This window comes from Algibacter lectus (assembly GCF_004368925.1).
Taxonomy (GTDB): domain Bacteria; phylum Bacteroidota; class Bacteroidia; order Flavobacteriales; family Flavobacteriaceae; genus Algibacter; species Algibacter lectus.
In genome coordinates this window covers 115343-230685 of record NZ_SORL01000009.1, presented here as the reverse complement: position 1 = coordinate 230685, position 115343 = coordinate 115343, and the positions used below count along the sequence as shown (strand labels likewise).

The window sequence follows — 115343 nt, the reverse complement described above, 5'->3', positions numbered from 1 at the left end:
TTTAAACGATTTATCTAAAAACGATTTTGGTGAAGTGCATTCTTGCGAAATTGAAGATGCCGATTTTTATGTTGGTTCTTATTCAATTGGAGATAGAACACGTGCTTTTCTAAAAGTTCAAGATGGTTGCGATTATAAATGTACATATTGCACCATTCCTTTAGCACGTGGTATTTCTAGAAGTGACACTATGGAAGGCGTATTGAAAAACGCACGAGATATTTCAAAACAAAATATAAAAGAAATTGTTTTAACCGGTGTTAATATTGGTGATTATGGCAAAGGTGAATTCGGAAACAAAAAACATGAGCATACGTTTCTAGATTTAGTAACAGAGTTGGACAAAGTAGAAGGTATTGAGCGTTTACGAATTTCGTCTATTGAACCTAATTTACTAAAGAATGATACCATTGATTTGGTTTCGAAATCTAGAGCTTTTGTACCACACTTTCATATTCCTCTACAATCTGGAAGTAATGAAATTCTTAAAAAAATGAAACGCCGTTACATGCGTGAACTTTATGTAGATCGTGTTTCTAAAATAAAAGAAGTTATGCCTCATGCCTGTATTGGTGTGGATGTTATTGTTGGGTTTCCGGGTGAAACTGATGAGCATTTTCTAGAAACTTATAATTTTTTAACCGAGTTAGATATTTCATATTTACACGTGTTTACGTATTCGGAACGGGATAATACCGAAGCTGCAGAAATGGATGGTATTGTTCCAGGTAATGTACGTAGTAAGCGAAGTAAGATGTTGCGGGGCTTATCGGTTAAAAAACGCCGTGCATTTTATGAAAGTCAATTAGAATCAGCAAGAACTGTTTTGTTTGAAAGTGAAAATAAAAGCGGTTACATTCATGGTTTTACAGAAAATTATGTAAAAGTAAAAACGCCATGGAACCCAGAATTGGTAAATACTTTACATGCGGTAAATCTTACGAAAATTGATGATGATGGCTTAGTGCGTTTCGATTTTGTTAAGCAAGATAGCGTTGCTTAATAACTGCTTTTTCATCTTGCATTGGTTTATTTGAGTTTAAACGATTTTATTTTGCTAAATGTTGTTTGCTGATGTAAGTTTACATCAAGTGTTTTCGGTATAAAGTATCGAGATTTATTAATTATGAAAAGAAACTTAAAATTATTAACTTCTCTCTTAGTTGTTTTTCTGTTCATGTCTTGTTCTAGTGACAATGATGATAACGATAAAGATTCTATTTTATTAGGAGTTTGGCAAACCAGTGAGGTTACCACAGAAGCTACAACAACATTTACATTAGTTTTTGGAGACAATAATACCGGATTAAGTATTTATGCTATCGAAACGAATACAGGTGAAGAGACTTCAAGTTTAGAGCCTTTTAATTGGGAGCTAAATGGTAAAGTGGTTACGATTTTAGATACAGATGTCTCTGGAAATAGTTATGAAATAAATGATGACGGACAACTTGAGTTAACTGGTTCTGCAGGTGTGGTTGTTCTTGATAAAATATCTAATGATTATTCAGATTATTATTGATAGTCAACGTTGAATATAAAACATAAAAAAATCCGAAGCTTTGCTTCGGATTTTTTGTTTTAGGTTATTTCTAAAATTAGATTCTTACGCCTACTGGTAGCATGCGCTTGTACTTTCTGTTGCTTCTAACAAATTTTGCTATTTCTGGGCAAGTAGGCATCACGCTTAAGTTACGTTCAGCTATTTGATCAAATACAGCAGATAAAAAATCTTTACTAAAGTTTTCGTCCGTTATGCTTTCTGGAATAAAAAGTTTTGTTAAAAAAATCTTTCGTTCTTGTAGAGAATATTCGATTATGGCCATTTGGTCATCGATTTTAATTTCAAATTGACGTAAAAAATCGTTGTCAATCAAGTCAGCAGCTTCAACCATATCATAAAATTTTTAAAATTATTTGCAAACTTGAAATAGTGAGAACTATTTTTGTATAAGTTTGTCGTGCAAAAGTACGAAAAAAAAACATTATATTATAGTTAAATAGAAGTTAATCCCTTATGCATCAAGAGCTAATACATGTTTACCTCATGCCAGGAATGGCTGCTAGTCCGTTAATTTTTGAAAACATAAAATTACCAGAAGAAACCTTTCAAATTCATCTGTTAGAATGGATGATACCTATTGAAAATGAGTCGCTTAGTGATTATGCTTTGCGAATGACTCAGGGTGTAAAACACGATAATATTGTTTTATTAGGTGTCTCTTTTGGAGGTGTTTTAGTACAAGAAATGGCTAAGCATATAAAAACGAGGAAATTAATTATTGCATCGAGTGTTAAATCTATGGACGAATTGCCAAAACGTATGTTGTTGGCTAAATCAACAAAGGCTTATAAGTTAGTGCCAACACAATTGGCTTCAAATATTGATGTATTCGAAAAATATGCAGTAGGTAATGTGGTTAAGAAACGTATAGAACTTTATCAAAAATACCTTTCGGTTAATGATAGTCGTTATTTATCTTGGGCTATAGAGCAAATGGTTTGCTGGGAGCAAAAAGAAGCTCCAAAAGATATAGTACATATCCATGGTGATGCCGATGGGGTTTTTCCTATTAAAAATATAAAAAACTGTATGGTTGTTAAAAACGGAACACATATTGCGATTATAAATAAGTATAAATGGTTTAACGAAAATTTACCAAAAATTATATTAGAAAATTAAATAAAAAACTTACATTTAAAATAAAAAGAAGTAAAAATGAAAATAGTACAGAAAACCTTAGCTTTAGTAGGCTTATTAAGCTTATGCGCCTTGTTTATTAATGCTTTTCAAGAAGCTCCTACCGATGAGAATTTTGAAACTAAATTAATAAACGATTATAATGTTTATGCATTGCAAGTTCCAGAAAAATTAGATTTCGCAGGAGAGCCAATGCCACTTGATAATCCAGATATTTTAGAACGTATGGATAGAGAGTTGTTAGTAAACACGTATTGGCAATCTAATGGTTTATTAATGTTTAAGCGTTCTAAAAAGTATTTCCCAATTATAGAGCCTATTTTGGCTAAACATGGTGTGCCAGACGATTTTAAATATTTAGCTGTTATAGAAAGTGGTTTAACCAATGCGGTATCTCCAGCAGGAGCAAGAGGGTTTTGGCAAATTATGCCTGCAACAGGTAGAGAAAATGGTTTAGAAGTAAACAATAATGTTGATGAGCGTTACAATTTAGAAATGGCTACAGAAGTAGCCTGTAGATATTTGTTAAGAGCGAAAGAACAATTAGGATCTTGGACGTTAGCAGCTGCCGCGTATAATGCTGGAAATGCAGGTGTTTCTAGGCGTTTAAAAGAACAAAATGTAAGTGAGTATTACGATTTGCTTTTAGGTGAAGAAACAGGGCGTTATATGTTTAGAATTGTAGCTTTAAAAGAAATTTTATCTAACCCAGATACATATGGTTTCAATTTTAGAGATAAAGATTTATACACGCCTGTACCAACTTACAAAGTAGAAGTAGATACAGCAGTAACAGATTTTACTAAGTTTGCCGAAAATTATGGTATAAACTACAAAATATTAAAGTTACATAACCCTTGGTTACGTGAGCCACACTTAAACAATAGATCTAGAAAACAATATTATATCGATATTCCTGAAGAAGGATATTACAACTAGTCGGTAGTAGATATCAATAAAAAAGCCAATACTTTTAAAAGTATTGGCTTTTTTATTATGGAGTATTTAAATAATGTTATCCTCTACGTTTTTGAGATCTTACAGAACCTCCAGCACCATAATGTTGTGTTGGTCCAACGGCACGTTTCATGTTATCCTTCATCATTTTTATCTGGTCGGTTAACATCCCTTGTTTATCAAGTTTTGTTGCTTCAGTAAGTAATTTTTGAGCTTCTATTTTTCTTCGTTTAGAAAAAGCAATACCAGCTAAGTTTAATTTAGCCATCGCTAAATCGTGATCCATAGATAAACCAAGAGAAATTGCTTTTTTAAAGTATTTCTCAGCATCATTCATGTTAGATTGCGATACCATAATACCATGCAAATAGTTATAGTAACCTTGTTGTTTTTTTACTAAAGCAGTTTCTGGGTTTTTAATTTTATTTAACCATTTTGTAGCACCTTCAAAATCTTGTTTTCTTAATTTTAAAAAAGCTAATAAAATAAATTCATTCTTAAAGTATAAGAAAATGAAAATTAGCGATAGTAAAATAAGCATAATGCCATTACCTATATAACCTTCTGTAAATTGATAAACTGCAAAAGCAATAATACCTGCAGCGATAATAAGTTTTATAATTTTATTGTACATGGTTGAGTTTTGGTATGAAATTAGAAGAAAACATCCTTCTATTTAACTATTAGTTGTGCAAAGAAACTAAATTTTTATGAAAAACAAATGAAACCTTTATCATAAAAAAGACTAACGAAGTCAAATATATTGCGGTGTTATCTATGTTTTTGTTCAGAATAAAAATAATATAACTTTTTTTCTAATAACATTTGTCAAAGTGAAAAGTCTTCGTATATTTGCCGTCAGTTTTGGGGAACACTCAGAGCCATAGATTTAAAAAAATACAATTCAGTTTTAAAGATACAAGATAATGAGTAAAAGAACTTTTCAGCCTTCTAAGAGAAAAAGAAGAAACAAACACGGTTTTAGAGAAAGAATGGCTTCTGCCAATGGTAGAAAGGTATTAGCACGTAGAAGAGCTAAAGGAAGAAAAAAATTATCTGTTTCTACTGAAACTAGACATAAGAAATAAATGATTAACAATTGTTGATAAATTAAAGGTGTTACTTAAGTGTAATGCCTTTTTTTATGTCAACTGATTACTATTTTTGCAATTCATTAAGCTACAATAAAATAACGAGTAAAAATGCCAAAAAATTCAAAACTAAAATCGATATTAATTATTGGCTCAGGACCAATTGTAATTGGACAAGCCTGCGAATTTGATTATTCAGGAACTCAAGCGTTACGATCGCTAAGAGAAGAAGGGATAGAAACAATTCTAATCAATTCCAACCCAGCAACTATCATGACCGATCCATCTATGGCCGATCATGTTTACTTACTTCCGTTGACTACGAAATCTTTAATTCAGATTTTAAAAGATCATCCTCAAATTGATGCGGTTTTACCAACAATGGGTGGGCAAACGGCTTTAAATTTATGTATTCAAGCTGATGAAAAAGGAATTTGGAAAGATTTTGGTGTAGAAATTATTGGTGTTAATATTGATGCCATTAATATTACCGAAGATAGAGAGAAGTTTAGACACTTAATGTTGGATATTGGTATTCCAATGGCACCACAAGCAACAGCAACTTCATTCTTAAAAGGTAAAGAAATTGCTCAAGAATTTGGTTTCCCTTTAATTATTAGAGCATCCTTTACTTTAGGTGGAGCAGGTGCTTCTTTTGTATATAAAGAAGAAGATTTTGATGAGTTGTTAACACGCGGATTAGAGATTTCTCCAATTCACGAGGTTATGATTGATAAAGCCTTAATAGGTTGGAAAGAGTATGAGTTAGAGTTGCTTAGAGATTCTAATGATAACGTTGTTATTATTTGTTCTATCGAAAATATGGATCCAATTGGTATTCATACAGGAGATTCTATAACGGTTGCTCCAGCAATGACATTAAGCGACAAAACCTTCCAAAAAATGCGTGATATGGCTATCCATATGATGCGTAATATTGGTGATTTTGCAGGTGGATGTAACGTACAGTTTGCTATTTCTCCAGACGAGAATGAAGATATTATCGCTATTGAAATTAACCCACGTGTATCTCGTTCTTCAGCATTAGCGAGTAAAGCAACAGGTTATCCAATTGCTAAAATTGCAGCAAAATTGGCTTTAGGATATCATTTAGATGAATTAAAAAATCAAATTACTAAATCTACATCGGCACTTTTCGAGCCAACATTAGATTATGTAATTGTAAAAATACCACGTTGGAACTTTGATAAATTTGAAGGTTCAGATAGAACTTTAGGACTTCAAATGAAATCTGTAGGTGAGGTTATGGGTATCGGGCGTTCTTTTCAAGAAGCTTTACACAAAGCAACACAATCTCTAGAAATTAAGAGAAATGGTTTAGGTGCCGATGGTAAAGAAAACAAAAACTACGAACAAATAATTGAAAAATTAACTTATGCTTCGTGGGATCGTGTTTTTATTATTTATGATGCTATCGAAATGGGAATTCCGCTAAGCAGAATTCACGAAATCACCAAAATTGATATGTGGTTCTTAAAGCAATATGAGGAACTTCATATGATTAAGAACGAAATTTCTACCTTCAAAATAGATACCATTCAAAAGGATTTATTATTAGAGGCTAAACAAAAAGGATATGGTGATCGCCAAATAGCGCACATGTTGGGCTGTTTAGAAAGTCAAGTATATAATAAACGTGAAGAACTTGGTATAAACCGTGTGTACAAATTAGTAGATACATGTGCGGCTGAGTTTGAAGCAAAAACTCCTTATTACTATTCAACTTTTGAAAGTGATATGGAAACTGCAGACGGTAATCGTTATGCAGATAACGAAAGTGTTGTTACAGATAAGAAAAAAGTAATTGTTTTAGGATCTGGACCAAACAGAATTGGTCAAGGTATCGAGTTTGATTACTGTTGTGTGCATGGTGTTTTAGCCGCAGCTGAGTGTGGTTACGAAACCATCATGATTAACTGTAACCCAGAAACGGTTTCTACCGATTTTGATACAGCTGATAAATTATACTTCGAGCCTGTATTCTGGGAACATATTTACGACATTATTAAGCATGAAAAACCAGAAGGTGTAATTGTTCAGTTAGGTGGTCAAACCGCATTAAAACTAGCCGAAAAATTAACTAAATATGGTGTTAAGATATTAGGAACAAGTTTTGAAGCTTTAGATTTAGCTGAAGATCGCGGACTGTTCTCAAACATGCTTAAAGAAAATAATATTCCTTATCCAGAATTCGATATCGCAACAACAGCTGATGAAGCTGCTGCTATTGCAGATGTTTTAGACTTCCCAATATTAGTACGTCCATCGTACGTTCTTGGTGGTCAAGGTATGAAAATTGTAATTAATAAGGAAGAGTTAGAAAAGCACGTTGTAGATTTATTAAGCAGAATGCCAGGTAACCAATTACTTCTAGATCATTATTTAGATGGTGCTATCGAGGCTGAAGCTGATGCTATTTGCGATGGAGAAGATGTGTACATCATCGGAATCATGGAGCATATTGAACCTTGCGGAATTCACTCTGGAGATAGTAACTCATTACTACCACCTTTTAACTTAGGTGATTTAGTGATGGAGCAAATAAAGGATCACACTAAAAAAATTGCTTTAGCACTTAATACAGTTGGGTTAATCAATATCCAATTTGCTATTAAAGATGATACGGTTTATATTATTGAGGCCAACCCGAGAGCTTCTAGAACAGTACCATTTATTGCAAAAGCATACGGAGAGCCTTATGTAAATTATGCAACTAAAGTAATGCTAGGCGAAAAGAAAGTTAAAGACTTTAATTTCAACCCTAAATTAGAAGGTTACGCTATTAAGCAACCAGTATTCTCTTTTGATAAGTTCCATAATGTAAATAAGAAACTAGGACCAGAAATGAAGAGTACGGGAGAAAGTATCTTATTTATCGATAGTTTAAAAGATGATGCTTTTTATGATTTATATTCAAGACGTAAAATGTACTTAAGTAAATAATATCAAGTCAATTTATATTAAAAACCTCGCAATTATGCGGGGTTTTTTGTTTTTAAACCTATTCTAGTTGGTTGTAATTTCATTAACTTCGTTTGTAACTAATAGCCCTCCTAAAAATAAAGTAAGTCTACATGAACAGAGAAGACATGATGTATAAGTTAAGGACCGATTCTAAAACTTACGATTTTATAATTATAGGCGGTGGAGCAACCGGAATAGGGATTGCTTTAGAGGCTTCAGCACGAGGTTACTCGGTAGTGTTATTAGAAAAATCAGATTTTACAAAATCAACATCAAGTAAAGCCACCAAGTTAATGCATGGCGGCGTAAGATATTTGGAGCAAGGTGATATTGCTTTAGTGCGAGAAGCAGTTGTGGAGCGTGGGTTAATGTTGCGTAATGCACCTCATGTCGTAAAAATTCAATCGTTTATTATTCCAACACACGGCTGGTACGATGAAATTTTATACACCATTGGTTTAACGGTTTACGATTTATTAGCAGGTAAACTGAGTTTAGGCCGATCTAAACATATTTCAAAGTCAGAAACCTTAGAACGTATTTCTTTAATTAATCCGAAGAAAATTTCAGCAGGTGTTGTTTATTACGACGGTCAGTTCGATGATTCGCGATTGGCTATAAATACGCTTCAAAGTGCTTCAGAAATGGGAGCTATTGTTCTTAATTATTGTGCTGTAAATGCTTTGGTTAAAAATGAAAAGGACGATGTAACGGGTGTTAAAGTTCAGGATGAAGAATCTGGAGATGTATTCGAAATAAAAGGTAAACAAGTTGTTAATGCTACCGGTGTTTTTGCAGATGATGTGTTACAAATGGATGCACCAGGTTCTAGAAAAACAATTGCTCCTAGCCAAGGTGTGCATTTAATATTAGATAAATCGTTTTTGCCAGGAAAAGATGCGATTACTATTCCGAAAACAGATGATGGTCGCGTACTCTTTTTAGTGCCTTGGTATAATAAAGTTATTATTGGAACAACAGATACTCCTGTAGAACGCGGAGTTTTGGAACCCATAGCTTTCGACGAGGAGATTGAATTCATTTTAAATACCGCAAGTCGTTATTTAACTAAAGCGCCTAAAAGAAGTGATGTATTAAGTGTCTTCGCTGGTTTACGACCATTGGCGGCCCCTAAACGAGAAGGCAATAAAACAAAAGAGATTTCTAGAAGTCATAAAATTTATACATCAAAATCGGGGCTTTTAACTATGGTTGGTGGTAAATGGACCACTTTTAGAAAAATGGGCGAAGATTTAGTGAATAAAGTAGAGAAAAACCATAAATGGGAACATAAACCTTCAAAAACCAGAGATTTAAAAATACATGGTTATAAGGAAGATGTCAATTTTGATAACCCTTTGTATTTTTACGGAAGTGATGAAGATGCACTTCTTGAGTTATCTAAACAAAACGGATGGGATAAATCTATAAGTACTTCTATGTCTGTAATACAAGCTCAAGTCGTTTGGGCTGTAAGGCATGAAATGGCAAGGAAAGTAGAAGATTTTCTAGCGCGTAGAGTACGTTGCCAATTACTTGATGCTAAAGAAAGTATTAGAATGGCTCCTGAAGTAGCTAAAATAATGGGAGAATTACTCGGAAAAGATGAAGCTTGGGAAACGCAGGAAATAGCAGATTACCAAAAATTGACTTCAAATTACATGCTGTAAAAATAGATTTTTCACTTAGAATATGACGCTACTGTTAAGAAAGAAACTTCTTTCTTCTTTAATGTAAAATAAAAGCTAAACTTCTGTATAAAAGAAGGTTATTGGTATTACTATAGATTACCTTTACCGCAAAATTGTTAAGTTAACAATTTGAACTAAAAAGAGAATATATATTATGAATTCAATATTCACAGATGCTAGCTTTCAGAATATGACGAATGTAGCAAACCGTTATGGAGTAAGCACTAATGCCGTAACAGATTTAACGCAAGCCCTTATGCGAAGTAACGGCACAATGGCACAATTTAATATTTCCGAATTAGGCGGCGGAGGTCAGTGGATGCAAGGTGGCATGACCATGGTAGGCGATATGTTTAACAATCAGCTTAAATCTACGGTAGATGGTCTGTGTGTTGAATTATCTAATTTAATAAATCAAGGTGGTATACAATATAAGCCGTTACCGAAAGTAGAAAACCAAAACGGATTTCAATCTGGATCTGGTAACTGGTGGGGTAATTTAGGTTTTCCTAATTCTACAGGAAGCCAAAACGGAACGAGCTATGCTATTTTTTCTAATATTGGACGTTTAGCGATTCAACAAAACGGAAAAGTAACAGTGTTTGATACTTTAGACAACCAAATTGGAGGTGTAGGGCAACAACAAGGCGGAAATTATTCTGTGACGTTTACAAGTCAATATGGTACGGTAGATTTAAGTACGTTACCAATTGTATCGGGTGAAGATAATAGACCTAAACCAGCACCGGTGAATAATAACATTATTCAAAATCAACCAGAGCCTATATTTGTAGAGCAAGCACCAGTAAACACAAATAATAATAATCACAATAACAATAGCGCTTTAGAGGAAGATATTTTTATGAAAATAGAAAAATTGGCAGATCTAAAAAAGAAAGATATACTTTCGGTTGAAGAGTTTGAAAACAAGAAAGCCGAATTATTAAGTCGATTATAATGAGGTTATTATAATAATTAAAAAAGTTCAATTAACTGAAAGTGTTTTATTCAGTTAATTGAACTTTTTTTATGTCTTGAATTTATAAAAGAAGATATCTTCTTATAAATTTACTTGTACGTTTTGAGTTTTTACAAAATCGATATGTTCTTCAATTTTAAAATCTGAAGAATTAAATCGAGACGATCTTTTTCTAGCTTGATCTTGCCTTACAATACTACGCGCAAAGCGTCTAACGCCTTGTTCTGTATCTAAAATTAAGCCAGGAACTGGTACGTTATTTCCATTTTCATCCTTAGCAACCATTGTAAAATATGATGAGTTACAATGTTTAACTTCTCCTGTTTGAATATTTTCCGATTCTACACGCAAGCCAATAACCATAGAGGTTCTTCCTGTATAATTAACAGAAGCTTTAAGCGTAACTAATTGCCCTACTTCAATAGGGTTTAAGAAATCTACTTTGTTTACAGAAGCCGTTACACAATAGTGTCTAGAGTGTTTAGAAGCGCAGGCAAATGCAATTTGATCCATTAAATATAAAATATGTCCACCATGAATCTTTCCACTAAAATTAGAGTGGGACGGAAGCATTAATTCTGTAATTGAAACTTGAGATTCTTTAGGATGCTTGAACATAAAATTTTAGTCGTTTAGTTTTAAATAATACTGCGAAATATATTCTAAAATAAAAATATATTAAACGTAATCAATAAAGGTATTTAATTTTTAGGAAGTTTTATAAAAATCTACTTTTAAAAAATGATTTTCGTAGCTATCGTTTTGCTAGGCTAATAATATATCAATGCGTTATGCGAAAATAACTAATCTATTTCATCTTCTTGAGCACGTTTAATAATAGCTTCGGGCAATGCCTTTTTTGCTTTAGCCCCCATTTTTTTGAGTTTTTCTACACTTGTAATTATATTTCCTCGGCCATCAACCAGTTTATTCATTGCTGATGAATAATCGGTTTTAGCGGCGTCAATTTTCTTTCCAACGTTGGTTAAATCTTTCACCAAACCTTCAAATTTATCATAAAGTGCTCCAGCTTGTCGTGCAATTTCAATAGCATTTTGTTGTTGTTTTTCATTGTTCCACATGCTGTCAATGGTGCGTAATGTCGCCAATAAGGTCGATGGTGTAACAATAACAATGTTTTTCTCAAAAGCTTTGTTGTAAATAGAATTATCTTCATTAACAACCACAGCAAAAGCAGGTTCTATTGGAATAAAAAGAAGTACAAAATCTGGCGATTCAATATCGTATAAATCTTGATAATTTTTTTCTGAAAGTTGATCTACGTGACGCTTAATCGAATTGACGTGTGCTTTTAAAAACTGCGGCTGATCTTCTAGTTCGGCATTTACAAAACGTTCGTAATCGGTTAAAGACACCTTACTATCAATAATCATTTTTTTACCATCCGGTAGGTTTAAAACCACATCGGGCAACACACGAGATCCGTCTTCTAAGGTAAAACTTTGTTGTACAAAATATTCGCGATCTTTCTCTAATCCCGATTTTTCTAGCACACGCTCCAATACCAATTCGCCCCAGTTTCCTTGCATTTTGCTATCACCTTTTAAGGCGCGTGTAAGGTTGGTAGCTTCTTTAGTCATTTGTTGATTTAAATCTTTCAAGCCTAACAATTGCTCTTTTAAAGCGGAATGCATACTAATACTTTCCTTTTGTGTTAAGTCTACTTTTTGTTCAAAAACCTTAATTTTTTCTTGAAGCGGATTTAAAATATTAGTAATGTTTTCTTTATTCTGAAGTGTGAATTTCTCCGATTTTTCATCTAGTATTTTGGTTGCTAAAATTTCAAAATCTTTACGCAGTTGCTCTTGGCGTTCCTCTAATTCAGCATCGCGCTTAAGGTTTAAGGCCTGTAAGTTTTCAAACTCTGTATTTCTTCTTGCTAATTCAGCATTTAAAAAATCTTTTTCACGACGAATATTTTCACGGTCGTTTTCAATTTTAGAAATTGTTACTTTTTGTTCCTGTTTTTCGGTTGCAGTATGTTGCTTGAAGGCTTCAAATTGTTGCTGTAAATTGCTGTTACGTTCTTCTAAAGTACTTTTTTCGCTCTTACTTTTAAGTTTAGTAAAAAGCATGCCTAAATAACCACCAATAACTGCGGAAATAATAATAGCGAGGATTAAGATGAGACTGTCGTTCATTTAAAAATAGGGTATAGGTTCAAAGATAATTTTTTTAGGTTGAAGATTGAAGTTAAAAAAGAAGCTTCAACTAAAATTTAATTTAGGTTTTTACTTCTTAACCCTAAAACTCCCCGTGTTTTTATCAAAAGCAATTAAATCTTTAGGGAAAAGAGTTTCAAAAACACCTTGTTCTATAAGTTTACAAGGTTGATCGGAAACTACAGTTCCGGCATTCATTACAATTAAAGTATCGCAAAGTTGAATGGCTAAGTCTATTTCGTGAGAAGAAAACAGAATGGTTTTACCTGTTTCTTTAGCGAGTCTTTGAAGTAGTTTTAAAATATAAGCCTTGTGATACATATCGAGATGCGAGGTGGGTTCATCTAGAATAATTAAATCGGTATCTTGGGCTAAGGCGCGAGCAATCATAACTTTTTGAAGTTGACCGTCGCTTAATTCGAAGCATTTTTTATGTTGTAAATCTTCTATATTTGTTTGAAGAATAGCTTGGTTTACAATGTTTTTATCTTGCTCAGATAGATTACCAACCCAATTGGTATAAGGTTGTCTACCTAGCGCAATAAGTTCGAAAACAGATAAGTTTTTAGATGCTATTTTTTCGGTTAAAACTAGACTTAAGACTTTGGCTAAATCTAACGGATTGTAATCTAAAATAGATTTTTCATTAATAAATACAGTTCCAGAAAGAGGTTTTTGCACATGTGTTAAGGTGCGTAAAAGTGTCGATTTCCCGATGCCATTTGCACCAATAAGTCCGATTAATTCTCCTTTTTTTAATTCAACATTAACTTGAGATGCCACAACCGTTTTTGCCTTTTTTGAGGCGTAACCAATAGATAAATCTTCGGTTTTTAAAATGATATGTGGATTTTGCTCTTTCATTATATAATATAGGTTTCCTGCTTTTATCTACTTTTTTTTATGAGATTAAAATACCATACCTCGTTTTCTAACTAGAAGCCAAATAACAACGGGTGCTCCAATTAAAGCGGTAATGGCATTGATCGGTAAGGTGTAATCGCTATTTGGTAATTGAGCAATACTATCGCAAACTAACATAACAATTCCGCCAAGTAAAAATACGGCTGGCAATAATATTTTATGATTTGAGGTGTTAAATATCTGTCGTGTTAAATGCGGTATTGCTAAGCCTATAAAGGCAATTGGCCCAGTAAAAGCGGTGATTGTTCCGGCAAGTAAACTGGTAGCGATTATAATTATTAAACGACTTTTTTTAATATTCAATCCTAAGCTTTTTGCATAGTTTTCTCCTAAAAGTAAGGTGTTAAGCGATTTTATGGAGCATAAACTAGCTAAAATCCCGAGTACATAAATAATTAAAAATATGGTGAGATCGCTCCACGATAAATTTCCTAAACTACCAAAACCCCAAAATACATATTGTTGTAATTGTTCTGCCGATCCAAAATAAGAAAGCACACTAACAATGGCAGCGGTAATACTGGCAAACATTAGGCCAATAATAAGTATGGCCATGGTATCTCGAACTCTAATAGAAAACATTAAAACGGCTAGTAAAACTAAAAAACTACCTAAACTCGCCGCAATTACAATGCCCCATTTGGATACAAATAGTGATGCTAAAACGCCTCCAAACACACCAGAACCTAAAATTACTAAAGCTACGCCTAAACTGGCTCCCGAGCTTATACCGAGAACAAATGGGCCTGCCAAAGGGTTTCTAAATAATGTTTGCATCAATAAGCCAGAAATGCCTAAACCCGAACCTACAATTATGGCGGTTATAGCTTTTGGTAAGCGGTAGTTTAAAATAATATGTTGCCAACTTTGTTGTTCTACATTGCTGTTTAGTAAACTATTAAAAACTGCTTTTAATGGTATGGAAACAGAGCCTAAACTAATATTCACGAAAAAGCACAACACTAAAGTTAGTGCCAATGCTAGAAATGAATAGGTATAGGTTTTGTTCATTATTTGTGTTTAATAACTGTGTAAAATATGGTTTATTCTAAGGGTTTAAAGAAAAAAAGATTGTAGTCTGTTAATAGTTCTGGGTGACAAATTTTTATCAAATCTTTCAATACTAAATCTGGACGACTCATACCTAATTCAAAATACAAAACGCCTCCTGTGGCGCCAGTTGTATTGTTTGTAGTGTAAATGTTTTTGTTTTTAAAAGCTTTAAATTCGGCATTGTGAGTGCTTGCATTTTTTAGTTTTTCTAGACTAGAATAATTGGATGGGCTTAACCAAATATCGGCATCTTGAGCTTTCATAAAAACAGATTCAAAATTAAGTTGTAAACTTCCTGTGCCTTTAGAATCGTTCCATAAATAATCGGTATTAGCATCTCTTAGTAATTGCGCTTCTGTACTTGTTCCGTTAGGTAAATACCATATGTCATTATGCATGGCGCCACTTAAAATAGTAGGTCTGTTTTTTACATTTTTAGCTAGTTTTTTAGCATTTAAGTATTCGGTTTCAATGCGGTTAAAAATAGAATCCGCTTCTTTTTCTTTGTTGTAAAGTACTCCAAAAAACTTAATCCATTCGGCTTTTGCAAGTGGCGACTCTTCCACCCAATCTCCATTAAAAATTACGGGGATTCCTGCGCGCGCAATAAGGTCTAAAGAGCGATTATTACCATCGATACCGAAACCAACCACTAAATCGGGGTTTAATTCTAAAAGCACTTCGGTGTTTATGCCTTCATTTTTGCCAAGTTCTCTAATGGAACCATTATCAACTCTAGATCTTATTTTTTCCGAAGAAATATATTTTGTGCCAGGGAAACCTACCAAAGTTTGTTCTACGCCTAAAAGTTCTAAAGCCGGAAGGTGTGTGGTAGATGTTACCACAATTTTTTTAATGGGTAAGGAAATTGTGTTATCCGCTTGTCTGTCATCACCATAATTTGCTAAAACGTATTTAAAAGTAGTTTCGGCATTTGGCCATGGAGATTTTATTTCTAAAGTTTTGTACATGCCTAGATCTTTTATTGAGAAGCCTTTGGCGTATTTTAATTTCACTTCTTTTGCTACAAAAGCTTCTTTAGTACTTTCTTTCTTTTTTTTACAAGAAAAAAAGCCGATTAGAATAAAAAATAAAATAGACGATACGTACTTTTTTTGTAACAATAGTGACATTGATATGAGGTGGTTTTTTTAACTTTAGATAAAATTTCTATTATGAGAAACGGTTCAAATTTAACAATATATATAGTAGGAGGAATTATAATACTGCATTTTTTAATTGGTTTTATTTACCTTGTTTATAAATTGAACAAGAAAAAGTGAATTTCATTAGTCTGCATTTAAAAAAGAATCTACTTTTGCAGAGAATTTTGGTTTCATTCAGTACGTGCTGAATGAATTAAAAGGGAATCTAGTTAAAATCTAGGACTGTTCCCGCAACTGTAAGTTTTTATCGAAATATTTTCGGTACTTCTTTAGAAGGTGTTATTAACTTCAAAACCACTGGTATTAACTGGGAAGGTAAGATAACATAAAATAAGTCAGGAGACCTGCCATTTTCATCATCTAAAACAACTCTCGGGTAAAGAGTTTTAAAGATTTATGAAACAGATTTTTACATTTTTAATTTTAGGTTTAGGCGTTTGTAGCGGTGTGCAAGCACAGGTTGATGCTGTTCAAAAACTAGATGCTGTAATTTTAAGTGATAGTAAATTAAAAAACTATGCTGCTGGTATAAAAATTGAAAAACTTACCGATTCTGTTTTAAGCAATAATGCTACATCTTTAACCAATTTATTGGCTTTTAACTCTAATATTTATTTTAAAGAAAATGGTGCCGGTATGGTGTCGTCGCCTTCTTTTAGAGGTACAACAGCGTCGCAAACAGCCGTAATTTGGAATGGAATTAATATTAATTCACAATTAAACGGCCAAACGGACTTTAATACCGTAAATACTTCAAATTATAGTTCTATAGATATTAGAAGTGGTGGTGGTAGCGTGCAATATGGCAGTGGTTCTATTGGTGGTAGCATTCATTTAAATAATGATTTAAAATTTAGTAATCATGCTGAAACTCGCATAAAAACGGGTTATGGTAGTTTTAATTCTAAAAATTTAGGTATTAATTCTTCCTTTGGAAGTGAAGCTTGGACGGCAAATATTGGAGTAGATTATGTAGACTCTGATAACGACTATAAATACCTTGGTACCGATAGTGTAAATGAAAACGGTGAGTTCCATAATTTAAATATGAATGTGAATTTGGGTGTTTTTATTTCCGATAAGGATATTTTAAAACTATACCACCAAAGTTATATTGGCGAGCGTAATTTTTCTGGCACTCTAGTTGGGCCTTCTCGTAGTAAATATGAGGACGAAAACTTTAGATCTATGTTGGAATGGTCGAGAATTATTGGTAAATTTAGTTCACGATTAAAAGTGGTTCATTTACACGAAATGTTTAAATATTTCGAGAACAAGGATAAAGATAATTATAGTTTAGGAAAAGTAAATACATTATTAATTAATCATAGTTTTAATGTGAGTTTTAATGAGAAACTTCAATTTAAAACCATATTAGAATATTCAAATTCAAAAGGAAACGGAGATAGTTTTAAGGAACCGGTAAGAAACGTATTTTCTACAACAGCGTTGCTTAATCACAAACCTAATAACTCGATAAGTTATGGCGTTAACCTAAGACAAGATTTTACAACAGGAGGTGAGAGACCCTTTGTATTTTCAGTTGATGCTGGTTTTGATTTATTTGAACATTATCAGATTCAAATAAACGGTTCTAAAAACTACCGTATTCCTACTTTTAACGATTTGTATTGGCAACCAGGCGGAAATTTAGATCTGGTTCCAGAATCGTCTTACCAAATAGATTTAGGGCAAAACTTTAATTACCCTAATTTTAATGTAAAACTTAATGGTTATTATATCAATACTGAAGATATGATACAGTGGCAACCAAACAGTACTGGCCTATGGTCGCCTATAAATATTGGAGAAGTAGCAAGTTATGGTGCCGAAGTAGAGGTGAAATCACATTACAACATTAATGAGCATCAATTTAATGTCTCTGGGCATTACTCTTACACTGTTTCTGAAGATTTAGAAACCAATAAACAACTTATTTATGTGCCGTTTCATAAAGGGAATCTAGCCTTGGCCTACAATTATAAGGCTGTTACAGTGTTTTATCAGCACATGTTTAATGGAGATGTTTTTACTACAGCAGATAATCTAGAAGGACGTTTTACTTCTTTAAACGGTTATGATGTGGGGAATATAGGGTGTAATTACACTTTTTTTAAGAACACAAAAAACGAACTAGAAACAGGGATTACTCTGAAAAATATATTTAATGAAGTTTACGAAAACGTAGCTTTTAGGCCTATGCCGAATAGAAATTTTAATATTCAAATCAACTATAAATTCTAATAAATCAAAAATGAAGAAAATTATTTTATCACTTTTATCAGTATCACTTTTTGTCTTTTCATGTTCTAATGACGATGATGGCGATGTGCAATTACCATTAGGAGACTATGATAATGGTATTTTAGTTAGTTCGGAAGGCGGACCAGCATCTGTATCTTATATTTCAGATAATTACATGACTGTAGAGAATGAAATTTATTACAATGTAAATTCAGAAAATTTAGGTGTGTATTTACAATCTATTGGTTTTAACGGCGATTTAGCTTATATAATTTCTGATAATGCTAACACAATTACTGTAGTAAATAGATATACGTTTGTAAAACAAGCTGAAATTTCAACAGGTTTAGTAACTCCAAGATACATTACTTTTTTAAACGGTAAAGGGTATGTAACAAACTGGGGAGACGGTACGGATACTACAGATGATTTTATTGCTGAAATCGATTTAACTACAAACACTGTAACAAGTACTATTGCAATAGGTGAAGGTCCAGAACAAATATTAGCTAAAGGTGATAATTTATATATATCGCACAAAGGGGGGCGTAACATTAATAACATTATTTCTGTAATTGATACTACAGATGATAGTATTGAAACTATAATAGTTAATGATGCTCCAGATGAAATAGCTTTTGATTCTAACGGAAACTTAGTTGTTTTATGTAGTGGTGATACTAGATATTGGGTAGCTGATTATGTAGAAACAGCGGCCTCTATAACACGAATCAATACATCTACAGATACTGTTATTGAAACTCTTGAGTTTGCAGCAGGTTTACACCCAAGCCAAATGGCACATGATGATGACGAGGTTTATTATTCTATGAGTAATAAAATATACGAGTTGGATGATGATGAGTCAACTTTACCAACAACATCTATTTTGGAAATTGCTGATATTTATCTTTACGGACTATCTGTTGATGATGATAAAATTTATGTAACAAATGCAAGTTTTACAGCACAAAGTGAGTTGTTAATTTACGATTTAGATAGCGCTACTTTACTTGAGACTTTTAATGTTGGTCTTGGTGCGTCGAAAATTTACTTTAACTAATATCTAAACTTTTACTAGTCCTGATGCACCCTAATGTATCAGGGCATTTTTAGAAAAACAACAATAACATATTAAGAACAGTTGCACTTTGTGACTGTTTTTTTTACACCTAATTTAAAAAATTATGAAGCAAAATTCCCTCAACTTATTACTTTTTGTACTATTTAGCTTATCTGTTAATGCACAATCTTACGCACCAAAAGCAGGTGCTGATGGCTCAACAGCTATTCATCGTGACTCTGAAGATCTAGTAGCTTGGGCTACAGGTGCAGAAGTGGTTCGCGGACCTCAAAATATTGCAAACCCAACAGGGCCGTTGGCAACTGTTGGAGAGGCAGATAATGCCATTGGAAAGTCTAATGGTGTGATAGTGAGTCTTGGTGATGGAGGAACTGCGGTTTTAACTTTTGAAAAACCTATAGTTAATAATGTGGGGTTCGATTTTGCTATTTTTGAAAATAGCTTTAGTGATACTTTTTTAGAATTAGCTTTTGTTGAGGTAAGTTCTAATGGAACAGATTACTTTAGATTTCCATCGCATAGTCAAACCCAAACAGATACTCAAGTTGGAGGTTTTGGAAGCATAGACCCAACTTACATTAATAATTTAGCAGGCAAATATAGAGCGAGTTACGGCACTCCTTTCGATTTAGATGATATTACAGATAATGTTTTATTGAACAAAAATGCTATTACTCACGTAAAGCTTATTGATGTTATTGGCACTATTGATCCTGCGTATGCATCATACGATAGTTATGGAAATATAGTTAACGATCCTTACGCGACACCTTTTCCTTCTTCTGGTTTCGATTTAGATGCTATTGGTGTGTTAAAGCAAGTTACGCTAGGCTTAAATGATAAAACGAGAACAAATGCTTTAGGATTGTATCCTAACCCTGCAACGTCTCAATTATATGTTTCTAAATCTGGAACTGTTACTATCTATTCGGTTACTGGTAAATTAGTACTTAAGCAATTGGTGAGTAATAAAGCAACGCCTATAAGTGTTACTCGATTAAATTCAGGTGTATATATTGTGAAGTTAACCACAACGGAAGGTGTACTTACACAGAAATTAATAAAGAACTAAATAGAATACGTATTGTATTTTTATAAAAAGAAATGCCACCTGTTATGGTGGCATTTTTTATGTTGTTAGGTTTGGTACTAAATCACAATACCAAACGCCATATTTATCTGCAGAACAGACTGTGTTGTTATCGGTTTTAGGTATATCATATTCGCGATATACTTTTTCGCCTATAGTGAAAGGTATCGGGTTTTCAAAAATAGGGCCGTCGAAACAAAAAGTATGGAATTCCCCGTTTTCCCCGCAAGGATCAACACCTTCTGGTAGATTAGCTATAAAATTTTCATCTATAATTGTACCTACAAAATCGGCATCGAAATATTTAGAATTAGCACAAACTATAATAGTTTTAAAACCTAAATTTAAAAACTCGGTAAGGAGTGTTTTAGTATCTTTTTTCCAAATAGGAAATACTGTTTTAATGTTGTGCTTGGCTAAATTGTTTTCTCTATAAGTACGCAAATCTTCTAAGAAAATATCACCAAAAGCACTGTGTGTAAAACCATCGGCTTTGAGTTGCGATACGGTTTTAAGCATAACATCCTCATAAATTTCCATGCTAGGCATTTCGGGTAGCTCTATAAGGCTCGCTTTAATGTTTAAGGCTTTGGTTTGGGCTAATAGTAAATCTGTTCTAAGCCCATGCATAGATACTCTATTGTAGTGGCTGTTTACGGTTGTTACTAACTGCTCTACAGAATAATCTTGATTTTTTTGTAAATAATAAAGAGCTAAGGCAGAATCTTTGCCCGAGCTCCAATTAAAATACGTTTTATGTTTTTGCATTAACGAGAAATAAAATCGCTATTAATATACATTTCGTTTTCGAATTTGTTACCTGTTAAAGGTGTTTTTAAAAGTTTAAAGTCTCCTTGTTTGGTAACAGTACTTCGTCCGCTAATACCTCTAATATCATCTAAAGCCGTTTTTAAAATCGCTTCGTTTTCGTCACCAAATGGTAAGGTAACATTCCAATAATCAGATTCTTTAATTTCAGCTAGGTTAGGTATAAAACCATCAGCATAATCACTGTCTCCATTTTTATTATAAATTTGAAATACAATAGGTTGTAGAGCGTTTAAATGCGAAGAGTTTGCTGTGCTTTGATTTAAGTAATCAGAGGAAGGAGAATCGTATAAAGTAATAGATCCTACGTTTTTTCCATAAGTTGTAGTACCAATAAGTTTTACTGGCATGTATGGAGCTAGTCCATTAATAATCATTTCACTAGCCGATGCTGTGTTACCGGAAGTTAAAATATAGACTTGGTTTAAAGTGCTCAGACGGTTAATGGTTTGTGTACCAGTTCTTTCACTATCGCTGTTGTATACGTTTAAAGTGTTTGCAAAGTTGTAATAATTGTTTTCGTCTTGTTGTTTGCTGTTAAAAATTAACTCAGCAAAACGTTCTGTATTGGCGTTAGCATAAATCATACTAGCTAGGTAAACAGATGTTTCTACAGATCCGCCACCGTTAAGTCTTAAATCTAATACAAGCTCGCTAATGTTTTGGTCTTTAAAAAAGCCAAACGCGTCGTTTAACTCGTCGTTGTATGATGATCTAAAGGCGTTATACACTAAATAACCAACTTTTTTTCCATCGATATCTGAAAAGACTTTGGTTAAATACACCGGGTTTTCTGAGATTACAGCAGATGAAATTGTTTTATCTTCTATAGCTGTTAAAGTACCAGCATTTTCCGAAACGAAAGATAACGTAACATCATCTTGATATAGGCCATTTATGGCTGTATTGTAAGTTGTAGTTGTTAGAACCGTACCGTTAATAGCGTTTATAATATCGCCACGATTAATATTGGCTGCGCTAGCAGGAGAGTCGTCGGCTACGTGGCGTACATATATAATAACATCACCTTCGGTATTTATTTGAACACCTTGAAAGCGTAAACCGAAAGATTTACTAATACCTTGAAAGGCTTGTTCTTGTTCGATATAATCTTCTATAAACCAAGAAAAACGATCGACTACATCGGTTTGGTAAATAAGACTGTTAAATAAGTTTTCTGGAGAAGAATATTGATTTAAATAGGCTTGGTAAGTGCTATTATCATCAGCTTTAGAGTCGGCTAAATCAGGTACAAGGTCTTGCCAGTTGTACCAAGAGTTCATGGCTTTCCATACAAAGTCGTTTATTTCTTCGGTTTTCTCGGTTTCTGAGACAATAATATCGTCTTCATCTTTAAAGCAACTTGTTACTGCTAAGGATATTAAGGTAATAAGGAAAAGGTTTTTTATATTTTTCATGTTAATTTTTTTAGTAGAGCACGATATTTAAAACTCTAAATTTAGGTACATTATTGTGTAATAAAAAATATTGTTATGGTTTAAAAATCAAACATTATGCCGCGTTTAACGATATTGTTTTTAGTTTAGACTGTTTTTGGAGGCAGACCTTACGTAAGGGATAGCAGTGGAAAGCCCACAGTAAGCCCGATGAGAATCGGGATTACGAGGACTTGGAGCGTATAGCCCGACCCTTTGTAGCTTTTGCGGAAAAGGGATACGCCCAAATTATTTTAAAGTTTTTTTTTATTTGATGTAACAAATGAGAAATGTAGTCGTCGTAACTTAAATAGCCGTAACCAAGCTGTTTTAATAAAACCAATTCAAAATGACTCAAACGGAGTTTTTAAATGTTGTAATGCCTTTTAAGGATAAAGTGTTTCGGTTAGCGAAACGCTTACTAGTTTCGACGGAAGAAGCCGAAGATGCGACCCAAGAGGTTTTAATTAAGTTGTGGAACAATAAGAAAAAGATTGCTGAGTATAAAAACGTGGAGGCTTTTTCGATGACGATGACTAAGAATTTTTGTTTCGATAAGTTGAAATCGAAACAGGCGCAGAATCTTAAAATTGTTCATACAAATTACGAGGATAAACAAACGGCTTTACACAAGCAAGTTGAATTAAATGATAGCGTTAACTGGGTGTCGAAAATTATTGAAGATTTACCCGAGTTGCAGAAAACAATAATTCAGCTACGAGATATAGAAGAGTACGATTTAGATGAGATTTCGAAAATGTTGGATATGAATAATACAGCAGTACGCGTAAACTTATCGAGAGCAAGAAAAGCAATAAGAGAAAAACTGACTAATACACATAATTATGGTATTAAATAATATAGAAAATTTACTAGAAAAATACGAGAATGGCGAAACAAGCCTAAAGGAAGAGCAGCTGTTAAAAAACTATTTTGCAGGAGACAATGTTGCACCCCATTTAGAAATGTATAAACCCATGTTTGGCTATTTTTTGGTAAGCAAGCAGGAGCAATTTAATAAGGATATCCCTTTTGAAACAGAAACTAAGGCAACCAAGCGTAATTTTAATTACAAATGGCTTTCGGTAGCTGCAGTAGCGGTTTTAATGATTGGGTTTTACTTTGGAAGTGGTTCGTTAAACAATGATGACCTAGGAACTTATGAAGATCCGGAAGTGGCTTTAATGGAATTAACAAAATCGTTAGAAATGATTTCGCAAAATTTTAATAAAGGTGTGTCTACAGTAAATTATTTAGACGAATTGGAAAAAGGTAAAGCAACCCTTGGATATCTAAACGAAATTGATAATGCTACAGGATTAATTTTTAAAAACTAATTGAGAAAAAATGAACAATTCAAATAAATTAAAATCAAATACAATGAGAAATAGATTAATAGTATTCGTAATGGCCGTGATGTTATTGCCCTTAACAGGTATGGCGCAAAAAGATGTTTTTGAGAAATATAGTGACAACTCGGATGTGACGTATGTATCAATAAAACCAAAAATGTTTCAAATGATTGCCAAAATGGGAATTAATGTGGAAGATGAAGAAGCTAAGGCTTATATGGATATGGTAAAAAGCATTACAAGTTTTAAAACCATGATTACCGATAATAAGGTAATAGCAGCAGATCTTGCTAAATGGGTAAAATCGCGCTCTAGTGCTTTAGAAGAATTAATGGAAGTGAAAGACGATGGTACTAACGTGAATTTTTACGTAAAAGAAGGTAAGGATGCCGACCACGTTAAGGAGCTTTTAATTTTTGTAAACGGCGTTGATAAGTTTATGGAAGAAGGTATTGAAGTAGGAGGAAAGGAACGTAAAATTGAAACTGTTGTTGTATCGCTAACGGGTGATATTGACTTAAATGAAATTTCTAAACTTACCGATAAAATGAATATTCCAGGAGGAAAGCATTTAGATAAGAACAAATAGTTTAATACTGTTTAACAGCTATTTTAATTAAATATAAAAATAATTTCATCAATCAAATTAATACCATCAATTATGAAACGAGCCATTAATCACTTGTTATTAGGTCTTTTTGCTACAGTTATGTTAGTTAGCTGTAGCAGCGGGCCAACTTTACAAACTTATTTTGTAGACCACCAAGAGGCGCCAAATTTTATTTCGCAAGATTTACCAATTTCTATGTTGAAAGTAGATAAATCTAGTTTTACCGAAGAGCAAAATGAAGCTTTTAACTCTGTAACCCGTTTAAACTTTATTGGCTATAAGGCTAATGAAAGTAATACAGAAGATATAAAAGTAGAAATAGCTGCGGTTAAAAAAATTCTAAAGGATGAGAAATACAACGAACTTATTGAGTTTAGTGATAAAGGCAATAAGATTGCTGTAAAATATATAGGCACTGATGATGAGGCAGATGAGATTATTATTTTCGGAAGCTCTAAAGAATATGGTTTTGGTGTTGTACGTGTTTTAGGTAGCGACATGAATCCATCAAAAATGGGAACTCTGGTTGGCGCATTAAAAGGTGCCAATTTTGATAAAGACCAACTTAAAGATATTCAAAACTTTTTTAAATGATTTAACTCGTAATCATTACAGTTAAATGTTAATGTAAAAAGGGACACTTTTGCCGAAGTGTCCCTTTTTTTTATGAGTGTATTTTAACTATTTTAAATTCTGTTTGGTATAAATAATATTATACAAAATGGTTAAAAACAAAACAGATATTACGGTTAAAACAATATAATTATCGAGAACCTGTAAAACACCCGTGCAAAAAATAACCGCTACAAGAACGCCACAGAGTATTAAAGAAGTTTTATCATTAAACATATTATATACCAGTATAGTTGCTAGGTGTAATTTGTTTTAATTCGGTTTTAATAGTGTCCGAAACGTCTAAAGTATCAATGAAATTAGAAATAGAAGCTTGGTTTATTTTGTCATTAGTTCGGGTTAAACCTTTTAACGCTTCATAAGGATTTGGGTATGCCTCACGACGTAATATCGTTTGGATAGCCTCGGCAACAACTGCCCAGTTGTTTTCTAAATCTTGAGCAAATTTATCTTCATTTAAAAGTAATTTATCTAAACCTTTTACGGTAGATTTAAAAGCAATTAAGGTATGTCCGAAAGGCACCCCAACATTACGTAAAACCGTACTATCTGTTAAATCACGTTGTAATCTTGAAACTGGTAATTTAGCCGAAAGATGCTCAAAAATAGCATTTGCAATTCCTAAGTTTCCTTCAGAGTTTTCAAAATCGATAGGGTTTACTTTATGCGGCATAGCAGAACTTCCTACTTCACCTGCTTTAATTTTTTGTTTAAAATAATCTGTAGAAACGTAAGTCCAGATATCGCGATCTAAATCTAAGATAATGGTGTTTATACGCTTTAAGGTATCAAACAAAGCCGCCATATGGTCGTAATGCTCAATTTGTGTTGTAGGGAACGAGTGGTGTAACCCTAATTTTTCCTGAACAAATGTGCTTCCAAAAGCTTTCCAATCAATATTTGGGTAAGCGACGTGGTGTGCATTAAAATTACCCGTTGCACCACCAAATTTGGCTGCGCTTGGTATATCATTCAATAAATTAAATTGCTCTTGTAAACGTACAACAAACACTTCAATTTCTTTACCTAAACGAGTAGGAGAAGCTGGTTGCCCGTGCGTTCTCGCTAACATTGGTATGTGTGCCCAATCTTTAGATAATGTTTTTAGTTTTTCTAAAACCACAAAATACTCAGGTACATAAACATCGTTCATCGCTTCCTTAATACTTAAAGGAATTGCTGTGTTGTTTATATCTTGAGAGGTTAACCCAAAATGGATAAACTCTTTGTATGCAGAAAGGTTTAAAGCATCAAATTTTTCTTTTATAAAATATTCAACCGCTTTAACATCGTGGTTGGTTACACTTTCAATTTTTTTGATGGCAAGTGCATCTTCCGAAGAAAAATTCTTGTAAATACCTCTTAAATCATCAAAAACACCTTTGTCAACAGATTCTAATTGAGGTAAAGGAATTTCGCAAAGTGCAATGAAATATTCAATTTCTACTAAAACACGATATTTAATGAGAGCTTCTTCCGAAAAATAAGGTGCTAATTCATTTACTTTACTTCTATAACGACCATCGATTGGTGATATGGCGTTTAATGCTGATAATGACATAGTTTATTTGATTTTTTTGAAGCTGTAAAGATAGTTTTTTTCGTTGGAAGTCCGAAGTCGGATGCTTGAAGATTTAACGGTTTTTAAATTTATTTTTTCTTCATTTTTTTTAGAATAATTCGTGCTCGTGCTTTAAATGCAGCACTTTGAGTTGGATAATCACGATCTAAAATTATTTTTAATTCTGAATGAATCCAATCAAAATCTTTTCCAAATAAAAACAGCGCAACCATGCTATAGGCTTTAGCTGCAACTTTTTCATCATTAATCATATAATCAAAACAGGTTTCAATAATACGTTCTTGTTGTGTTTTTGTTAAAGTTGTTTTTATCAGGTTATCTTCTTTTGAATAATAATGCTGTGCTAAAATTTGACATATTTTGGCCACAGGGCGCACTGCAGGATCTAAATGCACTTTGTTTATACCTTGGGTAAAAGGTTCTAAATAAGGTGCTATAGTAGCGGTATTTTCGGTACACATAAACTCTAAAACCCAAGCTGCTCTTGGCGATAGTTTATCGTCTACCATAAAAAGAAGATCCAGTAACTTCGGGATTAATGCGGGATTATTAATCACCATTTTAGAATAAAACAAGCGCTTTTCTCTAGAATGGTTCACGTAATTTAATTCGTTGTACAGTTGCTCGGTAGTCAAATGGATTGCTTATTTTTATGCTTTAAATTTAATTAAAATGAAGATAGTAAAAAAAGTATTGTTGTTTTTATTAGTGGCCTTTGTGATCGGTCAATTTTTTGGTCCAGACAAAAATGAAGGTGATTTAGCTTCGGTAGATGCTTTTTTAGCTGAAACAAATCCGCCAGAAGATGTAAAACTCATTTTAAAAGAAACCTGTTACGATTGCCATAGTGATGTTACCCGATATCCTTGGTACAATAATATAACTCCCGTTAACTTTTGGTTAGCCCACCATGTAGAAGAAGGTAAAGAAGAACTTAATTTTTCTAATTGGGTTGGTAATTCAGTAAAAAGAAAAGACCATAAGTTTGAAGAAATTATAGAAATGGTAGAGGAGAAGGAAATGCCTTTAGAATCTTACACTATTACACATTCTGAAGCTAAACTTAGCGATGCGCAAATACAAGCTGTTGTAGATTGGGCGCAGTTGGTGCGTATTAAATACGGAATGGAAGCCAAGCCTGAGTAGGTTTAGTCACAGTCATATTATCGGTTGCATTAGAATAGGAGAGCAGTTATTACGGTTTAATATCATATAATTTAAGTGAATAAAAAAGTATTAATTATCGGATTTGTTTGGCCAGAGCCTAAAAGTTCTGCTGCAGGTAGCCGAATGATGCAGTTAATTGAAACCTTTAAAAGTCAAGATTACAACATCACGTTTGCGAGTCCGTGTGCAAAAAGCGATAATGCTTTTAATTTAGAAAGTATAGGTGTTTTACAAACGGCTATCGAATTGAATAATTCTAGTTTCGATACGTTTATAAAAGATTTTAACCCAGATTTTGTGCTTTTCGATCGTTTTATGATGGAAGAACAATTTGGCTGGCGTGTTACCGAAAACTGCCCAAATGCTATAAAGATTTTAGATACTGAAGATTTACATAGTTTACGTAAAGGTCGCCATCAGGCATTTAAAGATAATATTTTGTTCGATAAAAGCTATTTGTTTAACGATACAGCAAAACGAGAAATAGCAAGTATTCACCGTTGCGATTTAACCTTAATTATTTCGGAAGCGGAAATGGATATTTTAAAAAACGACTTTAAAGTAGATGAGGAGTTGTTACTTTATTTACCGTTTATGTTAGATCAAATTTCTGAGGATGCCATTACTAAGCTTCCTAAGTTTGAAACCAGACAGCATTTTATAACCATTGGTAATTTTCTGCATGAACCTAATTATAATGCAGTACTTTATCTAAAAGATACTATTTGGCCATTAATTAGAAAACAATTACCGCAAGCGGAATTACATATCTATGGTGCTTATGCGTCTCAAAAAGTAACACAGTTAAACAACGAGAAGCAAGGTTTTATAATAAAAGGTTTTGCCGAAGATGTGCATACGGTTATGCAAGAGGCTAAAGTGTGTTTGGCGCCAATTCGGTTTGGTGCAGGTTTAAAAGGTAAATTAATAGATGCCATGCAAAATGGTACACCTATGGTAACGTCTACTATTGGAGCAGAAGGTATGTTTGGCGATTTTGAACCTAATGGGTTTATTGAAGATGATGCCAATAGTTTTGCGAACCAAGCCATCGCATTATGCCAAAACGAAGTGCTTTGGAGTAAAATGCAGAAGAACGGATTTGCTATAATAAACAATCGATTCAATTCGCAAAAACATAAAAAGATGTTCTTATCGCGAATTGAATCGATTGTAGATGATTTAAATATACATCGACAAAATAATTTTATGGGTCAAATGCTACATCATCATAGCATGCAGAGCACCAAATTTATGAGCCGATGGATTGAAGAGAAGAATAAAGCCTAAGCTTCTACTTCACTTTTCTTAATTTTTCTGTAGGTAAATGAGTTAAAGATGTTTCGTTTACCAAAACGTGTTTGTTTATCAGATTGTGAAAATTTGATATACAATGCTTTGTTTACACCAAAGAACTCATAAGTATTTCCGTCTAAAAAAGTAACTTCTAGAAGTAACCCTTTATGTTGCCAATCCATTATAGGTGTAGCAATAGTCGCATTAAATTCATCTAAATTAGCTGCTTTTGTTTCAGGAGCAATACTAACTAAAAAGTGGTAAGCGTCAATAATTTGTCTGCTTTTTAATTCAGCTTCAATAGCTTTTTCATCTCCAGCCTGAAATTTATCAGGGTGCCATTCTTTTACTAAGTTTCTGTAAGAAGATTTTAGAGCTTTTAAACTCATATCTTGTTCGGCACCAAATAATTTCTTGTATTCATTAATACGTTTCATAAATCGTAATTCTAAATTTTGCGCGAAGATAGTCTTTTATATCAGTTTGCGAATTTGTAACGGAACTATTTCTTATATAAATTGCTGAAACGATGATTAATGAAGTAAAAATCCGATGAAAATCAAGGCTGTTTTAATATGTTGGTCAATTTTAAAACACCAACGGTAGCTGGTTCTGCAATTACAGTAATGTTTTTAGAGCTCACCATATTGGGTTTCGGGTCTATAAAATAGGTGTCGGTGTTTTCTGGAGTATAATGCATTAAGCTAGCCGCAGGATACACTTGCATAGAAGTACCAATAATAATTAGAACATCGGCAGTTTCACAAATTTTAATGGCTTTATCCATCATCGGGACATCTTCGCCAAACCATACAATATGCGGACGCATTTGATAACCTTGCTTGCATAAATCACCGAGGTTGAGGTCGGTTTTCCATGTTTTTATATCGGTTTCATCAAAGGTGCTTCTCGCTTTCAGTAATTCGCCGTGTAAATGGGTTACGTCTGTACTGCCGGCGCGTTCGTGCAAATCGTCTACATTTTGGGTAATAATGCTTACCTTAAAATCTTTTTCAAGCTCTGCTAACCCAATGTGTGCTTTATTAGGCGTTACGGTATTTAGCTGTGCACGGCGTTGGTTGTAAAAGTTTAAAACCAATTCTGGGTTTGCTGCAAACCCTTGTGGAGTGGCAACTTCCATAACATCATGACCTTCCCATAAACCATCGGCATCGCGAAATGTTTTAATACCACTTTCTGCGCTAATGCCTGCTCCTGATAATACAACAATATGTTTCATACGGTTAAAAATATAAATTTAAAATGAATTGAGAACGGCTTCCGTTTTAATTTAAAGACGATCACTTTCTTTTAATTCTAAAATCTTCTCTACCTGTGAGTTCGTGATTTAAAATACTTTTATATTTTTGACGCATGATCGATATAAAACTCTTAGAGCATTTGGAAACCTTCCTTACGCCATCACGAAAGGAAAAGTTCACCAAAGTTTTAGCACAGCGCACCAAACATTTTACGGTAGCTACAGAAGATGTTTACCAACTGCATAATACTAGTGCGGTAATGCGTACTTGTGATGTTTTTGGAATACAAGAACTTAATATTGTAGAAGAACGAAACTCTAAAGATATTGATAGGGAAATAGCGATGGGCGCTCAAAAATGGGTCGATTTAAATCGTTACAACCATGTAAAAGATTGTATTATCGATCTAAAAGCTAAAGGCTACCAAATTGTTGCTACTACGCCACATGCTAACGATTGCGATATTAAAGATTTTGATGTTACTAAAAAATCTTGTTTTTTCTTCGGAAGAGAGACGGAAGGTTTATCTCAAGCAGTTTTAGATGAGGCAGATTGCTATTTAAAAATACCTATGGTTGGATTTACCGAGAGTTTGAACATATCGGTTTCTGCAGCTATTATTCTGCAACAAGCTACTTCTAAACTTAGAGCGTCTAATTTAGAATGGCATTTAACCGAAAATGAAATTTTACAAAAACGCTTAGATTGGTGCACTAAAACCATTAAAAGTCACGAGAAAATTACCGAACGTTTCTATGAAACGAATTAATCGGTTTCGGTCGTTTTTAATAGTTCTCTAAAATCGCGGCTGCAGTTAAGCAGTTTATCTAGTAGCATAAATTCATTTTTCTCTAAAAGTAAATCACTGTTTACATATTGTTCTTCGCAATAGTCAAAGAACAAAGGCGCATAGCCTTCGGGTATTTCTAATTGATTTGCTAATAATTCTGCATTGAAAAATTTGTGTGTTGCAAATAGAGAGTCGAATGTTTTATGATTTATTGTTGTTATTTCTACAGGTTTCTTTTTTTTAAGCTTTAGTAACTTACCTATTAGTTTAGAAACTTGAACAAAATCTATTCCAGATTTAGGCATATTTTTGTACCAAGTTTCTGTATTGTTTTTTAAGTCGTATGCTAACACAGCTCCTAAATCACTGTTGGTTTCAAACGTTTTTAAATCGTTTTGCTTATCGGCGAGCAACACTTCTGGTAGTTGGTTTACTTGTTTTGTTAATTCAATAACCAATTCGTTTTCCACATGAAAGGTGTCAACTTTTAGAGTTTTAGTAGCATGAAAAAGCGAACTAATGGTAATAGTATCATTTAGTGCTGCTGGTAAATTGAAACTTCCGTTTGCATCGGAATATGCTGTGGTGTTTTTTGTTTTATTGAAAATTTTAGCACCTTTTACTGTAGATTCCGAGTCGTAGATTTTTCCTGTAATATTTTGAGAAATCATGGTTGCAGGTAATAAAAAGAAAAGTAGTGTTTTTCTATACGGCATGATTTATTTTGATGGTTGAATATCAAATTAAATCAATTATTGTTTAGTGTATTGTGTCTTTAAGTTTTTTTAAAGTGTTAATTAGTAAAGTTTTAACTAATTGTTGTTGTGGTGCTAAATTTGGCAGATGGTTGCGTTAGGGATTGATGCGGCATCCTTTTTGTAAAGATAAAAGTGCTTTAAGTTTGGTTGAAACTGGTGTTTAAAAAAAGTAAGTAGTTTTAAATACAGAAAGGCGTTTGCAAAAAGATATAGCGGAAAGCCCGACCCTTGTGGTAACGCCTAAATAGTTTATATTTTACGTGTTCTACCGCGACTTAATAGCTTGTACTCTTCATAGCATTCACTTATGGCATCTAGAATCTGCAGATCGTTGGCTTTTTGTATAAATCCTTTTGAGTAGTTACATTGGCTAACAATTTCGTCTAAATCTACACGGTCTACTTGTAGTAAAACGGTAAGCATTTCACGATCGAATTTACTTGCTAAAAGGTTTCTAATTTCGTCATCTTCTTTCATCTTTTTAAGCTTTTTAAGCTCGTTCGGTTTTTTACCAAACATACGATGTAGAAAATCGGCTGGGTTAAAAATAGAGCCAATAACTTTAGTTAATCCAGATTTTTTATCGGCCTCGTAACCAGAACCTTCTATACCAGAAATACTGTAACGGTAATTACTGTTTATGGCAGGTACTTGTTTTATATCAACTTCTAAAAAACCGGTTAATTTTAGTTGGCTTACCACAACTTCTTCTAAGGCAAGCGCAAGTTCGGTAAGGTTTATGTTGGAGCTTCCAAATTTTAACCAGTCGTTAGTAACACGTACTTTAATAGATTTAAAACCTAAATATGAAAAGTGCAAGGTATCGTTAGCTTTAGCTGTAATTGCAAATTCTCCTTTGTCGTTTGTTGTGGTTCCTTTTACTTGGTTAAGGTTTACAATATTAACGCCTTCTAGTGGAGTGGATGTCGATGCATTAAGAACTACACCAATAGCTTTTTCGGCATCTTGGGCGTGAGTTTGCCCAACCAATAAAGCAAAAGTAAAAAGGAGTAATACATATTTTCTCATCAACAAATTTTTTATAAAAGTACTAAACTATTAAATATAACCATATATTTTAATATAATTTAACTTTGAAAGGCTTGAGTTATGCCTATTTAACGAAGATTATGGCTTTTTTATGAAAATTTAAAAGTTTTTTATTAAGAATATTATTACAGATGCTTATTTTTGAAGGAAATTAATAAATCCTTCCAAAACGTTGAATTTTAATTGCAAATTTAAGTTTGCTAACTGCTTAAAGTACATGGCTTTATTGTGCTTTTTTGTGGTCTTGTTTTTTCCGGGTTTTTCTAATGCGCAAGACCAAGCTGCTAACTGGTATTTTGGTTTTAATGCGGGCGTTAATTTTAATGATGGTGGGGTAAATTCTCTTACAGACGGAGCGCTTTCTACTAACGAAGGATGTTCGGTAATTTCCAATGAAAAAGGCGAACTTTTATTTTATACTAACGGTGTTAATGTTTGGGATAGAAACCATAATATTATGCCAAATGGTAATGGTTTAAATGGGCATCCGTCGAGTACGCAATCGGCTGTTATTGTGCCTAAGCCAAATTCTGATACAATTTACTACATTTTTACAATTATAGATTTTTTTAAAGCCGAAGGCCTACAATACTCAGAAGTCGATATGAGTTTAAATGGCGGTAATGGCGCTGTAACATCTCAAAAAAATGTGTTTTTAGTAGCTCCTGGCACTGAGAAAATATCGGCAGTACAGCATAGTAACGGTGTAGATTATTGGGTTACTGCGCATCTTTGGGATAGTAGTAGTTTTGCAACATTTAAAATTACAGCAACCGGTGTAGAAGCTACTCCATTAATATCAGATGTTGGAAGCTATCACGGTGGAGCGGGTTTTAATGTTATTGGTTGTATGAAGTTTTCGCCTAACGGAAAAAAATTAGCAGTTGCTAAATGGAGTACCAATAGTTTTGTAGAATTATTCGATTTTAATAAAGAAACTGGCGTGGTGTCTAATCCTGTTTTAATCGATAATTTTTTTGGAGCAGATTATTTAGATGGTGCTTATGGTTTAGAGTTTTCTACAAATAGCCAATACCTTTACGTTAGCGATTTAAATCAGCAATATTATACCTCAGAATTGCATCAATTAGATTTGAGTGTGTTTACGCCAAGCGCCATAAAAGCATCCAATGTGGTTCTCGCTAAAGAACGACGCTTAATTGCGGGTTTGCAATTAGGACCAGATGGTAAAATATATGTTTCCAATACATTCTCGTCTTATTTAAGTGTTATAGAAGCGCCTAATAATAAAGGCCTGAGCAGCGATTACCAATATAGAACAATAAACCTTAGTGGGCGCAGCGCTATTTTTGGTTTGCCCTCTTTTATTCAGTCGTTTTTTATTGGTAAAATAGAAGTTGAAAACACCTGTTTTAATGATGCCGTAGCGTTTGATTTAATAACGAGCGAATCTATAGATTCTGTGTTATGGGAGTTTGGAGATGGCACAACATCGACTTTAATAAAACCCGAGCATACTTATGCAGCAGTAGGCGATTATTTAGTTAAGGCTATTTTTAAATCTGGAAGTTGTACCTATAATGTGGCTAAAAATTTCACAATTTACGATATGCCAATAGCGAACGCCGTAACCGATTATGTATTTTGTGAAGATATTGGAAATGATGGTTTTGAAACTTTCGATTTAAGTAGTAAAACGGCCGATATTATGGGGGCACAAAGTACAACACTTTTTGAGGTAAGTTATTTTGAAAGCTTTGAAGATGCAACAGATGGTGTTAATATGCTGAATAGTATGTACACCAATACGAGTAACGCTCAAGATATTTATTATAAAATTAGCAATACCTTAAGTTCCGATTGTTACGATATATCGAGTTTTAAATTAATAATAGAAACAGAAACAGCGGGAACTCCTATCGATCTTGTTTTGTGTGATGATGTTTCTAACGATGGTGTTGAAACGCTCAGTTTATCTCAGTTTGATGATGAGGTTTTAGACGGTGCATCGCCAACTGATTACGATGTTAAATATTACGAATCGCAAGCGGAAGCCGATGCAGGTGGTCCAGGCTTGAATACCAATGTTTTTACAACATCTAGCAGCAACCAAGAACTTTTTGCACGTTTAGAAAATAAAGCAACAGACTGTTTTTCAACATCGAGCTTTAATGTTATTATCAACGACACGCCAACGGCCTATGTGGCGGAAGATTTATTTATTTGTGACGATGGCTCCAATGGCGGAAAAGCCTTTTTTACTTTAGGCGATCAAACGGCAACTATTTTAAACGGTCAAGCCGGAAATGTTACTTACCATAAATCTCAAGCTGAAGCCGAAACTAAATCTAATATATTACCAGAAAACTACGAGAACCAAAGTGCTACAGAAGAAATTTTTGCGCGCGTAGAACTTTCGTCTAATACAGAATGTTATGCACTTACATCATTTTTTATTCGAGTAAGTAGCCAACCGATTATTGATATCGATGAGGTTTGGTATTTATGCCCAGGTGAAAGTGTGCAAGTCTATGTGAGTTCTATGCACGACGAATATCTTTGGAACACCGGAGAAACAAGCTCTGGTATTATGGTCGATCAAGCTGGCGATTATACCATTACAGTCTCTAATATAGACAACTCTAGATGTAGCATAACTAAGACTGTTAGGGTAGTAGATGCTAGTTTGCCACTCGCGGTACATATTGAAATTAACGATTGGACGACAAACAGCAACTCTGTAGTTATTACAACCGAGGGCGCTGGTGCGTTTAAATACTCTATAGATGGTAATATATACACAAGCAGTAATATCTTCGATAATCTAGATGCTGGCGATTATACGGTATATGTTACTAGCGAGAGCGACTGCATGGTATATTCCGAAGATATCTATCTACTGAATTATCCAAAGTACTTTACGCCAAATAACGACGGCTACCACGATTACTGGAAAATAGAATTCGCAGAAACCGAACCCGATTTAGAAGTTCATATTTTCGATCGTTATGGTAAATTAATTATTCAGTTAAATCCGCACTCAAAAGGGTGGGATGGAACCTTTAATGGGCGCATGCTGGCCACATCCGATTATTGGTTTGTAGTAAACCGGCCAAGTAAAAATCGCCAATACCACGGACACTTTACATTAAAACGCTAAAATTTAAGCATAAAAAAAAGCTGACCAAAAGTAAATTTACTTTCAGTCAGCTTTTTATATATTATAAAACTAAGTTCTATCTTCTAGAACGTCTAGCTCCAGCAAATTTTCCGCCACCAGAATCAGAGTCCGAACGTCTAGAGCTTCCTCCACCTTCGTTACTTCTACGTCTGTCGCTTCTGCTTCCAGAACCACCTTTTCTATCATCGCTGCGTCTTCCGCCACCACGTTTATCGTCGCGTCTTCCGCCTCCGCCACGTCTATCGTTGCGTCTTCCGCCACCACGATTTTCCGAAACTTCAACATTTACAAAACGTCCTTCATGTTTAAAGTCTGTAAAGAAAGCTAAAACTTTATCTTTAGTTTCATTTTCAGTATTAAAGAAAGAGAAACTCTCTTTAACTTCCACTTTAAATACATCATCTCTACCAAGTTGTAATTGGTCTTTTAAGAAATCTTTTAATTTCATCCAATCAAAACCATCTTTCTCACCAACATTAATAAAGTATCTAGTAGAGTTAGAGTTTCCTCCAAAATCACGACCACCTTCGCGTCCGCCCTCTCTATCTCTAGAGCCTTCTGCAACGTTTAAGTTTTTAGATTTTTGGTAATAGTTATAGAAACGTGTAAATTCTACAGAGAAAAATTTCTTAATTAATTCCTCTTTGCTAGTTTCTTCAAACATTTCATTAATACTAGTAAGGTATTTATCAATTTCATGATTAACCTCAGTATTATGTATTTTATTTGCTAAAGACATTAACTGCACTTCGCAAATTTCCATACCATCTGGCACTTCTTTTTTCTCAAACTCACGTTTAATAATGCGTTCAATACTTTTTATTTTTCGAACTTCACTTTTCGAAACAATAACCATAGAAATACCGTTTTTACCAGCACGTCCGGTACGACCAGAACGGTGTGTATACGTTTCAATTTCGTCAGGTAATTGGTAGTTTATTACGTGTGTAATATCATCAACATCAATACCACGAGCCGCAACATCTGTTGCAACAAGCATTTGTATTTGGTTTTTTCTAAACGATTGCATAACCAAATCACGTTGGTTCTGGCTTAAATCGCCGTGTAATGCACCAGCGCTGTAACCATCTTCAATTAAGTTTTCGGCTACTTTTTGCGTATCACGTTTTGTTCTACAAAATACTACAGAAAAGATATCTGGGTTAGCATCTGCTAAGCGTTTTAAAGCTTGGTAACGGTCTCTAGAGTTTACTAAATAATACTCGTGAGTTACATTACTTGTACTTTCATTTTTATTTCCAACCGTAATTTCTTGTGGGTTGTCCATAAATTTTTTCGCAATTCTAGCTACTTCTCTAGGCATCGTTGCAGAAAATAACCATGTGTTTTTGTCTTCTGGAGTATGCGATAAAATATCGGTAATATCCTCTTTAAAACCCATGTTTAACATCTCATCGGCTTCATCTAAAACCGAATATTGAATTTTAGAAATATCAACCAATCTACGGCTAATCATATCTTTCATTCTACCTGGTGTAGCTACAATAATCTGTGCACCACGTTTTACCTCACGAGCTTGGTCTGTAATGCTAGATCCACCATAAATGGCAACCACATTTAAACCTTTACAATACTTACCGTATTGTTTCATTTCGTTGGTAATCTGTAAACAAAGTTCACGTGTTGGGCTTAAAATTAAACCTTGCGTTGTGCGGCTGTTTACATCTATTTTAGCTAACATTGGAAAACCAAATGCCGCTGTTTTTCCTGTTCCGGTTTGGGCAAGTGCCACTAAATCGGTTTCAGAATTTAATAAAATTGGGATTGCTTTTTCTTGAACTTCACTAGGCTTTTCAAATCCTAAATCGGTAATTGCATGCAATAGGTCGTCATTAAGACCTAATTCTTGGAATGTGCTCATTCTTGTATAAGTATTCGATTTTGTTATGTGGTGTTACATAAGAAAGCGAATCGACATACTTAACCTTAAACTTCCAGTAACACATCCTCTCTCTGAGGAATATAAACTCGATTTTTCCCGAGTTTCAAGCTGCAAAGGTAATCAATTTTTTGGATATTCAATTTTTTGGGCGTTTTAACACGCTTTCCGCTATATCTTTTTAAAAATTTAGAGCTTTCCGTATGGTAGTGTTTATCTAGAATGTTTGTAGAAATAACAAAGTTTTTGGCTGCTTAAATTTTTAAAAAGGATGCCGCTGCAATCGTTAACGCGGGGTTGGGCTGGGGGTGAGGTTTAGGCATTATGTTTTTTTTATTTTGGAGCGATTGTATATTTATTTTTGTTACGAAAAATGAAGTCATTGGAGTATTTATTTAGCAAAATCAACCTAATAGAAACATTAGAAGTGTTTTTTAAATTATTGATATGCTGTAAAAGTTTGGGGTACGCGTAATGCATGAAGGCGTCAGCTTATGTGGTGTAAAATGCTTAAAACCGTTTTTGGAAAGCTTCTTTAAGATAATAAAAGGTTCGGTTTTATAGGTGGTTTTAGTGTAATCACCACCTATAAATCCAAATTACCATAATTGTTTTTTTATTGATAAATAGAAGTTTATCAATAAGGTTTGGATAAATTAGTTACTCTTTCTGCTTGTTAATACAATTACAAGCCAGCCTAAACCAAGAGCAAGAAATACTACACCAAAAGGATCATCGAGTCCGCGCATCGCAAATCGTGCAAAACCAAGAATCGACATCACTAAAGCGCCTTTCCAACTACCAAAAAATCCTGGTTTTTCAATAGCTTCGGTTTTGTCTATTCTTTCTGTCTCCGCTTCATTAACTATAAAATCGTTGCAATATGTATCAAAACTTGGTTTAGCATTATCTAAACCGCAAATTAACCCAGTTTTAGAATCAAATGCTTTATTTACACATCTTTTACAAAGGCTCAATCTATCATCAATGGTGTTGTATGTTTTGGTTTTTAAAGCATTAACATCGGTAGGCGTGTAGTTGATTTTTTGAACGGCATTGTATTTCCCTAATATTTTTTTTCTTAAATAAAAAGCATTAATAGCTAAGTAAATTGTGAAAATTTGCAGTGCATAACTTATAATGATTTGGAAATGCGCAAATAGGTCGGGACGTGTTATTAACTGAAAAGTTAATGTTACAACAGCAATAATATTAAGTGTAATAAAAATATATAATGCATACTCAAGAGGTCTTAAGTATTTTTTTATAGCTTTTGCTGTGATAGACTTATTTAAGATGTTTATAAAACTAAAGAATATAAAAAGTTTAATGAAAGTTAATGCGTTACCAATTAGGTTAGGGGTAAATCCATATTGGTAGTTGGTTATGATACTTGCTACTACTGTAAGTATTATTACTGTTATCGATAGTAGGTAGGTGTTTTTCCAGTTCATGGGGTTTGTGTTTTTAAAGTTAAAATAATTATCGTCTTAAATTCCCAATGCGTTCCTGCAGCGTAGGATGCGAGTAATGCATAAAAACATAAGCGGGATGAGGTGTTAAATTGCTTAAGCTATTTTTAGAAAGCTTTTTTAAGGAGGTTATTAATGGTTCGGCTTTGTAGGTGTTTTTGGCGTAATCATCGGCTTGGTATTCAAACTTTCTAGAAAACCAATTCATGATTAATCCTGTAATTTCCGAAATAGGTGCGTAAAGCATCCCAAAGGCCACCAACCCAATATGGAAACTTGGTATTTGCACGCCTAAAGCTTCTGATAATAATGGATTAGAAATAAAAAGGGATAATATAAATAGGGTAAAACCGGTGAGTAAAATAGAGGTTGCCAAATTAAAAATGATGTGTTTCTTTTTGTAATGGCCAACCTCGTGAGCTAGCACAGCAACAATTTCATCTTCATCTAAATCGTTTATTAAAGTATCGTAAAGCGTTACACGTTTTTCGCTACCAAAACCAGAGAAATAAGCGTTGGCTTTTGTGCTGCGTTTAGAGCCATCTATAACAAATATTTTGTCAAGTTTAAAACCTACTGTGTTCGCGTACTTCGAAATGCTATCGCGTAAACTACCGGCTTCTAATGGGGTTTGTTTATTAAAAAGTGGTACAATAAGTTTGGAGTAAAACATATTGATAAACAAACTGAAAACAGCCACTAATCCCCAAGCATATAACCAAAAATTGTTTCCTGTAACTTGGTAAAACCAAATAATTATGGCTAAAATACCTCCGCCAACAATGGCCATCATGAGCCAGCCTTTTAGCTTATCTAAAAAGAAAGTGCTTTTTGTGGTTTTATTGAAGCCGAACTTTTCTTCAATTACAAATGTGCTGTAATAAGAGAATGGTGTGTTGAGTATATCGCTACCAATGGTAATAATACCGAAGAATATAAGTGCGATAATTATTGGGTTTTCGCTGTAGCTTCGTGCTATATTGTCAATGAATTCAAAACCATCAAACCATAAAAATCCTAAAGTAAGCATTACGGTAAAGGTCGATGTTAGTAAGCTAAATTTGTAATTGGTGGCTTTGTATTGCTGAGATTTTTTGTATTCTTCAGCATCGTAAACATCTTGCAAATCTTCTGGAAGCGCATCATTAAAGTGTTTCGCATTTAATGCATCTAAAACTTTCTCAATTATAAAATTGATGATTATTAGTGCAAAAATGATGTAGAAAAGCGTGTTTGCGGTCATGTTTGTTATGTTTCAACCTTAAAAAAGATTGTTGATTTGGAGGGACGTATTTTTGGTAATTTACAATTATTTAAAATTACGTTGGCGTTTGGCTTCAAAAATTAAGATACCCGCAGCTACAGAAACATTCATAGAATCGATTTCGCCTTGCATAGGTATAATGATATTTTGAGTGGAATTTACGCGCCATTCATCACTTAAACCTGTAGCTTCTGTGCCAACAACAAGGGCCGTAGCTTTTGTGAAATCTTGAGTGTGATAGTCTACCGAAGCTTGTAGTGCGGCACAGTAAATATTTATGTTATGTGCTTTTAGAAATTCTATAATTTCGGTAGTAGAACCCGTTGCTATAGTATTGGTAAACACACAGCCTACGCTAGAACGAATAATGTTTGGGTTGTATAAATCGCCTTTTGGGTTGGCTATTATTACGGCATCGGCATTGGCAGCATCGGCAGTACGTAAAATAGCGCCAATATTACCTGGCTTTTCTGGAGCTTCAGCAATTAAGATTAGCGGCGTTTGGGTGTCAAATTTTAAATCACTTATTAGGTGGCTTTTTGGTTTGGCAACGGCTAGAACACCTTCTGTAGTGCTTCGGTAAGCAAGTTTTTCGTAAACGTCTTTAGATATTTCAATAGTTGAATCCTGGCTTGTAGTTAACGCTTCTAGTTCGTTTTCCGAAAAGAGTCCTGGGTAGAATAAAACGGTGTCTAATACATAACCACCTTTTATGGCTAATTCTATTTCGCGAATGCCTTCAATTAGAAAAAGGCCTGATTTTTTACGTTCCCTAGACTTTTCTTTTAGTTGAACGAGTTGTTTTATGTATGCATTCTGGATGCTTGTAATTGCTTTCATCATAATATTTTACAAAAATAATTTATTTAATGTAATTTTGAGTGCTTATTTCCGACTTACGGACAAATTAAAAAACCACTATGAAACACACTTTTTTATTATTACTTGCTATTTCAATGTTTTCGTGTAAAAATGAAGCAAAAAAAGATGCTGCAAACCCAGAAATTATTTCTGAAACTACAGTAGAGGCTCCAACTAAAAAATACCCTGAAGCTTTAGTTAAAGTATTCGATGCGCATGGCGGATTGGACACATGGAATAAGATGCAATCTCTAGCATACACACAAGTGAAAGAAAGTGGCAATGTATCTACGATTACTAATTTAAAGAATAGAAACATTGTTGTAGATATGCCAGAGCATACTATTGGTGCTAATGATGAGGATGTTTGGTTAAATACTAAAGGAGAGAAAGCGTTTAAAGGAAACCCTCGTTTTTACTATAACTTAATGTTTTATTTCTATGCGATGCCTTTTGTTTTAGCTGATGATGGTATTATTTATGGTGATGCTGAGCCTTTAACTTTTGAAGGTGTTACGTATCCTGGAATAAAAATTTCTTACCAAAATGGTGTTGGTGAATCGTCGGGTGACGATTATGTGCTTTACTACAACCCAACAACCTACAAAATGGAATGGTTAGGTTATACAGTTACGTATTTCTCTAAAGAGAAAAGTAGCGAATTACATTTTAGACGCTATACAGCTTGGCAAAATGTGAATGGCTTAGATGTAGTAGAAGCGATGGTTGGCTATAAAGCTGAAGAGAACGTACCAACAGCTGCTGGTCGTGAAGATAAATTTATAAACGTAAAACTATCTACAGAAGCTCCTGATAGTAGCGTATTTAAAACTCCTGAAACCGCTAAAGTTGCTAAGTAAGTTTTAAATAACAATTGATATAAAATAAAAAAAGCAAGCTGAGAAGCTTGCTTTTTTTGTTGGTATTAATTGGATTGATATTTTTTGGAATAACGTTTCCATAATTCTGTTTGGTGCGTTTCTAGACTAATTAAGCGTCCGTCTATAAAAGCATGAGAAATTATGTTGGTACGCATATCTAAGGCGTCACCTTCACTTATAAATAAGGTGGCGCTCTTGCCAGTTTCTAAAGAACCATACTGCGCATCGATACCCAGTATTTTTGCTGGGTTTAATGTGATTAACTGTAGCGCTTGTGCTTTTGTTAATCCGTGAGCTACGGTTGTACCTGCGTAAAATGGTAGGTTTCTAGAATTCATACGTTCCATTTGTCCGTTGGCTTGTAAGGCTACTGTAATGCCGTTATCTACTAATAACTTAGCCGATTTATATGGTAAATCGTAATCGTCATCAGTTTGGCTTGGTTGCGAGTGTATACGGTTTAAAACCACAGATATGTTATTCGATTTTAAAATATCGGTTACTTTATAAGCTTCTGCTCCACCAACAATAACCATGTTTGGAATGGTATTTTTCTTAGTGAAATTTACAGCATCGATAATGCCTTTTTCATCATCTACATTAATGTAAAGTTTTTTAGAACCATCGAAAATACCTTCTAATGCTTTATAAGATAGGTTGGTGATAGAAGGGCTTGCTTTTAAATAGGCTTTGGCGTTATTAAAATAATCTTCTATTTCTGTAATTTGGTTGCCGTATTCTTTATTTACCTTTAAGGAAGGATCTTCACCTAACCAGTAGCGACCTCTTTTGAAGTTGCTCGGCCAGTTTATGTGAATTCCGTCGTCTGTTTTTACAGCAGCATCTTCCCAGTTCCAAGCGTCAAATTGCACTACAGATGATGTGCCAGAAATACGACCGCCTCGTGGTGTAATTTGCCCAAGTAAAACACCGTTTGGTCTCATAGATTCTACAACTTTAGATTCCGTATTATAAGCAATTATACTTCTAATGTTAGGGTTCCATGTTCCTATTTCAGAATCATCATCAGTGGCCTTTACAGCATCAATTTCAACTAAACCTAAAGTTGAATTCGGAATAATAAAACCAGGATAGACGTGTTTGCCTTTACCGTCGATAACATCACCAATACGAGCAATTTTCATATTAGCACTTCCTACGAAAGTGATTTCACCTTCATTAAACATAATAAGGGCGTTCTCAATAACTTCACCTGTACCTAAATGTGCCGTGGCACCTTCTATAGATATAGCTTTGCTTTGTTTGTCTGCTGGGGTTTGTTGGGCGTGTATGGATCCGAAAAATAGGAGGCAGGCACACGCTATATATAAATTGAAATATTTCATTTTCTATGTTTTAGTTAATTATATTGCCAATAAAATCGCAATGCATATCTACTTTTTCCTTTTTCTTAATAGGTTGCGTTTTTAAGCCTTTGTTTTTAGCTTTTAGCATTTGGTTGATAAGCTCGTTTTTCTCTTTCTTAATTTCCGAACGCAGCATAGTATCGCGCTCTAAATCGAAATAAGTGACACCTTCAATAATTGTTTTTTCTGCTTTAGCATAAATAGACATTGGGTGATCGGTCCATAAAACAACATCGGCATCTTTACCAACTTTTATACTTCCTACACGGTTATCGATGTGTAAAAGTTTAGCAGGGTTTAGAGTAACAAACTTCCAAGCTTCTTCTTCGCTAATACCGCCGTATTTAATAGATTTTGCAGCTTCTTGATTTAAACGTCTAGACATTTCTGGATCGTCACTATTTATAGCAACCGTAACGCCTGCATTGTGCATAATGGCGGCATTGTACGGAATGGCATCGTTAACCTCGTATTTGTACGCCCACCAATCGCTAAATGTAGAGCCACCAACACCGTGTTCAACCATTTTATCGGCTACTTTATAACCTTCTAAAATGTGAGTGAATGTGTTAATATTGAAGTCGAATTGTTCGGCAACCTTCATAAGCATATTAATTTCACTTTGAACGTAAGAGTGACAAGAAATAAAACGCTCTTTGTTTAAAATCTCAGCAAGCACGTCCATTTCGACGTCTTTTCTATAAGGTTTACCACTTTTCTTTAAAGCATCATATTCTTTAGCGCGTGTAAAATAATCGATGTAAACTTGCTCGACACCCATTCTAGTTTGTGGAAAACGCACACCATTAGAATATCTAGTTTGTTTTACGTTTTCTCCTAAAGCGAATTTTATAAATTTAGGTGAATCGTTATAAATTAAATTATCGGCAGATTCGCCCCATTTTAATTTTATAATAGCCGAACGTCCACCAATTGGGTTGGCTGAACCGTGCAATATTTGTATAGAGGTTACACCACCAGCAAGGTTGCGGTAAATGCCAATATCTTCATTGTCGATAACATCTTCGATGCTTACTTCTGCAGACGAGTTTTGCCCGCCTTCGTTAACAGAGGCGGTTGCAATATGCGAATGCTCGTCTATAATACCAGCCGTTAAATGTTTGCCAGTAGCATCAATAATTTGAGCTTTTCCGTCGCTGAGGTTTTTACCGATTTTAACTATTTTACCATTTTTAATAAGCACGTCTGTGTTTTCTAAAATACCATCGGTTTCGTTAGTCCAAACCGTTGCGTTTTTAAACAAAAGCGTTTCTTGTTTTGGTAGTGTTTTAAATCCGTAAGCAGTGTTAGGGTAGGAGATAGAGGCTATGCTATTTTTCGAATCATCGTCCTTTTTATCTTTTTCTTCGGAATCGTCTTCGGTTTTTGTACTCTTTTTGGCTGAAAATGAAATTTCATTACCATTAGGTAAAGTAGCTTTTCCTTTTAAAGCAGCATCGTTTTCAACATGAGCCACAATACGAATAAAATCTTGCGACGTAGAATCTTTTGTAGTCATCGAGATTTGAACCCAGTCATTATTATAACTAATTTTAGAACCTAAGGTTTTAGTCTCGCTTGTAATTTTAGATTTCAGCTTTTTAATATCGCCTTCTACAGTCATTTTATAAGTCGTATTATCTACGCTAAACTCATAATCACCAACAATATCTATAGTGTTCATGTTGGTAACAATGTGTTGCTGACCTTGTACCCAGTTTTCGTAAAGCTTGGTTTTCTTCTCAAAAATATCGCCCGAGGTAATTAAAAAGTTAGCATAAGCACCATTGTTAAGTGTTCCTATTGCTGTAGATTGCCCAAGTAATTGCGCAGGTACAAGCGTTAATGCTTCTAGAGCCTTCTCTTTAGAAAGTCCGTTTTTAATAGCTTGCATTAATTTGCCTTTAAATTCACTTGGCGATTTTAAAGTATGCGTTGTAAGTGCAAAACTAATATTGTTATCGGCTAAAACCTTTGGGTTCGTTGGTTCTTGGCTCCATGCGCGCATGTCGCTAAGTGCCAATGAACTTGTTAAAAAACTGTTTTCAACATCGTAAGCATCCTTAAAGTTTACGGGAAGTATAAACGCAGCATTGGTGTTTTTTATCTCATCAATACGCTCATACTCGTCACCACCACCTAAAATAACATATTGAATACCAAACTGATCTCCAATTTTATCGGCTCTTAGTGCATTGGCTTTACTTCCAGCTTCAAAAATTTGAATTAAATCTTGGTTTCTGTTTAAGGCTTCAATAGATAAATCTTTCGTTTTACTAAGTCCTTTTTTATACCATGCCGCATCGTTATACAATTGGCGTAGCAAAGCAATACTACCCATTATAGAATTTGGGTAAGCCTGTCGAGACGTGGCGCTTCTATCGAAAGATAGATATTGTGCCGAGTTCTCTTTTAGTATACGTGTTTCATTACCTTCCTTAGTATTAAGCGCTACTAAAGCACCGGTTCCTCTATGAATACCGTCTTGTATGTGTGTATTTACAACGCCAAACCCAGCATCTAATAATGCTTTGGCTGTTTTAGAATCGTAGTTAAATTTAGAAAGTGCCTCGTTTTCTGGCATCACATGGTCGTTCCAATAATATCCTGTTCTGCTGGCATCGTATTGTGGAGCCTGACTTCTGCTTCTTGGTTGTGCTTTTGGTTTTTCAATTCCAAAATCGGAATACATATCAATAAAAGAAGGGTAAATGCTTTTACCTTCAATATTAATAATTTTAGTGTTTTTTGGAATCGAAACATTTGTTCCGGTAGAAATTACCTTTCCATTATGTATTAACAAGGTGCCTTTGTTAATAATTTGTCCGCTAGAAACATGGATTTTTGCATTCGTGAATGCTGTGTAGTTGGTGTTTGTAGTTTTAACACCATCATTTTTTGGAAAATAATCTTGGCCGAATAAGCAACTGCAGCAAAAGAAGCTCAAGATTCCAATACATTTTTTAATCATAGATACAATCTGTTAGTTTTAGCTAAAAATACGGATATCTATCTAGAATCAAAGTTCCTTTACATATAAAGTTGTAATCTTTAAGAATTTCTCATTTTTCTTCAAAATAATTGACCAATAATGCAACAACATAGCTATAGCTTTCCATGCCTTTAGTTTGCTTATTTGCTTTTAAAAAGCCGCTATAGAAGCTTTTAAAAAAGGGTTCGGCCGGATTTTGGTGTGCTTCCCAAAACAATCGCACTTCTTCGTAATTTTTTAAAACACCAATATTTAAATTTTCAACCGTTTTTTTGTAAAGGTCTTGATCGCGTCGATAAATTTCATTTAAGCAATAGCGTAAGCCAAAGGTGTAACCGCAATATCTAAAATAAATATTCTCATGGTTTATGGCTGCTAAGCAACCAATAAAATTAGCTTCGTTTTCTGCAGCAAAACCTAACTGATGTGCAATTTCGTGTGTTGTGGTAGTGGCAAATTTAAAAGTAGGGATAAGGCCATCAACTTGCGCTTCATTGGTTAACGGATTTAAGTAACCACTAAAACCCATATAGGTTAAGGGATAACTAAATAAGGATTTTTTTACACTTCTAGGCGAATATTCTAAATCTGGAAACACCTGTTTTAATCCCAAATAACCATCTGGAGCCAATTTTAAAATCTCGCTTTTAGTTAACGGAACATCTACTTTCATAGAGTCGTTTTTTGTGATTTCAAAATGTAAAGCGTTTGCCTTTAAAATAAGTTGCTCTGTAACTTTAACTAATTGTTCTGTGCTGTATTCCGGATTTAAATCCAAACTTTTGTACAATGGCAATCGGTAATAATTGAATCCCCAAAATAAATGAAACGCGAAATACAATATAGAAACTGCCGAAAACACATCTGCAAACCATTGTTTGGTATCGGTTTTAATTCGTTTCCAATTTTTATAAAACCATCTAAAAATATAAATTAAACCTGCTGCGTAAAACAAATCGCCGAAAGAAAAAGGCAACCAACCCAAGCAAAACCGAAACATTTTGGATATATATACATAAAGTCCGTTACTGTAGAAAGTCTCCACAAAACCGGGGTAATTCCCTAATAATTTCACTAAAAAGTACTGCGGAATCAACAGCAGCGCAATAATCGTTTTTTTATCTTTCAGCATAGACCAAAAATAGTAAAAATTTGTACCCAAAGGTTATACATATTTATAAAGGTTTCTTCCTGCTTTCAGTTATATCTTTTTTTTAATGCACGTATTTCTCTATTAGGTAACATCAATCTTAATTATTAAAACTTGGAGTTTTTGGAGAACTATTCGGTATTCAAAAAAAAGGATGCCACATCAATCAGGAGTAGCTACCAATATCTGTGTATTTTTGCTAACTTTGCATTAAAATGTAAACAAAATGAGCTCAGAAATAAGAAATTTAGAACCTAAACAGCTTTGGAATAAATTTGCCGATTTAAATGCTGTACCGCGTCCGTCTAAAAAAGAAGAACGTGTTATCGCTTTTATGAAAGACTTTGGTAAAAAACTTGGTTTCGAAACTATAGAAGACGAGGTTGGTAATGTTATTATCAAAAAGCCAGCTACGGCAGGTATGGAAAAGAGAACGACCATTGTAATGCAATCGCATTTAGATATGGTACATCAAAAAAATAATGATACTGAATTCGATTTTGATACTCAAGGTATTGAAATGTATGTTGATGGTGATTGGGTTCGTGCAAAAGGTACCACTTTAGGCGCCGATAACGGATTAGGTGTTGCCACCATTATGGCTATTCTAGAAAGTACAGATATTGCACATCCTGCAATTGAAGCTTTGTTTACTATAGATGAAGAAACTGGAATGACAGGAGCAATGGGTTTAAAAGGCGGATTACTTACAGGAGGAATTCTATTGAACTTAGATACTGAAGAAGATGACGAAATTGGAGTAGGTTGTGCCGGTGGTATCGATGTTACTGCTACTAGAACTTACGAAGAAGAGGAAACGCCAGAATTTAAAATAGGTTACAAAATAACTGTAAAAGGTTTACAAGGTGGCCACTCGGGAATGCAAATTCACGAAGGTTTAGGTAATGCTAATAAAATAATGAACCGTGTATTATTTGATGGTTTTGAGAATTTTGGCTTACGTATTTCGGAAATCGATGGCGGAAGTTTGCGTAACGCCATTCCTCGTGAAAGCAATGCTATTGTTGCAATCGATGCTATACACGAAGAAGCTTTTCTTTTAGAAACAAAAGAACAAGAAGCGATGTTAAAGGCTGAGTTAAAAACTATGGAACCTAACTTAGAAATTGTGGTTTCTAAAGTTGAAACTCCAGAAAAAATCATGGACTTAGGAGTTCAAGAAGGTTTAACACGTGCTATTTATGCCGCTTGGAATGGTGTGTACCGTATGAGTGCAGATATTCCTGAATTGGTAGAAACATCAAACAACATAGCAAGAGTTATTGTAAAAGATGGCGCTGTAAAAATTGGTTGTTTAACACGTTCTTCTGTAGAAAGTTCTAAATGGGATTTAGCAAATACACTACGCTCAACTTTTGAGTTAACAGGTTGCGAGGTTACATGCACAGGTGATTATCCTGGTTGGTCTCCAAACATGGATTCGGCTATTTTGAAAGTGATGACAAAACTTTATGAAAAATTAAATAACGAGAAGCCACACGTTGCAGCATGTCATGCAGGTTTAGAATGTGGAATTCTTGGAACCAATTATCCAGATATGGATATGATTAGTTTTGGACCAACTATTAAAGGTGCGCACTCTCCGGATGAACGTGCTCAAATTTCATCGGCTCAAAAATATTGGGATTTCGTTATTGAGATTTTAAAAGAAATACCTGAGAAAGCTTAAGTTTTCAATAAGTTGATAGGTGTGGCTGCATTGTGATTAGTTTATCATATTAATGTCATTATACAGAACATAAAAAAGCCAGTAATAACGATTGTTATTACTGGCTTTTATTTTTAACAAGTGTTTTATAAACTATCCACGGTATTTTAAAGGTAAGTGTACTACTTTTTTGGTTTCGTAAAAATCTTCCTCAAAATAGTCGCTTAAATTATAAATAGTAGTGGTTTTGTAATCTTTTAGCTCTTCTTCTAGATCGCCACCTTTTAAATAGATAATGCCATTTTTCAATTCGTGGTTTTGCTCTTTTGCAATTTTTCCTTTTACCCAATGTACAAAAGTAGGCATAGCGGCAACGGCACGACTTACAATAAAATCGTAGTTTTCTTTAATTTCTTCAACACGGCTGTGTGTTGTTTTAACGTTGGTTAAGCCTAAGCCTTCAACCACTTCATTTACAACCTTTAGTTTTTTAGCAATGCTATCTACTAAATGAAAAGAACACTCAGGAAACATAATGGCTAAAGGGATTCCCGGAAATCCACCACCTGTACCAACATCTAAAATGTGGCTACCATCTTTAAACTCTATCACTTTGGCGATACCCAAAGAGTGTAATACATGACGTAAATATAACTCGTCGATATCCTTACGTGAAACTACATTTATCTTCAAATTCCAATCTTGATATAGGGATTCTAAAAGTGTAAATTTTTCAATTTGGTCTTCGGTGAGGTTAGGGAAATATTTTAAAAGCAGTTTCATTTATGTTAAATTTTCAACAAAAATATACTTTTTAAGTACATAATTTTACAAAAAATTGGGATTACTTAAATAGCTTTATTCATATCTTTGCAGATAGGTATGATCAAAAAAACATTTTTAAAATCATATTAAAATTATTAGAATGACTAAACAAACCGTCTCGTTCTCGAGAAAAGACCCCGCGAAGTTCTTTAAGACGTTGAATAAACGTGTTAATGATTACTTTAAGGAAAATGATATTAAACGTACAGGAAACTGGGAATTATATACAAAAGCCATAATAATGTTTGCTTTATTAATTGTTCCTGCAGTATTAATTTTAACTGTTCCAATGTCTGGATGGCTACAAGCTTTATGCATGGTGGTTGTTGGGATTGGTATGGCTGGTGTAGGCATGAATGTGATGCACGATGCTAACCATGGTTCTTTTTCTAGTAAAAAGTGGGTTAACAAATTAATGGGAAGCAGTATTTATATACTAGCTGGTAACGATTATAACTGGAAAGTGCAACACAACGTATTGCACCATACATATACAAACATTCAAGGGCATGATGAAGATATTGATGCTGGTAGAATTATTCGTTTTTCTAAACATTCAAAATGGTTTAAAATTCATCAATATCAAAAGTATTATGCGTTTTTCTTATACGGTTTGCTTACTGCAAACTGGGCTATCACAACAGATTTTATACAAACTTACAAATACTTAAAGCGTAAATTAGCTTACGGTAAGTTACCAAGTCCTGCAACGCAATGGACTAAACTTATTATTGGTAAAATTGTATATTATTCAATTTGGGTAGCATTACCTTTAGTTGTAGGTTTTACTTGGTGGCAAGTATTAATTGGCTTCTTAATTATGCACTACACAGCAGGAATTATTTTAAGTGTGGTTTTTCAATTGGCTCACGTTGTACCAAGTACAGTTATGCCTTTACCAGATGAAGATGGTAACATGAAAAATACTTGGGCTATTCACCAATTATTTACTACATGTAATTTTTCACCTAAAAGTTGGTTAGCCGAGTTTTATACAGGTGGATTAAACAGACAAGTAGAGCACCACTTGTTTGCAAATATTAGCCACGTGCATTATAGCAAAATAGCAAAAATAGTAAAGGAAACAGCAAACGAATTTAGCTTACCATATAATGAATACAACACATTTTGGAAAGCCGTTTCAGAACATTATAATCAACTAAAGGTACTTGGGAAAAATCCTAACATTGCCTAAACTTTATATTTACTTCATAAACACAATTCATGCAATTATTATCTGAAAGAATTTTAAACATGGCTACTTCGGCAACGTTAGCTATGGCAGCCAAAGCTCGCGAATTAAGAGGCGAAGGAAAAGACATTATAGGTTTAAGTCTTGGGGAACCAGATTTTAACACCCCAGATTTTATTAAAGAAGCAGCTATTCAGGCTGTGAATGATAATTACAATTCTTACTCGCCAGTAGATGGTTATGTAGAGTTGAAAGAGGCGGTTATTACAAAGTTTAAACGTGATAATAATTTAACGTATACTTTACCACAAATTGTTGTTTCTACGGGAGCTAAACAATGTTTGGCAAATATAGCAGCTGTTATGCTAAATGATGGTGATGAGGTGCTTTTACCTTGTCCTTACTGGGTAAGTTATTCTGATATTGTTAAGTTAAACGGTGGTGTGCCAGTTGAGGTTGCAACATCTATCGATACAGATTTTAAAATGACACCTGCACAATTGGAAGCGGCTATTACGCCAAAAACCAAAATGATGTGGTTTAGTTCTCCATGTAACCCAAGTGGATCTGTTTACAGTAGAGAAGAGTTAAGAGCTTTAGCCGATGTATTGGTTAAACACCCTAATATTTATGTAGTTTCAGATGAAATTTACGAGCATATTAACTATGGTTCTGGTCACGCAAGTATAGCGGAATTTGATGATATGTATAACAATACTATTACTGTAAACGGTGTTTCGAAAGCTTTTGCTATGACGGGATGGCGTATTGGTTTTATTGGTGCTCCAGAAAAAATTGCTCGTGCATGTAATAAAATGCAAGGTCAAATTACTAGTGGTGCTAACTGTATTGCACAACGTGCTGTAATTACTGCTTTAAACGCAGATCCGAGTGCAGTAAAGTACATGATAGATGAATTTAAAGTGCGTCGTGATTTAGTTTTAGACTTATTGAGCGATGTTACAGGTTTTAACTCAAACACGCCAGAAGGTGCGTTTTACGTATTCCCAGATGTATCTTATTACTTCGGAAAAACGTTAAGAGGAAAAACAATAAATAATGCTACCGATTTTTCTTTATATTTATTAGAAGAAGCATTAGTGGCAACAGTAACAGGAGATGCTTTTGGTAACCCTAACTGTATTCGTATTTCTTATGCAGCTTCGCAAGATCAAATTATTGAAGCTATTAAGCGTATTAAGGAAGTAATAAGCTAGTTCTTTAAAAAACTTTTATATATCAAGAGCTGCTAGATTTTTTAATCTAGCAGCTCTTTTTTTGTTAGAATAAGTAGTGTACAGCGATAAGTAAACCTAGGCTGGCGATTATAAAAAACACAATGGTTTGTATTAGAGCTTTTTTGTTATCTGTTAAGGTTTGTGCTTTTATAGTGTCTAGTTGTTCTTGTGTTGCTTTTGGAAACTCTTTTAATTCTATATTGGCATAACTGCCAGATAACGCTCCTTTTTCTTTGCGTTTTGAGGTTAAACTTCTATTGTTTTTTAATGACTGGTTTGCAGCCATCATTGATCCTTCGCCTCCCATAATTTATATTTTAAAGTGAAACACTATTGAGATATTCAAAAAAGTGTGTTTAAGATTATTGGTTATAATCTTAAGAATATTTAAAGTAGCTGCTTTATATATAAGTAACAATTTGGATTAAAATGTTACAGTAGAAGCGGGGTTTTATTTTTTAAGAAGGTGTTATCCATTTGTGAAATGCAGTGTTGATACGCGGATGAGAATAGGTTTGGGTGATGTGAAAATATTTGCGGATAATTGCGTTAGGGATTGATGCGGCATCCTTTTTTGTGCAAGCCTTTTAATTAGTTGAAAGCTCCAAAATTTGGATTTAGAAAATAGCGTGTTGCTAAGCCGAAATAATACTGCACAAATAAAGATATAGCGGAAAGCCCGACCCTTTTCGGGTAACGCTAAAATAAAATAAATTCAGAAATTAATTGATAGCAAAAGTAGCGCTCAATTTAAATGTAGGGATGGTAACTTGGAATTTTCTAGTGGTTGTAAAATTAACCATGTTGTAATGCCCTTGCATAGCACCAAAAGGAGAGGTGAGTAGGCAGCCAGAGGTGTAAGTGTGAGATTCTCCAGGTTTTAAAACCGGTTTTTTACCTACTACGCCTTCGCCGATAACGGTTTCAACATTGTTTAAGGCGTCTAGAATTTCCCAATGACGCGCGTAAAGTTGCACAGAATCTTTACTTTGGTTTTCTATAGTTACGGTATAACCAAAGGCGTATTGCATTTTATAGTTTTTATAAAATGAACCTTCGAAGTTTGTAACTACCGAAATTTTAATGCCAGATGTAACTTGTTGTACCATGATTGATTAAGCAATTTACTTTGCTAAAATAATAAATATTAAAGAGTTAGTGCGTGATTTCAACGGGTTTGGCGAATAAATTAGTTGAAATGCATTTCTTACCCTATATTTTGTCGATTTTATAATATTAACGTATTAATTTGTGATGTTTACTGAACTGGCTTCGCCTAAACCAATTATTTTATCGTATCGAGCGCCTAGATCGCGGTAATAAACAAGCACTTTGTAATTGTTTTCGGTTTGCCAGAAATCACCACTCACTGCACCATCGTCCACAGTACCATCATCGTTAACTACAATATATTTGTAGTTGTAGAAACCTTGTTTTAAAAGCATGGTATTGATAAAGCGATTGTTGACTTCATCAAAAATCATTCTTGTGCTATCGTCTATAGCATAGTTGTTAAAGTTTCCATATATATGTACGTTCTTATTGATTAAAAAGTCGTCGCCACGTAGAGAAAAATGTATCCACACGTAATCGGCTTCAATGCTGGCATCATCGGCATCTACGTTGGTGATAAGGTAATTACCGTTAATATCTGGGTTGTATGTGTACGGCATTTTGGCGCGCGGTATATTGGTGTAGAGGTAGTTGTGGTAAAGATCTTTTAGGTCTATAAACTGGATGCCTGTATTGGCGGCACGAACATCTTTATTTTCGAAAAACAGGAATTCGTTACCTGCCCAAAAACTTGTTTCACTGTCGTATCTGTAAATAAGTTGGTTGCCAAGCGTGTATTGCGGCTTTATGTTGGTAATAACATTGTTTAAATTATTATTTTGAATAATAACAGCTTTTACGGTTTGAGTGGGGTTGTTTAATTGTATGTTATTTGAAGTAATTATGAGTTCTACACGTTGTTTTTGTTCTATAAATTCGATGTTTCTAGAGCGTTTTACGCTTACGCCAACAGCGGTTTTATCTTCATAAATCATAAATTTTCTAGAGAACTGAAGCTCATCATTGTCATTATAAACCGAAATCATGTAGTTTCCAGAAACGAGTAATCCTTTGGTGAATTGATTAGGGATAGTGAGTTTGTAATGCGAAAATATTTGGTAGGTGTTTAGTGAATTCTCGTAATCGCGAATACGTTGGTTGTCAAAGCCGCTCAGGAATTCTGATTTAATAAGTGTTGAAGGTGTCCAATCGAAATTGAAATGCTCGATTTTATAGTAGTAATCGGCTTCTTCACCATTTAAAGCATCGAACTCTAAAACTACATATTCGCCCAGTTTTAGTATAGGAAGTTGGGTTTCAGGCGTGTTACTTTTAAAATTTATAGTTTTAATATAATCTGGTGGATTTACTTCTTGAACTTGTGAAAAAACCAGAGCGGGCAGGAGGGCGATGAGAATTTTTTTTATTACCTTAGAATGCATATTCATTATAGTTTTGTGTGTAAATATAAACAAAATCTATGCCTAATTAAATTTACTTATTTAGAATTAGTATAAATAAATGATATGCATTTTTTAGGACGAATAATTTAGGTATTTATTTGTATTTTTGCACCGATTTTTAGACAACTAATTTCAATAAAAATAAATATGTCAAACGACATCCGTATCAAAAAAGGTCTGGACATTAAACTTATAGGTGAAGCTGATAAAACCGTTGAACAAGCGATTATCAGTAACTACTACACTATAAGGCCAGAGGATTTTCACGGCGTAATTCCAAAACTTGTTGCAAAAGAAGGGACTTCAGTAAAAGCTGGAGATACTTTGTTTTTCGATAAATCTCAGGAATCGGTTATGTTCGCATCGCCAGTTTCAGGGAAAGTGATTGAAGTACAACGTGGACCAAAAAGACGCATAGACGCTATTAAAATTGAAGCCGATAAATCGCAAGTATATGCAGATTTAGCAGCATTTGATTTAAACAGTGCCACAGCGGAATCTGTAAAAGCACATTTGTTAGCATCAGGATGCTGGCCGTTTGTAAAACAACGCCCATATGATGTGATTGCAAATCCGAGTAAGTCGCCAAAAGCGATTTTTATTTCGGGGTATGCTAGCGCACCATTGGCTGCCGATTTAGACTTTACCTTAAAAGGTAAAGAAGCTGAATTGCAGGCTGCGGTAACGGCTTTAGGGAAACTAACAGAAGGTGCAGTGCACATTTCGGTTGGTACTTCTAGCTCGCCACTTGCTGGTTTAACAGGTGTTACTACGCACAAGGTTTCAGGGCCACATCCTTCAGGGAATGTTGGTACACTTATCAATAAAGTGAATCCAGTAAATAAAGGCGAAGTTGTTTGGACAGTTAATGCTCAAGACCTAGTTATTATTGGTGAACTTTTATTAACTGGTAAGTTTAATGCTGAACGTATTGTAGCTTTAGTAGGTTCTTCGGTTGAAAAACCAAGATATTTTAAAACCATTATTGGTAGCGAAATTTCTACTCTAATTTACGATAAAGGTGTTTCTAAAGGTGGTAACGATCGTGTTATTTCTGGAAATGTATTATCTGGAAAGCAAATTAAACCAGACGGAAATTTAGATTATTACAGCAATGTAGTATCTGTTATTCCTGAAGGTGATGATTACGAGCTTTTTGGATGGAACAAACCTGTGTTTAATAAAATCTCTACTTCTAGAGCTATGACATTCTCATGGTTAAGTAAATCTAAAAAATACGATTTGAACACCAATACTAATGGTGAACACCGTGCTTTTGTTACTACAGGAGTTTACGAGGAAGTTTTTCCTTTAGATATTTATCCTATGCAAATATTAAAAGCTTGTATGTATAAAGATTTAGATGAAATGGAAGCTTTAGGAATGTACGAAGTTGCACCAGAAGATTTCGCTTTAACCGAGTTTGTATGTGTATCTAAACAACCGCATCAAAAAATTATTAGAGAAGGTTTAGACTTAATGCTTAAAGAGATAGGATAATGGGTTTAAAAAATAATTTACATAAATTAAAACTAAAGTATAAAGGGACAAAAATGGCTCCTGCATTTAATGCAATCCATACCTTTTTATACTTGCCAGATGAGACCACACATAATGGAACTCATATAAAAGCTGCCGACGATTTAAAGCGTACCATGAATACAGTAATTATGGCTATGGTGCCATGTTTATTGTTTGGTATGTTTAACGCTGGTTACCAGCATAACTTACAGGTTGGAGAAATTCAAGCAGTAACAGCAGGTTTCTTTAGTCCGGAGTTTTGGGCTTTAGATAACTTCATGATCGGTTTCTGGAAAATTATTCCTTTAGTAATCGTTTCTTACGGTGTAGGTTTAGGAATTGAATTCTTATTCGCTGTAATTAAAGGTCACGAAGTAGAAGAAGGTTATTTAGTAACAGGAATGTTAGTGCCATTAATTGTACCAGTAGATATTCCGTTATGGATGTTAGCAGTTGCAGTTGTATTTGGTGTTGTTATTGGTAAAGAAGTTTTTGGTGGAACAGGGATGAATATCTTAAATCCAGCTTTAACTATTAGAGCCTTTTTATTCTTTGCATATCCTACTTGGATGTCTGGAGATAAAGTTTGGGTTGAAGGTGCAGTTGAAAGAACAAATGAAATTGCAGCCGGTGCTAATTTAGATGCCATTTCTGGTGAAACTATTTTAGGAACTCTAGCTCAAGGTAAAGCTGTAACACACTCTGTTGCCGATATGTTCTTAGGGTTTATTCCTGGTTCAGTAGGAGAGACTTCAACGTTACTTATTGTTTTAGGTGGTTTATTTTTAGTATTTGCTAAAATTGGAAGCTGGAGAATAATGTTATCATCGTGTGTTGGGGCTATAGTAATGGGCTTAATATTTAATGGTGTTGTTAGTTCTGGATGGATTACTGAAACAAGTAAATTTTACGGATTAATGAGTACTGAATTTTGGCATCACCTACTTATTGGTGGTTTTGCTTTTGGTACCGTGTTTATGGCTACCGACCCAGTTACGGCGTCGCAAACCAATAAAGGGAAATGGATTTATGGTTTCTTAATAGGATTTCTTTCTATTATGATTCGTGTATTCAACCCAGCATATCCAGAAGGTGTGATGTTAGCTATTCTATTAATGAATGTGTTTGCACCAACAATTGACCATTACGTGGTACAAGGAAATGTGAAGAAAAGAATGAAACGTTTAAAAGCTAAAGTTGCATAACGATGGAGAATAGAACAGATAAAAATTCATATACTATAATTTTCGCCGTTGTTATGGTGTTGGTTGTAGGTTCATTATTAGCCTTTACAGCTTCATCATTGAAACCTAGTATTGATGAAAATAAACGTCTAGAAAAGCAACAAAACATTTTGTATGCTATGGGCGTGAACGAGAATGACGAAACTAGTGCTAATTTTGTTTCAACAGATAAAGCACCAGAATTATTCAAGAAATATATTAAGAAGCAATTGGTTATTCAAGATGGTAAGGTTACCGAAGATGACCAAGCGTATTTAATTGATATTAAAAAGGAACAAGCTAATGCTAAAGCTGGTATTGCAAGACGTTTACCTTTGTTAAAAGGTGAAAAGGATGGTAAAACATTTTACATTGCACCAATTCGTGGTAAAGGGCTTTGGGATGCTATTTGGGCTTATGTTGCTATGGACGAAAACATGGTAATACAAGGTGCTTATTTTGATCATAAAGGAGAAACGCCTGGTTTAGGAGCTAATATTAAGCAACGTTTCTTTATGGACGATTTTATTGGGGAGCATTTATTAGATAACGCAGACCGTTTTAAAGGTATTGAGGTTTCTAAAAGTAATGCCGATCCAAAAAACGAGGATAAAACAGATAACGAAGTCGATGCTATTGCAGGAGCTACTATTACAGGTAATGGTGTTGCAGCAATGATTAAAAGCGATTTAAAGCTTTATGAGCCGTTCTTTAAAAACTTAAAAAACAATTAATTTATGGGACTTTTATCAAAAAAAGACGCCAAGTTAATCACAGATCCATTAGCGGATAATAACCCAATTACTATTCAAGTACTTGGTATTTGTTCTGCTTTAGCAATTACTGCTGAGTTAAAAGCATCTATTGTAATGGCTGTTTCAGTAATGGCCGTATTAGCAATAGGGAATGTTGTTATTTCTTTAATGAGAAATATTATTCCTTCTAAAATTAGAATTATTGTACAATTGGTTGTTGTTGCCGCTTTGGTAATTATAGTTGACCAAGTACTTAAAGCTTTTGCTTACGAGTTAAGTAAAACACTTTCTGTATTTGTTGGTTTAATTATTACTAACTGTATCATCATGGGACGTTTTGAGGCTTTTGCATTAGCAAATAAACCTTGGAGATCTTTTCTAGATGGTATTGGTAATGCTGCTGGTTACGGTTTAATTTTAATTATTGTTGGATTTTTTAGAGAGCTTTTAGGTTCTGGTACTTTATTAGGATTTAAGGTATTAGGAGATCCAATTGAAAAAACCGGATTATATGCTATTGGTTACGAGAATAACGGTTTTATGTTATTATCACCAATGGCCTTAATAGTAGTTGGAATAATCATCTGGATACAACGTAGCAGAAATACAGCATTAGTAGAAGATCATTAATTAGTGAGCAGTTAAATTAATTTACTGTAGCTTTTTAAGTCTATGGAAAATTGAAAAACTGAAAACTGAATACTATAAAAAAAATGGAATATATAGAGTTATTTTTCAAATCAATATTTATCGACAACATGGTATTTGCCACGTTCTTAGGAATGTGTTCTTACCTTGCGGTATCTAAAAAAGTAAGTACAGCGGTTGGTTTAGGAGCAGCTGTAATTTTTGTACTAGCGATTACCGTGCCTTTAAACTGGTTGTTAGATCAGTATTTATTGCAGCCAGGAGCTTTATCTTGGTTAGGTGAAGAGTATGCAAGTTACGATTTAAGTTTCCTATCATTCATCATGTTCATTGCAACTATTGCAACCATGGTACAATTGGTAGAAATAGTGGTAGAGAAGTTCTCACCATCATTATACAATTCATTAGGTATCTTTTTACCATTAATTGCAGTAAACTGTGCTATTTTAGGGGGGTCATTATTTATGCAATCTCGTGAAATACCAACTTTAGGTTTAGCTACAGTTTACGGTATAGGTTCTGGAATAGGATGGTTTTTAGCGATTTTAGCTATTGCAGCTATTCGTGAAAAAATTAGATATTCAAATGTGCCACCTGCATTAAGAGGCTTAGGTATTACATTCATCATTACTGGATTAATGGCGATTGGATTCATGAGTTTTGGAGGTATGTTAACTGGAGGTGATGAAGAAGCACCAAAGGAAGAAACAACTGCAAAAGTAAATTCTGCAAAGGATAACAAAGAAGTGTTAGCTAACAACATAAAAGTAAATGAGTAATATGATATTAGCCGCAAGTACAATAGGAACAATTGGAGTAACAGTAATTGCTTTTTTAATCATTTTACTTTTACTCGTTGGTTTATTATTAGTTGTAAAACAAAAACTATCACCATCGGGACCTGTAAAGATTACCATTAATGGTGAGAAGGAGATAGAAGTAGCTTCAGGAGCGAGTTTACTTTCAACTTTAGGAAATTCTAAAATATTTTTACCATCTGCCTGTGGTGGTGGTGGAACTTGTATTCAATGTGAGTGTCACGTAAACTCTGGTGGAGGTGAAGCTTTACCAACAGAAGTGCCGCATTTTACAAGAAAAGAATTACAACATGGTGCACGTTTAGCTTGTCAAGTTAAAGTGAAACAAGATATGGACATCACTATTCCTGAAGAAGTATTTGGAATTAAGAAATGGGAAGCTGTTGTAGTTCGTAACTATAACGTAGCATCATTTATTAAGGAGTTTGTTGTTGAAATCCCTGAAGATATGGGGTACAAAGCAGGTGGATATATTCAAATTGAAATTCCTCCATGTGAAGTAAAATATTCTGATATGGATATTACAGCACACCCTGAAGAACACGAAACTCCAGACAAATTTCAAGCAGAATGGGATAAGTTTAAGCTTTGGCCATTAGTTATGAAGAATACGGAAACAATAGAACGTGCTTATTCTATGGCTTCTTACCCTGCAGAAGGAAGAGAAATTATGTTAAACGTACGTGTGGCTTGTCCACCGTTTGATAGAGCCAAAGGTGGCTGGATGGATGTAAATCCAGGAATAGCTTCCTCTTACATTTTTAACCAAAAACCAGGTGATAAAGTAACTATTTCTGGACCTTACGGTGAATTCTTCATCAATGAGTCTGAGAGTGAAATGCTTTACGTTGGTGGTGGTGCAGGTATGGCACCAATGCGTTCTCATTTATATCACTTATTTAAAACCTTAAAAACAGGTCGTAAAGTAACATATTGGTATGGTGGACGTTCTAAACGTGAGTTATTTTATTTAGAGCATTTTTACGAGTTAGAAAAAGAGTTCCCGAACTTTAAATTCTATTTAGCATTATCTGAACCAATGGAAGAAGATAACTGGAAAGTAAAAGAGAATATAGATGCGCCAGGAGACGGTTTTGTTGGATTTATTCACAATTGTGTTATCGATAACTATTTATCATTACACGAGTCGCCAGAAGATATAGAATTATACTTCTGTGGACCACCGTTAATGAATAAAGCAGTTCAAAAAATGGGTGAAGATTTCGGAATCCCTGATGAGCATATTAGATTTGATGATTTTGGAGGATAATCTCTAAATTCAAGGTATTATAAAAAACCAACACGATAGTGTTGGTTTTTTTTTGCTTTAAATTGTGTTAAATTTTTGTTCTTACACTCTGATTTTGAGAGGTTTTTTGTTGTAGGGTTCTTGGTTATAAATGATTGAATAGTTAAAAACCGTGTATTTCGTCGAAAATAAAGGCGTATAACCGATAAAATGATTAAATTAGCAAGTAGGAATTCATCTGAAATTTTTATAGGTAAGAACTTATTTTCTAAATAATATGAGTATTGTAGATAAACAATTGAGAATTTTATTCATCGATGATGATAAAGCGACCAATTTTTTAAATAAACATATCGCTAAAAAAAATGCTAGCGTTAGTTCTACTGTATTAGTAGATAGCGCTTTTGAAGCTATAGACTACCTTGAGAAAAAAATAGTAAACCCGGAGGATAGACCCGATATTATTTTTTTAGATATTAATATGCCTGCCATGAATGGTTGGGAGTTTTTAGATGTATTTTATAAAATAGATTCAGGATTAATCAAGGATATAGAAATAGTTATTCTGTCATCCTCAGATGACCCTAGTGATATAAATCAATTTAAAAGTCGTAATACACTTTTAGATTTTGTGAAGAAACCATTAGATTCAAAATTATTCAATGATGTTTTATTGAAAGTATGTAGTTAATAAATTTATAAATAAGTAATAGTTAAGTTTAAAATATAGCTTAACAATTCGAGTTAGTTATTCCATTTGTCCCCTCAAAATTAATAAATAACAGATACTGATATTATGCAATAATAATATCACGTTAACAATACCCTTTAAATTTTTCTTTAAAGGTGCTTTTTGGATGGAGTAATTAGAATGCTAAACAATTATTTTAAATATTTAATTGACGATATGCGCTTAGCTATGGTCGCTTTTAAAAACACTGCAATTTGGTTTCCAAAGTATGTTGGTTTATTCTTGTGTATGTTTTTATTTACCTTAATATCTTATGGGCAGGATATAAAAAATGATAAGGTTACTTCTGTAAATGAGCAGCGCGCTGTTATGGTTTTAAATTTAACAGAAGAAGTTAAATGGTCTAAAATATCTCAAATTACTACCTTTAAAATAGGAGTTATGGGACCTGATACTATTAAAAATAGCTTATCTAAAATTTCTAAAAACAGAAGAATATTTGAAAAACTTATTCAAGTAGATCGAATAAATAAACTTGAAGATATAAAAAACTATAATGTTGTTTATGTAAATAGCACCTACGAGTATTTATTAAAATCTATTTTAGAAGAAAGTAAGGGGCTGGAAGTACTAATTATTACCGAAGGCTATCCAACAAATTCCTCAATGATTAACATGGTACAAGTTGACGATAGCTATAAATATGATATAAACCGAAAGTACATAAGAGAAGCCAAACTGAAAATCACACCAATACTTGCAGGTCATGCTGTAACTTCCAAAGAAATTAAAGAATCTCTCTATAAAAAAACAGAGCAAAAACTTTACATCGCTACTAGGGAAAATAAAGAGCAGAAGAAGATTATTGAAAGTCAAATAAAAACAATTGGGAATCAAATTAATGCTATTAATGAAAAGGATGAAGTTATTTATATTAAAGATTATTCCTTAAAAACACTAGCTCTGGATAGTGAGTTAAAAGCAAAACAATTAGCCGAAAACCTTAATTTAGAAAGAGAGTTAGAAAAAAGGTTAGACGAACAAATTAATCAAATAATTGATCAACAAAATGAGATAGATTCTGTAAATAATGAAATTTTGAATCATAAAAGAACATTAGAAATTCAAACAAGTAACATAAAGGAAAAAACGGCCATATTAGAAGAGAAGAATATTATAATTGATACACAACGAAAGCATAATATCATCTTATCCATATTATCTGGTTTGTTATTTATTGCCTGTCTGTCGTTACTATTTGCTTATATTAAAAATAAAAAATTAAACACACGCTTGAATGTTCAGCATAAAGAAATTAAAAAACAATCTGTATTATTAACCTCAAAAAATAAGGAATTAGAGCAATTCGCGTATATAGCCAGTCACGATTTACAAGAACCATTGAATACGGTTTCTAGTTTTATTGATGTTTTAAATGAAGACTACTATAGCCAGTTCGATGGAGATGGTCAGCAAATTTTAGGTTTTATCAAAGAGGGAAGTGTGCGAATGAAAAAATTAATAGATGCGCTTTTACAATATTCGCGATTAGGTAGATCTAAAGTTTTTGAAGATGTTAATTGCATGCCATTATTAGATGTTTTAACGGCAGATTTACAGAGCACAATAAAAGATAGTGATGCGGAAATTAACTACAAAGATTTACCAATTATAAAGGGTAATGAAGTTGAGTTACGTTTACTCTTTCAAAACCTGATTACAAATGGTATTAAATTTAGAGACCCTAATGTAAAACCAAGAATTAATATAGAGTGTACCGAAATTTCAGAAGGAGAAGATGCTAATAATGGAGCAGAAAAGTACTGGAAATTTTCGGTTACCGATAATGGTATTGGTATTGCTACAGAATATCAAGATCGGGTTTTTGCCATCTTTCAAAGATTACATTCCAGATTAGAATACGAGGGCTCTGGAATTGGTTTAGCACATTGTAAAAAAATTGTAGAATCGCATTCTGGTAAAATATGGTTTACTTCAGAAAAAGGTATGGGTACTACATTTTGTTTTTCGCTACCTATGAGCGCGTAATATTATTCATTTCTTAGCTTTAAATTTGTGCGGTTTAAATAGGGTTACTTATTTTTGCACTATGAGCAAAGCATTATCAAAACAAGAACTTCATAATTTAGCCATGAACCATGTTGGTAAAGATTTAGAACACCGTGGTTTCGAGTTTATAGCTATAAATAGTAAACTAAAAAGGCATCCGCAATTTGTTTGCATGGATAAAACTAAGCAGTATTTCTTTGTAATTGTTAGAGCAGTTATTCTTCCTGAGAACCCTAATAATTATGATGTAGTTTGGATGGAAAGCTTTAAAAAGCACGCTAGGGAAAATGATGCTAAAGTATTATACGCGGGTGTTGGAATAGGTAGTGTTAAAGGTGAGAACGAGCCGCTTTATTTAAACGAAGAGTATTTATTAGAATATAATGGTATTCAGGTTTTAGAAACTAATTTAAACTAAATGAATATATTAAAATTAGTGCTCTGTTGTTTCGTGATTTGTGCTTGTAAGCAGGCGCCTTCTAATTATACAGAACAAAGTTTTAAAAACACCCAACTAGAAGGTTCTGTATTCGGAACGTTTTACCAAGTAACTTACGATACAGATGCTAATTATGAAGTACAACTCGATAGTTTATTTGCTGTAATTAATACATCAATGTCTACCTATATTGATAATTCTGATATTTCAAAACTTAACAGAAATGAGTTGATTGATGTTGATAATCACTTTAAAACAGTTTTTTCTAATTCCGAAGCTATTTATATAGCAACTAATGGCGCTTTCGATCCCACTATTGGCGCTGTAGTAAATGCATGGGATTTTGGTCCAGAAGGAAAAATAATGGATTTAGATAGTCTTAAAATCAATACGCTCATGCAATCTGTGGGGTTGGATAAGGTGTCCTTAAAAGGAAATAAAATTATTAAGCCAGAAGGAACTTTTATTGATTTCAATGCTATAGCAAAAGGCTATGGGGTAGATGTGGTTGGAGAGTTTTTAGAAAGCAGAAACGTAAAAAACTATTTAGTCAATATTGGAGGAGAATTACGAGCAAGAGGTTTAAATAAAGCTAGTGGAAAGATTTGGACAGTAGGTGTAGAGAACCCTAATTTTAATGGCACACAATCTATTAATAAGGTTCTTTCTTTAAAAGATAAAGCCATGGCAACATCAGGAACTTATAGAAAGTTTAAAATAGATGCCGACGGTAATCGCTATGCACATATTATCGATACTAAAACCGGCTATCCGAGTAAAACGAACCTATTAAGCATTTCTGTAATTGCCGACAATTGTATGACTGCAGATGCTTATGCTACCGCATTTAAAGCTATGGGAATAGAAAGGGTAAAGACTTTTTTAGAATCGCATCCTGAATTAAAAGTGTTCCTAATATTTGAAAATGATAGAAAAGAGTTCGAAACGTTGAGTTTGAATGGCTTTGGAGAAAATTAAAAATAAGTGATTAGCCTTAATTTTATTAGAAAGCAGCAATGCACAAAAGTAACCAACCGGTTACTAAAAGTAAACCACCTAGAGGAGTAATAGGCCCCAGAAATTTTAACTTCTTACCTCGAGCATCTGATAGTATTAATCCATAAATACTAAAAGAAAACAACACGATACCAATGGTAAAGCACCAATAAATTGGCATCGTTACATATTCAGGATTCAAACCTAACGCCACTAAAAGAATAGCATGATACATTTGGTATTTTACTCCAACTTCAAAACTTTGTAATTGGTCTGCAGATAGTATTTTTTTTAAAGCATGCGCTCCAAAAGCACCAAAAATAACAGATAACATACCAAAAATGGCACCTGTTGCTAGTATAATAGATTGTGTCATAATATTGAGAAAAACTAAAAATGTTATTTATAAACTACAGGAATAATTTCACCTGGAGCTAAGCAGTATTCTTTTATCGCTTCCACGGAAAGGTTTGCGGTATAATCTACTTCATCTACTTTAAAACCTATGCTGCGTAGCTTATCAAAATAATCTCGGCCATAAACACGAACATGATCATACTGTCCGAATATTTTAGCACGTTCTGCTTTGTCGGTAATAGTATCATCTTCAAAAGTAGTGGCTCTAGATAAATCTTGCGGAATTTGAAAAATGCCCATGCCACCAGGTTTAAGAACACGGTAAAGCTCTTGCATGGCTTTGGTATCATCTGGAATATGCTCTAGAACATGATTACAAAAAATAATATCATAACTATTATCTTCAAAAGGTAAATTGCAAATATCAGCTTTTACATCAGCAATAGGCGATAGCAAATCGGTAGTAGTATAATCTAAGTTTTTTAATTTTCTAAAGCGTTTCAAAAAACACTGTTCGGGAGCAAAATGAAGCACTTTTTTTTCCGAAGAAAAGAAGTCGGTTTCATTCTTTAGGTAAAGCCAAAGTAATCTATGGCGCTCTAAACTTAAAGTAGAAGGCGATAAAACATTATTGCGTTGTTGCCCATAACCGTATGGTAAAAAACTTTTAAAACCCTTTCCGTCTATAGGGTCGGTAAAAGTATTTCCTTTTAAAAAAAAAGCTAAAACCGGACGAATAACATAGCTTAACCTTATTAATAAGGGTCTCGGAATGGTATTCAATATAAGTTTAAAAAGTTTTTTCAATGTTTATGCTTCTAGAGCTTTTGTTGATGAAATTAAGTTTGAAATACCATCCCACAGCGCAATACGATATTTTAGCGCATCTTGTGCGGTTTCTAATACCTCGTCCCATTTTTGAGAATCATTTTGGCATAATTCTTCAACCATTTTTAAAGATAATGGGCCATGCTCATCACCATCTAGCTCTATATGGCGCTCCAAATAATAAGTAAGTTTACTATAAGAGGCTTTATGTTGTTGTTCCGATTGTTTAATAATTTGAAAAAACATATCGGGAATTACATCTTCTCTTCCAAAGGTAAAAGCGGCAGCAATTTTATGCGGTGCATTAGTAGCAATGGTTTTAAAAGAGAAATCTACAAATTCTAGAGTTTCTTTAGGTAAATTTAAAGCAGTTAGCGCATTAGAAACTGAAGTGCCAGCTACTATGTTTTTTATAAATTTATCGATATCTGTTGTGCTTGCTCCAATTTGTTGCATGGCATCTAAGTACATTTCAAAATGACTGTAAGGCTCGCCTAGCTCGTTAACATCACTTTCCTCACCTAGAACAATTTCATTTATAAAACGAGCCGTAGAAGGATGTTTTACAGGGGTCCAAGGTACTGATGTGTTAGTTAAATGATTTTGAAGCGCTTTTAGCAAACTCATAAAATCCCAAACAGCAAAAACATGCTGTTCCATAAATGTTTTAATATCTTCAACTGAAGCTAAATCACTGTATAGTTTATGCGAATTGAGTTTTTCTCGCAACGGTTTTAGTACGAGTTCAATAGATTTTATGGATGTATTCATTTAAAGTACTAATGCGTTTTGGCGAAATTCATCTTCTTCGTTAGAAACTATACCTAAAGCATCATAAATGTAAGCAAAAGTTGAAAGTAATTCAGGTTTACCGTCTACTAATGCTACATCGTGCTCAAAATGTGCCGATGGTTTTTCGTCTAAAGTTGTAATAGTCCAACCGTCTCTATGTTGTTTAATACGGTGTGTACCTAAGTTTATCATTGGCTCTATGGCAACTACCATACCATCTATAAACTTTTTACCTCTACCACGTTTACCATAGTTTGGCATTTCTGGATCTTCGTGCATTTTTGCACCCAATCCATGACCAACTAATTCACGAACGACACCATAACCATGATCTTCACAATATTTTTGAATGGCATAACCAACATCGCCTACACGGTTATTCGCTTTAAATTCGCGGATACCAACGTATAAAGATTCTTTTGTAACTTGAAGTAGTTTTTCGGTTTCGGGAGCAATTTCACCTACAGCAAAAGTGTAAGCGTGATCGCCATAAAATCCGTTTTTTAAAGCACCACAATCTATCGAAATAATATCACCTTCAACTAAAGGTGTATTATTAGGAATACCATGTACTACCTGTGTGTTCGGACTCATGCAAAGTGTATTCGGGAAATCGTAAAGCCCTAAAAAACCAGGTATAGCACCATGGTCTCTAATATGTTCTTCGGCAATTTTATCAAGTTGAAGCGTTGTTACACCTGGCTTTAATGCCTTGGCAACTTCGCCCAATGTTTTAGATACAATTAAGGCACTTTCGCGCATTAATTCAATTTCTTCTTTTGTTTTTATTACTATCATATTCTAAAAAATAATGGCAAAGATACTTAAATCGCTAAGATTGAATTTTGGTTGAAATGAAGAGACTTCAAATTCAAACTATTTCAAGAAGCTAAAAAAGCCTTTTTTCTGTTTAGGAATTACTGGTGTTTCGTTGGTAAGTATTTGATAAACTTCTCCCCAACCAATAAAACCACCAATGTTTCTATCATCAATAAAAATATCAGCATTTATTTTTCTGCTAATATCAGTAGTATATTCTTCTCCAGAAAAACTATTGTTTATTGCATAAAAACTGATGCCGTTTTCTTCACAAAAAGCAACGGCTTCGTCTAATCTACTGCCACATCTGTAGGTCCATAGAATTAAACGATGCCCTTCTTGTTGTAACTTCTTTAACGTTTCGAAAGCAAATATCATAGGCTTTCCTATTTTAGGATAAGCATCTTCTACTATCGTGCCGTCAAAATCGACAGCAATTATTTTAGTGTTATTAAAATTCATAATTATTAACGGTAGTTTACAAAGCCTAAGTTATTGTATTTTAAATTAAAGGATGTTGCGTCATTGCTTTTGGCTGTTCTACGCCTATAAGTTTTAAAATAGTTGGAGCCATATCTCCTAAAACACCATCTTTAATACTTTTTAATTCGTTGTCTATTAAAATAACGGGCACTGGGTTTGTTGTGTGCGCTGTATTTGGAGAACCATCTGGGTTAATCATGGTTTCACAGTTACCGTGGTCGGCAATTAATAGGGTAGTGTACCCGTTTTCTAAACCTGTTGTTACTACTTTGTTTACACAAGTATCAACAGCTTCACAAGCTTTTATTGCAGCTTCCATAACACCTGTGTGCCCAACCATATCACCATTTGCAAAATTTAAGCAAACAAAATCGGCTTCTCCTTTTTGTAATTCAGGAACTAAAGCATCAGTTAACTCAAAAGCACTCATTTCTGGTTGTAAATCGTAAGTCGCTACTTTTGGCGAGTTTTTTAAAATTCGAGATTCGCCTTCAAAAGGAGTTTCTTGTCCTCCTGAAAAGAAAAATGTTACGTGCGGGTATTTTTCAGTCTCGGCAATTCTAATTTGTTTTTTTCCGTTTTTGGATAAAACCTCACCAAGTGTTTCTGTAATATTATCTTTATTGAAAATCACTTTTATACCTTTAAAAGCATCACTATAGTTTGTGATGGTTACATAATATAAATCTAATTTTTGGGTATCGTATTCTGGGAAATCTTGTTGGTTTAACATTTCGGTTAACTCACGACCTCTATCTGTTCTAAAATTAAAGAAGATTACAACATCATCTTTTTCTACTTTAGCAACAGGTTCTTTGTTTTCTGTAATAATTAATGGTTTGATGAACTCATCGGTAACATCATTATCATAGTTAGCCTGAATTTCGGCAGTAGGATTATCTGTTTTAGTACCCACATTGTTTACAATAGCATCGTAGGCTAGTTTTACACGTTCCCAACGCGTATCTCTATCCATGGCATAATAACGGCCTGTAATGGTTGCTATTTTAGCTTTAGTGCCTTCTGTATATTTTTGTAAGTCTTCAACATAACTTTTACCAGATTTTGGGTCTACATCACGACCATCTGTAAAGGCATGTACATAAGAGTTTACGCCTGCTTTATTAGCTGCATCAATAAAGCCACGTAAATGGCTTGTATGTGCATGTACGCCACCATCACTTAGTAAACCTAAAAAGTGAACGTTTTTATTATTATCAGAAGCATATTTTAAAGCGTCTACTAGTACTTTTTCATCTTTTAGTGTATCTTTTTCTATAGCTAAGTTAATTTTAGCTAAATCTTGATACACAATTCTGCCAGCTCCTAAATTCATGTGGCCAACTTCACTATTTCCCATTTGGCCTTCTGGCAAGCCAACATGTAAACCATCGGTCCTTAAGGTCGCGAATGGGTATTTTTTATATAAAGAGTCTATGAAAGGTGTATTTGCATGATCGATAGCTGAAACTTTTGGGTCTGGAGAGTTTCCCCAACCGTCTAGAATCATTAAGATTACTTTTTTATTCATTTTATTTAAAAATTTTATGAAACACTACAAAGATACATAACTTGGCCTAAGTGACCATTAAATATAGCCTGAAAATAGCCTATTTAATAGGGGTTTGTTAATCTGTTTGAAAATGGAGGTTTTGCTTAATTATATTGAAATTAAATGATGAAAACTCAATATTATTTATTTTTTATGTAACACTTTTAAGTTTCCGTCGTCTTTTAAGTATATCAAAAAACATAATCAATTTAATCAAATCAAAAATCTTTCATCATGAAAAAATCAATCATTATTTCCGCAATCGCCTTATGCTTTTCTTTAGGAACAGTAAATGCAACACCTTTAAATTCAACTCGTAATACTTTAGAAAGTGTACGCTATTTTAAAGTGAATTCTTTTTGCGTCTCTATCGCTTTAGGTGATATTGATACTGTTATGAAGTTATTATCTTTAGGTGAAGATGTGAATCAAATTTCTAATGGCATGACGCCGGCTATGTATGCTGCAAAGTTTAACAGAACTGAAATTCTGGAACTTTTAATAATACATGGAGCAGATTTAAAAACTAAGAATTCTAAAAAAATGACAGCTGCTAAATATGCCGAAATTCATGGCGCAACAGATGCGGCTTTAATTATTAAAGAAACTCTAGCTGAGAAAAAGAAAAAATAATTATTAGCATATATAATTATTTTGAGTTAGTCACTCTAAATAAAAGCTGCCTTTGTAGGTGGCTTTTTTTTGTTTTAATATGAAATGGTATCTGGGAAAAGGACAAAAAAAAAGCAGCTATAAAATTATAACTGCTTATTTTCAATTAAAAAAAAACTAACTCAAACTATATAATACTTAATTTCAAACTTTATGAAGGTTATCGTTTTTATATCAACTGAAATCAAAATGATATGCTAACGACTTCCTTTTACAATATTATCTCATTTTAAGGTTGCCGACTATAATTTATGGTTCTATATCTATAAATTATCAGTTATTTTAAGGGTTTTGAGAGGTGTGTGTACAGTTTTTATAGGAAAGTAACTTATAATGTATTTTTAAATGTAATGTTCTTAAAGTTTTATTTTGAGTAGATTAAAAAGAAAACCGGCAAATCGAAAAGTTCGATTTGCCGGTTTAATAAAGTATTTAATATAATTTTACCTTTTACTAGTAACCTGGGTTTTGCAGTAGGCTGTCGTTTAAACCTAGTTGCGATGTTGGTAAAGGAAATAAGTAGTTGTCTATAGAAAAGTTACGAGTTGAAGCTGGTTGTATAACAAGACATTCTCTCATTCCAACTCCGGTTGTTGTACTTTCTGGACTATGGCTGTAAGAGCTAGGAGTATATAAAGCATCGTTACCTTCATAAATAGTACCTTCTATAACCGCGCCATATACAGCTTCACCTAATTCTTGTTCAGCTATTCCCCAACGTCTTAAATCGCTGTATCTTGAGCCTGCTTCTGCATATAGCTCAATCGCACGCTCTCTTCTAATTTCTGTTTCTATATCCATACCGTTAACATCTAAAAAAGCGTTAGTAAGTGCTGGTAAACCCGCTCTAGCTTTAATCAGGTTTATAGATTCATTCATTTGGCCATCAGTTAAATTTCCGTTTAATTCATATAGAGCTTCTGCATACATTAAATAAACTTCAGCTAAGCGTAGTAAAGGAATATCATAAGCTTCTGTTTTTGTAACTCTGTAAGCTTCAGCTGTACCCCAGTTCCAGCTCATAAATTTTGAATTGAAATAGCCATAATTATTTGTTCCATTCAATAATACATCACCATTTTGTGGTATTTCACCAAGATTTCTATGATAAGTAAAATAAGCTCTCATTCTGTAATCTCTATTTTGAAATTCATCTGGAGTATTATCATAGCCTAAAAATTTGTCAGATTTGTCTATTGGTAATCCATCATCACATAAGAACAAGTCCATCATTTTTCTACTAGGCTTTAATCTTCCTTCATAAACATGACTTACAAGTGTATTAGCTTGTCTAAATGTAAAATCGTATTTACCGTATAGAATAAATTCTTTATTGGATGCTTTATCCAATCCGCCTGGATTAGATCCGCCGTCTTCTAAGTTGAATAAGAAATTAGAGCTTAAGTTGTCCAGAGCATCATTATAATTCCATAATTCGAAAGCATTAGAATTCATTACCGACTGACTAAGGGTAACAACTTCTTCTAAATATGCCGTTATGTTTGCTGCTTCAAATCCAGCACTTCCAGCTCCGTTACTCACACCATCACCGTCTGTTGCGGTTCCTACATATTTCATCCAAGTAGCTTCATGTAACAAAACTTTGGCTTTAAAGGCCATTGCGGCTTCTTTGCTAATTTTACCCTTATCTTCTCCTCCAATACTTGTTTCATTTGGTAAGCCAGTAATAGCATCGTCTAAATCTGCTATTATTTGAGCAACAACTTCATATCTACTATTTCTAGGTGCATATAATTCTGGTGAGTTTACATCTAAGGATGATGTTACTAGTGTTACACCACCAAATCGTTGTACTAAAAAGAAATACTGATAAGCTCTATGAAATTTAGAAGCTGCAACGTATTCAGTAATACTTTCAACTCCAGTATATGATTCCGATCTTTCTAATAATAAATTTATATCTCTAATGACTTCATATGTATCTGTATAGTAATTGTCATCTACAGGAGCTAAGGTTTCTCCTCTTCCATACTCTTGCATGTCTCCTCCTTCGAAGAAACCAGCTAAATCAGATCCATGGTCTGAAAAAATGCCTTGATCACCCCATCCCATTAAGGAAGCATAAAATCTATTAGATCCTGTTAAAAAGTGTTCTGCTTCCGTGTAATACACATTATCTGTGATTGAAGATGGAGGTGTTAAATCAATAAACTCGTCTTCGCAAGACGTAAAAAACACCATGATGCATGGTACTATTATATATATTATTTTTTTCATTTGTATCTATATTTTATTAGTTATAAAGAAACTTTTAAACCTAATGCCCAAGTACGCATAAATGGATATGTAGCATTGTTTGCGCCCGCTCCTGACTCAGGATCGTATCCGTCCTTTACGCTGGTAACTTCAAATAAATCATTTCCAGAGAAATAAACTCTAAATGTGTTGATAGGCGTATTACCTATTTTTAATCCTTTTACGTTATACCCTACTATTAAAGATTTTAATCTAACATATCTGTTATTTTGTTTCATGAAATCTTTGTTGATATAGTTCCAGTTAGCAACATTTCTTTGTGTAGATACCCTTGGGAATTCTGCATTTGGATTATCTGCTGTCCAAGTTCTTCCTAACCAAGTCGCAGATTGGTTTTGCCAAATTTGTTGAAAAGGAGCCGCCCAGTAGCCTGTTCTTACTAAGTTTTGGTTTAATGCACCTTGGAAAAACGCACTCATATCCCAATTTTTGTATTTTACATCAAAATTAAATCCAAAAACGTGATGCGATGAAGAATCACCATGATATGTTAAATCTTTAGTATCAATAACTCCATCTTCATTAGAATCTACAATTCTTGTGTCTCCTGGTACCAATCCTGCAGTTGTACCTTGTGCTGGTAATATACCGCCAGAATAAGTTGCGTAATATGCATCTACTTCAGCTTGATTAGCAAAATAACCATCTGTATTATACAGGAAATAAGAGTTAATTGGTCTACCTTCAACAACCTGTTCATCATTATTGTCGCTCGTGTCGACTAGGTTTAATCCAGCAACAACAGCATCGGCTCCATCGTAACTTGTAACTTCATTTCTAGAATCACTCATATTGGCAGCTACACTTACATCAAAATCACCTAACTGACCTCTCCAACCTAATTGAACTTCCCATCCTTTGGTTTGTAAATCTCCCGAATTTGTAAGCGGAGCAGATGTTCCCATAATGTCAGGGTAAACTAGGCTAATTAACATATCCTTATTATCTTTTTGATAAAGGTCAATAGCACCGAATACGGCATTGTTAAATAATTTGAAATCTACACCAATTTCTTTGTTTATTATACGTTCCCAGGTTGTGGTGTTACTGAATAAATCACTTGCTCTTGTTGTTACTTGCTGACCTGCATTGGTTTGTCCGAAAACAGTGGTTCCAAAGTTTACAGTTGATAAATAACCGAAGTTACCAAAACCAGATGTACTACCTAGTTCTCCATAGCCACCACGAAGCTTTAAGAATGAGATGGTATTACTGTCATTTAGAAAATCTTCAGAACTTAAAACCCAACCTCCTGAAACACTAAAATAGTTAGACCATTTTTGACCTTCTGCAAATTTAGATGAGCCATCTCTTCTTCCTTGAAGTTCAAATAAGTATTTAGATTTGTAATCGTAATTTACACGCCCTATATAACCAAAAGCACCCCATGTGTTTCCGCCTCCTGCTGTTATAATATTTTGGTCTGTTGCACCTAAGTTTAAATCATAAACACCATAGTCTACAAAACCAAATCTTTTAGCTCTAAGGCCATTATTTTCATTTTTTTCAGCTTCAACAGCCAAAAGTCCCGATACATTATGGTCTCCGAATGTGTTGCTATAATTTAAAGAAGCTTTATAGTTTTTATAGGTAATATTACTTGTTTCTTCCTCAATATAAGTTTTACTCGGTGCGTTTATATAAGAAGCGAAATCTCCTTGCCAGCTATATAAAGGAACAGATAATACATATTCTTGATCTTCGCTGTTTTGTTTACTAACAGCATAAGAACCTGCTATGTTTAAATGGTCTGTAAGTTTATAAGTTGCCTGTGCAAAGATTTTCATTTGCTCATCTATAAAATTTTGACGTCCTCCATCTATAACTTGCGCTACTGCGTTTCTTTCTCCTTTAATATCAACACCTCCAAAAACAGAGTAGTATTGTCCTTGTTCATTATAAGCAGGGAATAAAGGCGCGTCATATGCGGCAGCATCTGCTGCTAATCCACCAACAGGTCCTGAAAAATGTCTATGGAAATATGTGATATTTGTGTTTAAACTTAATCTATCACTAATATCAACATTATAGCTTGCTGCAAAATTATATCTGTCAGAAGAATCATCCGCAACTTTTAATCCACCAACGTTTTCATCATATCCTGCTGAAATACGGAAGTTACTTGTTTCTGATCCACCTGACACACTAAAATTATGTTGGCTGGAAAATGAGTTTCCAAAAAGGTCGTCGAATCTGTTTCCCTCAGCGAGCCATACCCTTCCATTTATAGGTAAGTCGTAATAGCCTTCTTCACCAGCTGCTATTCTCTCTAAAGTCTCTCTATTATCCCAAAAGAAATATCTTGGAGCTTTTCCTGCTGCAATATCAGAATCAACAGCTGCAAGATAACTGTCACCATATTCAGTCATTGTAGGTGTTGGAGGTCGTATGCCTATGGTGCCCATTCGTAAAATAGTACTGAAATCTACTTTCACATCTCCTTTCCCTTTTTTGGTAGTTACCAAAATAACACCTCCAGCAGCTCTAGAACCATATACAGATGCCGAACCTCCTTTTAAAACACTAATACTTTCAATGTCATTAGGATTCATATCATTAAAAGCAGAAGAGTTTATTGCAGGAACTCCATCAATTACTATAAGTGGGTCTATTCCATTAACAGAAGATGAACCTCTAACAAGAAAATTAACATCTTCGTTACCAGGTCTAGAAGACGCTCTCGTAACAACTAAACCAGGTGTTCTACCTTGCAAAGCCAAAGCAGGACTACCTACTGCCAAATCTTCAAAGGCTTCTGCTTTAATTTGTTCTACTGCACCTGTTAAGGTCTCTTTTTTTGCAGAACCATATCCAACAACAACAACTTCGTCTAAGGCTGCAACATCAGATTCTAAAGAAACATTGATTTGAGCATTACTTCCAACGGTTATTTCTTTTGTTACATAACCTATGTAAGAAAACGAAATAACAGAACTGTTTGATGGCACTGTAATACTGTAATTTCCATCAAAATCTGTTACGGCTCCAGTAGATGTGCCTTTAACAATTACATTTACACCAGGGATTCCCATGTTATCTTCTGCGCTAACAACGGATCCTGTAACGGTTCTGTTTTGTTCAATTGTTGGGTTTGTGTTTGCGTACCCAACATTAGTCATGCTGAAAACCATAAAGGCTATCATCCAAAATAGGCTTAAAGGTTTTTTCAGACTTGTCTGATTTTTGATTTTTTTCATCATAAATAATTAGTTTGTTTGTTTAGATACTCCTTCAAATAGTTGTTAAGATTTAAGGTGATGACTCGTTTTTAAATCATAAAAAAATCGGAGTGGTTTCAATCTAGTTTTAGAACTACAATGGTATTTAAAATTTAAGTTTATACTTATAACTTATAGGTTAATCATGATAAATTATGATTCTTTTTACCGAAAGAAGTTGTTCTTAGTTATAATAGAATTAACGTTATACGTGTCTTTTAGTGATTTTATGTTTTCTGATTAAGATGTGGAATACTAGTTTTTATGATGAGATTTTTAATACTTATCCAAATAGCTATTGATAGTTAATTAACTCTTAATTATATCAGAAATCGTAATTTTAAACCATAATTTATAGTTTTCGAATGATAATTTAACGAGAGAGAATGCTTTAATATTTAAATTGCATAAATATTAAAGAAACATCAGGTTGGTTTATAAATTTGATGTAAATGTTTTAAAACTGAAAAAATGCGTTTAATAAAATCGATATTGTTTTTAATGCTATTTGTGTGTTTCTCCTGTAATTCTGTAAAGAAAGAAACAGCTATAAATCAATTATCAAAGTTTGATGTAAACACGGTTTTAAATCAAAACGTAGAGAAAATAAAAACAGTAACTCAAAAACTTACATTTTACGATAGTTTCCCGAGGCATATAGATGAAAATAACAAACAATGGAGCTATGTTAAAACAAAAGATTGGTGTAGCGGTTTTTATCCTGGGATTTTATGGTATGCTTATGAAGAGTCTGGAGATGAGGTTCTAAAAAATAAAGCTATTAAATTCACCGAAACATTAAAAACCATAGCATACAGTCCTGCGAGAAATCACGATATTGGTTTTCAATTATATTGCAGTTATGGTAATGGTTTTAGATTAACAGGAAACCAAAATTACAAGGAAATTTTATTAGCGGCAGCCGATACATTAGCTACATTATACAACCCGAAAGTTGGTAGCATTTTATCTTGGCCTTCTCAAATTAAGCGCTATAAACACAACACCATTATAGATAACATGATGAATTTAGAATTGCTTTTTTGGGCAGCTAAAAATGGTGGAGATAAAAGTTTGTACGATATAGCCAAAAGTCATGCTGAACAAACCATGAAGTATTTGGTGAGAGAAGATGGTTCTGCATTTCATGTCGGATCTTTTGATATAGAAACAGGAGCCTTTTTACAAGGATACACACACCAAGGTTATGCTAACGAGTCTATGTGGGCGCGAGGGCAAGGTTGGGGAATTTATGGTTTTGCAATGGCATACCGTGAAACTGGTGATTCTAATTTTTTAAATACTGCCATAAAACTTTCAGATAAATTTTTAGACCGTTTACCGGAAGATGGTATTCCGTTTTGGGATTTTGACGATCCTAAAATTCCTAATGCTCCAAAAGATGCTTCTGCAGCAGCGGTTGCAGCATGTGGCTTAATGGAATTATCAGGTTTGGTTCAAGATGAAAAATTAAAATCTAAATATTTCAACGGAGGTAAAGCACTGGTTGAAAATCTATCATCTAGTGCTTATTTGAGTAATGCCAAAAATGATGCCTTACTATTGCATTCCACAGGAAATCACCCTAAGAATAAAGAAATGGATGTTCCAATTATTTATGCCGATTATTATTACATGGAAGCCTTATTACGATTAAAGAAACTAGAAAATATTTAATAAACACAGCATTTTAAAATGAAAAAACTCGGTTTTATTCTTATTTGTATCACATTAATTTTTAGTTCTAGTCTTTTCGCTCAGACGGTACCGTATTCTATTGGGCGTATAGTGGTAAGTTCTGATGGTAATGAGCACGATCATGATGATTGGGCCGCTACACCTTTTACATTGGCGCTTTTGGCGGCAAAAGGACTTCAGGATAAACTAACGGTTTACACGTTTAGTGATCATATTTGGGGGAGCGATTATCAAAAGAAAAAAGGAAAAACCGAAATGTTAATCAGTGCTTTAGAAGGTCAAAAAATATATAATTTTAAAAAGAGTAATTTCTTGGAAGCGGTTGCCGATTCTACAAAAGCCATTAATGCCATTGTAAAAGAAATTAATAAATCTAAGGCGAGCAATCCGTTAACTATTGTCGCTGCAGGGCCTATGCATGTTGTGGGATCTGCGATTTCTCAGTCTAAAAAAGCAAAATTAAAATATGTCAGAATTATTTCTCATTCGAATTGGAACGATAGACATTCTGATAAACCTTATGATTGGGAAGAACATTCTGGTTGGACTTGGAATGAAATTAAAGCGAGTTTTGAGTCTTTCGGATTGATTTGCGATAGAATATCCGATCAAAATGGCGGGAAAGATTACGAAGGTATGAAAGCACCAAAAGCCATGTTCGATTGGATAAATACTTCACCAATAAGAAATACTTCGGAAAAAGCGAAAAAACAATTAGATTGGTTGTATCAAAGGCAATTAACTTGTGTTAAAAAAGGAGATTTCGATCCGTCGGATGCTGGTATGATTATTTATCTATTAACCGGAAAACAAAAAACAAGTCCTGAGGATGCAAGAGCAATTATCGAAAATTCAGTACATTAAACAAAATTCAAAAATGAAAAAAAAAATCAGTTTATTCATCATCATATTTATCAGTTTTCATTGTTTTTCTTCTGAAATAAGTTCTGTGGAAGCAAAAGCTAATTTTGAAACTTCAATTAGAAATATTTCCGAAGAAAATGAAGCCGTAAAAAAGGAGTGGAATGGTTTTAAAATAAAGGAAGCTACCTTAAATGGAGTGGATTATAAAGTGGTGTTTCCAAAGAAAGCGAACGCTAGTAAAAATTGGATATGGCGTGCTAGATTCTGGGGTCATGAACCACAAACAGATATCGCGCTCTTAAATGCAGGCTTTCATGTGGTTTATATTGAAGTGGCTAATTTATTCGGAAGTCCGAAGGCTGTTAATATTTGGAATGAATTTTACGATTTCATTATAAAAAAATATAAATTAAACCCTAAAGTCGTGCTAGAAGGCATGAGTAGAGGTGGTTTAATTATCTTTAATTGGGCGAACCAAAATGCCGAAAAAGTAGCTTGCATTTATGCCGACGCACCAGTTTGCGATTTTAAAAGTTGGCCTGCTGGACAAGGCACAGGCGATGGCTCTAAAAAAGCATGGGAAGCCTGCTTAGTTAGCTATGATTTTACTGAAGAAGTAGCGTCTCAATTTTCTGGAAATCCTATAAATCACATGGAATATATTGCTGTTCAAAAAGTGCCTATTTTAATTGTTGTTGGCGATGTCGATAAGGTTGTTCCTGTGGCAGAAAATAGTGCTTTATTAGAAGAACGTTTAAATAGTTTAGGTTGGGAGTTAAACATGATTCATAAACCAGAAGTGGGGCATCATCCACATTCTTTAAAAGACCCAAAACCTATTGTAGATTTTATTTTGAAGGTAACTAATCCTTAATTTTATTTCGTTCTTTTTGTATAGAAAATCCATAAAAAGGTTTGCTTAATTTTATGTAAAATGTAACGTTTTATTTTTGTTTAAAATCGATCAACGGCTTGTTAGTAGCCTATTTCATTAATATAGCGCATAAATAAGCTATAGTTTATATGGAAAGGCTCATGATTTATACCGTAAAAAGTCTTTAATTTTTATTATTGTATCTATTATAATTTTTTAGAATAAATAATAAAAAATCCAAGGATGAAAAAAATAGGTATTTGTACAATGTTGTTTGTTTTTCTTTTAGGAACAGCATGTGGTTCTAAAGTAGAAAAAACTGTAGTTGTAGAGGCGAATATCGATCCAGAAAATATAACAGACGAAGCGCGTATGGAATGGTGGCAAGAGGCCCGATTTGGTATGTTTATTCATTGGGGGATTTATTCGGTTCCTGCAGGTTTTTATAACGGCGAAGCACAAACAAATAGTGCCGAGTGGATTATGAATAAAGGCAAAATTCCGGTAGCTGAATACGAGAAATTTGCAGACGAATTTAACCCCACTAAATTTAATGCCGACGAGTTTGTGGCTTTAGCTAAACAAGCCGGAATGAAATACATGATTATCACGGCTAAACATCACGATGGATTCTCGATGTTCGATTCTAAAGCCACCGATTATAACATTGTAGATGCCACGCCTTTTAAACGTGATATTTTAAAAGAATTATCTATCGCCTGCCAAGAGCAAGGCCTTAAATTCGGTTTTTATTACTCGCAAGCTCAAGATTGGCACCATCCTGGTGGTTTAGGTAATAGCTGGGACAAATCTTTCGAGCGTGTAAGTAGCGACGAATATGTTTACGAAAAAGCATTGCCAGAAGTAAAACAGTTACTTACAGAATACGGACCGATATCAAATTTTTGGTGGGATACACCTCGCGAAATGACAAAATCTGTTGTCGATAGCTTGCATCATATTACCACGGCATTACAGCCATGGATTATTACAAACGACCGTTTGGGCGACGATTATCCTGGAGATCATAAAACTTTTGAAAGAAACGGGCCAAGACATCAACCCGAAGCTAAATATTGGGAATTATGCCAACCCGTTAGCGGCAGTTGGGGTTATCGTAGCGACGATGATAATTTTAAATCGATACCTACTTTAATTCATAATTTAATTGATCAGAGTAGTAAAGGCGGAAATTATTTATTGAATGTAAGCCCAACCAGAGAAGGAATTTTAAGAACCGAAGCCGTTGAGCGTATGAAAGCCATTGGTGTTTGGATGGATACAAATTCCGAAGCGATTTACGGTACACAAGCAAGTCCAACTTCTACCGAACCAGACTGGGGACGTATTACCATGAAAACTATTGACGATAAAGCATTACTTTATCTTCATGTTTATAACTGGGAAGATGGAGCAGCGTTGCCAATTCGATTAAAAAACAACGTAGAATCTTGTTATTTACTTACTGATGAAAGCAGAACGTTTAAAACCGAAACTTTAGATCATGGAATTCAAGTGAAATTAACAGGAAAAGCGCCAGATAGCGTAGCTTCTGTTATTGTTTTAAAGTTGAAAGAAATGCCAAATGCATTACCTGTAAAAGCTTTAAGGCAAGAAGAAAGCGGATTAGCTGTGCTTACAGCTTACAGAGCGCAATATGAAAACTTACAAGGGCCAGGCGCGCTATACAAAGAGGAGTGGGACTGCGTTAGTCATTGGGATAGTGAAACGGCTCGAGTATATTGGTCTTTCGAAATTGATAACCCAAGCACGTTTAATGTGGAGCTTGGCTATTCAGGAAGTGAATCTACTGAAATTACAGTAGCACTTGCAGGAACTTCTAAAAATGTAAACGTTGCCGCGACAGGAAGTAATCCAAAACGATTTAAAAAAGCAGACTTAGGACAATTTACAGTTGATAAACCTGGTAAATATGAGTTTTCTCTAATGCCTGTAGCAGGAAAATGGAATGCCATTAATTTGAAGGATATTAAACTTCAACCCGTAAAGAAATAATCAACGTTTATTTGGATTTATAAAATGATGAAGTATATTTTTCTTTTGTTTATTGGATGTTTGTTCTCTTGCGGTGCACAAAATAGTCTATATATTAATTTAGATGAAGCACCTATTGATGGCGGTTTACAAATGGAAGATTATTGGGTTTGGGGAAGTTCTGTTATTAAGGGAGACGATGGTTTGTACCACATGTATGCTTCTCGATGGCCAAAAATGTTGCCGTTTCACCCAGGTTGGATGGTGGCTTCAGAAATTGTGCATGCCACATCAAAAACTCCAGAAGGACCTTATCAATTTCAAGATGTTGCTTTAGGCGATCGTGGTACACAATTTTGGGATGGAAAATCTTGCCATAACCCTAAAATTGTAAAATATAAAGATACTTACATTCTTTACTACATGGGATCTACACATCCTTTTGAGGCAGTTACGGAAGCCAATGTTAGCGATTTCGATTTATCAAGTAAATGGTGTATTGCTGCGCGTTGGGGAAAACGTATTGGTATAGCAACATCTAAAAGTCCGAACGGCCCATGGAAACGTCAGAATGAACCTGTTTTAGAGGTGGAACCAAATTCATATTATAGTTTTTTAACCTCCAATCCGTCACCTTTAATTAAAGAAGATGGTTCGGTAGTTTTACTTTTTAAAGGAAGAAGTTATAAGGAAGATGGCGTTTCGCAAAGCGATATGAGTATCGGCGTGGCCACAGCACCTAGTTTTGATGGTGACTATACCGTAATCGGTGACGAGCCATTATTTTCTATGGAACGTTTTGGAGAAGTTGAAGATCCACATTTATGGAGTGATGATGCTGGTTACCATATGATAGCAAAAGACCAAAGAGGTTTAATTACTGGAGGAAAAGGTGATGGATTGGTAGCACATTCTGAAAACGGTATTGATTGGATAATAGATGAAAATCCAAGAGCTTATACAAAAACAGTAAAATGGAACAATGGAACAACTATTAAACAAGGACAGTTAGAACGACCTTTTGTTTTTGTTGAAAATGGAAAACCTACGCATATTTTCTTTGCAACCATGGATGGTCCTGGCGGATTTAACAATGGTACAAAAACATGGAATATGGTTATTCCTTTAAAAAAATAACATAACTAAACTAAATATTTTAATACAATAAATACAGATATAACATGGACAAGAAAATATTATTATGGTCTATTACTGCAGCTTTAGCAGGATTTTTATTCGGATTTGATGTTGTAGTAATATCGGGAGCCGATAAAAAACTACAAGCCTTATGGGAATCATCAGATGCTTTTCATGGTTGGGTAGTCATGGGTATGGCGCTTTGGGGAACGGTAATTGGAGCCATTTTTGGAGGCTTTCCAACAAACAAATACGGACGTAAAAACACCTTAATTGCTATTGGTGTGTTATTTGCTGTTTCGGCCATTGGTTCTGCTTTATCAAACGATCCATATGTATTTGCTTTTGCTCGTTTTATTGGTGGTATTGGCGTTGGAGCATCAACCATTGCGGCTCCTGCTTATATTTCTGAAATTGCTCCAGCTAAAGATCGTGGGCGTTTAGTAGCCTTATATCAATTTAATATTGTTTTTGGTATTTTAATTGCTTTTTTATCAAACTACTTATTAAGTGGTATTGGAGAAAATGCATGGCGTTGGATGCTAGGTGTAGAGGCTATACCAGCAGTTTTATATATTTTATTTGCATTAAAAGTTCCTAAAAGCCCACGTTGGTTATTATCTCAATCTAGAACTGAAGAAGCTAAAGCAGTTTTAAAATTAATAGATCCTAATGCAGATGTTAACGAACAAATTAGAGAGTTTACAGCACATTCTGATGCTAGCGATAAAACCGAAACTATTTTTATAAAAAAATATAGGTTTCCATTAACCTTAGCGTTTTTAATTGCTTTTTTCAATCAGTTATCAGGTATTAATGCCTTCCTTTATTATGCACCACGTATTTTTGAAGAAGCTGGTTTGGGAGAAAGTACAGCACTTTTAAGTAGTGTTGGTATTGGTGTTACTAACCTTGTTTTTACTTTATTGGGCGTGTTTTTAATTGATAAATTAGGAAGAAAGACCTTAATGTATATAGGCTCGGTTGGATACATTATTTCATTAGGATTAGTATCTGCGGCATTCTTTTTAGGATGGACGGGAATGGCAGTGCCTATTTTCTTATTTCTATTTATTGCAGCACATGCTATTGGGCAAGGCGCTGTAATTTGGGTGTTTATTTCAGAGATTTTTCCTAACCATTTACGTGCATCAGGACAATCTTTCGGGAGTTCAACGCACTGGGTGTTAGCGGCTTTAATTCCTTCTTTAATTCCATTTTTGTTTAACCACCCAATGATTGGTGCTGGTGTTGTATTTTTGGTATTCGCAGGTATGATGGTTTTACAATTATTGTTTGTTGCTTTCATGATGCCTGAGACTAAAGGAAAAACTTTAGAAGAATTAGAAGATATCATTTTAAAGAAAAAATAATAAGTTAAATTTTATGAAAAAGTTAATCGGATTTTTACTCGTTTTTTGTGCATCATTATCGCTTCATGCGTCAAAAATTGATACGTTGGTTGTGCATAGTACAGTCATGAATAAAGATATAAAAAATGTGGTAATAACCCCTGATTCTTATAAAAAAAACGGACCAAAATTGCCAGTCGTTTATTTACTTCATGGCGCAGGTGGCGACCACAAAGCTTGGTTAAGTAAAGCTCCTAATATCGAAGCTTATGCCGATTTATATAATGTAATTATTGTGTGTCCTGATGGGCATAAAACCAGTTGGTATTTTGATAGTCCAATAGAGAGTAATATGCAATATGAAACTTATATTTCTAAAGAGCTTATTACTGGGGTTGATAGTAATTACAATACCATAGCCGATAAAAATCATCGTGCCATTACGGGATATAGTATGGGCGGTCATGGAGCGCTATATTTAGCTTTTAGACATCACGATGTTTGGGGTGTTGCTGCTAGTATGAGTGGTGGTTTAGACATAAGAGGTTTTCCATTGCAATGGGAAATCGCAAAACGTTTAGGAGTTTATGCCGATTCACCAGAAACTTGGGAGCAGAATACCGTTATTAATATGACGCACTTACTCGATGGTGAAAATCTGAAGTTTATGTTCGATTGTGGCGTAGACGATTTTTTCTACGATGCTAATGTGCGTTTGCATAAAAAACTTTTAGAGCGTAGAATTCCTCACGATTATATCGAAAGACCAGGTGCACATACCAATCAATATTGGGCGAATTCAATAATCTATCAAATGGTGTTTTTTAAAGACTTTTTTAATTCAACTAAAAAATAAGTATGCATTTTAATTTTGTAAAATATCTAGCTGTTGTTTGTCTTTTAGTAAGTTTTTCTTGTAAAAATGAAACAAAAACAACGGTTGAAAGTAAAGTTCAGGAAGACATTAAACAACCTAATATTGTTCTGCTTTTGTGTGACGATTTAGGGTATGGAGATTTATCGTCTTTTGGGCATTCCATTATACAAACCCAGCATTTAGACGCATTGGCTAAAACAGGAATTAAACTAACTAATTTCTATTCTACCGCACCGGTGTGTTCGCCTTCTCGTGTAGGTTTACTTACGGGAAGAAGCCCAAATAAAGCTGGTGTTTATGATTTTATTCCTGGTCCTAAAAAGAGTGAGGATAATCGTGATTTAGTACACATGCAGGCCGATGAGGTTACTATTCCTGCCTTGTTGAAAAAGGCGGGTTATGATACTTGCTTATCAGGAAAATGGCATTGTAATTCTCGTTTTAATTCTAAAGAACAGCCACAGCCTAACGATTTTGGATTCGATCATTGGTTTTCAACACACAATAATGCATCTCCAAGTCATCAAAACCCAAAGAATTTTGTTAGAAACGGTGAGAAAGTTGGCGAAATAGAAGGTTTTAGTAGTCAAATTGTAGTTAGTGAAGCTATTAATTGGCTTGAAAACAAAAAAAGTGATAAGCCTTTTTTCTTAGAAGTGGCATTTCACGAACCGCACGAACCTATTGCTTCACCAGAAGATTTAGTTCAAAAATATTTACCATTGGCAGACAACCTTCAACAAGCAGAATATTTTGCAAATGTTGAAAATGTAGATATTGCTGTGGGGCGTTTGGTAGCGTTTTTAAAGGAAAAATATGGCGATAATACTTTAGTGATTTTTACTTCGGATAACGGACCAGAAACTTTTATGAGATATTCGAAAGCGAAACATTCTTATGGAACACCTGGAGAATTAAAAGGTATGAAACTTTGGACTAACGAAGCTGGTTTTAGAGTGCCTTGTATTGTAAACTGGTTAGGAAAAGAAACTTTTACCGGAACCTCAGAAAAAGTGGTGTCTGCCTTAGATTTTTTACCAACGTTTGTTGATATCGCTGGTGCGGAACTACCTAAAAGAACCATAGATGGACAATCTATTAAAAAGTTTTTAAGTACAGGTGATTTGGAGCGCCAAAAGCCATTAATATGGGCATTTTATGATGCTATTAATGAGCGCCGAGTTGCTATGCGAAGTGGCGATTGGAAAATTATGGCACGTTTGGAGTCGGACAATAAAGTGCTTCCAAATATTCATAACCTATACGATGGTAATGAAGCTTATGTTAAAAATGCTGAACTCACCAATTTTGTATTATTCAATTTGAAAAATGACATCAGTGAATCTGAAGATTTAGCTTCTAAAGAACCAGCAGTTTTTGAGAAAATGAAAGCTGAGTTTTTAGTACAGTATAAAGATTTATTAAACGAAAGTCATATTTGGGTTCGTAACGAATAGATATTTAGTGAAATGAGAAGAATAGTCCTATTTATTAGTGTTAGTTTCTGTTTTGTACAGGTAAATTATGGGCAATTCATATTTCCTAAGAGTATTGAGCGCGAACATCCGCGTTTAATTTCATCTAAAGTTTCCAAAGAAGATATTCTTCAAAATATAGAAAATTCTAAAGATGTTAAACAATCTTATGAAGCTATAAAAAGCAAGATTTCTAAATATGTAGTGCAGTATAAAACGGATCCAGAATGGTTATCATCTCGTTTCCAAATGTATTGGAATTCTCATGCTACAGATGTTTATGTCGATGGCGAGTTTTATTCGCATGCCAAAGGAAAAGCGCCGGTGCCAACTGTTCGGTTTACGGGGCAAAGAGATTATGTTACCGATTACAAAACGCCGAGTTTAGAAGATTTGAAGCCGTATTTTGAAGATGATCGAGGTTTATTTCTTCAGCATAAAAAAACAAAGACGTGGGAGTGGGTAAAACCATCTAAAACCGGAAGAATTATTGAAAATACTAATGAGAAAATTATGCGTATTGCTCGCGATGCAGCACTGGTTTATTTCATTGAAGGTGATGCAGATTATGCAAAACTAGCTACCCATTTATTCGATGTGTATATGCAAGGTTTGTATTATAGAAATGAGCCTATTGATATGCAAAAAGGGAACGTTCAAAACATTATTGGTTTAACTTCTTTTCAGGTTATTAAAGAAAATATTGTAGATGAATTAACCCAATGTTACGATTTTCTCTACCATTATATTCAAAAGGAACATAAATCTGAAAACGAAATTTACGCAACATCTTTAAAGAAGTTAGCCGAAATAATTATAAAAAATGGCGTTCCAGATAATAACTGGAATTTACACCAAGCCAATTTTGTAATACAAATTGCTTTAGTTTTAGATGAAGATAAAACGTACGCTGATGGCAAAGGCTGTCAATATTATTTAAACCGTGTTTTTAACGAATCGGAAGCTAGACAATGGTCGGTTAAAGATGTTTTAGACTATGGATACAATCAAGATAATGGTGTTTGGAACGAGAGTTCTAGTTACGCATTAAGTGTAGCAAAAGGGTATACGCATTTGGCACGGACCTTGCAAAATGCCTTAGATATTGATGTGATACAGTTTATGCCAGTAATACCTGAAGCTGTCGCGGTTATGCCTCAATATTTATATCCTAATAATTATATTGTTGCTTTTGGCGATTCACATTATGGACCGCTGGAAACAGAACCTTTTTTAGACCTTGTTGCCAATGCGCAACAGTTTAATAACCGTGAGCAGGAGGAAACGTTTACGGCGTTACTTTATATGCTTCAAGATAAAAATGAAGGTGAGCATAAAAGGAATGAAAAAAACTCCATTCACGATATTTTACATAACACTAAAGTACATTTAGATGAAAGCATAGCGCCTGCGAATAAAGGTGATTTTATGACGACTTCCTTTTACGCACCAACGGTAAGTTGGGTGGCTATGCGAAACGGATTAAGTTCAAAGCATGGCTTAATGGTGTCTCAAGTTGGATCTTTAGGAAATCATGCACATTCTAACGGAATTGCCATGGAACTTTATGGTAAAAACTATGTTTTAGCTCCCGAAGGTGGTCGTGGTTCTAGTTATTTTAGACCCGATTATAAAGACTATTATTCGCAATTTCCTGCGCACAATACGGTTTCCGTTAACGGAAAATCGCAGTATAACAAAATGCGTAGCTATTATCCTTTCGAGGTGAAGCGTTTATATCCGGCATCAGAACGTAAAACAGGATATTATCCAAATATTAATTTTTCTGATATTTATTTTAACGAACCTAGTACAAATTCCGATCAAAATCGTGTGATGAGTATTGTGCGTACAGGAGAAACTTCAGGCTATTATATTGATGTGTTTCGATCTAAACAAAATGAAGGAAAAGATGAATATCACGATTATTTCTATCATAATTTAGGTCAGGAATTAAAGTTAACATCCGAAAATGGAGCGCTTTTAAATCTAGTTGAAAGTTCTAAGCTCACATCCAAAGCTGGTAATATTAAAGCTTACGATTATCTATGGGACGAAGTTTCAACCAAAACGAATAACACTTTAAATGCGACCTATAATTTATCTATTGAAGGGGAAGAGCAGGTACATATGAATATGTGGATGCAAGGCAATGAAAACCGTGAGATTTTTAAAGTGAAATCGCCACCTTCTGAAGCTTTTCGTCATGGCATGATTCCGAAGAATATAGAAGAAGCGCCGCTTTTAACAACAGTGGTTAGACAATATGGAGAAGCTTGGAATCGTCCGTTTGTAGCTATATACGAGCCATCAACAACAAGTGAGCCTTCAACAATAAAGCAGGTTGATACCTTTGGAAGTCCTTCAAATAAAAGCTTTGTGGGGTTAAAAATAGAAAGCCTTCAGGATAAAACAGATATTGTGTTTTCATCCGATGTTATTAGTAAATACGCTTTTCAAAACATCAATTTTAACGGCACATTCGGGATGGTGACTTCCGAAGAAAACAAAACAACACTTTTTTTAGGCGCAGGGAAGTTTATTGAGAAAGATGGTTTTTCTATTCAAATTTTAGGTAAAAAATCGGGGGCGGCAACTTTAGTTTATGGCGATAATATGCAATTAACTTGTGATGATGTTATGTTGCTAACCATTCCAGATACTTATAAAAAAGGCGAAGTGGTTTTAACTTTTGGTTTTAAACAATTAAGAGGTGAGCGTTTAAAAATGAATGGTAAAAATGTGGTTAACTTTAAAGTGCCAGCCATGAATTTTCAGGAGGTTTCAATAGGATTAAAATAAAAAATAATGAAGAAAATATTAAAAGATTATAGTTTAGTGTTGCTTTGTTTGATGTTGTTTGTTAGTTGTAAAAAAGCTGAAATAACAACGGTTATTTCTCCTAACGGTATTAATAATATCACATTTTTGAATGATGAAAATAGTGATGAGATAACCTTTTTAGTAAAATATGGAGAGCAAGAGGTTATTCAATCTTCAATATTGGAGTTATTATCTAATGAGATTGATTTTTCTGGTGATTTGTCCATATTAAAAACTGAAATATCCACAGAAAATAACGAGTGGCAACCTAATTTTGCTGAGTTAAGCACAATTACAGACCATTATAATCAAATAAAAATATTTTTAAAATTGGGTGAAGCTCAGGTAAATATTATTGGTAGAGCATACAACGAAGGTGTTGCCTTTGCCTATCAAATTCCGGAGCAACAAAATATTGAAGAAATAGGCTTAGCCGAAAATATTCACTACAATTTTAAGGAAGATTATAACGTTTGGGCTACACCAAAGCGTGGTCCTGGTGTTTTAACGGCGCAAGGTGAGTATAAAAAAATCCCATTATCTATACTCGAAAAAGGTTGTGAGCGTCCGCTTGTAATCGAAATTCACGATAGTTTAAAAATTGCTTTAGCTGAGGCAAAGTTGGTGGATTATGCACGTTTAAGTTTCGATAAAGGGACGTCTTCAAAATATAGTATTCTTTCTAGTTTAGATGGTGAAATGGGGAAACAAGAACAGGATACCATTTCTGGAGCTATCATTTCTAAACGCTTAGAAGTTGGAGCCAAAGTGCATAAAAAATTACCTTTTCAATCGCCATGGCGTGTTGTTATGATGGCGAAAAACGAAGGTGAATTATTAGAGAATAATTATTTAATTCAAAATTTAAATGACCCTTCTGCTATAGCTGATGAATCTTGGATTAAGCCAGGTAAAGTTTTAAGAGAAACCACGCTTACTACACAAGGCGCTTATGCTGCTATCGATTTTGTGGCCGAACATAACATGCAGTATATTATGTTTGATGCGGGTTGGTATGGCGATGAAATGAAGAACAGTTCAGATGCGACAACGGTAACTTTAGACCCAAAAAGATCTAAAGGCCCATTAGATATGGAAGCTGTAACAGCTTATGGAAAAGAAAAAGGCATTGGTTTAATTCTATATATAAACCGTCGTGCTTTAGAAAAGCAAATAGATGAGGTTTTACCATTATTGAAAAAATGGGGTGTTGCCGGAATTAAATACGGTTTTGTTCGTGTAGGTGATCAAGATGCTACGGCATGGATGCACGAGGCTGTGAAAAAAACGGCGCAATATGAAATGATTATTGATGTACACGATGAATATAGACCAACAGGTTTTTCTAGAACGTATCCAAACTTTTTAACTCAAGAAGGTATTCGTGGTGATGAGGAATCTGTTCCTAACGCGCACACCCTTATTAGTATGTTTACACGTACACTTGCTGGTGCATCGGATAATACGGTTTGTTATTATAGTTCTCGAGTAAACACCATGGGGTCGCATGCCTCTCAATTAGCAAAAACGGTTTGTATTTTTAGTCCGTTACAGTTTTTGTATTGGTATGATAAAGCACCATTAGCTCCAGTTAAAGAAGATGGACTTTGGGGAGATACCAAGACTATTGGTAATGAACCGGAATTAGAGTTTTTTGATAGTGTACCAACCACTTGGGACGAAACTAAAGTATTAGAAGCAGAAATTGGAGAGATAGGTGTTATTGCTAGACGAAAAGGAAACGACTGGTATATTGGTGGAATTAATGGGGAAGCGGCACGAAACGTGTTGTTAGATTTTTCTTTTTTAGATGAAAATCAAAGTTACAAAGCTAAATTATATACAGACGACGAGACTATCGAAACTAGAACGCATGTTAAAATAGAGACGATTGAAGTTTCAAATAAATCAAAATTAAATTTAAACGTAAAAAGCAATAACGGCTTTGCTATGCGTATTACTAAACTATAATTAACTAGAATGATGAGTCAAAAATCTATTTTAAAATTATTAACGATATTTCTTTTAATAGGAATTGTTTCCTGTAAATCAAAAGAAAAAAAAGAGGTTGTAGTAGTTAAAAAAGAACTTCCTGCTAAACGACCAAATATTATTTTTATGATGTCTGATGATCATGCATATCAGGCCATTAGTGCGTACAGCAATCATTTAATTGAAACGCCAAATATAGATCGTATTGCAGACGAGGGAATTAAATTCACCAATGCCTGTGTTTCAAACTCTATTTGCGCGCCATCTAGAGCTACTATTTTAACAGGTAAACATTGCCATATTCATGGTAAAGTAGATAACGTATTTCCTTTCGATGAGTCACAAACTACCTTTCCACAGTTAATGCAACAGGCGGGTTACAAAACAGCTATGTTTGGGAAATTACACTTTGGAAACAACCCTAAAGGTGTAGATGAATTTAAAATTTTACCAGGACAAGGACGTTATTACAACCCTATTTTCAATACAAATGATGGACAAATTACGGTTGAAGGTTATGTTACCGACATCATCATGGACATGACTTTAGAATGGTTAGAAAAAAATAAAGACGACGAGCAACCATTCATGTTATTTTCAATGCAAAAAGCACCACATAGAGAGTGGTTGCCAGCACCAAGACATTTTAAAGAATACACTAAAAAAACATTTGTTGAGCCAGAAACGTTGTTCGATGATTACGAAGGTAGAGGTACTGCAGCAAAAACTGCAGAAATGAATTTGTTAAAGCACATGAACTGGGCTGGAGATGCTAAAATTTATCCTGAGCTTATGGCAGAGCTAGGTTTAAAAGATGAGTCTGGTTGGGATTTAGAAGCTTTTGAGCGTGAAGTAGGCGCCATGAATGCAGAACAACGTGCTGTTTGGGATTCTGTTTATCGTCCTGTTATGGAAGATTTCAAAGCCAAATATCCAGAAATGGATGATAAGGAATTAATGAAATGGCGTTACCAACGCTACATGCAAGATTACTTAGGGTGTATTGCATCTGTTGATGAAAATGTTGGGCGTTTGTTAGATTACATGGAAGACTCTGGTTTAGATGAAAATACTATGGTGATTTACACTTCCGATCAAGGATTTTATTTAGGAGAACACGGTTGGTTCGATAAGCGTTTTGTTTATGATGAATCGTTTAAAACACCATTGTTAATTAAATGGCCAAACGTTATTGAGGCTGGAATTACAAACACTGAAATGGTTCAGAATTTAGATTTTGCGCAAACCATTTTAGAAGCTGCTCAAATTGAAGCACCTAGCGATATGCAAGGTGAAAGTTTAGTGCCTCTTTTATTAGGGAATCAAGAAGAATGGACTAGAGAAGCCGTGTATTATCATTATTACGAATACCCTGGTATTCACATGGTGAAAAGACATTATGCCATTATTACACAAGAATATAAGCTAGCACATTTTTATTATGATGTGGATGAATGGGAACTTTACGATCGCAAAAATGATCCACAAGAAATGAAAAATGTTGTAAACGATCCTGCCTATGCCGATGTGGTTGTAAAGCTTAAAAAGCAATTAGTAGAATTACGTGAGCAGTATGGTGATAGTTCAGAATTAGATCAAGAAATTCTTAGAAAATATCTTGAAGCTCAGAACAATCCAGATATTGAAACGGTACCATTGCATTAGAAATAATATTTAAAATATAGAGTCTGAATTTATATTCAGACTTCATAAAACAGAAATCATAAAATAGCTTTTTAGTTAGATGAAATTATCAAAATTAATCCTTTTATTTTTAGTTGGAAGCTCTATTTATGGGCAAAAAGCAACAAGCCATCCAAAACTTTATGCTACTAAATCGGATAAAGCTTCTATAGTTGCTAAAATTAAAAATGAAGCTTGGGCAAAAGCCTCTTGGGAAAACTTGCTTTCTACAATAGATCCGCATGTAAATCGTCATGTTGAAGATCCGGAATGGATAGTTTCTCGATTAGCGATGTATTGGAAAGATGGTGCTCATTTTACACAATGTTATATTAAAAATCAAAACTGGGATTATGGTGAAGGCAATGCGCCATTACCAACCGTGCGTTTACCGGGTATGCGTACTTGGAACGATTATATAAACGTGCCTTTAGAAGATCGAATTCCGTATAGCGAATCGGGAGATTTACTTGGTATTAGCCGTTCTAGTGCCGATAAAACACCTGTTTTAATTCCTTATAAGGAAACCGGACACATGATACGTGCTAATAATATGGAAATATTAACGTTGGCCGAACAAGCTGCGTTTGCTTATTATGTAACCGAAGATGAAAAATATGCTAAGTTTTCTTCAGATATTTTATGGCCGTGGTTATTAGGTACTTATTACATGGAGCCACCTTTAGATCCTAAAAAATCAACAAAAGGACCTGGAGGTTACGAGCCAGGTGGTATTATGGGCTATTATGATTATGAAGTGATTCACGATGATAGACAAATGCCAACTGCTATTGCTTACGATTTTCTTTATGATTATTTAAATGAAAACCCGCACGAGCATTTAAAAGCTATTAATAAAACACCAGCTGATGTTGCAGGTGTTGTTTTTAAACGTTTTATAGATATCGGACTTATTCGCGGTGGAAAAAAAGGAAACTGGAATGTTAACCGTTATAAAAATGTTTTGGGTAGTATGCTTGTTTTGGAGTCTAACGATTTTTATGAAGATGGAAAAGGAAAGGAATATTACGTTCCTTTTTACACTGAAAAATCGAGCGATTACTGTGCAGCCTTACCAGAAATAATGGATTATTACAATACAACAACTGGCTTATGGCCAGAATCTCCAGGCTATGCTTCGTCAATGATTCCTTTGGTTTTAGAAATGGGTGTTAAACTTTATAAATCGGGAATCAATACTTTGGCAGGAAATCCAATTATTTCTAAAGCAGCTTTGGCAAATTTAGGTTGGCTTGATGCTCGCGGAAATTTAGTCGTTTTTGGAGATATGCGTGGTGGTCCTGCAAATATTTCATCTTTTGAGTCTTTATTAACCTACGCGACTTGGGAAGGTGATATGGAAACAGCTGAAAAAATGGCAACCGTAATCCGTAAAAATATAGCTTCTGGTCAGTATGATAGAAATATGTCTAACTGGCAAGGCATAGTTTTAAATCAACCATTACAAGGTTCAGGAAGCGATTTGCCTTTTCACAAAGCAGCGTATTCTCCTTTTCATAAACATATTATTATGAGAAATGGAAATGATGAAAACAACGGTTTAATGTTTACTTTGTATGGAGGGAAATACCAGTCGCATTTGGCAGAAAATGGTTTGGCTATGCAATTCTATGGTAAAGGTTGGGCTTTAGCGCCTGATGCTTCAGCTTACGAATCGTATTGGTCTTCAGATGCAGGTTATCACAGGGGAATTACAGGTTCTAATACTATTGTTCCTGGATATGGAAAAGGTGATATTACCATAAACGCTATGGATCCAGCAGTAGACATTACAAATGGGTTTTATAATACTTCGGAAACATCTCAGAATGTTTCATTTTCTGATGTTTCTGCTGATGAAAAACGACGCTTAGTAGCTATGATTCGTACTTCGGAAACTTCTGGATATTATGTAGATGTTTTTAGATCGGATCAAGCTGATAACGATTATATTCATCATAACTTAGGAAATACCGTTACACTTAAAAACGCATCAAATAAGGCTTTAAACTTGGAGAACGTTGATGATTTAGGTGTAAAATATGATGATAATTATAAGTTCTTCAAAAATCAAAGAAAGGTAAACTATTCCGAAGATTTTAATGCCACTTGGGATATCAACAGCGTATCACCTGCATTACATGTTAACATGTGGATGATGGGGCAAAACAACAGAGCACTTTACTCGGTAGATGCGCCACCAACAACATTACGTAGTGACATTACGCCTGGGCAAGTAAATAAAAGCCCTGATACAACACCAACATTAATTATACGTCAAAACGGAATTAACGGTGCTAAAAATCCGTTTGTATCTGTTTTTGAATCTTATGAAACGGGAGAGAAATCAATTAAAACTATTGAAAAAATAAAAACTTCAGAGCATTTTGTGAGTATCGCTGTAAACTCTAAAAATAGCACACAATATATTTTGAATGCTGCAGATAGTCAGGTTTATCAAACACCTCAAGACATAGAGTTTCAAGGCACATTTGCGGTTGTTTCCGAAGAAAATAATGCGTTTCAATATTTGTATTTAGGAAAAGGAAAATATATCCAAAAAGGCGATTTAAAAATTGAAGCGGTTAATGATACGGTAACAGCAGAATTAAAAATTGAAAATGGTAAATATTTCTATTCTTCTAATCAACCTGTTTTAATTCAACTTAAAAAAGGGAAGTCTAAAACATATCCTGAGGGACAACATATCGAAATTAAATAGCAAAAAAAAGAGTATGAAAATGAGAACGAAATTTTTTTTAATTCCCCTAATGATTGGTATCATGTGTTGTGCTTCAATGTTGCAAGCACAAGAATCTGGACATCCTAGAATTTATGCTACCAATGCCGCTAAAAAGGATTTTTTAAACAGTATAAAATCTATTGAGTGGAAAAAAAGCTTAGTCGATAAGAAAATTGCTAATCTAGAAAAGTATTTAAAGTATGTGGAGAACGACCCAACATGGCTAGTTTCTAGATTACAAATGAATTGGAAAACGAAGCATAATAAAGTGTTTCTAAAAGGTGGGGAGTTTGCTTATTCTGAAGGAACTGCACCTGTACCAACCGTTCGTTTTTCTGGAACACGAGATTGGGCCACCGAATATTCTTCACCTAAATTAGAAGACGTTGAACCTTATTTTGATGATCCTCGTGGTTATTATTTAGCCCATAAAAAAACAAAGAAAAAAGAATGGCTTCACCCATCAAAAATAGGCCACGCCATTGAGGGCACCAACCGCCATATAATGAGTTTGGTTGAAGATGCATCTTTTTTATACTGGGTTACTGGTGATAAAAAATATGCTGAATTTGCAAAGCCAGTTTTCGAAACTTATATAGAAGGCATGTATTACAGAGATGCACCTATCGATTTAGAAAACGGTACACAACAGCGTATTTCTGGCTTGGCCACCTTTGAAGTGATTCATGAAAAAATTCTAATCAGTTTATTAACAACATACGATTTTCTGTATGATTATTTTGAAGATGAAAAAGTAAACTTAGACCATAGTGCAGCGGTATTTCAAAAATGGGGCGATCAAATTATTACTAACGGTATACCAGATAATAACTGGAATCTTTTTCAGGCTCGGTTTTTAACTTACGTCGCTTTAACTTTAGATAATAATGATGCTTACAAAAACGGAAAAGGTCGTGAGTACTTTTTAGACCATACGTTTACTACATCTACAGAACGCCAATTATCAATTGAAGAATCGCTGCTAGTTTACGATCAAGAAAATGGTATGTGGCCGGAGTGCGCTTCATATTCTGTGCATGTTATTACTACTTTACTTAATATTTTTACTTTATTAGATAATTCGACTAACAATAATGAGCTTTCTAAATTTCCTATTATAGAGAAAGCAGCATTAGCATCGTTTCAATATTTATTTCCTAGTGGTTACACGGTAGGTTTTGGCGATTCTAATCATAAAACATTACCTCCAGAAAATTTTGAACTTTTAATTTCAAATTATAGTAAATATAACAATGAAGAAAAAGAAGAGGTTATTTCTGGCTTGTTAGATCAAATGATTTCTAAAGGGGAATATGAGCGTGAGGCAAACGATTTATTTCAATTGTTTTTTTATGTTGATCATTTGAAAAAGGGAGATGCGAACGAAAATGGTTTAGAGAAGTTAACCTCACCAACATTTTACGCATCTAACGTAAGTATGTTTAACCAAAGATTAGGTAAAGGCGATGATGCTATGATGATTTCTACGGCTGGTTCCTTCGGAAACCATTCCCATGTAAATGGTATTTCAATCGAGTTGTTTGCTAATAAATATGCTTTAGGTCTCGATATGGGTAAAGGTTCTAGTTATTGGCATACAGACCATAGAGAATATTATTCTAGATTTCCGGCTCACAATACGGTTGTTGTCGATGGGGTATCAGATTATAATGCCATGCGTGGTTACCATCCTTTTAAATTGGATAATAACTACCCGGAGGTTAGCACAACACCTGCTTTTGATAAGTTAACTTTTTCTAAGGTGTCGTTTTTTGAACCAAAGACAAAAGCAGATCAACAACGCTTTACGGCTCTTATAAAATCGAATAGTAAAAAAGGATATATTTTAGATGTATTTCGATCTAAAAAGCAAGAAGGCGGTACAGAGCGTCACGATTATTTTTATCATAATTTAGGTCAATCACTTCAAATTTTAGATGCCAATTCTAAAGCATTGTCTTTAAAGAGTACAACAGATTTTGGTAGTAAACAAGGCGACATAAAAGCTTATGATTATTTAACGGAAAAGAAAAAAGTAGAAACCTCTAAAGATGTGCAAGCACTTTTTAGGTTAAAAACAAGCGACGCACCAGATAATTTAATGAAAATTTGGATTAAAGGAAGTGTAGACCAAAGTATTTACACGGCTTTGGCTCCAAAATCTAATGTGTTAAAAAGAGGTTCTGGTACGGCACCTGCTGAGGTTATTGGCGATTCTATACAAACTTTAATTGTAAAGCGTAATGCATCAGCTTGGGCAAACCCATTCGCGATGGTTTATAATCCTTATTTCGAAGGTGAAGAAAATCCGGTTAATGCAGTATCATATTCAACTATTAAAGACTATCCAAATACGCAAGTTATTAATGTGTTAATGAATGATAAATCGACTAAGGATCATATCATTCTTAATGCTTCAGAATCTGATATTGTTAAAAATGATGCCCTATATCAAAAAGGATTACTTTCTGTTACAAGACAATCGGAACAAAGTGATAAATTAGAGTTTTTATTCCTTTCAGGAATGTATAAATTTGAAAATAACGGTTGGGATATTGTAGCAGCTGGCGAGCCATTTACTCTATCTATTGAAAAAACAGACCAAGGGTTTAAGTTTCAAACCGATAAAGCAATCACTATAAACATGCCTTTTGTAAAAGGAGACAAACCTGCGGAATTACGTTTATACGAAAATGGTAAATTAGTAGGAAGTCGGAAAGGAACAACCAACCGTAATAGAGACGACCAGTTAGTTTTTAAAATAGAGAAAGGTTATGAAAACGCAGAAATTATATTCGATAAAAATTAAAAATAGATAGACAATGAATTTTAAAAAAGCGCTTTTTACAGTATTAGGTTTAATGATTTTTGCATCATGTAATGGTCAAAATAATCAAGATGTTGTTACTAAAGATGCGATTTACAAAGTGATTAATAACGATTCTTTAATGCTTCGTGTTTATTTTCCTGATAACTTTAAAAAGAAGAAAAAATATCCAACTATAGTTTTCTTTTTTGGAGGCGGATGGAATGGCGGAACTATTACGCAGTTTGAAGATCAATCTAAATATTTTGCATCGCGAGGTATGGTGACTGCGGTGGTAGATTATCGTGTAAAAAGCCGTAATAAAACCACACCTTTTGATGCTGTAAAAGATGCGAAGTCGGCTATGCGCTATTTAAAAATTCATGCCAAAGACTTCGGAATCGATACCAAGAAAATGGTGGCTTCTGGAGGGTCTGCAGGAGGACATTTAGCAGCTGCAACAACATTGCTTCCGGGTTTAAATGAATCTACAGATGATCTTTCTGTAAGTCCCAAAGCGACTGCTTTAATCTTGTTTAACCCAGTAATAGATAATGGCGAAGGTGGTTATGGTTACGAGCGTATTGGCGATCGTTATATGGAAATTTCACCAATGCATAATATTACAAAAGGCGCACCACCAACTATTTTCTTTTTAGGAGATAATGATAAACACATACCGGTTGCAACAGGAAAAGAATATAAATATAGAATGGAAGCGGTAGGAAGTCGATGTGATCTTTTTATATATGAAGGGCAAGAACATGGTTTTTTTAATAAGTCTAAAAAGAAAGGTAAATATTACTATGAAACGGTTTATGAAGCCGATTTGTTTTTACAATCGCTGGGCTATTTAAAAGGAAAAGCAACAATAACTAAAGCTGAAAATTAAGATGAAAAAACTAAGTGTAATTGTAATATTTTTTGTTTTTATGATGTCTTGTTCGTCGACCACGGACATTACGGAAATTTATGTATCTCAAAATGAAGTCGCAAATGCAAACGGAAGTAAGGATGCGCCTTTTTCAAATATTTCTGAAGCTATAAAAAAAGCAAATGAAATAAAATCGGCTAATACGGAAGCTAAGGTTGTTATTAATATTTTACCGGGAACATATCGTTTATCGGAAGCTATAAAAATACCGGCCTCATTAAGTGGTTTAACGATAAAAGGAGCAGGTGCTTCGGAAGTTAGTATAAAAGGGTCTCAGGTTTTAGAGGCTAAATGGAAGACTTTTAGCAATAATATTTTTGTAACCGACATTCCTGCAGGTTTAGATTTCGATCAGTTTTTAGTAAACGGAAAACCACAAATTTTAGCACGTTATCCAAATTATGATGAGAGTGCTCAATATTGGCAAGGTTATGCTGCCGATGCTATTTCTAAAGAGCGTGTTGCAACTTGGGCAAATCCTGAAGGCGCAATTTTTAATGCATTACACAACGGAAGATGGGGAGGTTTTCATTTTGAAATTACAGGAGTTAATGATGATGGAACACCTGTTTTAAGTGGAGGTCAGCAAAACAATAGAGGTTCAAAACCGCATGAAGAATACCGTATGGTAGAAAATGTGTTTGAAGAACTTGATAGTGCAGGCGAGTGGTTTTTAGATAAAAAACGAAATAAATTATTCTATTGGCCAGAAAGTATAAGTGCTATTAACGATTTAAATCTTGAAGTGTCAGTATTAAAAGATTTAATTCAAGTGGTTGGAACTTTGGGAAATCCTGTAAAAGATGTTACCATTTCGGGTATTAAATTCGAAAATACTACACGTACATTTATGGAAGATTTCGAGCCGTTATTACGTAGCGATTGGACTATTTACCGTGGGGCTGTTGTCTTTTTTGAAGGCACTGAAAACTGTAAAGTAGAACATAGTGAATTTACCAATTTAGGAGGTAACGTTATTATGGCGAGTAAATATAATAAAGGACTAGAAATTAAAGATAATTATATTCACGATTGTGGAGCAAGTGCTGTTTCATTTGTTGGTGATGTGTCGGCTGTAAGATCGCCAGCTTTAACTTATAGAGAGTTTGTGCCTGTTGCAGAAATGGATACTGTTTCTGGACCTAAAGGTGAATTGTATCCGCGTGAATGTTTAGTGGATAACAATTTAATTCACCGTATTGGTCGTGTTGAAAAACAAACGGCCGGTGTGCAAATTGCTATGGCGATGGATATTACGGTGAGTCGTAATAGTATTTACGATGTACCAAGAGCAGGTATTAATATTGGAGATGGTACTTGGGGCGGACATATTTTAGAGTTTAACGATGTCTTTAATACTGTTTTAGAAACTAGCGATCATGGTTCGTTTAACTCATGGGGAAGAGATCGTTTTTGGCATCCAAACCGTGGTATTATGGATAGTTTAACCACAGCTAATGCAGATATGCCAAAATGGGACGCCATAAAAACGACTATTATTAGAAATAATCGTTTTCGTTGCGATCATGGTTGGGATGTTGATTTAGACGATGGTTCATCGAATTATCATATTTATAACAATTTGATGCTAAATAGCGGATTAAAACTGCGTGAAGGTTTTAATCGTGTTGCCGAAAATAATATTATGGTGAATAATTCTCTGCATCCACATGTTTGGTTTGTTAATAGTGAAGATGTTTTTAAACATAATATTGTTCAAAAAAGCTATCAAGATGTAAGATTGTCTGGTTGGGGAAAAGAGATGGATTACAACTTTTTTCCGAATGAAGAATCGATGTTGAAAGCACAAATTTATAATAGAGATTTACACAGTGCTTTTGGCGATCCGATGTTTAAAGATCCAGCATCATTAGATTTTTCGGTTGCTGAAAATTCGCCAGCATTAAAAATAGGTTTCAAAAACTTTCCTATGGATCAATTTGGAGTTCAGAATGCAGAGTTGAAAAAAATGGCCAAAACTCCAGAAATTCCAGTGATGCGAGATCCTTCCGAAGAAAATAAAAAAGGAACTCTTGTTGTGGCTTGGTTACGTAACGACTTAAAAAGTGTAGAATCTGAGCAAGAACAATCGGCTTATGGTTTAAATACTCCAGAAGGTGTTATTCTTTTAAAAGTTTGGTCGGGTAGCCCTGCTGTGAAAAATAACGGACTTAAAAAAGGCGATGTGATTCTTGAGGCTGACGGTAAAAAGGTGAAAACTGTAAAAGACTTTTTTCAAATTAATGTTGAAAATAAAACGAATAAATTAGACTTGGTTATTATGCGTAATCAATCGGAAAAGAAAATAACTATAAACACTAAATAAAAGAAAATGAAAAATTTAAACAAAATACTATTGCTAGCATTGGTGGTTGCATTAAACACTAATGTGGGTTTTGCTCAAAGTTCCAGCAAGAAAAAATTGTCTGATGACGAGCGTATGGAATGGTGGCGCGATTCTAAATTCGGTATGTTTATCCATTGGGGAGCGTATTCTATCATTGGTGGAGAACGTGGTACAAAAATAGCTGGAGGTGGTGCTGAGTGGGCCATGGATAAGTTAGATTACACCGTTAAAGATTACGAGAAATTTCCAGAAATGTTTAATCCTGTTATGTTTGATGCCGATGCCTGGGTAAGTATGGCTAAAAATGCTGGGATGAAGTATATTGTATTGACTTCTAAGCACCATGAAGGTTTTGGATTATGGGATTCTAAAGTGTCTGATTATGATGTTATGGATACGGCACCTTTTAAGCGTGATATTGTGAAAGAACTATCTGAAGCTTGTAAAAAACAAGGTATTAAATTTTGTTTATACTATTCTATCGTAGATTGGCACCATCCACAAGCACAAGGAAACTTGTATCCAAATTACAACATTGCACAGCATGATGATCCATCGGTTGTAAATCCAAAATTTCCAGAGTATTTTAAAAACTATATGAAACCTCAGGTTAAAGAACTTTTATCTAACTATGGAGATATTGGTGTGGTTTGGTTTGATGGAGATTGGATTTCTGATTATACTACCGAAATGGGAAAAGAACTTTACAGTTTTATTCGTGATATTCAGCCTAACACTATTGTAAATAATAGAGTTGATAAAGGTAGAACAGGAATGGATGGGATGAACAATAAACCAGGACAATTTGCTGGAGATTTTGGAACACCAGAGCAAGAAATTCCAGATACAGGAATTGATTCGGATTGGGAAGCTTGTATGACTATGAATGGGTCTTGGGGTTACAAACCATCGGATAATAACTGGAAAAGTAGTGAAGATTTAATTGAGAAATTAGTAGATATCGTTTCTAAAGGTGGTAACTTCTTATTAAACATTGGCCCTGATGGTTTTGGTAGATTTCCTGCTGAAAGTATTAGACGTTTAAATGCTATGGGAGAATGGACTAAAATAAACGGTGAAGCTGTTTATGGTGCTTCTGCAAGTCCTTTTGAAAAACCAAAATGGGGACGCTATACTAAAAAAGGTAATGTTATCTATGCTCATGTTTTCGATTGGCCAAAAGATGGTGTATTAAAATTAAATAAAGAAATAAAAGTTAAAAAAGCAACGTTATTATCAGCTCCTGGTAAAACATTAAATGCTTTAGCAACATCTAGAGATGTATTAGTAGATGTGCCAATGTTAGCACCAGACGCTACGGTTTCTGTTGTTAAAATTGAGTTAGCAAACTAATTGAAGTATTAAGTAGATTATATAGTGATTAATAGACATACAACCTTCGGGTTGTTTGTCTGTTTAAACTAGTAAAACATAAAATATATAAAAGATGAATGTTTACAAGGCGTTAATAATTTTTACAATTGCTTTTACATTAAATGTTGGTGTTGGATTTGCTCAAACCATTCCTTATGAAAAACCAGAATGGGGGGCATATACTGAAGGTGAAGAAGGTTTTTTAATGGCACATGTTGTTAATTGGCCAGAAAATGGTAAACTAATTATAGATAGAGCCATTAAACCAAGAGAGGCGAGATTACTTTCTGATCCTGATAAAAAAATAAAAATAAAATTGATTGATGATAAATTAACTGTTTTATTACCTGAAAAGGCACCTAGCTCTCAAATTTCAGTTGTTAAAATTCAATTAATACCTAATGATGATTGGGCAAATTTTGGAAGGTACAGAAAAGCAAATAAAGAATTGAAAGCACCAACTAAAAAGGAAAATAGAGTGGTGTTTATGGGGAACTCTATCACCGAAAAATGGGTGATGTTTCATGCCGATTTCTTCACTGAAAACAATTATGTAGGTCGTGGTATTAGCGGGCAAACTTCATCTCAAATGCTGTTAAGGTTTAAGCCCGATGTGGTTAATTTAAATCCGAAAGCTGTAGTGATACATGCAGGAACTAATGATATTGCAGGAAATAGAGGACCTATTTCTATCGCAGAAATTGCAGATAATATTTTTTCAATGGCCGAAATTGCTAAAGCCAATAACATAAAAGTAGTTTTAGCTTCTGTACTTCCTGCTAGTAGCTATTCTTGGAGTCCATCGGTAGAACCTATAGAAAAAATTAGCGAACTTAATAGTTTAATTAAAGCATATGCTAAAAAGAACAATATTGTGTATTTAGATTATTACACATCAATGGTAAATGCAGATAAAGGTTTAATAAAGGCGTATGGTAGAGATACGGTACATCCAAATTTAGATGGTTATGCTGTTATGGAACCTTTGGTTAAAGCCGCTATAAGGAAGGCTTTGAAAAGGTAGTATTATCAAATTAGTAGTTTAGACTAATAATATATATTAGTTATATTAAAAAAACATGATTGTTACAACATTTGTAATGGTCATGTTTTTTTTTGCTTAAAAAGCAATGAAAATTTCAAAACACACAGTGTATAAAATTACTTACTGTTTAAAGTACGAATTTTATATTAATTAATATCTATTCGTAATCTTAAACATAAATATCATATTCTTTATTTTTTTTAGATAAAAAATAGCATTTATCTAATATATAGGGGGTTATCTAAGTAAAACGGTTATAATTTATATTGAAAAAGTTATAATTAATACTTGCGTATCTACAATAAGTGTAGGTTTAACCTTTATTTTAACTATAAGTGTAGGATCGCCCTTTATTTAGGTTAATTAATTACTAATCAATAAAATATAAGATATGAGAAAGAACAACTAAAAACTAACCAACTAATACAAAACCAAAAAAGTATTCAACTAACTTTATTAAACAAAACAATATGAATAAAATTTATTCTTTAATTCATCTATTTCGTCCTTTTAAACACAGGGGAATTAAGATGATTAAATCAATATTAATATGTACTTCCTTTATTGTCAGTGGTTATGCTAACGCAAAAACTCCATTTCTAACCACTATGACAGAGCTAACCGAAAAAGAAGATAAAATAGATCTTAAAGATTATCAACAAATTGAAGTGTCAGGAATCGTTCTTGACGAAAAAGGGATACCAATACCCGGTGTTAATATACTCGTTCAAGGTACAAACAGAGGTACACAAACAGATTTTGATGGCAATTTTAAATTAATTGCAAAAAAAGGAGAAGTTCTGGTTGTTTCTTCAATAGGCTTTAAAACTCAAGAAATTAAAATAGGAAATTTTACAAGTTTAAACATTACAATGATAGAAGACCTTACTGGGTTAGATGAAGTTGTTGTAGTTGGGTTTGGTACGCAAACGAAAGAAGCTTTGGTGGGAGCTGTATCTACTGTTAAACCTGAAGATTTAAAAATACCATCGAGTAATTTAACGGCCTCTTTTGCTGGTCGGGTTCCAGGAGTTATTGCTTTTCAAAGTTCAGGTGAACCTGGGGGCGGATCTGATAATGCAGAGTTTTTTATTAGGGGTGCAACTACTTTTGGAGCTTATTCTTCTCCGTTAATATTAATAGATAATATAGAATTAACAGCAGACGATTTAGCTAGAATATCACCAGATGATATTGAAAGTTTTTCTGTATTTAAAGATGCGACAGCAACTGCTATTTATGGAGCTAGAGGGGCCAATGGTGTTATAGCTGTTAAAACGAAAACAGGCGAATTAGGAAAGCCAAGAGTATCTGTTAGGTATGAAACTACTTATTCTCAGGCTACTCAGAATTTAGAAATAGCAGACCCACTGGAATATTTAAGATTACATATGGACGCTGTTAATACTAGAAATGTGTCGCCAAATAGAAATGATAGGCTACCGTATTTACAAAACAAGATAGACAATACTCTTGCTGGTAACATTAATCCTTTTGTTTATCCTGTTACAAATTGGCAAGATGAGTTGTTGCAAGATTTTACTAAGAATCAAAGATTAAATTTTAGTGTTTCTGGAGGAGGAAAAGTAGCTAGGTATTATGTGTCTGGTTCTGTTGCTCAAGATAATGGGATACTAAAAGTTGATAATCAAGCAAATTATAACAATAACATTGATAATAAAGTTTATAATTTAAGATCTAATGTTAATATAGATTTAACTTCTAGCACAGAATTGATAGTGAATTTAAATGCTACTGTTGATGATTATAGAGGTCCTGTGCCAACAGGAAACCAAGTATATAACATGATTAATAGAACTAATCCAGTAAGGTACCCAGCTTATTACGAAGCTGATGAGGCTAACCAATTTACAGAGCATCTTTTGTTTGGTAATGTGGATACTGGAGATGGAGAGTTAGCCGGCTATTTAAATCCTTATGCCGAATTAGTAAGGGGGTATCGTGACTATAGTAGATCTGTAAATGTTTTAAGTTTACAAGTTAAGCAAGACTTAGGAGGTATTGTTGAGGGGCTTAAATGGAGAGCTTTGGGGAATATTACAAGTACGTCTTCTTATAATATTACAAGGGAATATGAGCCTTATTATTATGCTATTGGAGATACTGATTATAATAGAGCGAATAATACATACACATTAACGAGTCTTAACCCAGATTCGGGAACAGAGTATTTAAATTTTACAGAGAATGAAGACTCTAGAGTTGTTAATAGAAATATCTATTTTGAGTCTGCATTAAACTATGATAGAACTTTTAATGATAAACATGCTGTTAGCGGCTTGCTAGTTGGTATTTTAAGAGAATCTGTTGATGGAAATGCGGATGATTTGCAGGCATCACTTCCTAGTAGAAACGTCGGTTTATCTGGCCGTTTTACTTATAGCTTTGATAGAAGGTATTTTATAGAAGGGAATTTTGGTTATAATGGATCAGAACGTTTTGCTGAAAAAAACAGGTATGGTTTCTTTCCGTCTGTTGGAGCGGCATGGGTAATATCTAATGAGAACTTTTTTGATAATGTAGATTTAATAAGTAGGCTTAAATTAAGAGGGTCTTATGGCGTAGTTGGTAATGCTAATATTGGAAATCGTAATGATAGGTTTTTCTATTTATCTAATGTTAATTTAAACGATTCAGGGGCAGGAGCCCAATTTGGAACGTTTGGTCAAGAATCTAGTGCAGGTGTTAGTATCAGTAGATATGAAAACCCACATATTTCCTGGGAAAGAGCCTATAAGCAAAACTATGGTTTAGAAATAAACCTTCTTAAAGATGCTATTCAATTGCAAGCCGAGTATTTTAAACAAACAACAACTGATATTTTACAAACTCGTTCGGATATACCTTCCTTTTTAGGTTTACAAGCATCTCCGGTTGCAAATTTAGGTGAAGGAAAATCCAATGGTTTTGAGTTTACACTATTGGTAAATCACAATTTCAATAAAGACTGGTGGTTACAGGCGACTGCAAATTTTGTAAAAACTAGTAGTGAATATACTGTATATGAGGAGTCTGATTTATCTGCAACACCTTGGTTGTCTAAATTAGGAAACCCTTTCAATCAGGCTTATGGTTTAGTTGCAGAGCGTTTATTTATCGATGATGCGGATGTGGCTAATTCACCAGAACAGCAATTTGGTGAAGTTATGCCCGGAGATATAAAGTATACTGATATCAATGGTGATGGTATTGTGTCTAATTTAGATATAGTTCCAATTGGAGAGCCTACTCAAGCTGAAGTAAGTTATGGTTTCGGATTTTCCGTAGGATACAAGAACCTTGATATATCGGCATTTTTTGCAGGTTTAGATAATGTATCCTTTTTTATTGATTCAGCAGGAATAACACCATTTGCGGATACTGATGCTAATGGAGATTATTTACCAGATGCTATTTCTGAAAATCAAATTTTACAAGCTTTTGCTTATAGTCACTGGTCTGAAGAGAACCAAGATCTTTATGCTTTATGGCCACGCTTATCTACTTATGCTGTACAGAACAATAACCAAACAAGTAGTTGGTGGATGAGAGATGGAGCATTTATGAGATTAAAATCCTTAGAAATCGGGTATAATTTTAAACCAGAAAATGGAGCTGTATTCGGACAGGCAAGTGTGCGTCTATATCTCAGTGGAACAAATTTAGTGCATTGGAGTAAATTCAAACTTTGGGACCCAGAATTAAGAGGGAATGGATTAAATTATCCTTTACAGAAAACGGTGAACATTGGAGCTAGAGTTAATTTATAAAAAAAAAGAAAATGAAGAAAACGAATAAAATTATATATTCTATAATATTCATATGTATAATGTCATGTGATTCTTATATTGATATAGTACCAGATAACGTAGCTACTTTCGATTTGGTTTTTAATAATAGAGCGAATGCTAAGAAATTCTTTTATACATTATATGGTTATTTACCACATTTTTCTGATGTAAATAGTAATATTGGATTAGTAGGCGGAGATGAGGTTTGGACACATCAAACTTGGGATGGAATGCGACTTTCTATCGGAGAACAATCAAAAGCAAATCCAATATATAATCTATGGGGAAACGGAGGTCGTTTAGAGCCGCATGTAGCATTGAGAGATTGTAATATTTTCCTAAATAGAATTAGCGATGTTAGGGATATGACCGAAGATGAAAAAACAAGATGGATTGCGGAAGTTAAATTTTTAAAGGCTTATTATCATTTTTATTTATTAAAAATGTATGGTCCTATTCCTATTATCGATGAAAATATTGAGGTAAGTGAAGATGTTATTTCTGTACGTATAGAAAGGGATGGGGTCGATGATGTTGTAGATTATATTGTATCTGTTTTAGATGAGGCAATAGAAAATTTACCACCACGCATAACTTTGGAAGGTGAAGAGCTAGGTAGAGCAACTAAGCCAATTGCTGCGATGTTAAAAGCAAAAGTTTTAGCTTTTAGTGCGAGCCCTTTAGTAAATGGTAATTCGGTATACTCATCTTGGACTAATAATGCAGGAACACCATATATAAATCAAACGTATGATGCTAATAAATGGACTTTAGCTGCAGATGCTTGCAGAGAAGCAATAGACTTAGCACACGAAGCAGGTAACAATTTATATAAGTTTTCAACAGCATACAATTTATCAGAGGAGACGATAACAAAAATGAATCTTAGAGGCGCCATCACAGATAGATGGAATAATGAGATTATTTGGGGGCAAGCTAACCCAACCACAAATACAATTCAAAATAATAGTTTTGCAAGGATTGACGATGAATTTTCAGGTTCAAGTTCAGGGCAGGTCAACTCTTATTATTCTATACCATTGCATATGGCAGAAATATTTTATTCTAAAAATGGAGTGCCTATAGAAGAAGATAATTCTTATGATTATAGTAGTAGATTCGACTTAAAAACCGGAGATGAAGCTAATAAGTTTTATGTTAAACAAGGGTATGAAACAATTGGTTTACATTTAGATAGAGAATCTAGGTTTTATGCCTCTTTAGCGGGAGATGGTATTCTATCTTATGATGTAAATAATGAAGCAGATGACACTAGTTTATTTGTTGTAGATGCCAAGAATGGTGGTATGGCAGGTTACCTTAATGAAAGACAATTTAACCAAACAGGATATTGGCCAAAAAAATTAGTGCACTATAAATCAGCAATAGGAAATAATAGTTTTACTGCTGAAAATTATTCATGGCCAGTATATAGATTAGCAGATTTATATTTATTGTATGCAGAATGCTTAAATGAGGTATCAGGGCCGGTTGCAGAGGTTTTTCAATATGTTGATGATGTAAGAGAAAGATCTGGATTAGACGGAGTTCAAGCTTCTTGGACCGCGTCTTCAAATAATCCAACAAAGCCAAGTACAAAAGAAGGTTTAAGAGAAATAATCCATCAAGAACGTTCAATAGAACTAGCCTTTGAAGGACACCGTTTTTGGGACTTAAGAAGATGGTTTAAAGCTCATGTTTTATTGAATAGTACTTCAATGAGAGGATGGAGTTATGAAAAAGCAACGGCAGAAACTTTTTATAACCAAGTAGAATATGGTGTTACAGAATTTTCAATAAGAGATTATTTTTGGCCTATAGCCGAAGATGATATACTAGCAAACCCAAATTTAGATCAGGCTTTTGGTTGGTAATTAAAATTAGTATGAACAATTAAATAATATTATGATGAAAAATTTAAAGTCATTTATAGTGCTTCTGTGCATAGCAACTGTATTTAGTTGCGAAGAAGATAAGATATCATCGTTAATTACTGACGATGGTATCGCTCCCGGCCCTGTGGTTGTAGATGCAAGTTCCGTTGAAAACTTAGCGGGAGCATCAAAAATAACATATAATCTTCCTGATGATGAAGATTTGTTATATGTAGTTGCAGAATATCAAAGAGGAGCTAATGAAGAAATATCAAGCGTGAAATCATCGGTGTTTAATAGTAGTTTAACAGTTGAAGGATTTTCTGAAGCTTTAGAATATAACGTGATTTTGTATGCTGTTGATCAATCAGGAAATAAATCTGTAGGAGCTTCTGTTGTTATAAACCCAGAAGAACCTCCTTACAAATCTGTTTGTGAAACATTAACCTATGCACCAGATTATGGTGGTATTAGATTAACTTGGGAAAATCCAGAGGAAGGAGATGTTACTATAGAGATTTACACCGAAAATGAGTTTGGAGGCCTGATATTTAAGGATGCTGTATATTCTTCTGCACAAAATGGTGAACGTTTAGTCTTAGGGTTAGAGGCTGTAGAAACAGATTTTGTATTTATAATTAGAGATAGGTTTAATAATCGATGTGGCCAAATCAAGGCTACAATAACACCGCTTTATATAGAGTTATTTGATAGAGTGAACTATCAGGCTGTTTATCAGATACATGATACACCTTCAGATTACGGTTGGATACTTCCGAGAGTTTATGATGGAACAAAAGGAGATAATGGATATCACTCACCTCCAAACTGGAAAGATCCAGATGGAGTTTTACCAGAATATATAGACTGGTCTTATAATGGAGTTCCTATTACACCTGCAATGATTACATTAGATATAGGTTCAATATCTCAAGTATACAGATTTAAGTTTTGGCCAAGACTAGGTAATTATATGTATCGTCATGGAAATCCTTGGTTATTTGATCTTTGGGGTAGCGATCATTTAAATGCAGACGGAAGTTTTGATGGTTGGACACTGTTATTAGAAGATGCCATGGTTATTAAGCCTTCTGGACAGCCGGATAATGACAATACGGCTGAAGATATTGAAGCTGCAGAAGCGGGCTTTAATTTTGATATTTCACCTGATATGCCGAAGGTTCGTTATATCAGATTTGTTCAGAAAGTAGCGCAAAACAGAACTAATTCACTATTTCATATTAGTGAAATGGAGTTCTACGGTGATAATCGATAAAAATTTAATAAAATAAAATATTATAAAAATTATGATTAATAATTTTAAGAATAAAACCGTCAATTTTATAGGAATTGGTGTGTTTACGGCTGTATTACTGTGTTTTTCTTGTGAGGATACAGATTTGGTTGAAACATATAAACAGTACGTTCCTGAAAACGTAGTAAGTTTGGCTATGCCAGATTCTGTGTCTACAATATCTAGTGGGCATAATAAGTTGTTATTTAGAGTGTTTGTTAACTCAGATCCAAAAATAAAGAAAATTGTTGTTGCTTTATTTGATGATGACACAACAGATAACGATGAAAAAATACTTGCAACTTTAGATATTAATAGAACAGTTTATGAACCAGAAATTTATGAACTGGAGGCGGAATTGCCAGAAGGAGGAAATGAGTATTTTGTTCATATAGAAGGTCTAGAAGGCCGAAAATCGATAAAGTATGATGTTTTTGGTACAGTTCTAGGTGATGAATATAAGGAGTCGCTACAAGCTAGACAAAATTTTGGAGCTAGCGCTTATTCTGATTCTGAAGCTATTATTACTTGGGTGTCAAATAGAGTTCCGGATACTGATGGAGAGGTTATTGATAATTTATTAATTAAAACCGAACTCACTTATACTAGTAGTATAGATGGTTCTGTAAAAACTATAATTATCGATGAATCTGAGGATGAAACAATTATCCCAGATTTTATTTCAGAAGGCACTTATGTTTATACTACATTTTACAAAGCCGTAGTAGGTTCACCTTACTTATTTGAAAGCAACCCTATAGAAGGGGTTTTCCCAGAAAAAATATAAGTATTAGTAATTGATTAAAACTTAAAGTCTCCTTAGGCAATATGTTGAATAAGGAGGCTTTTTGTTTTTAATCTAAATGTTTATTAAAATAAAGTCACTTTAAAGGCATTGATATTGTGTTGTTTATGTTTTTAGTGAACACTTATTGTCATGCCTTAATTTTAACAAAAAACATCAAATAATGAAAAAATATATACAATTAATAATTCTCCCAGTCTTGTTTTTATGGCTAGGTTATGTACAAGCCCAAACCGAAATAAATTCCCTTGCCGAATTAAAGGACCATTTAGGTGATAATGATGGTAATTTCGTAATGACTCCGGGTACGTATTACTTTAATGAAACTAATTGCGGACCAGATAAATTATTTTCAAATCCAAAATTACTCCTGTTTACGGGAAACGACTGTAAATTTGACTTTACCGATGTAAAATTTGAAATTGATACTAAAATATTCAAATTATACGGAAACACTGATATTATTGAGTTTTGGGCAGCGGGAAATGATAATGTATACTTGAATTTAACCATGGAAGATATCGGGATGACGGTTCCTTCTAAAGGAGCAGGTTCAATACATCTTGATGGTGCAGATAATTTAATAGAAGGTTTTAAAACCACCGTAAGAGGTTCTTTTCCTTATGGATATGGCGATACTTTTGGTAAAGGAGGAGGTTCTGTAATTGCACATCAAAAACATGCAGGTATTTTGGTTAGAGGAGACAGAAACCATATAAAAAATTGTAGTGTTATTATGAGAGCTTATGGACATGGTATATTTGTACAAGGTTCTCATAAAGCAATAATAGAAGGTTGTTATGTTGAGGGAGAATTACGTACGGTTGGAGAAATGCTGCAGGAAGAAGGTACAGATTCTCCTGCGGATAATGTAGATTTTGAAACCGTTTGGGGTTTTAATTTAAAAGATCATAAAAGTGATTATACCTTCAGTCTTCAAGAAGCAGGTATTAGAGCTTATTCTACCGGAGTTATACACGATTCTAATGGAGATTCTACAGGTGTAAGTAGAGGTACTGAAAATACAACAGTTATAGATTGTACCATTGTTAAAATGCGTGTAGGTGTAAATACAGGTGCTGAAGGTGGAGATAATAAACGAATTGAGAACTGTACAGCACTTGCTTGCGAAGGCGGATTTTGGCTAGGTAATGATGGTGATGTTATTAATTGTCGTGCAGATGCATCAGTTGGGCCGATTCTATCAGAAGATATTTCTCGTTCTAACGCTTCTTATGAAGTTACTATCCTAGATAATTATATTCCTAAAATTGGAGATACACCTTATTTTTATGCAGGAGGAACCAATCATAATATTACAATACACGATGGTACAACTTACTATAATCCAGATATTAAAATTGTATTAGGAGGTACAAGACCTGCAAATAGATTTTTAGCAGGTTCTGTAGAGCCAATACCTTCTAGAAACGCTAACAATATTACATTTACAAACAATACACCTTATCCTTTGGTTTTAGAGAGTGCTACAGATTGTAATATTTTTTCTTGCGGACCAGTTGAAGATAATGGATCTAATAATACAATTACTCAGTTAACCGATTGTATTACAACAAAGCCTTGTAATAATACAGTTAACAACCTTCAGGCTGAATGCTATGATACGATGTCTGGTGTAGGAACGAGAGAAATAAATGATGATCCAAATACTAAAGAAGTTTATGGGATACATACTGGAGATTGGATAAATTTTAATGCTATTGATTTAACTGATATGACTTCAGTTGAAGCTATCTTGTCTAGTATCCATAATGATGTGTCTATAGAAGTTAGAACAGGCAGTAATACCGGAACTTTACTCGCTACAATACCCATAACTAGTACCAGTAGCGAATCTAATTATTTAGAGTTTTCTGCAAACTTAAATCAAGTTGTTAACGGGGAAACCAATATCTATTTTGTATTCACCAGTGTGAGCGAAACAGGATGGTTATTTAATTTAGATAAACTATCTTTTAATAAAGACGCCTGTTCTCAGGCTTCATACAACCCGTTTTTACCTATAAGTGCAGAAGATTTCTGTGCTTCATCAGGAATAACAGTATACGATTTGTCTATCTTTAATAAATCAATTGGAGATATTGATGATGGAGATTATTTAAGATTTAGTAATGTCCATTTTGGAAATGACGATGTTTACAATGAAATTGAAATTTTAGCATCTTCTACAACTGGAGGATCTATTGAAGTTAGAAGTGGCGCAGTAGACGGTGCATTATTAACAAGTGTAGTAGTAGGAAATACAGGAAGCAATGATAATTATGAAATATTTTCTAGCTATACGGCTTCTGAAATAACAGGAACACACGATTTATACTTTGTTTTTAAAGGGACGGGATCTTCTTTTTTAAATATGGATAACTTCTTTTTCAATAATGATGAATGTAGCGGTGTAAATTACAATGCATTTTCTCAGATAGACACATTAGATTACTGTGGCATGTTTGGAGTGGTTCCAATAAACAATGAGTATCTTGGAGGTATAAATGATAACGAATGGATTCGTTACGGTAGCGTCGATTTTACTTCGGAAGCCCCTGCACAAATTACATTTAATGTAGCAGGTTATCCTACCGAGGAAACTGTAGAAAATGGATTTATAAATGTGATGCTAGGACACCCAACAGAAGGTACTTTAATTGCTCAAACTACCGTTCCAAAAACAGGCGGATGGGAAGTTTGGGAGCAGGTTACAGAATCTTTACTTCAAAATGTTACGGGTACCCATGAGGTTTATTTATATTTTGGAA

Annotated in this window: 90 protein-coding genes and 1 riboswitch (2 of these 91 running past the window's edge); of the genes, 56 read left to right on the top strand and 34 right to left on the bottom strand. The window is 34.1% G+C overall.

Annotated elements, in window-relative coordinates:
• Positions 1–1003 carry the 3' portion of a tRNA (N(6)-L-threonylcarbamoyladenosine(37)-C(2))-methylthiotransferase MtaB gene (gene mtaB / locus DFQ06_RS13560; RefSeq protein ID WP_133968224.1) on the top strand. It extends 326 nt beyond the left edge of the window, so the window shows 1003 of its 1329 coding nt (coding positions 327–1329); its start codon lies off the left edge, out of view; the stop codon is at positions 1001–1003.
• A 123-nt stretch (positions 1004–1126) separates the two neighbouring features.
• On the top strand, positions 1127–1522 hold the full coding sequence (locus DFQ06_RS13555) for a hypothetical protein (protein WP_133968222.1): 396 nt from the start codon (positions 1127–1129) through the stop codon (positions 1520–1522).
• Between the two features lie 76 nt (positions 1523–1598).
• On the opposite strand, the gene DFQ06_RS13550 is transcribed toward DFQ06_RS13555, so the two are convergent.
• A complete protein-coding gene (locus DFQ06_RS13550) occupies positions 1599–1895 on the bottom strand; it encodes an N-acetyltransferase (RefSeq protein WP_133968220.1) in 297 nt (98 codons plus the stop codon).
• A 122-nt stretch (positions 1896–2017) separates the two neighbouring features.
• On the opposite strand from DFQ06_RS13550, the gene DFQ06_RS13545 reads away from it, so the two are divergent.
• Together DFQ06_RS13545 and DFQ06_RS13540 are read left to right on the top strand one after the other, a co-directional pair.
• Entirely contained in the window at positions 2018–2683 is a 666-nt protein-coding gene (locus DFQ06_RS13545; RefSeq protein ID WP_133968218.1) for an alpha/beta hydrolase, read from the top strand.
• A gap of 36 nt (positions 2684–2719) precedes the next feature.
• A complete protein-coding gene (locus DFQ06_RS13540) occupies positions 2720–3640 on the top strand; it encodes a lytic transglycosylase domain-containing protein (RefSeq protein WP_042495773.1) in 921 nt (306 codons plus the stop codon).
• A 76-nt stretch (positions 3641–3716) separates the two neighbouring features.
• Here the strand turns inward: DFQ06_RS13540 and DFQ06_RS13535 are convergent, their stop codons facing one another.
• Positions 3717–4292, bottom strand: coding sequence for a hypothetical protein (locus DFQ06_RS13535; RefSeq protein WP_042495771.1), 576 nt, complete (start codon positions 4290–4292; stop codon positions 3717–3719).
• 292 nt (positions 4293–4584) lie between these two features.
• Here DFQ06_RS13535 and rpmH point away from each other — a divergent pair, with 292 nt between their 5' ends.
• The 4 genes from rpmH (at position 4585) to DFQ06_RS13515 (ending at position 10383) form a co-directional block, all read left to right on the top strand.
• The gene (rpmH, locus tag DFQ06_RS13530) at positions 4585–4746 is read left to right on the top strand and encodes a 50S ribosomal protein L34 (protein ID WP_042495769.1); all 162 of its coding nucleotides are present in this window, start codon (positions 4585–4587) and stop codon (positions 4744–4746) included.
• A 114-nt stretch (positions 4747–4860) separates the two neighbouring features.
• Entirely contained in the window at positions 4861–7713 is a 2853-nt protein-coding gene (gene carB / locus DFQ06_RS13525) for a carbamoyl-phosphate synthase large subunit (RefSeq protein WP_074937848.1), read from the top strand.
• A gap of 131 nt (positions 7714–7844) precedes the next feature.
• A complete protein-coding gene (locus DFQ06_RS13520; RefSeq protein ID WP_133968216.1) occupies positions 7845–9404 on the top strand; it encodes a glycerol-3-phosphate dehydrogenase/oxidase in 1560 nt (519 codons plus the stop codon).
• Between the two features lie 175 nt (positions 9405–9579).
• Entirely contained in the window at positions 9580–10383 is an 804-nt protein-coding gene (locus tag DFQ06_RS13515; protein WP_133968214.1) for an SHOCT domain-containing protein, read from the top strand.
• Positions 10384–10485: 102 nt separating this feature from the next.
• On the opposite strand, the gene DFQ06_RS13510 is transcribed toward DFQ06_RS13515, so the two are convergent.
• The 5 genes from DFQ06_RS13510 to DFQ06_RS13490 form a co-directional block, all read right to left on the bottom strand.
• Positions 10486–11022, bottom strand: a complete 537-nt coding sequence (locus DFQ06_RS13510; protein ID WP_042495764.1) for an acyl-CoA thioesterase — start codon at positions 11020–11022, stop codon at positions 10486–10488.
• 185 nt (positions 11023–11207) lie between these two features.
• Positions 11208–12566 carry a DNA recombination protein RmuC gene (gene rmuC, locus DFQ06_RS13505; protein ID WP_074937844.1) on the bottom strand — a complete coding sequence of 453 codons (1359 nt, stop codon included), beginning with the start codon at positions 12564–12566 and terminating at the stop codon, positions 11208–11210.
• Positions 12567–12656: 90 nt separating this feature from the next.
• Positions 12657–13451 carry an ABC transporter ATP-binding protein gene (locus DFQ06_RS13500; RefSeq protein ID WP_074937842.1) on the bottom strand — a complete coding sequence of 265 codons (795 nt, stop codon included), beginning with the start codon at positions 13449–13451 and terminating at the stop codon, positions 12657–12659.
• A 45-nt stretch (positions 13452–13496) separates the two neighbouring features.
• The gene (locus DFQ06_RS13495; RefSeq protein WP_133968212.1) at positions 13497–14522 is read right to left on the bottom strand and encodes a FecCD family ABC transporter permease; all 1026 of its coding nucleotides are present in this window, start codon (positions 14520–14522) and stop codon (positions 13497–13499) included.
• Positions 14523–14554: 32 nt separating this feature from the next.
• A complete protein-coding gene (locus DFQ06_RS13490; protein ID WP_042505814.1) occupies positions 14555–15697 on the bottom strand; it encodes an ABC transporter substrate-binding protein in 1143 nt (380 codons plus the stop codon).
• Between the two features lie 181 nt (positions 15698–15878).
• Positions 15879–16096, top strand: a riboswitch (cobalamin riboswitch).
• Positions 16097–16126: 30 nt separating this feature from the next.
• Between DFQ06_RS13490 and DFQ06_RS13485 the strand changes: the two genes are divergently transcribed.
• The 3 genes from DFQ06_RS13485 (at position 16127) to DFQ06_RS13475 (ending at position 20130) form a co-directional block, all read left to right on the top strand.
• Positions 16127–17974: a TonB-dependent receptor plug domain-containing protein gene (locus tag DFQ06_RS13485; protein ID WP_133968210.1), complete on the top strand. Its 1848-nt coding sequence runs from the start codon at positions 16127–16129 to the stop codon at positions 17972–17974.
• A 10-nt stretch (positions 17975–17984) separates the two neighbouring features.
• Complete coding sequence (locus tag DFQ06_RS13480; protein ID WP_133968208.1) at positions 17985–19037, top strand: YncE family protein; 1053 nt, start codon at positions 17985–17987, stop codon at positions 19035–19037.
• Between the two features lie 124 nt (positions 19038–19161).
• Positions 19162–20130 (top strand): T9SS type A sorting domain-containing protein, encoded by a 969-nt coding sequence (locus tag DFQ06_RS13475; protein ID WP_133968206.1) that lies wholly within the window; start codon positions 19162–19164, stop codon positions 20128–20130.
• 57 nt (positions 20131–20187) lie between these two features.
• Here the strand turns inward: DFQ06_RS13475 and DFQ06_RS13470 are convergent, their stop codons facing one another.
• Positions 20188–20916 carry a Dph6-related ATP pyrophosphatase gene (locus DFQ06_RS13470; RefSeq protein WP_133968204.1) on the bottom strand — a complete coding sequence of 243 codons (729 nt, stop codon included), beginning with the start codon at positions 20914–20916 and terminating at the stop codon, positions 20188–20190.
• The gene (locus tag DFQ06_RS13465; RefSeq protein WP_133968202.1) at positions 20916–22394 is read right to left on the bottom strand and encodes a S41 family peptidase; all 1479 of its coding nucleotides are present in this window, start codon (positions 22392–22394) and stop codon (positions 20916–20918) included. The genes DFQ06_RS13470 and DFQ06_RS13465 overlap by 1 nt, the downstream gene beginning before the upstream one ends.
• Positions 22395–22761: 367 nt before the next feature.
• Between DFQ06_RS13465 and DFQ06_RS13460 the strand changes: the two genes are divergently transcribed.
• The 4 genes from DFQ06_RS13460 (at position 22762) to DFQ06_RS13445 (ending at position 24968) form a co-directional block, all read left to right on the top strand.
• Positions 22762–23271 carry an RNA polymerase sigma factor gene (locus DFQ06_RS13460; RefSeq protein WP_133968200.1) on the top strand — a complete coding sequence of 170 codons (510 nt, stop codon included), beginning with the start codon at positions 22762–22764 and terminating at the stop codon, positions 23269–23271.
• The gene (locus DFQ06_RS13455) at positions 23258–23749 is read left to right on the top strand and encodes a hypothetical protein (RefSeq protein WP_042505807.1); all 492 of its coding nucleotides are present in this window, start codon (positions 23258–23260) and stop codon (positions 23747–23749) included. Before DFQ06_RS13460 ends, DFQ06_RS13455 begins: the two co-directional genes overlap by 14 nt.
• A 43-nt stretch (positions 23750–23792) precedes the next feature.
• The gene (locus tag DFQ06_RS13450; RefSeq protein ID WP_042495960.1) at positions 23793–24353 is read left to right on the top strand and encodes a DUF4252 domain-containing protein; all 561 of its coding nucleotides are present in this window, start codon (positions 23793–23795) and stop codon (positions 24351–24353) included.
• A 72-nt stretch (positions 24354–24425) separates the two neighbouring features.
• Positions 24426–24968 carry a DUF4252 domain-containing protein gene (locus tag DFQ06_RS13445; RefSeq protein ID WP_074937830.1) on the top strand — a complete coding sequence of 181 codons (543 nt, stop codon included), beginning with the start codon at positions 24426–24428 and terminating at the stop codon, positions 24966–24968.
• A 256-nt stretch (positions 24969–25224) separates the two neighbouring features.
• Here the strand turns inward: DFQ06_RS13445 and purB are convergent, their stop codons facing one another.
• Both purB and DFQ06_RS13435 read right to left on the bottom strand, forming a co-directional pair.
• Positions 25225–26568 (bottom strand): adenylosuccinate lyase, encoded by a 1344-nt coding sequence (gene purB / locus DFQ06_RS13440; RefSeq protein WP_133968198.1) that lies wholly within the window; start codon positions 26566–26568, stop codon positions 25225–25227.
• 89 nt (positions 26569–26657) lie between these two features.
• The gene (locus DFQ06_RS13435; protein WP_042505805.1) at positions 26658–27224 is read right to left on the bottom strand and encodes a hypothetical protein; all 567 of its coding nucleotides are present in this window, start codon (positions 27222–27224) and stop codon (positions 26658–26660) included.
• A gap of 37 nt (positions 27225–27261) precedes the next feature.
• On the opposite strand from DFQ06_RS13435, the gene DFQ06_RS13430 reads away from it, so the two are divergent.
• Positions 27262–27735 carry a heme-binding domain-containing protein gene (locus tag DFQ06_RS13430; RefSeq protein WP_042495740.1) on the top strand — a complete coding sequence of 158 codons (474 nt, stop codon included), beginning with the start codon at positions 27262–27264 and terminating at the stop codon, positions 27733–27735.
• Positions 27736–27810: 75 nt separating this feature from the next.
• Entirely contained in the window at positions 27811–29046 is a 1236-nt protein-coding gene (locus DFQ06_RS13425; RefSeq protein ID WP_133968196.1) for a glycosyltransferase family 4 protein, read from the top strand.
• On the opposite strand, the gene DFQ06_RS13420 is transcribed toward DFQ06_RS13425, so the two are convergent.
• A complete protein-coding gene (locus tag DFQ06_RS13420) occupies positions 29043–29489 on the bottom strand; it encodes a KTSC domain-containing protein (protein WP_042495738.1) in 447 nt (148 codons plus the stop codon). The genes DFQ06_RS13425 and DFQ06_RS13420 overlap by 4 nt on opposite strands.
• Positions 29490–29611: 122 nt before the next feature.
• Positions 29612–30292, bottom strand: a complete 681-nt coding sequence (locus DFQ06_RS13415; RefSeq protein WP_133968194.1) for an SIR2 family NAD-dependent protein deacylase — start codon at positions 30290–30292, stop codon at positions 29612–29614.
• Positions 30293–30426: 134 nt separating this feature from the next.
• Between DFQ06_RS13415 and DFQ06_RS13410 the strand changes: the two genes are divergently transcribed.
• Positions 30427–31083, top strand: a complete 657-nt coding sequence (locus tag DFQ06_RS13410) for a TrmH family RNA methyltransferase (protein ID WP_042495737.1) — start codon at positions 30427–30429, stop codon at positions 31081–31083.
• Here DFQ06_RS13410 and DFQ06_RS13405 read toward each other — a convergent pair.
• Both DFQ06_RS13405 and DFQ06_RS13400 read right to left on the bottom strand, forming a co-directional pair.
• Complete coding sequence (locus tag DFQ06_RS13405) at positions 31080–31820, bottom strand: carboxypeptidase-like regulatory domain-containing protein (protein WP_133968192.1); 741 nt, start codon at positions 31818–31820, stop codon at positions 31080–31082. The two genes, DFQ06_RS13410 and DFQ06_RS13405, sit on opposite strands and share 4 nt — an antisense overlap.
• Before the next feature lie 291 nt (positions 31821–32111).
• On the bottom strand, positions 32112–32891 hold the full coding sequence (locus DFQ06_RS13400; RefSeq protein WP_133968190.1) for a carboxypeptidase-like regulatory domain-containing protein: 780 nt from the start codon (positions 32889–32891) through the stop codon (positions 32112–32114).
• Positions 32892–33129: 238 nt separating this feature from the next.
• Between DFQ06_RS13400 and DFQ06_RS13395 the strand changes: the two genes are divergently transcribed.
• The gene (locus tag DFQ06_RS13395; RefSeq protein ID WP_133968188.1) at positions 33130–36033 is read left to right on the top strand and encodes a T9SS type B sorting domain-containing protein; all 2904 of its coding nucleotides are present in this window, start codon (positions 33130–33132) and stop codon (positions 36031–36033) included.
• Between the two features lie 76 nt (positions 36034–36109).
• On the opposite strand, the gene DFQ06_RS13390 is transcribed toward DFQ06_RS13395, so the two are convergent.
• From DFQ06_RS13390 to DFQ06_RS13375, 4 genes are all read right to left on the bottom strand, one after another.
• Positions 36110–37936 carry a DEAD/DEAH box helicase gene (locus DFQ06_RS13390; RefSeq protein ID WP_074937816.1) on the bottom strand — a complete coding sequence of 609 codons (1827 nt, stop codon included), beginning with the start codon at positions 37934–37936 and terminating at the stop codon, positions 36110–36112.
• 674 nt (positions 37937–38610) lie between these two features.
• Complete coding sequence (locus DFQ06_RS13385; protein WP_133968186.1) at positions 38611–39408, bottom strand: hypothetical protein; 798 nt, start codon at positions 39406–39408, stop codon at positions 38611–38613.
• Positions 39409–39436: 28 nt separating this feature from the next.
• Positions 39437–40669, bottom strand: coding sequence for a M48 family metallopeptidase (locus DFQ06_RS13380; protein ID WP_133968183.1), 1233 nt, complete (start codon positions 40667–40669; stop codon positions 39437–39439).
• A 66-nt stretch (positions 40670–40735) separates the two neighbouring features.
• A complete protein-coding gene (locus tag DFQ06_RS13375; protein ID WP_174564435.1) occupies positions 40736–41533 on the bottom strand; it encodes a TrmH family RNA methyltransferase in 798 nt (265 codons plus the stop codon).
• A 77-nt stretch (positions 41534–41610) separates the two neighbouring features.
• Between DFQ06_RS13375 and DFQ06_RS13370 the strand changes: the two genes are divergently transcribed.
• A complete protein-coding gene (locus DFQ06_RS13370) occupies positions 41611–42411 on the top strand; it encodes a DUF6503 family protein (RefSeq protein ID WP_133968181.1) in 801 nt (266 codons plus the stop codon).
• 65 nt (positions 42412–42476) lie between these two features.
• Here the strand turns inward: DFQ06_RS13370 and DFQ06_RS13365 are convergent, their stop codons facing one another.
• The 3 genes from DFQ06_RS13365 to DFQ06_RS13355 all read right to left on the bottom strand — a co-directional run bounded on the left by DFQ06_RS13365 (position 42477) and on the right by DFQ06_RS13355 (position 47923).
• On the bottom strand, positions 42477–43778 hold the full coding sequence (locus DFQ06_RS13365; protein WP_133968179.1) for an amidohydrolase family protein: 1302 nt from the start codon (positions 43776–43778) through the stop codon (positions 42477–42479).
• A gap of 10 nt (positions 43779–43788) precedes the next feature.
• Complete coding sequence (locus DFQ06_RS13360; RefSeq protein WP_133968177.1) at positions 43789–46770, bottom strand: amidohydrolase family protein; 2982 nt, start codon at positions 46768–46770, stop codon at positions 43789–43791.
• Between the two features lie 91 nt (positions 46771–46861).
• A complete protein-coding gene (locus tag DFQ06_RS13355) occupies positions 46862–47923 on the bottom strand; it encodes a DUF3810 domain-containing protein (RefSeq protein ID WP_133968175.1) in 1062 nt (353 codons plus the stop codon).
• 244 nt (positions 47924–48167) lie between these two features.
• Here DFQ06_RS13355 and DFQ06_RS13350 point away from each other — a divergent pair, with 244 nt between their 5' ends.
• Complete coding sequence (locus tag DFQ06_RS13350; RefSeq protein WP_133968173.1) at positions 48168–49631, top strand: aminoacyl-histidine dipeptidase; 1464 nt, start codon at positions 48168–48170, stop codon at positions 49629–49631.
• Between the two features lie 132 nt (positions 49632–49763).
• Here the strand turns inward: DFQ06_RS13350 and rsmG are convergent, their stop codons facing one another.
• Entirely contained in the window at positions 49764–50393 is a 630-nt protein-coding gene (gene rsmG / locus DFQ06_RS13345) for a 16S rRNA (guanine(527)-N(7))-methyltransferase RsmG (RefSeq protein WP_042495702.1), read from the bottom strand.
• Positions 50394–50535: 142 nt separating this feature from the next.
• Between rsmG and DFQ06_RS13340 the strand changes: the two genes are divergently transcribed.
• Positions 50536–51630 (top strand): fatty acid desaturase family protein, encoded by a 1095-nt coding sequence (locus tag DFQ06_RS13340; RefSeq protein WP_042504877.1) that lies wholly within the window; start codon positions 50536–50538, stop codon positions 51628–51630.
• Between the two features lie 29 nt (positions 51631–51659).
• Positions 51660–52844, top strand: a complete 1185-nt coding sequence (locus tag DFQ06_RS13335; protein WP_133968171.1) for a pyridoxal phosphate-dependent aminotransferase — start codon at positions 51660–51662, stop codon at positions 52842–52844.
• Between the two features lie 64 nt (positions 52845–52908).
• Here DFQ06_RS13335 and DFQ06_RS13330 read toward each other — a convergent pair whose 3' ends face one another.
• The 3 genes from DFQ06_RS13330 to DFQ06_RS13320 all read right to left on the bottom strand — a co-directional run bounded on the left by DFQ06_RS13330 (position 52909) and on the right by DFQ06_RS13320 (position 55360).
• Complete coding sequence (locus DFQ06_RS13330) at positions 52909–53172, bottom strand: hypothetical protein (protein WP_042495698.1); 264 nt, start codon at positions 53170–53172, stop codon at positions 52909–52911.
• A gap of 415 nt (positions 53173–53587) precedes the next feature.
• Entirely contained in the window at positions 53588–53974 is a 387-nt protein-coding gene (apaG, locus tag DFQ06_RS13325) for a Co2+/Mg2+ efflux protein ApaG (RefSeq protein WP_042495695.1), read from the bottom strand.
• Between the two features lie 135 nt (positions 53975–54109).
• Positions 54110–55360 carry a type IX secretion system plug protein gene (locus DFQ06_RS13320; protein ID WP_133968169.1) on the bottom strand — a complete coding sequence of 417 codons (1251 nt, stop codon included), beginning with the start codon at positions 55358–55360 and terminating at the stop codon, positions 54110–54112.
• A 168-nt stretch (positions 55361–55528) separates the two neighbouring features.
• On the opposite strand from DFQ06_RS13320, the gene DFQ06_RS13315 reads away from it, so the two are divergent.
• From DFQ06_RS13315 to DFQ06_RS13270, 10 genes are all read left to right on the top strand, one after another.
• Positions 55529–56881, top strand: a complete 1353-nt coding sequence (locus tag DFQ06_RS13315) for a Na(+)-translocating NADH-quinone reductase subunit A (protein ID WP_042504872.1) — start codon at positions 55529–55531, stop codon at positions 56879–56881.
• Positions 56881–58107 carry an NADH:ubiquinone reductase (Na(+)-transporting) subunit B gene (locus DFQ06_RS13310; RefSeq protein WP_042495693.1) on the top strand — a complete coding sequence of 409 codons (1227 nt, stop codon included), beginning with the start codon at positions 56881–56883 and terminating at the stop codon, positions 58105–58107. Before DFQ06_RS13315 ends, DFQ06_RS13310 begins: the two co-directional genes overlap by 1 nt.
• 2 nt (positions 58108–58109) lie before the next feature.
• Positions 58110–58859, top strand: coding sequence for a Na(+)-translocating NADH-quinone reductase subunit C (locus DFQ06_RS13305; RefSeq protein WP_042504869.1), 750 nt, complete (start codon positions 58110–58112; stop codon positions 58857–58859).
• A 3-nt stretch (positions 58860–58862) separates the two neighbouring features.
• The gene (locus DFQ06_RS13300) at positions 58863–59510 is read left to right on the top strand and encodes an NADH:ubiquinone reductase (Na(+)-transporting) subunit D (protein WP_042495691.1); all 648 of its coding nucleotides are present in this window, start codon (positions 58863–58865) and stop codon (positions 59508–59510) included.
• 83 nt (positions 59511–59593) lie between these two features.
• Positions 59594–60307 carry an NADH:ubiquinone reductase (Na(+)-transporting) subunit E gene (gene nqrE, locus DFQ06_RS13295; protein WP_081958574.1) on the top strand — a complete coding sequence of 238 codons (714 nt, stop codon included), beginning with the start codon at positions 59594–59596 and terminating at the stop codon, positions 60305–60307.
• A 1-nt stretch (position 60308) separates the two neighbouring features.
• Complete coding sequence (gene nqrF, locus DFQ06_RS13290) at positions 60309–61616, top strand: NADH:ubiquinone reductase (Na(+)-transporting) subunit F (protein ID WP_042504916.1); 1308 nt, start codon at positions 60309–60311, stop codon at positions 61614–61616.
• Positions 61617–61872: 256 nt separating this feature from the next.
• The gene (locus tag DFQ06_RS13285; RefSeq protein ID WP_042495685.1) at positions 61873–62286 is read left to right on the top strand and encodes a response regulator; all 414 of its coding nucleotides are present in this window, start codon (positions 61873–61875) and stop codon (positions 62284–62286) included.
• Between the two features lie 162 nt (positions 62287–62448).
• Positions 62449–64335, top strand: coding sequence for a YfiR/HmsC family protein (locus tag DFQ06_RS13280; RefSeq protein ID WP_133968167.1), 1887 nt, complete (start codon positions 62449–62451; stop codon positions 64333–64335).
• Positions 64336–64396: 61 nt separating this feature from the next.
• Entirely contained in the window at positions 64397–64774 is a 378-nt protein-coding gene (locus DFQ06_RS13275) for a hypothetical protein (RefSeq protein ID WP_042495681.1), read from the top strand.
• Entirely contained in the window at positions 64775–65773 is a 999-nt protein-coding gene (locus DFQ06_RS13270) for an FAD:protein FMN transferase (protein WP_074937786.1), read from the top strand.
• A gap of 25 nt (positions 65774–65798) precedes the next feature.
• Here the strand turns inward: DFQ06_RS13270 and DFQ06_RS13265 are convergent, their stop codons facing one another.
• The 6 genes from DFQ06_RS13265 to gpmI form a co-directional block, all read right to left on the bottom strand.
• Entirely contained in the window at positions 65799–66167 is a 369-nt protein-coding gene (locus DFQ06_RS13265) for a DUF423 domain-containing protein (protein ID WP_074937783.1), read from the bottom strand.
• Positions 66168–66190: 23 nt separating this feature from the next.
• Positions 66191–66955: a class I SAM-dependent methyltransferase gene (locus tag DFQ06_RS13260; protein WP_133968165.1), complete on the bottom strand. Its 765-nt coding sequence runs from the start codon at positions 66953–66955 to the stop codon at positions 66191–66193.
• A gap of 3 nt (positions 66956–66958) precedes the next feature.
• Complete coding sequence (locus DFQ06_RS13255) at positions 66959–67747, bottom strand: DUF3050 domain-containing protein (RefSeq protein WP_133968163.1); 789 nt, start codon at positions 67745–67747, stop codon at positions 66959–66961.
• Positions 67748–68566, bottom strand: a complete 819-nt coding sequence (gene map, locus DFQ06_RS13250) for a type I methionyl aminopeptidase (RefSeq protein ID WP_042495677.1) — start codon at positions 68564–68566, stop codon at positions 67748–67750.
• A gap of 78 nt (positions 68567–68644) precedes the next feature.
• Positions 68645–69049 (bottom strand): BT0820 family HAD-type phosphatase, encoded by a 405-nt coding sequence (locus tag DFQ06_RS13245; RefSeq protein WP_042504856.1) that lies wholly within the window; start codon positions 69047–69049, stop codon positions 68645–68647.
• Positions 69050–69089: 40 nt separating this feature from the next.
• Complete coding sequence (gene gpmI / locus DFQ06_RS13240; protein ID WP_133968161.1) at positions 69090–70601, bottom strand: 2,3-bisphosphoglycerate-independent phosphoglycerate mutase; 1512 nt, start codon at positions 70599–70601, stop codon at positions 69090–69092.
• A 255-nt stretch (positions 70602–70856) separates the two neighbouring features.
• Here gpmI and DFQ06_RS13235 point away from each other — a divergent pair, with 255 nt between their 5' ends.
• On the top strand, positions 70857–71255 hold the full coding sequence (locus DFQ06_RS13235) for an ankyrin repeat domain-containing protein (protein ID WP_133968159.1): 399 nt from the start codon (positions 70857–70859) through the stop codon (positions 71253–71255).
• A gap of 492 nt (positions 71256–71747) precedes the next feature.
• On the opposite strand, the gene DFQ06_RS13230 is transcribed toward DFQ06_RS13235, so the two are convergent.
• Both DFQ06_RS13230 and DFQ06_RS13225 read right to left on the bottom strand, forming a co-directional pair.
• Positions 71748–73532 (bottom strand): RagB/SusD family nutrient uptake outer membrane protein, encoded by a 1785-nt coding sequence (locus tag DFQ06_RS13230; protein WP_133968157.1) that lies wholly within the window; start codon positions 73530–73532, stop codon positions 71748–71750.
• Between the two features lie 20 nt (positions 73533–73552).
• Entirely contained in the window at positions 73553–76771 is a 3219-nt protein-coding gene (locus DFQ06_RS13225) for a SusC/RagA family TonB-linked outer membrane protein (RefSeq protein ID WP_133968155.1), read from the bottom strand.
• Positions 76772–77260: 489 nt separating this feature from the next.
• Here DFQ06_RS13225 and DFQ06_RS13220 point away from each other — a divergent pair, with 489 nt between their 5' ends.
• The 22 genes from DFQ06_RS13220 to DFQ06_RS13115 form a co-directional block, all read left to right on the top strand.
• The gene (locus DFQ06_RS13220) at positions 77261–78466 is read left to right on the top strand and encodes a glycoside hydrolase family 88 protein (protein ID WP_042504849.1); all 1206 of its coding nucleotides are present in this window, start codon (positions 77261–77263) and stop codon (positions 78464–78466) included.
• Positions 78467–78484: 18 nt separating this feature from the next.
• Positions 78485–79351, top strand: a complete 867-nt coding sequence (locus tag DFQ06_RS13215) for a hypothetical protein (protein WP_133968153.1) — start codon at positions 78485–78487, stop codon at positions 79349–79351.
• Between the two features lie 13 nt (positions 79352–79364).
• Positions 79365–80225, top strand: a complete 861-nt coding sequence (locus tag DFQ06_RS13210; RefSeq protein WP_159140079.1) for an alpha/beta hydrolase family protein — start codon at positions 79365–79367, stop codon at positions 80223–80225.
• 243 nt (positions 80226–80468) lie between these two features.
• Positions 80469–82241, top strand: coding sequence for an alpha-L-fucosidase (locus tag DFQ06_RS13205; protein ID WP_206672772.1), 1773 nt, complete (start codon positions 80469–80471; stop codon positions 82239–82241).
• Between the two features lie 24 nt (positions 82242–82265).
• Positions 82266–83357, top strand: a complete 1092-nt coding sequence (locus tag DFQ06_RS13200) for a glycoside hydrolase family protein (RefSeq protein WP_206672771.1) — start codon at positions 82266–82268, stop codon at positions 83355–83357.
• Positions 83358–83401: 44 nt separating this feature from the next.
• On the top strand, positions 83402–84730 hold the full coding sequence (locus DFQ06_RS13195; RefSeq protein ID WP_042504843.1) for a sugar porter family MFS transporter: 1329 nt from the start codon (positions 83402–83404) through the stop codon (positions 84728–84730).
• A 13-nt stretch (positions 84731–84743) separates the two neighbouring features.
• Positions 84744–85565: an alpha/beta hydrolase gene (locus DFQ06_RS13190; protein WP_133968149.1), complete on the top strand. Its 822-nt coding sequence runs from the start codon at positions 84744–84746 to the stop codon at positions 85563–85565.
• A gap of 2 nt (positions 85566–85567) precedes the next feature.
• On the top strand, positions 85568–87043 hold the full coding sequence (locus DFQ06_RS13185) for a sulfatase-like hydrolase/transferase (RefSeq protein WP_133968147.1): 1476 nt from the start codon (positions 85568–85570) through the stop codon (positions 87041–87043).
• A 12-nt stretch (positions 87044–87055) separates the two neighbouring features.
• Positions 87056–89863, top strand: a complete 2808-nt coding sequence (locus tag DFQ06_RS13180) for an endo-acting ulvan lysase-like protein (RefSeq protein WP_133968145.1) — start codon at positions 87056–87058, stop codon at positions 89861–89863.
• A gap of 6 nt (positions 89864–89869) precedes the next feature.
• A complete protein-coding gene (locus DFQ06_RS13175; protein WP_133968143.1) occupies positions 89870–91855 on the top strand; it encodes a glycoside hydrolase family 97 protein in 1986 nt (661 codons plus the stop codon).
• A 9-nt stretch (positions 91856–91864) separates the two neighbouring features.
• Positions 91865–93541, top strand: coding sequence for a sulfatase family protein (locus DFQ06_RS13170; protein WP_206672770.1), 1677 nt, complete (start codon positions 91865–91867; stop codon positions 93539–93541).
• 79 nt (positions 93542–93620) lie between these two features.
• A complete protein-coding gene (locus DFQ06_RS13165; protein WP_133968141.1) occupies positions 93621–96281 on the top strand; it encodes an endo-acting ulvan lysase-like protein in 2661 nt (886 codons plus the stop codon).
• A 19-nt stretch (positions 96282–96300) separates the two neighbouring features.
• A complete protein-coding gene (locus DFQ06_RS13160) occupies positions 96301–99111 on the top strand; it encodes a heparinase II/III domain-containing protein (protein ID WP_133968139.1) in 2811 nt (936 codons plus the stop codon).
• Between the two features lie 13 nt (positions 99112–99124).
• Positions 99125–100000 (top strand): alpha/beta hydrolase, encoded by an 876-nt coding sequence (locus DFQ06_RS13155; protein ID WP_235833542.1) that lies wholly within the window; start codon positions 99125–99127, stop codon positions 99998–100000.
• Position 100001: 1 nt separating this feature from the next.
• A complete protein-coding gene (locus DFQ06_RS13150; RefSeq protein ID WP_133968137.1) occupies positions 100002–102368 on the top strand; it encodes a PDZ domain-containing protein in 2367 nt (788 codons plus the stop codon).
• Between the two features lie 6 nt (positions 102369–102374).
• Positions 102375–103742, top strand: coding sequence for an alpha-L-fucosidase (locus tag DFQ06_RS13145; protein WP_133968135.1), 1368 nt, complete (start codon positions 102375–102377; stop codon positions 103740–103742).
• A gap of 94 nt (positions 103743–103836) precedes the next feature.
• A complete protein-coding gene (locus DFQ06_RS13140) occupies positions 103837–104787 on the top strand; it encodes an SGNH/GDSL hydrolase family protein (RefSeq protein ID WP_235833541.1) in 951 nt (316 codons plus the stop codon).
• Positions 104788–105416: 629 nt separating this feature from the next.
• Complete coding sequence (locus tag DFQ06_RS13135) at positions 105417–108578, top strand: SusC/RagA family TonB-linked outer membrane protein (protein WP_133968322.1); 3162 nt, start codon at positions 105417–105419, stop codon at positions 108576–108578.
• A gap of 11 nt (positions 108579–108589) precedes the next feature.
• Positions 108590–110473 (top strand): RagB/SusD family nutrient uptake outer membrane protein, encoded by a 1884-nt coding sequence (locus DFQ06_RS13130; RefSeq protein WP_074937731.1) that lies wholly within the window; start codon positions 108590–108592, stop codon positions 110471–110473.
• Between the two features lie 31 nt (positions 110474–110504).
• On the top strand, positions 110505–111749 hold the full coding sequence (locus DFQ06_RS13125; protein ID WP_133968133.1) for a DUF5000 domain-containing lipoprotein: 1245 nt from the start codon (positions 110505–110507) through the stop codon (positions 111747–111749).
• A gap of 31 nt (positions 111750–111780) precedes the next feature.
• A complete protein-coding gene (locus tag DFQ06_RS13120; protein WP_042504830.1) occupies positions 111781–112554 on the top strand; it encodes a DUF4998 domain-containing protein in 774 nt (257 codons plus the stop codon).
• A 181-nt stretch (positions 112555–112735) separates the two neighbouring features.
• Positions 112736–115343: the 5' portion of a carbohydrate-binding protein gene (locus DFQ06_RS13115; RefSeq protein ID WP_133968131.1), read on the top strand. It continues 740 nt past the right edge of the window; the window shows 2608 of its 3348 coding nt (coding positions 1–2608); the start codon lies at positions 112736–112738; its stop codon lies beyond the right edge, outside the window.

Excerpts from the sequence above, each read along its gene's own strand:
- DFQ06_RS13555 (WP_133968222.1), top strand. The coding sequence starts at position 1,127 with ATGAAAAGAAACTTAAAATTATTAACTTCTCTCTTAGTTGTTTTTCTG.
- DFQ06_RS13550 (WP_133968220.1), bottom strand. The coding sequence starts at position 1,895 with ATGGTTGAAGCTGCTGACTTGATTGACAACGATTTTTTACGTCAATTT.
- DFQ06_RS13545 (WP_133968218.1), top strand. The coding sequence starts at position 2,018 with ATGCATCAAGAGCTAATACATGTTTACCTCATGCCAGGAATGGCTGCT.
- DFQ06_RS13540 (WP_042495773.1), top strand. The coding sequence starts at position 2,720 with ATGAAAATAGTACAGAAAACCTTAGCTTTAGTAGGCTTATTAAGCTTA.
- DFQ06_RS13535 (WP_042495771.1), bottom strand. The coding sequence starts at position 4,292 with ATGTACAATAAAATTATAAAACTTATTATCGCTGCAGGTATTATTGCT.
- rpmH (WP_042495769.1), top strand. The coding sequence starts at position 4,585 with ATGAGTAAAAGAACTTTTCAGCCTTCTAAGAGAAAAAGAAGAAACAAA.
- carB (WP_074937848.1), top strand. The coding sequence starts at position 4,861 with ATGCCAAAAAATTCAAAACTAAAATCGATATTAATTATTGGCTCAGGA.
- DFQ06_RS13520 (WP_133968216.1), top strand. The coding sequence starts at position 7,845 with ATGAACAGAGAAGACATGATGTATAAGTTAAGGACCGATTCTAAAACT.
- DFQ06_RS13515 (WP_133968214.1), top strand. The coding sequence starts at position 9,580 with ATGAATTCAATATTCACAGATGCTAGCTTTCAGAATATGACGAATGTA.
- DFQ06_RS13510 (WP_042495764.1), bottom strand. The coding sequence starts at position 11,022 with ATGTTCAAGCATCCTAAAGAATCTCAAGTTTCAATTACAGAATTAATG.
- rmuC (WP_074937844.1), bottom strand. The coding sequence starts at position 12,566 with ATGAACGACAGTCTCATCTTAATCCTCGCTATTATTATTTCCGCAGTT.
- DFQ06_RS13500 (WP_074937842.1), bottom strand. The coding sequence starts at position 13,451 with ATGAAAGAGCAAAATCCACATATCATTTTAAAAACCGAAGATTTATCT.
- DFQ06_RS13495 (WP_133968212.1), bottom strand. The coding sequence starts at position 14,522 with ATGAACAAAACCTATACCTATTCATTTCTAGCATTGGCACTAACTTTA.
- DFQ06_RS13490 (WP_042505814.1), bottom strand. The coding sequence starts at position 15,697 with ATGTCACTATTGTTACAAAAAAAGTACGTATCGTCTATTTTATTTTTT.
- DFQ06_RS13485 (WP_133968210.1), top strand. The coding sequence starts at position 16,127 with ATGAAACAGATTTTTACATTTTTAATTTTAGGTTTAGGCGTTTGTAGC.
- DFQ06_RS13480 (WP_133968208.1), top strand. The coding sequence starts at position 17,985 with ATGAAGAAAATTATTTTATCACTTTTATCAGTATCACTTTTTGTCTTT.
- DFQ06_RS13475 (WP_133968206.1), top strand. The coding sequence starts at position 19,162 with ATGAAGCAAAATTCCCTCAACTTATTACTTTTTGTACTATTTAGCTTA.
- DFQ06_RS13470 (WP_133968204.1), bottom strand. The coding sequence starts at position 20,916 with ATGCAAAAACATAAAACGTATTTTAATTGGAGCTCGGGCAAAGATTCT.
- DFQ06_RS13465 (WP_133968202.1), bottom strand. The coding sequence starts at position 22,394 with ATGAAAAATATAAAAAACCTTTTCCTTATTACCTTAATATCCTTAGCA.
- DFQ06_RS13460 (WP_133968200.1), top strand. The coding sequence starts at position 22,762 with ATGACTCAAACGGAGTTTTTAAATGTTGTAATGCCTTTTAAGGATAAA.
- DFQ06_RS13455 (WP_042505807.1), top strand. The coding sequence starts at position 23,258 with ATGGTATTAAATAATATAGAAAATTTACTAGAAAAATACGAGAATGGC.
- DFQ06_RS13450 (WP_042495960.1), top strand. The coding sequence starts at position 23,793 with ATGAGAAATAGATTAATAGTATTCGTAATGGCCGTGATGTTATTGCCC.
- DFQ06_RS13445 (WP_074937830.1), top strand. The coding sequence starts at position 24,426 with ATGAAACGAGCCATTAATCACTTGTTATTAGGTCTTTTTGCTACAGTT.
- purB (WP_133968198.1), bottom strand. The coding sequence starts at position 26,568 with ATGTCATTATCAGCATTAAACGCCATATCACCAATCGATGGTCGTTAT.
- DFQ06_RS13430 (WP_042495740.1), top strand. The coding sequence starts at position 27,262 with ATGAAGATAGTAAAAAAAGTATTGTTGTTTTTATTAGTGGCCTTTGTG.
- DFQ06_RS13420 (WP_042495738.1), bottom strand. The coding sequence starts at position 29,489 with ATGAAACGTATTAATGAATACAAGAAATTATTTGGTGCCGAACAAGAT.
- DFQ06_RS13415 (WP_133968194.1), bottom strand. The coding sequence starts at position 30,292 with ATGAAACATATTGTTGTATTATCAGGAGCAGGCATTAGCGCAGAAAGT.
- DFQ06_RS13410 (WP_042495737.1), top strand. The coding sequence starts at position 30,427 with ATGATCGATATAAAACTCTTAGAGCATTTGGAAACCTTCCTTACGCCA.
- DFQ06_RS13405 (WP_133968192.1), bottom strand. The coding sequence starts at position 31,820 with ATGCCGTATAGAAAAACACTACTTTTCTTTTTATTACCTGCAACCATG.
- DFQ06_RS13400 (WP_133968190.1), bottom strand. The coding sequence starts at position 32,891 with ATGAGAAAATATGTATTACTCCTTTTTACTTTTGCTTTATTGGTTGGG.
- DFQ06_RS13395 (WP_133968188.1), top strand. The coding sequence starts at position 33,130 with ATGGCTTTATTGTGCTTTTTTGTGGTCTTGTTTTTTCCGGGTTTTTCT.
- DFQ06_RS13390 (WP_074937816.1), bottom strand. The coding sequence starts at position 37,936 with ATGAGCACATTCCAAGAATTAGGTCTTAATGACGACCTATTGCATGCA.
- DFQ06_RS13385 (WP_133968186.1), bottom strand. The coding sequence starts at position 39,408 with ATGAACTGGAAAAACACCTACCTACTATCGATAACAGTAATAATACTT.
- DFQ06_RS13380 (WP_133968183.1), bottom strand. The coding sequence starts at position 40,669 with ATGACCGCAAACACGCTTTTCTACATCATTTTTGCACTAATAATCATC.
- DFQ06_RS13375 (WP_174564435.1), bottom strand. The coding sequence starts at position 41,533 with ATGATGAAAGCAATTACAAGCATCCAGAATGCATACATAAAACAACTC.
- DFQ06_RS13370 (WP_133968181.1), top strand. The coding sequence starts at position 41,611 with ATGAAACACACTTTTTTATTATTACTTGCTATTTCAATGTTTTCGTGT.
- DFQ06_RS13365 (WP_133968179.1), bottom strand. The coding sequence starts at position 43,778 with ATGAAATATTTCAATTTATATATAGCGTGTGCCTGCCTCCTATTTTTC.
- DFQ06_RS13360 (WP_133968177.1), bottom strand. The coding sequence starts at position 46,770 with ATGATTAAAAAATGTATTGGAATCTTGAGCTTCTTTTGCTGCAGTTGC.
- DFQ06_RS13355 (WP_133968175.1), bottom strand. The coding sequence starts at position 47,923 with ATGCTGAAAGATAAAAAAACGATTATTGCGCTGCTGTTGATTCCGCAG.
- DFQ06_RS13350 (WP_133968173.1), top strand. The coding sequence starts at position 48,168 with ATGAGCTCAGAAATAAGAAATTTAGAACCTAAACAGCTTTGGAATAAA.
- rsmG (WP_042495702.1), bottom strand. The coding sequence starts at position 50,393 with ATGAAACTGCTTTTAAAATATTTCCCTAACCTCACCGAAGACCAAATT.
- DFQ06_RS13340 (WP_042504877.1), top strand. The coding sequence starts at position 50,536 with ATGACTAAACAAACCGTCTCGTTCTCGAGAAAAGACCCCGCGAAGTTC.
- DFQ06_RS13335 (WP_133968171.1), top strand. The coding sequence starts at position 51,660 with ATGCAATTATTATCTGAAAGAATTTTAAACATGGCTACTTCGGCAACG.
- DFQ06_RS13330 (WP_042495698.1), bottom strand. The coding sequence starts at position 53,172 with ATGGGAGGCGAAGGATCAATGATGGCTGCAAACCAGTCATTAAAAAAC.
- apaG (WP_042495695.1), bottom strand. The coding sequence starts at position 53,974 with ATGGTACAACAAGTTACATCTGGCATTAAAATTTCGGTAGTTACAAAC.
- DFQ06_RS13320 (WP_133968169.1), bottom strand. The coding sequence starts at position 55,360 with ATGCATTCTAAGGTAATAAAAAAAATTCTCATCGCCCTCCTGCCCGCT.
- DFQ06_RS13315 (WP_042504872.1), top strand. The coding sequence starts at position 55,529 with ATGTCAAACGACATCCGTATCAAAAAAGGTCTGGACATTAAACTTATA.
- DFQ06_RS13310 (WP_042495693.1), top strand. The coding sequence starts at position 56,881 with ATGGGTTTAAAAAATAATTTACATAAATTAAAACTAAAGTATAAAGGG.
- DFQ06_RS13305 (WP_042504869.1), top strand. The coding sequence starts at position 58,110 with ATGGAGAATAGAACAGATAAAAATTCATATACTATAATTTTCGCCGTT.
- DFQ06_RS13300 (WP_042495691.1), top strand. The coding sequence starts at position 58,863 with ATGGGACTTTTATCAAAAAAAGACGCCAAGTTAATCACAGATCCATTA.
- nqrE (WP_081958574.1), top strand. The coding sequence starts at position 59,594 with ATGGAATATATAGAGTTATTTTTCAAATCAATATTTATCGACAACATG.
- nqrF (WP_042504916.1), top strand. The coding sequence starts at position 60,309 with ATGATATTAGCCGCAAGTACAATAGGAACAATTGGAGTAACAGTAATT.
- DFQ06_RS13285 (WP_042495685.1), top strand. The coding sequence starts at position 61,873 with ATGAGTATTGTAGATAAACAATTGAGAATTTTATTCATCGATGATGAT.
- DFQ06_RS13275 (WP_042495681.1), top strand. The coding sequence starts at position 64,397 with ATGAGCAAAGCATTATCAAAACAAGAACTTCATAATTTAGCCATGAAC.
- DFQ06_RS13270 (WP_074937786.1), top strand. The coding sequence starts at position 64,775 with ATGAATATATTAAAATTAGTGCTCTGTTGTTTCGTGATTTGTGCTTGT.
- DFQ06_RS13265 (WP_074937783.1), bottom strand. The coding sequence starts at position 66,167 with ATGACACAATCTATTATACTAGCAACAGGTGCCATTTTTGGTATGTTA.
- DFQ06_RS13255 (WP_133968163.1), bottom strand. The coding sequence starts at position 67,747 with ATGAATACATCCATAAAATCTATTGAACTCGTACTAAAACCGTTGCGA.
- map (WP_042495677.1), bottom strand. The coding sequence starts at position 68,566 with ATGATAGTAATAAAAACAAAAGAAGAAATTGAATTAATGCGCGAAAGT.
- DFQ06_RS13245 (WP_042504856.1), bottom strand. The coding sequence starts at position 69,049 with ATGAATTTTAATAACACTAAAATAATTGCTGTCGATTTTGACGGCACG.
- gpmI (WP_133968161.1), bottom strand. The coding sequence starts at position 70,601 with ATGAATAAAAAAGTAATCTTAATGATTCTAGACGGTTGGGGAAACTCT.
- DFQ06_RS13235 (WP_133968159.1), top strand. The coding sequence starts at position 70,857 with ATGAAAAAATCAATCATTATTTCCGCAATCGCCTTATGCTTTTCTTTA.
- DFQ06_RS13230 (WP_133968157.1), bottom strand. The coding sequence starts at position 73,532 with ATGAAAAAAATAATATATATAATAGTACCATGCATCATGGTGTTTTTT.
- DFQ06_RS13225 (WP_133968155.1), bottom strand. The coding sequence starts at position 76,771 with ATGATGAAAAAAATCAAAAATCAGACAAGTCTGAAAAAACCTTTAAGC.
- DFQ06_RS13220 (WP_042504849.1), top strand. The coding sequence starts at position 77,261 with ATGCGTTTAATAAAATCGATATTGTTTTTAATGCTATTTGTGTGTTTC.
- DFQ06_RS13215 (WP_133968153.1), top strand. The coding sequence starts at position 78,485 with ATGAAAAAACTCGGTTTTATTCTTATTTGTATCACATTAATTTTTAGT.
- DFQ06_RS13210 (WP_159140079.1), top strand. The coding sequence starts at position 79,365 with ATGAAAAAAAAAATCAGTTTATTCATCATCATATTTATCAGTTTTCAT.
- DFQ06_RS13205 (WP_206672772.1), top strand. The coding sequence starts at position 80,469 with ATGAAAAAAATAGGTATTTGTACAATGTTGTTTGTTTTTCTTTTAGGA.
- DFQ06_RS13200 (WP_206672771.1), top strand. The coding sequence starts at position 82,266 with ATGATGAAGTATATTTTTCTTTTGTTTATTGGATGTTTGTTCTCTTGC.
- DFQ06_RS13195 (WP_042504843.1), top strand. The coding sequence starts at position 83,402 with ATGGACAAGAAAATATTATTATGGTCTATTACTGCAGCTTTAGCAGGA.
- DFQ06_RS13190 (WP_133968149.1), top strand. The coding sequence starts at position 84,744 with ATGAAAAAGTTAATCGGATTTTTACTCGTTTTTTGTGCATCATTATCG.
- DFQ06_RS13185 (WP_133968147.1), top strand. The coding sequence starts at position 85,568 with ATGCATTTTAATTTTGTAAAATATCTAGCTGTTGTTTGTCTTTTAGTA.
- DFQ06_RS13180 (WP_133968145.1), top strand. The coding sequence starts at position 87,056 with ATGAGAAGAATAGTCCTATTTATTAGTGTTAGTTTCTGTTTTGTACAG.
- DFQ06_RS13175 (WP_133968143.1), top strand. The coding sequence starts at position 89,870 with ATGAAGAAAATATTAAAAGATTATAGTTTAGTGTTGCTTTGTTTGATG.
- DFQ06_RS13170 (WP_206672770.1), top strand. The coding sequence starts at position 91,865 with ATGATGAGTCAAAAATCTATTTTAAAATTATTAACGATATTTCTTTTA.
- DFQ06_RS13165 (WP_133968141.1), top strand. The coding sequence starts at position 93,621 with ATGAAATTATCAAAATTAATCCTTTTATTTTTAGTTGGAAGCTCTATT.
- DFQ06_RS13160 (WP_133968139.1), top strand. The coding sequence starts at position 96,301 with ATGAGAACGAAATTTTTTTTAATTCCCCTAATGATTGGTATCATGTGT.
- DFQ06_RS13155 (WP_235833542.1), top strand. The coding sequence starts at position 99,125 with ATGAATTTTAAAAAAGCGCTTTTTACAGTATTAGGTTTAATGATTTTT.
- DFQ06_RS13150 (WP_133968137.1), top strand. The coding sequence starts at position 100,002 with ATGAAAAAACTAAGTGTAATTGTAATATTTTTTGTTTTTATGATGTCT.
- DFQ06_RS13145 (WP_133968135.1), top strand. The coding sequence starts at position 102,375 with ATGAAAAATTTAAACAAAATACTATTGCTAGCATTGGTGGTTGCATTA.
- DFQ06_RS13140 (WP_235833541.1), top strand. The coding sequence starts at position 103,837 with ATGAATGTTTACAAGGCGTTAATAATTTTTACAATTGCTTTTACATTA.
- DFQ06_RS13135 (WP_133968322.1), top strand. The coding sequence starts at position 105,417 with ATGACAGAGCTAACCGAAAAAGAAGATAAAATAGATCTTAAAGATTAT.
- DFQ06_RS13130 (WP_074937731.1), top strand. The coding sequence starts at position 108,590 with ATGAAGAAAACGAATAAAATTATATATTCTATAATATTCATATGTATA.
- DFQ06_RS13125 (WP_133968133.1), top strand. The coding sequence starts at position 110,505 with ATGATGAAAAATTTAAAGTCATTTATAGTGCTTCTGTGCATAGCAACT.
- DFQ06_RS13120 (WP_042504830.1), top strand. The coding sequence starts at position 111,781 with ATGATTAATAATTTTAAGAATAAAACCGTCAATTTTATAGGAATTGGT.